General features: G+C 62.8%; 125 protein-coding genes and 3 tRNA genes (1 of these 128 cut by a window edge). 55 read left to right on the top strand and 73 right to left on the bottom strand.

What is annotated here, in order from left to right:
• The 23 genes from HYH08_RS15970 to HYH08_RS16080 form a co-directional block, all read left to right on the top strand.
• Positions 1-783, top strand: partial view of a hypothetical protein gene (locus tag HYH08_RS15970; protein WP_220010756.1) — the 3' portion only. It extends 852 nt beyond the left edge of the window; 783 of the gene's 1,635 nt are visible here — the last part of the coding sequence; the start codon falls outside the window, past its left edge; its stop codon occupies positions 781-783.
• Entirely contained in the window at positions 783-965 is a 183-nt protein-coding gene (locus tag HYH08_RS15975) for a hypothetical protein (RefSeq protein WP_220010757.1), read from the top strand. Before HYH08_RS15970 ends, HYH08_RS15975 begins: the two co-directional genes overlap by 1 nt.
• Positions 952-1,266, top strand: a complete 315-nt coding sequence (locus tag HYH08_RS15980) for a hypothetical protein (protein ID WP_220010758.1) — start codon at positions 952-954, stop codon at positions 1,264-1,266. Before HYH08_RS15975 ends, HYH08_RS15980 begins: the two co-directional genes overlap by 14 nt.
• 151 nt (positions 1,267-1,417) lie before the next feature.
• The gene (locus HYH08_RS15985) at positions 1,418-2,257 is read left to right on the top strand and encodes a hypothetical protein (protein ID WP_220010759.1); all 840 of its coding nucleotides are present in this window, start codon (positions 1,418-1,420) and stop codon (positions 2,255-2,257) included.
• Entirely contained in the window at positions 2,254-3,660 is a 1,407-nt protein-coding gene (locus HYH08_RS15990; protein ID WP_220010760.1) for a phage tail tip lysozyme, read from the top strand. The genes HYH08_RS15985 and HYH08_RS15990 overlap by 4 nt, the downstream gene beginning before the upstream one ends.
• Before the next feature lie 3 nt (positions 3,661-3,663).
• Positions 3,664-6,336, top strand: coding sequence for a hypothetical protein (locus tag HYH08_RS15995; RefSeq protein WP_220010761.1), 2,673 nt, complete (start codon positions 3,664-3,666; stop codon positions 6,334-6,336).
• Complete coding sequence (locus tag HYH08_RS16000; protein WP_220010762.1) at positions 6,333-6,893, top strand: hypothetical protein; 561 nt, start codon at positions 6,333-6,335, stop codon at positions 6,891-6,893. Before HYH08_RS15995 ends, HYH08_RS16000 begins: the two co-directional genes overlap by 4 nt.
• Entirely contained in the window at positions 6,877-8,544 is a 1,668-nt protein-coding gene (locus HYH08_RS16005) for a terminase large subunit (protein ID WP_220010763.1), read from the top strand. The genes HYH08_RS16000 and HYH08_RS16005 overlap by 17 nt, the downstream gene beginning before the upstream one ends.
• The gene (locus tag HYH08_RS37890; RefSeq protein ID WP_220010764.1) at positions 8,534-8,890 is read left to right on the top strand and encodes an endonuclease VII domain-containing protein; all 357 of its coding nucleotides are present in this window, start codon (positions 8,534-8,536) and stop codon (positions 8,888-8,890) included. Before HYH08_RS16005 ends, HYH08_RS37890 begins: the two co-directional genes overlap by 11 nt.
• Positions 8,890-10,923 carry a portal protein gene (locus tag HYH08_RS16015; protein WP_220010765.1) on the top strand — a complete coding sequence of 678 codons (2,034 nt, stop codon included), beginning with the start codon at positions 8,890-8,892 and terminating at the stop codon, positions 10,921-10,923. The genes HYH08_RS37890 and HYH08_RS16015 overlap by 1 nt, the downstream gene beginning before the upstream one ends.
• A gap of 568 nt (positions 10,924-11,491) precedes the next feature.
• Entirely contained in the window at positions 11,492-11,794 is a 303-nt protein-coding gene (locus HYH08_RS16020) for a hypothetical protein (protein ID WP_220010766.1), read from the top strand.
• A gap of 2 nt (positions 11,795-11,796) precedes the next feature.
• Positions 11,797-12,867, top strand: a complete 1,071-nt coding sequence (locus tag HYH08_RS16025; RefSeq protein WP_220010767.1) for a hypothetical protein — start codon at positions 11,797-11,799, stop codon at positions 12,865-12,867.
• Between the two features lie 31 nt (positions 12,868-12,898).
• Positions 12,899-13,807, top strand: a complete 909-nt coding sequence (locus HYH08_RS16030) for an SU10 major capsid protein (protein WP_220010768.1) — start codon at positions 12,899-12,901, stop codon at positions 13,805-13,807.
• 111 nt (positions 13,808-13,918) lie between these two features.
• Positions 13,919-14,197 carry a hypothetical protein gene (locus HYH08_RS16035; protein ID WP_220010769.1) on the top strand — a complete coding sequence of 93 codons (279 nt, stop codon included), beginning with the start codon at positions 13,919-13,921 and terminating at the stop codon, positions 14,195-14,197.
• A 1-nt stretch (position 14,198) separates the two neighbouring features.
• Positions 14,199-14,837 carry a phage adaptor protein gene (locus HYH08_RS16040; RefSeq protein WP_220010770.1) on the top strand — a complete coding sequence of 213 codons (639 nt, stop codon included), beginning with the start codon at positions 14,199-14,201 and terminating at the stop codon, positions 14,835-14,837.
• Positions 14,837-16,177 carry a hypothetical protein gene (locus HYH08_RS16045; protein WP_220010771.1) on the top strand — a complete coding sequence of 447 codons (1,341 nt, stop codon included), beginning with the start codon at positions 14,837-14,839 and terminating at the stop codon, positions 16,175-16,177. Before HYH08_RS16040 ends, HYH08_RS16045 begins: the two co-directional genes overlap by 1 nt.
• Positions 16,178-16,188: 11 nt before the next feature.
• Positions 16,189-16,911, top strand: coding sequence for a glycoside hydrolase family 108 protein (locus HYH08_RS16050; protein ID WP_220010772.1), 723 nt, complete (start codon positions 16,189-16,191; stop codon positions 16,909-16,911).
• A gap of 1 nt (position 16,912) precedes the next feature.
• Positions 16,913-17,140, top strand: coding sequence for a hypothetical protein (locus tag HYH08_RS16055; RefSeq protein WP_220010773.1), 228 nt, complete (start codon positions 16,913-16,915; stop codon positions 17,138-17,140).
• A complete protein-coding gene (locus HYH08_RS16060; RefSeq protein ID WP_220010774.1) occupies positions 17,137-17,547 on the top strand; it encodes a hypothetical protein in 411 nt (136 codons plus the stop codon). The genes HYH08_RS16055 and HYH08_RS16060 overlap by 4 nt, the downstream gene beginning before the upstream one ends.
• Positions 17,547-17,726, top strand: coding sequence for a hypothetical protein (locus tag HYH08_RS16065; RefSeq protein WP_220010775.1), 180 nt, complete (start codon positions 17,547-17,549; stop codon positions 17,724-17,726). Before HYH08_RS16060 ends, HYH08_RS16065 begins: the two co-directional genes overlap by 1 nt.
• The gene (locus tag HYH08_RS16070; RefSeq protein ID WP_220010776.1) at positions 17,716-18,084 is read left to right on the top strand and encodes a hypothetical protein; all 369 of its coding nucleotides are present in this window, start codon (positions 17,716-17,718) and stop codon (positions 18,082-18,084) included. The genes HYH08_RS16065 and HYH08_RS16070 overlap by 11 nt, the downstream gene beginning before the upstream one ends.
• Positions 18,084-19,436: a hypothetical protein gene (locus HYH08_RS16075; RefSeq protein ID WP_220010777.1), complete on the top strand. Its 1,353-nt coding sequence runs from the start codon at positions 18,084-18,086 to the stop codon at positions 19,434-19,436. Before HYH08_RS16070 ends, HYH08_RS16075 begins: the two co-directional genes overlap by 1 nt.
• A 69-nt stretch (positions 19,437-19,505) precedes the next feature.
• The gene (locus tag HYH08_RS16080) at positions 19,506-19,793 is read left to right on the top strand and encodes a hypothetical protein (protein ID WP_220010778.1); all 288 of its coding nucleotides are present in this window, start codon (positions 19,506-19,508) and stop codon (positions 19,791-19,793) included.
• Between the two features lie 916 nt (positions 19,794-20,709).
• On the opposite strand, the gene HYH08_RS16085 is transcribed toward HYH08_RS16080, so the two are convergent.
• The 29 genes from HYH08_RS16085 to HYH08_RS16225 form a co-directional block, all read right to left on the bottom strand.
• Positions 20,710-20,901: a hypothetical protein gene (locus tag HYH08_RS16085; RefSeq protein ID WP_220010779.1), complete on the bottom strand. Its 192-nt coding sequence runs from the start codon at positions 20,899-20,901 to the stop codon at positions 20,710-20,712.
• A complete protein-coding gene (locus tag HYH08_RS16090; RefSeq protein ID WP_220010780.1) occupies positions 20,901-21,062 on the bottom strand; it encodes a hypothetical protein in 162 nt (53 codons plus the stop codon). Before HYH08_RS16090 ends, HYH08_RS16085 begins: the two co-directional genes overlap by 1 nt.
• Positions 21,059-21,322, bottom strand: coding sequence for a hypothetical protein (locus HYH08_RS16095; protein WP_220010781.1), 264 nt, complete (start codon positions 21,320-21,322; stop codon positions 21,059-21,061). The genes HYH08_RS16090 and HYH08_RS16095 overlap by 4 nt, the downstream gene beginning before the upstream one ends.
• A gap of 72 nt (positions 21,323-21,394) precedes the next feature.
• A complete protein-coding gene (locus HYH08_RS16100; RefSeq protein WP_220010782.1) occupies positions 21,395-21,823 on the bottom strand; it encodes an Ntn hydrolase family protein in 429 nt (142 codons plus the stop codon).
• The gene (locus tag HYH08_RS16105; RefSeq protein WP_220010783.1) at positions 21,820-22,059 is read right to left on the bottom strand and encodes a hypothetical protein; all 240 of its coding nucleotides are present in this window, start codon (positions 22,057-22,059) and stop codon (positions 21,820-21,822) included. Before HYH08_RS16105 ends, HYH08_RS16100 begins: the two co-directional genes overlap by 4 nt.
• Positions 22,056-22,256, bottom strand: coding sequence for a hypothetical protein (locus HYH08_RS16110; RefSeq protein ID WP_220010784.1), 201 nt, complete (start codon positions 22,254-22,256; stop codon positions 22,056-22,058). The genes HYH08_RS16105 and HYH08_RS16110 overlap by 4 nt, the downstream gene beginning before the upstream one ends.
• Positions 22,257-22,505: 249 nt before the next feature.
• Positions 22,506-22,820, bottom strand: coding sequence for a hypothetical protein (locus HYH08_RS16115; protein ID WP_220010785.1), 315 nt, complete (start codon positions 22,818-22,820; stop codon positions 22,506-22,508).
• Positions 22,813-23,337 (bottom strand): hypothetical protein, encoded by a 525-nt coding sequence (locus tag HYH08_RS16120; protein WP_220010786.1) that lies wholly within the window; start codon positions 23,335-23,337, stop codon positions 22,813-22,815. The genes HYH08_RS16115 and HYH08_RS16120 overlap by 8 nt, the downstream gene beginning before the upstream one ends.
• A complete protein-coding gene (locus HYH08_RS16125; RefSeq protein ID WP_220010787.1) occupies positions 23,334-23,684 on the bottom strand; it encodes a DUF4406 domain-containing protein in 351 nt (116 codons plus the stop codon). Before HYH08_RS16125 ends, HYH08_RS16120 begins: the two co-directional genes overlap by 4 nt.
• Complete coding sequence (locus HYH08_RS16130) at positions 23,681-24,478, bottom strand: hypothetical protein (protein ID WP_220010788.1); 798 nt, start codon at positions 24,476-24,478, stop codon at positions 23,681-23,683. The genes HYH08_RS16125 and HYH08_RS16130 overlap by 4 nt, the downstream gene beginning before the upstream one ends.
• Complete coding sequence (locus HYH08_RS16135; RefSeq protein ID WP_220010789.1) at positions 24,478-24,855, bottom strand: hypothetical protein; 378 nt, start codon at positions 24,853-24,855, stop codon at positions 24,478-24,480. Before HYH08_RS16135 ends, HYH08_RS16130 begins: the two co-directional genes overlap by 1 nt.
• Positions 24,852-25,007 (bottom strand): hypothetical protein, encoded by a 156-nt coding sequence (locus HYH08_RS16140; RefSeq protein WP_220010790.1) that lies wholly within the window; start codon positions 25,005-25,007, stop codon positions 24,852-24,854. The genes HYH08_RS16135 and HYH08_RS16140 overlap by 4 nt, the downstream gene beginning before the upstream one ends.
• A 55-nt stretch (positions 25,008-25,062) precedes the next feature.
• The gene (locus tag HYH08_RS16145) at positions 25,063-27,054 is read right to left on the bottom strand and encodes a DNA polymerase (RefSeq protein ID WP_220010791.1); all 1,992 of its coding nucleotides are present in this window, start codon (positions 27,052-27,054) and stop codon (positions 25,063-25,065) included.
• Between the two features lie 448 nt (positions 27,055-27,502).
• Positions 27,503-28,987 (bottom strand): DnaB-like helicase C-terminal domain-containing protein, encoded by a 1,485-nt coding sequence (locus tag HYH08_RS16150; protein WP_220010792.1) that lies wholly within the window; start codon positions 28,985-28,987, stop codon positions 27,503-27,505.
• Positions 28,988-29,139: 152 nt separating this feature from the next.
• A complete protein-coding gene (locus HYH08_RS16155; protein ID WP_220010793.1) occupies positions 29,140-29,367 on the bottom strand; it encodes a helix-turn-helix domain-containing protein in 228 nt (75 codons plus the stop codon).
• 2 nt (positions 29,368-29,369) lie between these two features.
• Entirely contained in the window at positions 29,370-29,831 is a 462-nt protein-coding gene (locus tag HYH08_RS16160) for a PDDEXK family nuclease (protein WP_220010794.1), read from the bottom strand.
• Positions 29,831-30,373: a hypothetical protein gene (locus HYH08_RS16165; RefSeq protein WP_220010795.1), complete on the bottom strand. Its 543-nt coding sequence runs from the start codon at positions 30,371-30,373 to the stop codon at positions 29,831-29,833. The genes HYH08_RS16160 and HYH08_RS16165 overlap by 1 nt, the downstream gene beginning before the upstream one ends.
• Positions 30,374-30,390: 17 nt before the next feature.
• Positions 30,391-30,753: a hypothetical protein gene (locus HYH08_RS16170; protein WP_220010796.1), complete on the bottom strand. Its 363-nt coding sequence runs from the start codon at positions 30,751-30,753 to the stop codon at positions 30,391-30,393.
• Positions 30,753-31,034 (bottom strand): hypothetical protein, encoded by a 282-nt coding sequence (locus HYH08_RS16175; protein WP_220010797.1) that lies wholly within the window; start codon positions 31,032-31,034, stop codon positions 30,753-30,755. The genes HYH08_RS16170 and HYH08_RS16175 overlap by 1 nt, the downstream gene beginning before the upstream one ends.
• A 408-nt stretch (positions 31,035-31,442) precedes the next feature.
• On the bottom strand, positions 31,443-31,601 hold the full coding sequence (locus HYH08_RS16180) for a hypothetical protein (RefSeq protein ID WP_220010798.1): 159 nt from the start codon (positions 31,599-31,601) through the stop codon (positions 31,443-31,445).
• 5 nt (positions 31,602-31,606) lie between these two features.
• Positions 31,607-31,975, bottom strand: coding sequence for a hypothetical protein (locus tag HYH08_RS16185; RefSeq protein ID WP_220010799.1), 369 nt, complete (start codon positions 31,973-31,975; stop codon positions 31,607-31,609).
• 33 nt (positions 31,976-32,008) lie between these two features.
• Positions 32,009-32,692: a pentapeptide repeat-containing protein gene (locus tag HYH08_RS16190; RefSeq protein WP_220010800.1), complete on the bottom strand. Its 684-nt coding sequence runs from the start codon at positions 32,690-32,692 to the stop codon at positions 32,009-32,011.
• Positions 32,689-32,850 (bottom strand): hypothetical protein, encoded by a 162-nt coding sequence (locus HYH08_RS16195; RefSeq protein ID WP_220010801.1) that lies wholly within the window; start codon positions 32,848-32,850, stop codon positions 32,689-32,691. The genes HYH08_RS16190 and HYH08_RS16195 overlap by 4 nt, the downstream gene beginning before the upstream one ends.
• Positions 32,850-32,999 (bottom strand): hypothetical protein, encoded by a 150-nt coding sequence (locus HYH08_RS16200; protein WP_220010802.1) that lies wholly within the window; start codon positions 32,997-32,999, stop codon positions 32,850-32,852. The genes HYH08_RS16195 and HYH08_RS16200 overlap by 1 nt, the downstream gene beginning before the upstream one ends.
• 363 nt (positions 33,000-33,362) lie before the next feature.
• Positions 33,363-33,794, bottom strand: a complete 432-nt coding sequence (locus HYH08_RS16205) for an RNA 2'-phosphotransferase family protein (RefSeq protein WP_220010803.1) — start codon at positions 33,792-33,794, stop codon at positions 33,363-33,365.
• Positions 33,795-33,797: 3 nt separating this feature from the next.
• Entirely contained in the window at positions 33,798-33,962 is a 165-nt protein-coding gene (locus HYH08_RS16210) for a hypothetical protein (RefSeq protein WP_220010804.1), read from the bottom strand.
• 165 nt (positions 33,963-34,127) lie between these two features.
• Entirely contained in the window at positions 34,128-34,319 is a 192-nt protein-coding gene (locus tag HYH08_RS16215) for a hypothetical protein (RefSeq protein ID WP_220010805.1), read from the bottom strand.
• A 169-nt stretch (positions 34,320-34,488) separates the two neighbouring features.
• Positions 34,489-34,776, bottom strand: coding sequence for a hypothetical protein (locus HYH08_RS16220; protein WP_220010806.1), 288 nt, complete (start codon positions 34,774-34,776; stop codon positions 34,489-34,491).
• The gene (locus HYH08_RS16225) at positions 34,754-37,294 is read right to left on the bottom strand and encodes a DNA-directed RNA polymerase (RefSeq protein ID WP_220010807.1); all 2,541 of its coding nucleotides are present in this window, start codon (positions 37,292-37,294) and stop codon (positions 34,754-34,756) included. The genes HYH08_RS16220 and HYH08_RS16225 overlap by 23 nt, the downstream gene beginning before the upstream one ends.
• A 404-nt stretch (positions 37,295-37,698) precedes the next feature.
• On the opposite strand from HYH08_RS16225, the gene HYH08_RS16230 reads away from it, so the two are divergent.
• Complete coding sequence (locus HYH08_RS16230; protein WP_220010808.1) at positions 37,699-38,919, top strand: serine hydrolase domain-containing protein; 1,221 nt, start codon at positions 37,699-37,701, stop codon at positions 38,917-38,919.
• Between the two features lie 191 nt (positions 38,920-39,110).
• On the opposite strand, the gene HYH08_RS16235 is transcribed toward HYH08_RS16230, so the two are convergent.
• Positions 39,111-39,878 carry an SDR family NAD(P)-dependent oxidoreductase gene (locus HYH08_RS16235; protein ID WP_130369636.1) on the bottom strand — a complete coding sequence of 256 codons (768 nt, stop codon included), beginning with the start codon at positions 39,876-39,878 and terminating at the stop codon, positions 39,111-39,113.
• Positions 39,879-39,908: 30 nt separating this feature from the next.
• Entirely contained in the window at positions 39,909-40,607 is a 699-nt protein-coding gene (locus tag HYH08_RS16240) for a histidine phosphatase family protein (protein ID WP_220010809.1), read from the bottom strand.
• 132 nt (positions 40,608-40,739) lie between these two features.
• Here HYH08_RS16240 and HYH08_RS16245 point away from each other — a divergent pair, with 132 nt between their 5' ends.
• Together HYH08_RS16245 and argE are read left to right on the top strand one after the other, a co-directional pair.
• Positions 40,740-41,525 (top strand): SDR family NAD(P)-dependent oxidoreductase, encoded by a 786-nt coding sequence (locus HYH08_RS16245; RefSeq protein WP_220010810.1) that lies wholly within the window; start codon positions 40,740-40,742, stop codon positions 41,523-41,525.
• A 968-nt stretch (positions 41,526-42,493) separates the two neighbouring features.
• Positions 42,494-43,681, top strand: a complete 1,188-nt coding sequence (gene argE / locus HYH08_RS16250) for an acetylornithine deacetylase (RefSeq protein ID WP_220010811.1) — start codon at positions 42,494-42,496, stop codon at positions 43,679-43,681.
• Between the two features lie 138 nt (positions 43,682-43,819).
• Here argE and HYH08_RS16255 read toward each other — a convergent pair whose 3' ends face one another.
• The 4 genes from HYH08_RS16255 to HYH08_RS16270 form a co-directional block, all read right to left on the bottom strand.
• A complete protein-coding gene (locus tag HYH08_RS16255; protein WP_220010812.1) occupies positions 43,820-44,176 on the bottom strand; it encodes an NIPSNAP family protein in 357 nt (118 codons plus the stop codon).
• Between the two features lie 202 nt (positions 44,177-44,378).
• Entirely contained in the window at positions 44,379-45,005 is a 627-nt protein-coding gene (locus HYH08_RS16260) for a LysE family translocator (RefSeq protein ID WP_220010813.1), read from the bottom strand.
• A gap of 209 nt (positions 45,006-45,214) precedes the next feature.
• Complete coding sequence (locus tag HYH08_RS16265) at positions 45,215-46,273, bottom strand: phosphotransferase family protein (protein ID WP_220010814.1); 1,059 nt, start codon at positions 46,271-46,273, stop codon at positions 45,215-45,217.
• Positions 46,274-46,403: 130 nt separating this feature from the next.
• Positions 46,404-47,639 carry an acyl-CoA dehydrogenase family protein gene (locus tag HYH08_RS16270; protein ID WP_220010815.1) on the bottom strand — a complete coding sequence of 412 codons (1,236 nt, stop codon included), beginning with the start codon at positions 47,637-47,639 and terminating at the stop codon, positions 46,404-46,406.
• A gap of 208 nt (positions 47,640-47,847) precedes the next feature.
• Between HYH08_RS16270 and HYH08_RS16275 the strand changes: the two genes are divergently transcribed.
• The gene (locus HYH08_RS16275) at positions 47,848-48,510 is read left to right on the top strand and encodes a TetR/AcrR family transcriptional regulator (RefSeq protein WP_220010816.1); all 663 of its coding nucleotides are present in this window, start codon (positions 47,848-47,850) and stop codon (positions 48,508-48,510) included.
• A 184-nt stretch (positions 48,511-48,694) separates the two neighbouring features.
• Here the strand turns inward: HYH08_RS16275 and HYH08_RS16280 are convergent, their stop codons facing one another.
• The 8 genes from HYH08_RS16280 to HYH08_RS16315 form a co-directional block, all read right to left on the bottom strand.
• The gene (locus tag HYH08_RS16280) at positions 48,695-49,087 is read right to left on the bottom strand and encodes a RidA family protein (protein ID WP_220010817.1); all 393 of its coding nucleotides are present in this window, start codon (positions 49,085-49,087) and stop codon (positions 48,695-48,697) included.
• 92 nt (positions 49,088-49,179) lie between these two features.
• A complete protein-coding gene (locus HYH08_RS16285) occupies positions 49,180-49,395 on the bottom strand; it encodes a hypothetical protein (protein WP_036010888.1) in 216 nt (71 codons plus the stop codon).
• A gap of 142 nt (positions 49,396-49,537) precedes the next feature.
• The gene (locus HYH08_RS16290; RefSeq protein ID WP_220010818.1) at positions 49,538-50,419 is read right to left on the bottom strand and encodes a beta-keto acid cleavage family enzyme; all 882 of its coding nucleotides are present in this window, start codon (positions 50,417-50,419) and stop codon (positions 49,538-49,540) included.
• Positions 50,420-50,423: 4 nt separating this feature from the next.
• Positions 50,424-51,653, bottom strand: a complete 1,230-nt coding sequence (locus tag HYH08_RS16295; protein ID WP_220010819.1) for a CaiB/BaiF CoA transferase family protein — start codon at positions 51,651-51,653, stop codon at positions 50,424-50,426.
• A gap of 156 nt (positions 51,654-51,809) precedes the next feature.
• Positions 51,810-53,012 (bottom strand): MFS transporter, encoded by a 1,203-nt coding sequence (locus HYH08_RS16300; RefSeq protein ID WP_220010820.1) that lies wholly within the window; start codon positions 53,010-53,012, stop codon positions 51,810-51,812.
• Between the two features lie 181 nt (positions 53,013-53,193).
• Positions 53,194-53,397 carry a hypothetical protein gene (locus HYH08_RS16305; protein WP_220010821.1) on the bottom strand — a complete coding sequence of 68 codons (204 nt, stop codon included), beginning with the start codon at positions 53,395-53,397 and terminating at the stop codon, positions 53,194-53,196.
• Between the two features lie 10 nt (positions 53,398-53,407).
• Complete coding sequence (locus HYH08_RS16310; protein WP_220010822.1) at positions 53,408-54,754, bottom strand: PQQ-dependent sugar dehydrogenase; 1,347 nt, start codon at positions 54,752-54,754, stop codon at positions 53,408-53,410.
• Positions 54,751-55,203, bottom strand: coding sequence for a DUF2231 domain-containing protein (locus HYH08_RS16315; protein ID WP_220010823.1), 453 nt, complete (start codon positions 55,201-55,203; stop codon positions 54,751-54,753). Before HYH08_RS16315 ends, HYH08_RS16310 begins: the two co-directional genes overlap by 4 nt.
• A gap of 166 nt (positions 55,204-55,369) precedes the next feature.
• On the opposite strand from HYH08_RS16315, the gene HYH08_RS16320 reads away from it, so the two are divergent.
• On the top strand, positions 55,370-56,233 hold the full coding sequence (locus tag HYH08_RS16320; protein WP_220010824.1) for a formate/nitrite transporter family protein: 864 nt from the start codon (positions 55,370-55,372) through the stop codon (positions 56,231-56,233).
• Positions 56,234-56,419: 186 nt separating this feature from the next.
• Complete coding sequence (gene allE / locus HYH08_RS16325; protein WP_220010825.1) at positions 56,420-57,214, top strand: (S)-ureidoglycine aminohydrolase; 795 nt, start codon at positions 56,420-56,422, stop codon at positions 57,212-57,214.
• A gap of 55 nt (positions 57,215-57,269) precedes the next feature.
• Here the strand turns inward: allE and HYH08_RS16330 are convergent, their stop codons facing one another.
• The 4 genes from HYH08_RS16330 to HYH08_RS16345 form a co-directional block, all read right to left on the bottom strand.
• Complete coding sequence (locus tag HYH08_RS16330) at positions 57,270-59,222, bottom strand: YfbK domain-containing protein (protein ID WP_228747860.1); 1,953 nt, start codon at positions 59,220-59,222, stop codon at positions 57,270-57,272.
• A gap of 184 nt (positions 59,223-59,406) precedes the next feature.
• Positions 59,407-59,997 (bottom strand): RNA polymerase sigma factor, encoded by a 591-nt coding sequence (locus tag HYH08_RS16335; RefSeq protein WP_220010827.1) that lies wholly within the window; start codon positions 59,995-59,997, stop codon positions 59,407-59,409.
• 874 nt (positions 59,998-60,871) lie between these two features.
• Entirely contained in the window at positions 60,872-61,099 is a 228-nt protein-coding gene (locus HYH08_RS16340; RefSeq protein ID WP_220010937.1) for a hypothetical protein, read from the bottom strand.
• A gap of 145 nt (positions 61,100-61,244) precedes the next feature.
• Entirely contained in the window at positions 61,245-62,183 is a 939-nt protein-coding gene (locus HYH08_RS16345) for a LysR family transcriptional regulator (RefSeq protein WP_220010828.1), read from the bottom strand.
• 91 nt (positions 62,184-62,274) lie between these two features.
• On the opposite strand from HYH08_RS16345, the gene HYH08_RS16350 reads away from it, so the two are divergent.
• Together HYH08_RS16350 and rpoH are read left to right on the top strand one after the other, a co-directional pair.
• Positions 62,275-63,147 (top strand): NAD(P)H-dependent oxidoreductase, encoded by an 873-nt coding sequence (locus tag HYH08_RS16350; RefSeq protein ID WP_220010930.1) that lies wholly within the window; start codon positions 62,275-62,277, stop codon positions 63,145-63,147.
• A gap of 253 nt (positions 63,148-63,400) precedes the next feature.
• Positions 63,401-64,294 (top strand): RNA polymerase sigma factor RpoH, encoded by an 894-nt coding sequence (gene rpoH, locus HYH08_RS16355; protein WP_220010931.1) that lies wholly within the window; start codon positions 63,401-63,403, stop codon positions 64,292-64,294.
• 42 nt (positions 64,295-64,336) lie between these two features.
• On the opposite strand, the gene HYH08_RS16360 is transcribed toward rpoH, so the two are convergent.
• A complete protein-coding gene (locus tag HYH08_RS16360) occupies positions 64,337-64,567 on the bottom strand; it encodes a hypothetical protein (protein ID WP_220010829.1) in 231 nt (76 codons plus the stop codon).
• Between the two features lie 297 nt (positions 64,568-64,864).
• On the opposite strand from HYH08_RS16360, the gene groES reads away from it, so the two are divergent.
• From groES to HYH08_RS16375, 3 genes are all read left to right on the top strand, one after another.
• A complete protein-coding gene (groES, locus tag HYH08_RS16365) occupies positions 64,865-65,179 on the top strand; it encodes a co-chaperone GroES (RefSeq protein ID WP_220010830.1) in 315 nt (104 codons plus the stop codon).
• Positions 65,180-65,214: 35 nt separating this feature from the next.
• Positions 65,215-66,837: a chaperonin GroEL gene (gene groL, locus HYH08_RS16370; RefSeq protein ID WP_220010831.1), complete on the top strand. Its 1,623-nt coding sequence runs from the start codon at positions 65,215-65,217 to the stop codon at positions 66,835-66,837.
• Between the two features lie 192 nt (positions 66,838-67,029).
• Positions 67,030-67,362 carry a hypothetical protein gene (locus HYH08_RS16375; protein ID WP_220010832.1) on the top strand — a complete coding sequence of 111 codons (333 nt, stop codon included), beginning with the start codon at positions 67,030-67,032 and terminating at the stop codon, positions 67,360-67,362.
• 93 nt (positions 67,363-67,455) lie between these two features.
• Here HYH08_RS16375 and HYH08_RS16380 read toward each other — a convergent pair.
• Positions 67,456-67,529 (bottom strand) — tRNA-Gly (locus HYH08_RS16380).
• A gap of 315 nt (positions 67,530-67,844) precedes the next feature.
• A complete protein-coding gene (locus HYH08_RS16385; RefSeq protein WP_220010833.1) occupies positions 67,845-70,256 on the bottom strand; it encodes an ATP-binding protein in 2,412 nt (803 codons plus the stop codon).
• Positions 70,257-70,584: 328 nt separating this feature from the next.
• Here HYH08_RS16385 and HYH08_RS16390 point away from each other — a divergent pair, with 328 nt between their 5' ends.
• Positions 70,585-71,289 carry a substrate-binding periplasmic protein gene (locus HYH08_RS16390; protein ID WP_220010932.1) on the top strand — a complete coding sequence of 235 codons (705 nt, stop codon included), beginning with the start codon at positions 70,585-70,587 and terminating at the stop codon, positions 71,287-71,289.
• Between the two features lie 10 nt (positions 71,290-71,299).
• Here HYH08_RS16390 and HYH08_RS16395 read toward each other — a convergent pair whose 3' ends face one another.
• Both HYH08_RS16395 and HYH08_RS16400 read right to left on the bottom strand, forming a co-directional pair.
• On the bottom strand, positions 71,300-71,503 hold the full coding sequence (locus tag HYH08_RS16395; RefSeq protein WP_220010834.1) for a hypothetical protein: 204 nt from the start codon (positions 71,501-71,503) through the stop codon (positions 71,300-71,302).
• Between the two features lie 26 nt (positions 71,504-71,529).
• A complete protein-coding gene (locus HYH08_RS16400; protein WP_220010835.1) occupies positions 71,530-71,715 on the bottom strand; it encodes a hypothetical protein in 186 nt (61 codons plus the stop codon).
• Between the two features lie 202 nt (positions 71,716-71,917).
• On the opposite strand from HYH08_RS16400, the gene HYH08_RS16405 reads away from it, so the two are divergent.
• A complete protein-coding gene (locus tag HYH08_RS16405) occupies positions 71,918-72,298 on the top strand; it encodes a YciI family protein (RefSeq protein WP_220010933.1) in 381 nt (126 codons plus the stop codon).
• A gap of 9 nt (positions 72,299-72,307) precedes the next feature.
• Here HYH08_RS16405 and HYH08_RS16410 read toward each other — a convergent pair whose 3' ends face one another.
• Positions 72,308-72,898, bottom strand: a complete 591-nt coding sequence (locus tag HYH08_RS16410; protein WP_220010836.1) for a TMEM175 family protein — start codon at positions 72,896-72,898, stop codon at positions 72,308-72,310.
• A 127-nt stretch (positions 72,899-73,025) separates the two neighbouring features.
• Between HYH08_RS16410 and HYH08_RS16415 the strand changes: the two genes are divergently transcribed.
• Entirely contained in the window at positions 73,026-75,083 is a 2,058-nt protein-coding gene (locus HYH08_RS16415) for an ATP-dependent helicase (protein WP_220010837.1), read from the top strand.
• A gap of 6 nt (positions 75,084-75,089) precedes the next feature.
• Here HYH08_RS16415 and HYH08_RS16420 read toward each other — a convergent pair whose 3' ends face one another.
• Genes HYH08_RS16420 through HYH08_RS16430 form a run of 3 tightly spaced genes read right to left on the bottom strand, consistent with a single transcriptional unit; the run spans position 75,090 to position 78,208 of the window.
• Positions 75,090-76,337, bottom strand: a complete 1,248-nt coding sequence (locus HYH08_RS16420) for a metal-dependent hydrolase family protein (RefSeq protein WP_220010838.1) — start codon at positions 76,335-76,337, stop codon at positions 75,090-75,092.
• A gap of 12 nt (positions 76,338-76,349) precedes the next feature.
• The gene (locus HYH08_RS16425; protein WP_220010839.1) at positions 76,350-76,853 is read right to left on the bottom strand and encodes a GAF domain-containing protein; all 504 of its coding nucleotides are present in this window, start codon (positions 76,851-76,853) and stop codon (positions 76,350-76,352) included.
• Positions 76,850-78,208 carry an MFS transporter gene (locus tag HYH08_RS16430; protein ID WP_220010840.1) on the bottom strand — a complete coding sequence of 453 codons (1,359 nt, stop codon included), beginning with the start codon at positions 78,206-78,208 and terminating at the stop codon, positions 76,850-76,852. The genes HYH08_RS16425 and HYH08_RS16430 overlap by 4 nt, the downstream gene beginning before the upstream one ends.
• A 112-nt stretch (positions 78,209-78,320) precedes the next feature.
• Here HYH08_RS16430 and HYH08_RS16435 point away from each other — a divergent pair, with 112 nt between their 5' ends.
• The 5 genes from HYH08_RS16435 to HYH08_RS16455 all read left to right on the top strand — a co-directional run bounded on the left by HYH08_RS16435 (position 78,321) and on the right by HYH08_RS16455 (position 85,760).
• Complete coding sequence (locus HYH08_RS16435) at positions 78,321-79,244, top strand: LysR family transcriptional regulator (RefSeq protein ID WP_220010841.1); 924 nt, start codon at positions 78,321-78,323, stop codon at positions 79,242-79,244.
• A 350-nt stretch (positions 79,245-79,594) separates the two neighbouring features.
• Positions 79,595-80,998 carry a DUF8814 domain-containing protein gene (locus tag HYH08_RS16440; protein ID WP_220010842.1) on the top strand — a complete coding sequence of 468 codons (1,404 nt, stop codon included), beginning with the start codon at positions 79,595-79,597 and terminating at the stop codon, positions 80,996-80,998.
• A gap of 61 nt (positions 80,999-81,059) precedes the next feature.
• A complete protein-coding gene (locus tag HYH08_RS16445) occupies positions 81,060-82,211 on the top strand; it encodes a hypothetical protein (protein WP_220010843.1) in 1,152 nt (383 codons plus the stop codon).
• A 95-nt stretch (positions 82,212-82,306) separates the two neighbouring features.
• Positions 82,307-83,338 (top strand): LLM class flavin-dependent oxidoreductase, encoded by a 1,032-nt coding sequence (locus tag HYH08_RS16450; protein ID WP_220010844.1) that lies wholly within the window; start codon positions 82,307-82,309, stop codon positions 83,336-83,338.
• 109 nt (positions 83,339-83,447) lie between these two features.
• On the top strand, positions 83,448-85,760 hold the full coding sequence (locus tag HYH08_RS16455) for an SUMF1/EgtB/PvdO family nonheme iron enzyme (RefSeq protein WP_220010845.1): 2,313 nt from the start codon (positions 83,448-83,450) through the stop codon (positions 85,758-85,760).
• 60 nt (positions 85,761-85,820) lie between these two features.
• On the opposite strand, the gene HYH08_RS16460 is transcribed toward HYH08_RS16455, so the two are convergent.
• The gene (locus HYH08_RS16460; protein ID WP_220010846.1) at positions 85,821-87,071 is read right to left on the bottom strand and encodes an OmpA family protein; all 1,251 of its coding nucleotides are present in this window, start codon (positions 87,069-87,071) and stop codon (positions 85,821-85,823) included.
• 313 nt (positions 87,072-87,384) lie between these two features.
• Positions 87,385-87,470, bottom strand: a tRNA-Tyr gene (locus HYH08_RS16465).
• A gap of 207 nt (positions 87,471-87,677) precedes the next feature.
• Here HYH08_RS16465 and rlmB point away from each other — a divergent pair.
• Positions 87,678-88,508 carry a 23S rRNA (guanosine(2251)-2'-O)-methyltransferase RlmB gene (gene rlmB / locus HYH08_RS16470; RefSeq protein ID WP_220010847.1) on the top strand — a complete coding sequence of 277 codons (831 nt, stop codon included), beginning with the start codon at positions 87,678-87,680 and terminating at the stop codon, positions 88,506-88,508.
• Between the two features lie 226 nt (positions 88,509-88,734).
• On the opposite strand, the gene HYH08_RS16475 is transcribed toward rlmB, so the two are convergent.
• Both HYH08_RS16475 and HYH08_RS16480 read right to left on the bottom strand, forming a co-directional pair.
• A complete protein-coding gene (locus HYH08_RS16475) occupies positions 88,735-89,223 on the bottom strand; it encodes a hypothetical protein (RefSeq protein ID WP_220010848.1) in 489 nt (162 codons plus the stop codon).
• Positions 89,224-89,265: 42 nt separating this feature from the next.
• A complete protein-coding gene (locus HYH08_RS16480) occupies positions 89,266-89,736 on the bottom strand; it encodes a hypothetical protein (protein ID WP_220010849.1) in 471 nt (156 codons plus the stop codon).
• Positions 89,737-90,020: 284 nt separating this feature from the next.
• Between HYH08_RS16480 and HYH08_RS16485 the strand changes: the two genes are divergently transcribed.
• Entirely contained in the window at positions 90,021-90,518 is a 498-nt protein-coding gene (locus HYH08_RS16485) for a hypothetical protein (protein ID WP_220010850.1), read from the top strand.
• A gap of 173 nt (positions 90,519-90,691) precedes the next feature.
• Positions 90,692-90,766: transfer RNA gene (locus HYH08_RS16490), tRNA-Thr, on the top strand.
• Between the two features lie 17 nt (positions 90,767-90,783).
• On the opposite strand, the gene HYH08_RS16495 is transcribed toward HYH08_RS16490, so the two are convergent.
• Entirely contained in the window at positions 90,784-91,485 is a 702-nt protein-coding gene (locus HYH08_RS16495; protein WP_220010851.1) for a class I SAM-dependent methyltransferase, read from the bottom strand.
• A gap of 87 nt (positions 91,486-91,572) precedes the next feature.
• On the opposite strand from HYH08_RS16495, the gene HYH08_RS16500 reads away from it, so the two are divergent.
• Positions 91,573-92,319: a dienelactone hydrolase family protein gene (locus HYH08_RS16500; RefSeq protein ID WP_228747862.1), complete on the top strand. Its 747-nt coding sequence runs from the start codon at positions 91,573-91,575 to the stop codon at positions 92,317-92,319.
• A gap of 10 nt (positions 92,320-92,329) precedes the next feature.
• On the opposite strand, the gene HYH08_RS16505 is transcribed toward HYH08_RS16500, so the two are convergent.
• On the bottom strand, positions 92,330-93,049 hold the full coding sequence (locus tag HYH08_RS16505; protein ID WP_220010852.1) for a class I SAM-dependent methyltransferase: 720 nt from the start codon (positions 93,047-93,049) through the stop codon (positions 92,330-92,332).
• Positions 93,050-93,297: 248 nt separating this feature from the next.
• Complete coding sequence (locus HYH08_RS16510; protein ID WP_220010853.1) at positions 93,298-94,995, bottom strand: methyl-accepting chemotaxis protein; 1,698 nt, start codon at positions 94,993-94,995, stop codon at positions 93,298-93,300.
• Between the two features lie 256 nt (positions 94,996-95,251).
• On the opposite strand from HYH08_RS16510, the gene HYH08_RS16515 reads away from it, so the two are divergent.
• Positions 95,252-95,443: a hypothetical protein gene (locus HYH08_RS16515; protein WP_220010854.1), complete on the top strand. Its 192-nt coding sequence runs from the start codon at positions 95,252-95,254 to the stop codon at positions 95,441-95,443.
• Positions 95,444-95,446: 3 nt separating this feature from the next.
• On the opposite strand, the gene HYH08_RS16520 is transcribed toward HYH08_RS16515, so the two are convergent.
• Positions 95,447-95,611, bottom strand: coding sequence for a hypothetical protein (locus tag HYH08_RS16520; protein WP_220010855.1), 165 nt, complete (start codon positions 95,609-95,611; stop codon positions 95,447-95,449).
• A gap of 104 nt (positions 95,612-95,715) precedes the next feature.
• Between HYH08_RS16520 and HYH08_RS16525 the strand changes: the two genes are divergently transcribed.
• Positions 95,716-96,114, top strand: coding sequence for a hypothetical protein (locus HYH08_RS16525; RefSeq protein WP_220010856.1), 399 nt, complete (start codon positions 95,716-95,718; stop codon positions 96,112-96,114).
• A gap of 362 nt (positions 96,115-96,476) precedes the next feature.
• A complete protein-coding gene (locus HYH08_RS16530; protein WP_220010857.1) occupies positions 96,477-96,731 on the top strand; it encodes a hypothetical protein in 255 nt (84 codons plus the stop codon).
• Between the two features lie 28 nt (positions 96,732-96,759).
• Here HYH08_RS16530 and HYH08_RS37810 read toward each other — a convergent pair whose 3' ends face one another.
• From HYH08_RS37810 to HYH08_RS16550, 4 genes are all read right to left on the bottom strand, one after another.
• Positions 96,760-97,002, bottom strand: coding sequence for a DUF6719 family protein (locus tag HYH08_RS37810; protein ID WP_220010858.1), 243 nt, complete (start codon positions 97,000-97,002; stop codon positions 96,760-96,762).
• A 265-nt stretch (positions 97,003-97,267) separates the two neighbouring features.
• Positions 97,268-97,978, bottom strand: coding sequence for an outer membrane protein (locus tag HYH08_RS16540; protein ID WP_220010859.1), 711 nt, complete (start codon positions 97,976-97,978; stop codon positions 97,268-97,270).
• Between the two features lie 282 nt (positions 97,979-98,260).
• Positions 98,261-98,695 carry a hypothetical protein gene (locus HYH08_RS16545; RefSeq protein WP_220010860.1) on the bottom strand — a complete coding sequence of 145 codons (435 nt, stop codon included), beginning with the start codon at positions 98,693-98,695 and terminating at the stop codon, positions 98,261-98,263.
• Between the two features lie 317 nt (positions 98,696-99,012).
• Positions 99,013-99,408 carry a His-rich protein BRANT gene (locus tag HYH08_RS16550; RefSeq protein ID WP_220010861.1) on the bottom strand — a complete coding sequence of 132 codons (396 nt, stop codon included), beginning with the start codon at positions 99,406-99,408 and terminating at the stop codon, positions 99,013-99,015.
• A 251-nt stretch (positions 99,409-99,659) separates the two neighbouring features.
• On the opposite strand from HYH08_RS16550, the gene HYH08_RS16555 reads away from it, so the two are divergent.
• Together HYH08_RS16555 and HYH08_RS16560 are read left to right on the top strand one after the other, a co-directional pair.
• Positions 99,660-100,205, top strand: coding sequence for a tetratricopeptide repeat protein (locus tag HYH08_RS16555; RefSeq protein WP_220010862.1), 546 nt, complete (start codon positions 99,660-99,662; stop codon positions 100,203-100,205).
• A 109-nt stretch (positions 100,206-100,314) separates the two neighbouring features.
• On the top strand, positions 100,315-101,697 hold the full coding sequence (locus HYH08_RS16560) for a serine hydrolase domain-containing protein (RefSeq protein ID WP_220010863.1): 1,383 nt from the start codon (positions 100,315-100,317) through the stop codon (positions 101,695-101,697).
• Positions 101,698-101,747: 50 nt separating this feature from the next.
• Here HYH08_RS16560 and HYH08_RS16565 read toward each other — a convergent pair whose 3' ends face one another.
• Positions 101,748-103,316 carry a S10 family peptidase gene (locus HYH08_RS16565; protein ID WP_220010864.1) on the bottom strand — a complete coding sequence of 523 codons (1,569 nt, stop codon included), beginning with the start codon at positions 103,314-103,316 and terminating at the stop codon, positions 101,748-101,750.
• A 245-nt stretch (positions 103,317-103,561) separates the two neighbouring features.
• Between HYH08_RS16565 and HYH08_RS16570 the strand changes: the two genes are divergently transcribed.
• From HYH08_RS16570 to HYH08_RS16580, 3 genes are all read left to right on the top strand, one after another.
• Complete coding sequence (locus tag HYH08_RS16570) at positions 103,562-104,341, top strand: NAD kinase (protein ID WP_220010865.1); 780 nt, start codon at positions 103,562-103,564, stop codon at positions 104,339-104,341.
• Between the two features lie 99 nt (positions 104,342-104,440).
• Positions 104,441-104,986 carry a response regulator gene (locus tag HYH08_RS16575; RefSeq protein WP_220010866.1) on the top strand — a complete coding sequence of 182 codons (546 nt, stop codon included), beginning with the start codon at positions 104,441-104,443 and terminating at the stop codon, positions 104,984-104,986.
• Positions 104,987-105,014: 28 nt separating this feature from the next.
• Positions 105,015-105,593: an Hpt domain-containing protein gene (locus tag HYH08_RS16580; RefSeq protein WP_220010867.1), complete on the top strand. Its 579-nt coding sequence runs from the start codon at positions 105,015-105,017 to the stop codon at positions 105,591-105,593.
• Between the two features lie 228 nt (positions 105,594-105,821).
• Here HYH08_RS16580 and HYH08_RS16585 read toward each other — a convergent pair whose 3' ends face one another.
• The 4 genes from HYH08_RS16585 to folE form a co-directional block, all read right to left on the bottom strand.
• A complete protein-coding gene (locus tag HYH08_RS16585; RefSeq protein ID WP_220010868.1) occupies positions 105,822-106,997 on the bottom strand; it encodes a DUF2336 domain-containing protein in 1,176 nt (391 codons plus the stop codon).
• A 269-nt stretch (positions 106,998-107,266) separates the two neighbouring features.
• Complete coding sequence (locus tag HYH08_RS16590; RefSeq protein WP_220010869.1) at positions 107,267-108,292, bottom strand: lysozyme family protein; 1,026 nt, start codon at positions 108,290-108,292, stop codon at positions 107,267-107,269.
• A gap of 214 nt (positions 108,293-108,506) precedes the next feature.
• Complete coding sequence (gene hisI / locus HYH08_RS16595; protein ID WP_220010870.1) at positions 108,507-108,929, bottom strand: phosphoribosyl-AMP cyclohydrolase; 423 nt, start codon at positions 108,927-108,929, stop codon at positions 108,507-108,509.
• A 28-nt stretch (positions 108,930-108,957) separates the two neighbouring features.
• The gene (folE, locus tag HYH08_RS16600) at positions 108,958-109,638 is read right to left on the bottom strand and encodes a GTP cyclohydrolase I FolE (protein ID WP_220010871.1); all 681 of its coding nucleotides are present in this window, start codon (positions 109,636-109,638) and stop codon (positions 108,958-108,960) included.
• Positions 109,639-109,879: 241 nt separating this feature from the next.
• Between folE and HYH08_RS16605 the strand changes: the two genes are divergently transcribed.
• Positions 109,880-110,335, top strand: coding sequence for an iron-sulfur cluster assembly scaffold protein (locus HYH08_RS16605; RefSeq protein ID WP_220010872.1), 456 nt, complete (start codon positions 109,880-109,882; stop codon positions 110,333-110,335).
• Positions 110,336-110,375: the final 40 nt, after the last annotated feature.

Here is a 110,375-nt window from a genome sequence, read left to right on the forward strand (position 1 = left end):
TGTGATGAACGTGTCCGCACTTTCATCTTCGACAGCTTGAACCTCTCCAAAGCAAATCGCTGCTTCGTCTGTCATAACCCAAAGCTGAAGGAAATCACCTTCGCTTACGTGTCTGGTGATGGCTATCTCTCATTTGACGGAGCTGATGGCTGCAATAGGCAGGCCGTGTGGAATTACGCCAATGACACGTGGTCCTTCGACGATCTTCCGTTTGTCTACAGCGCCGCTGAGTCCAATCTGTCGAACGCCATGACGTACGCTACAGTCACCGCGACTTACGATCAGTTCGGCGGGTCCTATCAGGATCAAGAAGACGGCTACAAGCGGACCATCTGTTACGTCGGCGAAGCAAACTCAGCCCATAATCTCATCACTTCGCTCTATGCGTTTGATGTGTACGGCCAAGGCTCCGCTGCTGCGTATCCCGTCGACGCCAACGCCACGAAGCCTCGCTATCTTGAGCGGCGCGGTATCGATCTCGACGAACTCAATGCTGACTTGCGCGGCTACAAGACCCTCTCATCTGTGTATCCTCAGGTGCGCCTTGGATCGGGCGCCGCGAACCTCATGATCGATGTTGGTGTCAGCGACACCTTCAACAGCAACAATCCTAATTGGACAGGTTATCAGCCTTACGATGGCGCTGACCTCTACAAGCTCGATTACAATGCTGCTGGTAGATGGCTTGCGATCCGTATGAAGTTCTCTGATTACAAAGAACTCACAATCTTGGGCTTCGACCTTGATCTCAAGATCACCTCGAAAGGCCCTCAGGGTAAATAATGGCCACGCACACCGATATAGCTAAGTTCGTCGGTTACAGCGCAGGAAGCTACCCCAGCATTGATGGCGGTGCTCAGAGGTTCATCACGCTTGAGCTTCAGAAGATTCAAACATCCATCGCCTCAATCGCAGTGGTGCTGAAGCTGCTGGAAGCCCGCATGAACACCAATGGTCTTACTTAAGCGATACGTCGCTCACGAGACCGACGACTTCAAGTTCGAAATAGACGAGTATCAGGACGACACCGGGCAACAGCGCCTCATAGCGCACCTCCGCTTCATGCGGTGGACGCCCGGTGTCCTCAAGCGCGTAATGCGGGACTGGAAACTCTTCCGCACCGTGGTCACTGCGCCTCTCTATGGCTCTCCTCAAATCGATGACGAGCGGTGGCTGAAATTCGTCACACGCATGGGCTGGAAACCCTTCTCGACCGTCTTATGCAATGACGGCGTCGAGCGTCCCCTCTACATCCACACAGTTTAGGAAACCAATGGGCTCCTCAACCCAATCTACGCAGTCGAGCACGAGCCCGTGGGACCCGCAGGCCGCTGCGTTGACGTCAGCCTTCTCGAATGCGCAGTCTGCCTATAATAAGGCATCGAGCGCGCAGGCCCCGACTGACTTCGTAGCTCAAATGACGCCTGACCAGCTTGCGACCTTCCAGTCCATGCTTGGCTACACGCGTAACAACACGACTCCTCAGGCCGCCGCCGCCACAGGGAGTGCCTTGCAGACCGCAGGGACCAACGCGACTACAGGGGCTCTCTCGGGCCTGAGCGCGTACGACCCTACCAAGCTGAACAACACATCTACCATCACGGACGCTGCCAAAGCTTACGCTGATGGGCAGGACATCACTGCGCAAACCAAGGCGGCTACAAATGGCGCCATGGAGCAGGCGCGAGATGTCACTCTGCCGGGCATTGATCAGAATGCTGCGATGAGCGGCAATACCAATAGCTCGCGGACAGGCATTGCTGATGGTCTCGTGCAGCGCTCGCTCGCTGAGAATTATCAGAACACCTACAACGACCTGTACTCCAAGGCCTATCAGAACGGACTGAACCTCGCGTCGTCGAACGCTAACGCGAACAACACGGAGAAACTTGGCGCTCTTACAGGCGCCGCGAGTGCCGGAACGAACGCCGCGAACTCTGGTGTCAACGCTGGTTCTTCTGCCATCAACGATCAGGGCAACCTGTACAGTATGGCAACATCTGCAGGCGCTGGTGAGCGTGCAGGCAATCAGTCTTATCTCGATAATTTGCTCCAGCGCTATCAGTCTCAAGTCTCTTCGCCCTATGCAGCCCTGAACGGGCTCATGGGTATCATCGGCACCAACAACTGGGGCAGCAACGGCACGTCCACGACCACGAAGACGCCCAGCGCATGGGATATCGTCGGAGGCCTGTTGGGAGCTGCTGGAGGTGCCGCTAGTACAGCGGGTGGCCTCGGCTGGAAGCCCTTCGCATGATGGGCTCCCCCCGCAACGTCAACTCGTGGCTCTCCTTCGCTCAGCGTTCGCGGGATGACGGAGGGCTGGGGCTGGCGTCTCATCAGGCCGCAGGTCTAGTAGGCAACCTCGTCAACGAGAGTGGCCAAGACTTGCCCGCATGGGGACCGACTGGCGACAACGGGACCGCTTGGGGCACCGCGCAGTGGCGCAATGATCGCCTCGCGGCCCTCAAGCAGATGTATCCAGACAGTTATCAGACCGTGGAGAGCCAACAGGCCTTCATGCGTCACGAGATGGATACGACGCACAGCAAAGCTTATCGTGCGCTCCAGGCTGCACAGTCTCCTGAAGACGCTGCTACAGCAGTCAATCGATACTACGAAATCTCAGCCGATAACACAGGCGGACGCGAGCGCGCAGCTCGCGCCCTGATGGAGCAATTCGGCGGCGGCGATACGAGCCCTGGGGCTCTGACCACCGCATTCGCACCTACAGAGAGGAAATCCATGCCTTCACTCAGTGCTGACAGTACGTTGGGACCGGGTGCGCTCGTGATCCCTCAGCAAGAGCCCGACACGGCCAATGTCATCGGTCGAGGCTTGACGAACATTGGTGCGGCCCTCGCCGGCATCTCAAATCCAGATCAGGCCAAGGTTCTCGCCGCTCAAGCCGCTGCCATGCAGAAGCAAGCTGTCGATCAGGGCACGTGGTCACACATCATGACGCCAGATGGCCGCTTGCTTCTTATGAACAGCAAGGACCCGCGTAAGACAATTCAAGTCCCTGGTAACTTCGCTGCTCCTGAGAAAGACCCTCGCGAAGAAGAGCAGGCCAAGCTGGAAGTGAAGCGCGCTGGTGATCGCTATGATAGCATCACAACGGCTGATCGTAACGCTGATGAGCAACTGGCCAACCTTCAGAAGCTCAAGGCGGCCGTGCAGAACCCGAACATCTACTTCGGCCCTGGCGGTGATCAAATCGTCGCCGCGAAGCAGGTTGCGTCACAGCTCGGTCTCCCGACTGAAGGCATCACGGATGCTCAGGCAGTTCAACGCCTAGCTACGCAAATGCAGCTCGCCAAGGGCAAGCTCCTTCCTGGCGCGATCTCCAACTACGAAGATCAGCTCATGTCGCGAGCAAACGGCTTTGGCCTCGACAAGTCGCGCGAAGCGAACCTCGACGCTATCGCTGCGCAGGAAGCGATCCTGAAGCATCAAAAGGCTGCTGCGCAGGAAGCCTACAAGTACGCTAAGGGCAACAAGTACCACATGCTTGATGATCAGTGGGAGCCTTACCTGACGCAATGGGCCTCGCAGAATCAAGTTCAGATGCCCGCAGCTACGCCAACGCCTGCTGCTGCACCTGCCCCAAAACCCGCCAACACCTTCAAGACGCGAAGCGGCGTCACCTGGAGTTACTAACACATGCCTGTCCTCACGATTAACGGGAGGCAAGTCACTGTCGACGACAGCTTCCTCAACCTCCCACGTGAGGAACAGGACGCCACCGTGGATGAGATTGCAGCGAGCATGCCGAAGGCCGAACCTTCGGGCCTCGTGCGCGGTATCGCCCACGGACTGAAGGAAGCCGTTCACGGCAATGCTGAGACTGTCAAGCAATTCGCTGGCGTCGGTGAAGGCGTTCCTGTCAAGGACGAGGGCTATGTCCCCGCTAACTTGACGAATGGCTCTCCGAACCCTCTCAACTGGAATTGGTCGCAGGCTCCGCAGAAGGTAGCCGAAGGCGCCCCTGGGCTCGCTCAGGACGCCCTCGCCGCTGCAGGCACTCGCTTGCTTCTTGGTCGCTTCCTTGGACCATTGGCTCCAAAGCTTGGCGCTACCGCCTCCGCGTGGTTGCGCACGGCTGGGGAAGACGCCAAGACTGCAGCAGAGAACCGCACAGGAAACGCTGACGCCGAGCCCCAGGCTCAAGACAAGCTCCGTGGTGGCCTCACGTCCGCCGCGAGTGCTGCTGTAGGCTCCGTCGCACCGACGCGCTTCCTACAGGGCTCTGGCAACGGTGTTGCTGAAGTCGGGGCGCGTGGGGTTGCCGACGCTGCGAAGCGCTGGCTTGGCACCACGGCGATCACGGGCGCCTCATCGGCCGCCTCAGACGCTGTCAATCAAGTTGGCCTCACTGGCTCCTACGATCCCAAGCAGGGCATCGAGGCTGCTGCAGGCGGCGCTGTCACTGGCGGCGCTATGGCCGCGCCACGTGGCCTCTCCGAAGCCGCGCGCTCCGCGTCTCTCAGTGAGTTCGGTGGCGCCAATCGCGAGGCCCTGGGCAACTACGCGACCCGTTTGAAGACGGAAGGCGATGGGAAACTTGGTACCACGTTAGGCGGCGCTGCGAATGACGCGGCTGCTCACGAGCGCGTGGTGTCCGATCTCCAACGCGAGTTCAAAGACGCCTCAGCAAGTGTCCGTGCCGAGCGCCCTGTATCGCAAGATGCAGAGAACGCGATGGCCGCTGCTGCTCGCGGGGACCGAATCACGCCCAAAGACCTCGACCTTATCGAGAACGCAAGTGCTGGCACCACAGACGGTGACAACGCTGCGTATCTTGCGCGCACCTTGCGTGTCGCTCAGCTCGCTCAGTCACGAGGGTCCTACAGCAAAGGCCAATGGGCTGGCGGTGTCTCAGGCGCCCTTGACGACAACCTCGGCTACATGCTGAATCCGACGCGTCTTGCTGGTGGTGCGATTGCATCCGTCGCCGGTATGCACTTGCTCGGCCTCAGCAACCCGCTGTTTGCTGGCAGTGTCGCAGGCGCGTACGGACTGTCCCGTCTCGTCGATGGCGTCACCGGGCGCCGCTCGCCCGCCAAAATGTTCGCTGAGAACTTCGCGGACGCACAGGCCAACCTGCGCAAACCTCCGACGCCCCCTGTGGCCCCTCCGCAACCCGGTGGTGCAGCAATGGGACCCTGGGGTCCTAAGCCTCAGGCGCCTACATCCGTGCCTCAGGTTGCTCCTCCGGCTGCTCCAGCGGGTCCCGATCCTCTCATTGCGTCCGCGATGGCTCACGCCGCCCTCTTGCAGAAGACGCAGCCAGCCACGCCCGGCACTCAGCCGTGGCAGGCGCCGCAGGTCACCGAATTGCCTCAACTCAATTCGGTCGCGATGAAGATGTTAGGTGACAAGCTCAAGGCAGGTCTCCCCTCCGAACCGCAGCAAGCCCCGGCTGCTGCGACACCAGAGCCTCCGGCAATAGACCCTCTAAATCTCCCGTCTTCGATCACCAAGGCCGCCAAGAACCTAACGGGTGGACTGGCGAAGGTGCAGGAGATACGAGAGAAGCAACAGGCCAAGGACGCCGTTGCGAGCCTCCAGTCACCTCTTGTGGCAGACGCACCTATCGACGTTACGCAGAACCCCATGGTGGGCAAGCGGGCCTCACAGCTTGTGAGCGCCGCCAACGCCCTGCGCAAGTACACAGGTGCCGACGTAGCAGAACGTGAGCAGGCCCAGGCAGAAGCCCAGGCCGCGCGTGAAGAGAAGGCTGCAGCCAAAGCGGCTGAACGTGAAAAGACCGCGACCGAGCGTGCTCAGGCTGCTGCCGAACGCGCCAAGCTCAAGGCCGAAGCCGCCGCTGCTAAGGCCGAACAGGTCAAGCAGAAGGAAGCCGCAAAGGCCGAACAGGTCAAGCAGAAGGAAGCCGCAAAGGCCGAGCTGGCCAAAGCCAAAGCTGAAGCGAAGGCGGCCACCGACAAGGTGAAAGCCGCTGCTGCGAAGGTGAAGGCTCCGAAGGCCGCCCCTGAGGCGCCCGCTGAAGCCGACGTACCCTACGAGCCACTCTCCGAGGAGCATCTGTACCCCCGAGGCATCACGCCCAAGGAATACGCTCAGCGTGAAGCGGCCGGCAAAGGTACACGCAGCGAGACGTACATGGCGAAAGCCGAAGCGTCAGAACGCCGTCGTCAGACCATCGCAGCCGAGCTTAAGGCTCAACATCCGAAGTCCGCGCGTGCCATCGATTGGCTCGCCCGTGAGCTGCAACGCGTCGGTGTCAATCCTAAGGAAGTCGCACGAGCAGTGCGTTACGCCCAGGACAACGTTCCTGACGACGTCGCGAAGGCTATGGAAGCATTCAAGTGACCGAAAAGAAAGTGAGGGGGCCTCGAAAGAAGTCCCCTCGCACACAAGGCAAGCGTACGATCTCAGCGGCATCCGCTCGGCTCAAGGAGCTGTGGCAGACTCCTGAGTTTCGCGCTCGCATGGCGGAGCGAGACAAACGCATCGCTGCTGATCGCAAAGCCAATCCGGAAAAATACTCGCGTGCTGGCGTCCCTGATGGGATGCGACGTGCTCAGGCAGAACCGCTGTGGGCACGTGCCCGCGAGCTTGCAGACAGGTTCATTCAAATCATGAAAGACAAAGGCGAACTGCCTCAGGACGAAATTGTCCTCGTGCAGGACGGCGAAGATGTGTCCGAAGTTCGTGTACCTTCTTCGGACGACGGCAAAGCTGAAGCGGCCTTACGTGAAGCATTCGTGCTCGCAGTAGGCCCCTCAGATCAGAAGATCAAAATTCAGGCGATCAATACTGTTCTCAATTTCACCAAGTCGAAGCCTGAGAGCAAGTCGAAGTTGACGCTTGAGCGTGCTGAGGACTTCCTCGACGCCGTAGCGAAGGACAATGACGGAGCTGACTGAGAGCCAACTGAAGGCTCGTAAGCGGCTTCTAGAAGACTTCGAGTTCTATGCGAAGCACTGTGTCAAGATCAGGACGAAGAAAGGTAAGATCACCAACCTCGTTCTGAACCGCGTCCAGAAACGCTTCGTTGCTTCGATCATCGATCAGCAGCTCCGCACAGGCCGCGTGCGGTTTGTCGTTCTCAAGGCGCGACAGCAAGGCCTCTCCACCGTTATCTCTGCGTGGCAGTATTGGTGGCTGTCCCAGCGTAAGGCCCAAAAGGGTCTCGTCATGGCTCACGAAGGTGAGAGCACGACGACGCTGTTCGACATGTACAAGCGTATTCACGACAACGTTCCCGACATTGTCCGGCCGTCGACCAAGTACAGCTCTCGCTCTGAGCTGGTGTTCGACAAGCTCGACAGCGCTCTCCGCGTTGCGACCGCAGGCGGCCGTGGCGTGGCTCGTGGTGAAACTCTCACCGTGGCACATCTGTCTGAGGTGGCCTTCTGGCCCCCAGCGTTCGCCAATACGAACTTCAATGGTCTAGTGCAGGCCATCCCCGAGGAAGACGGCACCGCCATCTTCTTGGAGAGCACTGCACAGGGTGTGACCGGCAAGTTCTACGAGATGTATCAAAACGCCGTCAGGCGCGACCATCTCTGGAACGGCTACGAGGTGTTCTTTTCCGCGTGGGTCGAAAGCGAAGAGTATCGTGAGACCGCGCCTGCAGATTTTGTGCGAACACCTGAAGAAGACTCCATCGCTGTTACCGCGTTGAAGCTCTACGACATCGTCGTGGACAACGCACAGCTCTATTGGCGCCGCAAGAAGGTCGCTACGAACGGCCTTGATCTGTTCAAACAGGAATACCCGCTGACGGCCGATGAGGCCTTCCTCAGCACAGGCCGCCCCATCTTCGACAACGAGCTGATCACCAACCAGATGGCCAAGGGCCTTCGACAGGTCGTCACTCAGATGGCCGTCGAGGAAACCTTCGACCACAAGACCAACAAGCCCCTACCGCTTCGTGTGCTCAACGAGCATCCTCGTGGCGAGCTGAAGGTTTACCATCCGCGCGTTGACGGCGAAGTCTACGTGATCGGCGCCGACGTAGGCATGGGTCTGCGTCAAGGCATCAAGGGCAAGAAGGACGGTGACCCGTCGGTTGCTCAAATCCTCGACAGCCAGATGCGTCAGGTGGCCGTGTGGCGCGGCCTATGCCATCCCGACGTATTCGCCAAGATACTTGAGACGCTGGGCTACCATTACAACAGCGCTCTCGTCATCCCCGAGCGCAACAACCACGGCCTTGTGACGTGCGTGGCCCTGCGCAACGCCAACTACCCGTACCTATACACGGATCAGGTCGAAGGTACGCTTGAGCCCGACAAAGACACGATCAAGCTAGGCTTCTTCACGAGTGAAGCGACGAAGCCCCTGATCATCGACAAGCTCCGCGCTCTCCAGCGTGAGGGCGAAATCGAAATCAACGACGAGACCACCCTCAAGGAAATGATGACCTTCGTGGTGAATGAGAGCGGCAAGATGGAAGCTGAAGCCGGCACGCACGATGACACGGTTATGGCCTTAGCTCTCGCAGCTCATGCTCACGAAGGTAAATGGAAGCCTGTTGAAGTAACAGACGAATTTTACGTGGATGCTATCTGACGAAGAAAAGCGTCAGCGCAATCGTGACTACCAGAGGAAATACAGGTCTCTCAATCTTGAAAAAGTGAGAGAGTACGACCGCGCACGCATACGCAAGCGCGATCTCAAGAAACTGTACGGCCTATCTTTAGACGACTTTCAACGACTTCTCAGCGCACAAGATTTCAAGTGCGCGATTTGCTCGGCTGATACGCCTCGAAGAGCTGGCAGCGATTGGGCTGTTGATCACTGCCATAGCACAGGCCGCGTGCGGGGCATTCTCTGTCACCCGTGCAACACGATGCTCGGATTGGCCCGAGACAATCCCCTCACCCTTTCAAAAGCAATCCAGTACTTAGGACAGTAATGGCGCAACAGCCTCTTACTGACGAAGCTGTCCTTACAAAGGTTCTCGCCAAGTCCACCAACAGCGTTAGCTGGTTTGACAGTCGCATCGCTAAAGAGCGAGAGCGCGTCACTCGCTATCTGAACGGTGACTTGCCGAAGCGCACCTCTGAAGGCTCTTCGTCTTATGTGTCATCCGACGTCTACGATTCCGTCGAGATGATGCGATCCCAGTTGTTGGAAGTGTTCGCAGGCGGTGACAACATCGCCGTGTTCGATCCCGACCTGGACATGAATGCCGACGCTTGCCGCGTGGCAACAGAATACGCGTCTTACGTCATCTTCCGTCAGAACAACGGCTACAACCTGTTCTCCGACGTGATCTACGATGGTCTCACCGCCCGCGCTGGCGTGTCTAAGGTCTATTGGGAAACCAAATATTCCTACAGCGAAGAGACCTTTGAGAACCTACAGCATCACGAAGCCTACGGCCTCGCCGCTCAGGACGATGTCGACGAATTCGAAGGTACGCAACAGCCCGATGGCTCCTACAGCGGCTCTCTGACCCGCAAGAAGGACGTCTCGCAAATCCGCATGGTGACCGTGGCTCCTGAGGAATTTCTCATCGAGCCGCTCGCTACCAGCGTGGAGAGCGCAACGTACGTTGGCCACCGCACGCCTAAGACAAAGGCTGAGCTGATTGATATGGGCTACAAGAAGTCCATTGTCATGGCCATTCCGGCCGACGAAGCCCGCGAGTTGCAATTCAGCCCCGAGGTACTCGCACGTACCTCGCAGACAGGTGCGGCCGATCATGGTGACGATCCTATTCAGGATGAGCTGGACTACGTCGTCTATTACGAGAGTTATGTGCGGATGCAGATTGATCCCTCCAAGGGTGTCCGTCTCTACAAAATCTGCCACACCAGCAACACCGTGCTAGACAAGGAAGAGGTCGACAAGGCCCCGTTCCTCGCCTACATCCCTCTGCCTATCCCCCACGTCTTCTACGGCAACAACTTTGCAGCTCGCGTGATCCACACGCAGAACGCCCGCACTGTGTTGTTCCGTGGCGTGCTCGACCACACGGCCATCACGTCCAACGCTCGCTACCTTGTGGTCAACGGCGGCCTGATGAACCCGCGTGAGCTGCTCGACAACCGCCTGGGAGGCGTCGTTAACGTCCGTCGTCCTGACAGCGTTCAGGCGATGCAGCAGAACCCGCTGAACCCTTACATCTTCCAAGTCCTCAACACCCTCACCGAGAACAACGAGAAGTCCACAGGCATCTCGGCGCTCTCACAAGGGCTGAACAAAGACGCGATCTCGACGCAGAACTCCAAGGGTCTCGTCGACAATATGATGAAGGCGTCCAGCCAGCGCGCGAAGATCATGGCGCGCAATTTCGCCTACAACTTCCTCGTGCCTCTGATGATCGAAGTGGTGCGCCTCGCGATCCTCAACGAGAAGCCTGATAAGGTCATCGAGGTCGCTGGCGGTCAACTCACGATCAATCCTCAGTCTTGGACTGAACGCCGCACCTGCACCGTGTCTCAGCACCTTGGTTATGGTGAGAAGGACATGGCCGCAATGGATCTTGGACAAGGCTACGAGATGATGGCCAAGGACCCTGCTCTAGGCGGAATGTTCGGAGGCAAGCAGCGCTACGAAATGCTTCACGACATTGCGAAGCTCAAGGGCTTCTCACGCTTCGCCGCGTATCTCGATCCCAATGCTCCCCCGCCCGGCCCTGATCCTCTTAAGGTTCGTGAGCTGGACATAAAGGAACGTGGTGTCGCTGCGCAGGAAGGCGCGAACACGATCAAGCAGCAAGACGCGAACCGTCTGTACGCGCTGGATCAGTCGAAGCTGCAGATGGGAGAAGCCGAACTCAAGCTCAAGGCTCTCGATCACGACCGCACGCACGACCGTCAGGATGCTGAGACCACGTCTCGTATTCAGGTGGCCGATGCCGAGCTGGAAATCGAGAGGGAGGCCTTGAAGAACGAAAAGGCCAAGCTCGCTGTCACCGCAACTGCAAACCCGAGGCCATAATGGGCATCTTCAATTTGATTAGTCCATGGAGCGTGGTGCCCTTCGGGGACCCTATGCCGGACAATTCTCTGTCTGACATGAACGCTCTGGCCAAGGCCCGCGCTGCGGCACGTGCTCTCAAACAGCAAAAGCAAGGGGGGAGCTTCGCGGCTCCTCCCGCTGCTACACCTACGCAAGCCGCGCCAGCCCCGCTGGAGCCCCAGTGGCAGGCCTTCAAGGCCCAGGCTGATCAGCAAGCGCAATTGAAGCCCGCTGTTCCTCTGGCGCCTCCGCAGCCCACGCTCCCTTGGTGGGCGTCTGGAGACATGACGAAGACGTTCCCAGGCGCCGCGCCGGCAGCTCCTGCACAAACCGCTGCTCCGCAATCGGCGCCTCAGGTCCCTGTGCCCCAGCCTCGCCCTGCGGAGGCACCTCAAGCCCAACCGGACACAGGCTTCTTCATGCGCAACGCATTGATGCAGCGTGATCCTAGTACAGGCGACTTTATCGACCCCTCAGGTGCGCAGTCCGTTCGCGGACCTGACCTCATCAGTAAGATGATGGCGTACCTGCATAACAAGGATATGGGTTGAACGACGAAACGATTTCCGAACTGGGGGGCTTTGCAAAGGACCTTCTCAGTTCGGACGCCTTCAAGGCGCTCATTACCATGTACGAACAGCAATGCGCTGTCGACATGCTCAAGACAAAACTGACTGAGGAACGCGAGCGCATCCACGCCGCCTACTCAGGCTTCGAAGACTTCCTCAGCCTCGTGCAGAAGTTCGCGATGGCATTCGAGGAGCAGTCCAAATCTCCCCCTGCCGAAGACACCACGGACGACTTTGATGATCCGCGTGTCCACGACATTTACTCTACGGAACAGAACTGATCATGCCAGCCATCCTTTCGGACGCTGCTCTGACTAACGACTACCCGGACGCCATCGATACCGACGAAGGCGCCATCAATGCTTTCCTTGCCGATCCCACAGAGGGTGACGACGCTTCCCCAAAGAAGCCATCGAATAACAAAGGCGAAGACGAAGTAGACGACGAGACCCCGACCGACGAAGAGACCAACGACGACGAAGCCTCCGAGGAAACTCCAGAGGACTACGACGAAGAAGGCTCTGAAGAGAAAGGCTCCGAAGACGACGAGACGGACGAGACCAAACCCAAGAGCAAGAAGTTTGCCGACGATGACGAGACTTACGTCAAGATCAAGGTTGGCGACGAGGAGCACGAGGTCAAGGTCACCGACCTGAAGCGTCTGTGGGGCCAAGAGGCGGCTCTCACCCGCAAGTCCCAGGAAGTTTCGACAGCGAAGCAGACGTACGATGAAGGCCAAGCGAAGAACATCGCAGCCTACAACGTGCTCCTGCAGCGCTCCACGGAACGCGCCGATCAGTATCGTGCGCTACCCTGGACGCAGTTGATGAAGGACCCCAACGTCCCTGCTGACCAGCTCGCCGCTCTGCAGGCGGAAGCTTCGAAGGCGCTGGAAGACGAGGCTTTCCTCAAGAACGAAATCGACGGCTTCATGAAGAAGGTCGGCGATGAACAGAAGGCGGCCCAGCGCACTGCTGCGCAGGAGTGCATCAAGGCTCTGACGAACCCTGAGAGCCCCTCGCACATCAAGGGCTGGAATGAAGCTCTCTACAACGACATCCGAACCTTCGCGGTGTCGGAGGGCCTCAATCAAGACATGGTGAATTCGCTCACCGATCCTGGCGCCTTCAAAATTCTCCACATGGCCATGCAGTTCAAGCGTGGCGCGTCGAAGGTCATGACCAAGAAGGTCAACAAGACCCCGACGAAGATTGTGAAGACCTCTGCGTCCTCACCTGTGGCACGCGGTTCTTCAAAGACTGTCGCAGCCAAACAGGCCGTCGCTAAGGCGATAAAGACAGGCAATGGCGATGACGCCATCAACGCCTTCCTCGCTCTCGACAGCGACGACTAACCCATTTTTGTTACGGAATTCTTTTTAGACTATGGCTACCTACCAGACCTACCAGATGGTCGGCATCAAGGAAAACATTGCCGACGTCATCACCAATCTCTCGCCGCGCAAGACGCCGTTCCAGAGCGCCATCGGCAATGAGAAGGTGACCCAGCCGCTGTTCCAGTGGCAGGAAGACCAGCTCCGCGCGCCCGCTGCGAACGCTGCGGTCGAAGGCGCGGATGCGTCGTTCATCACCGCCGTTCCGACCGTGATGCGCAACAACTACACGCAGATTTTCACCGAGTCCGTTCAGGTCTCCGACCGCGCTGACGTCGTGTCGACCTACGGCCGCAAGCGCGAGTTCGCCTATCAGATGAAGAAGTCTGCTGAGGCGGTGAAGCGCGATCTCGAAATCGCGATGGTCAACCTGAACCAGACCAAGGGTGCCGGCACGTCCTCGACCGCTTCGCTGATGGCGGGCGTCCAGGGCCAGCTCGACAGCTCCAGCGTCGTGTACACGGGCTCGACCTCCAACCCGCTCACCGAGGCGTTCCTCGTTAGCGCGCTGCAGGCGGCTTACACCAACGGCGCTGAGCCCACGCGTATCCACGTGACCCCGTCGAACTCGGTCGTGCTCGCTGGCTTCGCTTCGGCGGCTGGCCGTTATCGCACGATCAGCAACGCGGGCGACAAGGCCACCACGCTGACCAACGTTGTCAACCTCTACGTTTCGCCGTTCGGTGAGACCAAGGTTGAGATTAACCGTTGGCTCCGCACCAAGAACACCTTCATCTTCGATCCCGACATGTGGAGCAAGGTGACGCTGCGTCCTTGGGAGCGCAAGAACCTCGCCAAGACCGGCGACAGCACGAAGGCCATGCTGCTGGGCGAGTTCAGCCTGAAGCATAAAAACTTCTACGCTTCCGCAATGGTCGTCGAGAACACCACCGGCTTCTAAGACTATCGGGGCTCCATCTCTGCCGTATGGGGATTTGGAGCCCCATTTTTTCATTAGGTTTATATGTCCGCAGAGACTTTCTTTGAGGAGCCTAGGCTTCTCGATACGGTCGTGTCCTTCGACGAAGACCGCTCGACCAACGAACTGATCATCAAGAAAGAACAGCACATTGACGACGCTTGGCTGAGCGAAGTCTCCAAGCAGAAGATCGACAGCGCCAATCACAAGATGGGCGACTTCTATCACGTAGCTTCCATCCCCGTCTCCGTCGTGGATGACCTTTGGGATCGATACGGCTTCGACGTCATGAACGCTCCGGCTCGCGAAACTCTCGCGATGCTCAAGCGCTACGACCTAGACAATTTTGTCCTGACCAACAAATCAATCTGAGATGACTTTAGGCGACCTCAAAACGCAGTTCAAAGGGCTGCTCAACAATACCGTAGTCAATAACAACTCTGCTTTGGTCGCCACCTTCATCAATCAGGCGATCATGCGCATCCAACGCGAGCTTCGCGTGCCCTTTATGGAGAAGCAGCTCGACCTGACTATCCCGTCCGGGTTTACGAAACTCCCGATCCCATCCGATCTTTTGGAGCTGCAGGCTCTCATGGTCGACCGTGATGGCGACGGCATTCTCGAATATGAGCTTCAGCGCGTCGACCTCGGTCGCGTTGTTCAAGCCTCAGAGATTTCCGGCATCTCTCCGACTGTGTTTGCGCGCCAAGGTGCCTCGTGGGTCCTTGGTCCCATGCCATCGGTCGGTTCTCACGTGCTCATCATGTACTACGCAGAATTCGCTGCGCTGACGGATGACACGAGCGAAAACACCTGCCTGAAGGTCGCATGGGATGCCGTGTTGTATGGCGCCCTGAGCTTCGCTTGTGACTACTTGACCGACGACCGCGCAGAGCGGTTCGAAACGCGATACTCGCAGATCATGAAGCAACTTCAGGATCAGGCCGACGCTGACGAGCTTACGGCTGACGCCGCAGTTCGTCCCGCCCTCCGTTTTGACGAAGATTGCTAATGTCCTCCGACAGCTCTTTCTACAAGGACGGCACAGGCAACAGCGGTGTTGCTGTCGCTGGGCCCTCTTCTTCTGCCTTCTACGCTGATCCCGACGCCGCAGCTAATAGTGCCGCTAGTGCTGCAGCCTCCGCTGCTGCGGCTGCTGCTTCGGCCACTTTGGCTGCGAACCCTAATTCTATCACGCTGCCTCAGATCAGCGCTATCAAGTGGTCGGCTAACGGTGTCGCACGTGGGCGCTTCCTCATCTCAGTGTCGGACGCAGGATCAGGCGCCGATCCGCACATGTACATCGGCTATAATCTTCAGCCGGGATCAATCACCCTCGACAACAGCGCCGACCGTGGTGCTATCTTAGGCTTCGAGGCCGACTACAACGACGGTTCGGGGCACAACAAGCTCGAAATATACCTGCAGTACCAAATTGCGAACGGCTGGGACGATGGGGCTGGACATGCCAACTATCGCCGTCCGCTTATGGTTCAGTACGACAAAGTCACGAATCTTCCGACCGTCATGTATCTGTCGTCTGCAGGTCTCGGATTTCAGTTCGGGTGGCTTGACGGCACTGGGTCTGTGTCACAAGAGCAGGTCGTCGGCAAAACCAAGATGACGCTGGTGAACAACCAGCTCACCCTCTTCAATGTACCGGGCGGTGCCAATCCAGCTCTTACGGTTGACAGCAGCAACGCTACCCCCGAGACGGGACTGTACATCGCCAGCCGCCCCAACACGGGAGGCGTCCACCTTGGTGTGACGTCGCCTTCGTCTGTCGACGCAATGTATATCGACGGCAAGGGTTCAAACGGCCCCGTCGTGCTGAACCAAGATACCGGAGGGCCTGTTCTCGCCCCTAACGGTAGCGCAGGCGCTCCTTCTTGGTCTTTCATTTCTGATCAGAACACGGGCGTATACAATGTCTCCGCAGACGTGCTCGGTCTCGTCGCAGGAGGCTCCCTTGGGCTGCAAGTGGGGACCTCAGGTCCGTCCACGTCCCTTACCTACAAAGCCACTGGCGCTGCTGCTACAGCCGCTCACCACGACGTCTCTGGCCAGACGCCTATCAGCGTGAACAACGCTTCGAACGCTCCTGTTACCCCCGCGTCAACGGGAGGTGTCTATTTGTTGTTCATCACGGAAACAGCAATCGCTGGAGGCACCGCTCTGTTCATGCTGGTAGACACCGCTACTCCTGTGCTCATTTCTCAGCAGGGTACGAACTGGCAGGCGTCTAGCTCGCCTACGAAGTTCGGCATCGCTTGGAACAGCACGCGTTTCAGCATCTACAACAACGCTGGATCGACAGGCTCCTTCAAGGCCCTGCTTATCAAACTCAATTAAAGAAAGCCTCAATGTCCGCCTCTAATCGCGAGGCGAGCATCAGCAAGACGTTGACCTACGAAGGTGGATACACCAACGATCCTCGTGATCCCGGTGGCGCCACCAACTGGGGCATCACGATCTACGATGCTCGCAAATACTGGAAGCACGACGCTTCCCCTGCCGACGTCAAGGCAATGCCTAAGTCGGTTGCCATTGAAATCTATCGACAGAAGTATTGGGCGAAGATGGGCTGCGATGACCGCGCCACCGGACCCGACTTCGTTGACTTCGATTACGGCGTGAACTCAGGCACGCAGCGTGTCTTCAATCTGCGTAAGACGCTCGATCCTCAAAAGCTATCACCCGTCGACTATGTGAAGAAGGCGTGCGCCGCGCGCTCGTCGTTCCTGCATTCGCTCAAGACGTGGAGTGTGTTCGGCAAGGGATGGGGCCGCCGCGTGGCGGATGTCGAGGCTACAGGTGTCCGCATGGCTCTTGGCTCCGCAGGTCAACCCGTAGCCCCCGCGCTCAAGAAGGAAGTCAAGGCGGCAAACGTGAAGGCTATCGCCCACAGCACCGCTGGCGCCTCTGCGCCCGCCGCAGTGCCCGAGGTTGCCCATTGGGACCTTGGGTGGCTCGCGGGCTCCGCGCTGATCGTCATCGGCGCAGCAGTCGTCGTCTACTTCGTCTGGAACGCCGTGCAGGCTAACCACCGAGCAAACGCCTATCAGGCGCAGCTCTCGAAAGCATAACATGCAGAAACTCAAAGACCTGTGGGCACGCTTGAAGGTGCGATGGCACATTGTTGCCCTCGCCTTCCTTACCGCGCTCCCCGAGCTGCTCGATTGGCTCGGCATGGTCGACCTCAAGCCCCTCCTATCGCACTTCCTGCCCGATGGCGCCGCGACACTGATCGTGTCACTGCTTCCCTTCGTGCTCGTCTTCACCAAGTCCATGGTGCACGTGGAGGACGATAAGTGAACCCCCTCGCCCTCCTCGGCCTCCTGCCGAAGCTGCTGGACGTCTTCTCGGGGTGGCTGAACAAGAAGCAGGATGCGTCCATCTCAGCGAACAACAACGCGAAGGACGTGACTGTAGCCGTGGTGAAGGAGGAGGGCCAACGCTTCTCCGACATCAAGGACGTGACGCTTGTCATGATGAACCACCCGGTCTTCTGGATCGCGTGGGGCCTCGGCGTCTTCCCCGTGATGCTTTATCACGCGGCCATCTTCTTCGTCAGCACCTTTCCCGCGCTCGGCTGGACCGTCCACAAGGTCCCTGACGTCGAGCTTGAATACGCACAGCTTGTCGTAGGCTCGGTCTTCACGTTGACCGGATCCTCAACTGTTGTCGCTGGACTAGCACACGCATGGATCAAGAGAGCGTAATGGACCATCTGACTACCGCAGGCGCAGGCGCAGCTATGACCTCGCCCCTGTGGATCACCACGCTCAACCCGTACATTCAATTCACTGTGGCTGTGCTCGGCGCTGTGTGGCTTCTCACCAAGACCGTCACCACGATTTACACCACCTTCTTCAAGAAAGAGATCGTCAGTGTCGACTGATCCGTTTCCTACCATCGTCGCTCCGCTGATGGCGGACGTGGCTTCGGTCACTATTGCTTCCGGGCAGAGCCTGTCGGGTTCTGTCGACCTTGGGAGGCAGCGCGCTGTACGCGTTATCATTCCGGCCACATGGACCGCTGCGAACCTGACGTTCCAAGTTAGCTACGACAACGTCACTTTTAGTAATCTCTATGACAGTTCTGGCAACGAATACACGGTTCAGGCAGGGGCTTCACGCAGTATCATCCTTCCTGTCGCTGACTTCATCGGTATTCGCTATCTGAAAGTGCGCTCTGGCACCAGCGGCGCTGCGGTCAACCAAACATCGGCGGCCACACTGATTATCCCGGTGCAGTAATGCACTACCCGATTATTCGACCTCAAGGCGTCGCTGTCCTTGGGGGAGCGACAACGCAAAAGCTTGCCGTCCCCAGCGGCTTCAACGGCACGCTCCCGGTCAACTTCTTCCGCACTGCCGCCGGCGTCTATTCCAGTGACTTTGACCCGAACTCGCTGAAGCCGGCAGTCACGACGCCATATTATTTTTCCACGGCCGGCAACGGCGGTAACAACGGCCTGACGCCTGGCACGCCGCTCAATACGTTCGGCGCGATCTTCGCCAAGGCCAACGTCGATCAGCTTCGCATGATCGCAGCTGGCACGCAGGCGGCGAATGGCGCATACATCTTATGGGGCAATCGTGGGTGGGGCGCCCAAAATCCCACTCGATCGCTGTCTGTCGTGCCTGACGATGGCGTGTCACGTTTCGTCTCTGTCGCGAGCGCGAGCAACGGCGTCCCGCCGACGTGGACCAAGACGGCGGGCCTCACGAATACCTATCAATTGACGTATACAGGCAGCCCCCTTTATGGGCCGACTGATCTAAAATATCTCGATGGAAACGGCGACTTTGTAAAGCCTTTAGCCGCCGCTTCGTCAGCGGCCGTCGATGCTACGCCGAACAGCTTCTTCCTCGATACTGGCACGTTGACGCTTTACGTCCAGGCCACCGACAGCCGCAATCTCGTCGGCGATGCCTTCATGACCAGCGTCAGCACCGCAGCCAACGGCTCGTTTACGTCGGCAGGCGCGGTCACAATCTGGGTTCAGAATGTCGATTTTGTCGGCGGTCAGCCCTTCACGGCGAACCAGTCATCTGCGCCCGCCGGGGCGACGCCAAACATCGTCATGACCAACTGCACGTTTCAGGGCGCGCAGATCAACGTGGACGGCTTTGTCGCGAACGGAAAATATAACGTCTACCTCATCAATTCGCGGGCATCGAATAACTACGGAGACGGTTTCGGCTATCACGCCCTCAATGGCGTCAGCGGCCAAGCTTTCGAAAGCGGCCTCTCGACGGGCTTTAATGGCTTCCTTAACTCCTCGAACCAATCAAGCACGGCTCACGACAGCTTCATCGTCTACACGTTGAATCCGAACTATCGGAACGCCGCCAACCAGACCATCCGCGACATCACAAACGCGCAGCGCTGGATCATGGGAGGTTTCCTTGGTGCGCCGATCCAGTCCGACTCCAGCGGCAACACGATCGGCATTGACGCGCAGGCTTGGGTGGACGGGACGACCGTGACGGCCGCCGCGTCTACGACCTTAAACCTGGCCGGAACGGCGGTGCTGAAATATCGCAACAATTCGACCCTTGCGACGGCGACGAAGACAGGGACGGGGACGCTGGCGACGTATTAGCCGCCTGCACTCTCAGGGCTGGCGCTCACTCCCTTCAGGCTATCAAAACTTCAAAAGGAATGCTTTTAGTTGTCCATCGACCTCTCCAAACTATCCGAGGCGGTCACCAAGGTTGCCTCTCTGGCCTCCGAGCGTGACGCCGCCATCAAGGCTTCCAAAGCGGCCATCGCCTCAGCGCAGGCTGACATTGACCAACTTGCTGATCAGCTCCTTGCTGCCGTGTCGTCCCCTGCGGAAGCCGTAGGGATCGCTGCGGTCGCTGAGGCCCTCGCTACGCCCGTAACTCCTCAGACCCTTGAGGAGCTGAATGCGCAGATTGCTGCGCAGAATGCAGCGGCGCCCTCTGCCGTCTCCTAACTAAAAACCCCCAAGGTCCCATTACGGGCTCCCTTGGGGTTTTTTTTTTCTTGTAGGTCGCGATGATGACCTTCCGACGCTCAGAGGGCGACAGGCCTTGCCTATCGAATTCCTCACGGCGCTTGCGGCCCTCCTCGGACAGCATGGCGCCTTCGACCTCGCTGATCTTGTCGAAGGCCTCGCGTCCGATCACCATGCGCTTCTTTCGTCTCGGCATGGAACGACGCTACCACAAAATCATGTGCGGGGCTTTCACCCGCTGCGGCTCCATACAGGCATAGCCTAGAGCCTCAGCTAGATCAGAATGTTTCGCCGTCTAGCCGACGCCCGGTGCCCCTGCAGAGGCGGCCGGGGACATAGGAATTATCGCCGCCGATCCCACCAATACGTGAAGGACAGCAGGAAGATCAGGAGCACGAGGAACGTCAGGCCCAGGTAGGCAGCCCGATGGCTCCGATGCGTCACCACGACCGTCCGCTGGGTCACCACGGGGCCATCTGAGACCACTGGGGCTCCAGACAGCGGAGCTGGCACTCCAGGGGCAACGACGACCGTGCTGGGGCTATGGAACATGCTGCTCCAGAAGTAGCCGTGCCAGAAGCCCGTCCAGGGGCTCACGTGGGGCACAGCAAGCGGAGCTGGCGCTACCGGGGCCACAGGGACGACCGGGCGGACCACAGGGGCCACCACGACGGGCGGACGCACCATGGGGGCCACGGGGACCGCTGGGCGCACGATGGGCGGCGGAACGGCCACACGGGGCGCTGAGGGCGCTACGGAGACCCTGGGGGCACTGTAGGACGGACGGCTGAACGATGCGGACCCTGAGGTCGAGTAGGACGAGCCAGCGTGAGCGCAGCCCGCCACGGACAGCGCGAGGAGCGCTGCCACGAAGAGTTTCTTCATGTATCTCTCGTTATTCTGGAATGTCGTGGACGATCAGCAATCGATCAGGGTAATTCAGGGCCACCTTGGTCCCGAGATACACCTTGCCGTCCTCAATCTTCGTGATGTCTCTGAGTTCGATGAAAGCAATGCTGCGCTGAGACCTTGCCTTCGCAACTTGCTGACCGACCTTAAGCGGACGGCCAAGCATGTCCTTCGGCATCAATTCAGCTCCTTCTCTTCCAGCCCTTCCCTCTCCACGCAGGCATAGGCGTACAACAGCGCGTCGAGCACTTCATCACGGGTGACGACGTTGCATTCGGAATATTCTTCGATCAGCTCAACGAGCCGTTCGGAGAGCGGTGAGATTTCGATGATCCTCACAGGCGCTCGTGCTTGGCTGAGGGCTTCTTCTTGGCATTGCTGTCGACGGCCTTCTCTTCCTTGATGCTTTCAAGGAACGGCGTCTCGGTGGGCTCAATGTTCGTTATGAAGTCGGGCAGCTCTCCCGCGATCTTGACCGGCTCTCCGCTCTCTACGAGCTTGGCGAGGAGACCTTCGATCCTCAGGAGCGCATCGAGCGTGCGCTCTTCAATGGAAGCCACGTGAACGTAGGCGGCCTCGTCGTACATCGGCTCAGACATAGATGTAGTCCTTGTAATAGGTCTCGTAGATGTGCATCCACACAGCGCAGGCCGCGAGGAACGGGAGGATTGTCATGCAGCCCTCAGCTTGAGAGATTGAACCTTGCCACCACTATTGGCGTCACGTTTGATCGCGATCCTCACGGCATCCTTCGCGCTCGCCCCTGCATCCATCGCAGCGAAAGCGTAAGGCGATCCAGAGCCTGTCGCGTAGTAGCCGGGGTCTTGCTTCACCCAGGCCTCTCCTTCGTATTCCCAAAGGGTCCCGTCGACCCTCAGGTGTAGCGCTGAAATCTCATCAAGCTTGGGATGCTTGGGGTTCTTCACGCTACGCATCGCCCGCAGAAGCAGCTCAGCCTGCTGCACGCTGCCGGACCATGCCACCACGGAGCCATCACGAAGACGGTGCACCTTGCGTCGGCGGTCGGAGACGATCATGTCTCCTGAGGTCACGCGGCTATCCGTGGCCAGCTCGCCGTCTCTGTAGGCGAGTGTGGTCATCGGCTGTAGCCGTCCACCTCTAGTGAGATGTGCTCCACGTCGGCCGTCGCTCCGTCAGGGAACGTCGCTTCGACCCAGGGGCTACCGCAGCAGCCACATCCGCCGAGCTTGATCTTGATGCCAGCCGCTTTCAGAACGCCCTCAAGGCGCTCCGTGGTCTCCTCAGCCGTCAGCTTGTGGGGCTCGACGGCCGGCAAGTGATCCGGGAAGCCGCTGTCATTCCACTCGACCGTCACAGAGGCTCTCCTGCCCACACTGCCGCCTGCGCTAGTTTGCGTGCTGCCGATGCGTCGATGGTGATCTCTTTGTCACCAATTGAGATGAGAAGGATGCGGTCGCCCGTCTTCTCGTTCCACGAGCGTCCGACGAACATGCTCTCAGGCTTGCGTTCGTCATCGTAATAGCCACTGTGGCCATTCAAGATCGTAATCATGTGCTCTCTATTGCTCGATTGAGTGCGTCGATCAGGTCGTAAACCTGACCCTGCGTCAGCTCCAGAACGTCAGCCGTGGAGCGGTCGGGATACTCTTGGCGAATGATGACTGTCTCATCTGCCTTGGCGCCATTGCGAGACCACCACACCTCGACAGAGGGGCACCCAGGGCGCCATTGGGCTCCTGGGGTCCTCACTGCTTCGGCTTTGGGAATGTGGTAGGTCGTGCCGTGCGAATCGGTCGAGCGCTCAGCCGGCACGTTGCTCTCGATACTCGACGGCCGTCACAGTGTGCGGAAACACCTCTGTCACGTAATCGTCGATCTCGTGATCACCGCTGCTGTGCCCCTTGGATGCCCGCAGGCGGAAGAAGCGTCCTGGGTGAGCGTCCATCGAGAAGATCACTTCGTCGTCGTGGTGATGGTCCCAGGTGTCCAGGAGATTGGCTTGATGAACGGTAAAGCCGTTAAAGCGCTCGTCATCGTTGCCTTCCCAACGTTCTCCTTCGCTGGCCCACGCTAGTTCGTCGAGCACGTCTTGGTCGATCTGCGGCACGTCAGCCATTCTTCTTCGCCTTCAGCACTTCATGCAACATCCCACTCGCGTTGAAGATCACCGCGCACAGCTCGGTCTCCAAGTCCTTCACGATCACCTCGCCTCTCACCTCTTCGGTAACAGGCAGGCCGCGATGGAGCTTCCACACGGATACGAAATGCCGCCACAGGCTCTTCATGTACACCTTGACCGGAATGCCGAGCTGCCAGTTGTCGCTGTCACGCATGGAGCCATCAGGCATCCTGCGGGCCTTGTGCATGTGCTCCGCGTAGCGCTCCAGCACGAGAGGCGAGAGGAAGCCTTCGAAGTCCAGCTTGTTCGCGTCGAGGTCTCGGGTTGCCCCTGTGCCGAACTGGCGCACAGCGGCGGGCGTCTGTGGCTGTAGGTCGGAGCCTCGTGGCCTAACTGCACCGGTCGCACGCCCTTCGCTGTCGTGCTCAGCCTCGTAGCCCTCAGGGATTTCAAACGTGTCGCGCTTGGTGTTGTTAGAGGCCATCGCGTAGCCGCCTCCCCATTCGATAGTCACAGTTCAATCTTCTCCAGTCCCAGCGCTTCCGCTGCGGCGACTTCCGCCCTCACGCCCTTGCTGCTTTCCCAGCCGGGCAACAGCGCAATCGCCTCCGCGTCTGAGCAAATCCACGCCAAGTCGACGCCCAGCGCCTCTCGGAGATTGAAGCCGTGCTGCTGTGCTGCCAGCTCCTCGCTGCCAGTCGGATTGTCAGCCGAAATGTCTGTGCCGTGGCGCTCGTTGTCCTTCTCGGCCGGGCTGAACACAGTGTGACCTTGAGCGCGTAGCGCTGCAGCCGCTGCGTGGAACGCAGGGAAATTGAAGGCAGGGATGCCACGCATGGGGCCTGCCAGATAGATTTTCACTTAGGGCTCCAAAGTATTGGCTTCTTGGCCTCGTTATTCCAATCGCTCCAGCGCAGGATGCGCGCGAGCCGGGCTTGCGTGAGGGCGTCTTGCTCGGTGAGGCCTGCCTTCTTGAACTCCTTGACGACGCGGCTCCACAGGATCAGGTCCCAGTCCTCACCTTGCTCCATTTCGCTCTCAGGCGCCTTCAGCAGCTTCTCTGCTTTCACCCTGCCGACGCCTGGGCAACCCTTGTAGCCATCCGACGTATCACCCACGAGCGTCTGATAGAGGTGGAAGTAGTTCGCCTCTTGCTCGGACACGGTCACCAGATCACCCTTGCGCCAAACCTGCGTCGGGATAGTCTGCATGTCCTTATCTTGCGAGACGATGATGCACTGGCGCTTCTCCTTGATCGGAGACGTGGCCAGCACGCCCATCACGTCGTCAGCCTCCAGCCCTGGGAAGGCCTTGCATTTGTACTTGGCCTCGACCTCTTCGCGGAGCTGCACGTAGCACAGAGGCTTGCGTGAGTTGGCCCGGTTGTTCTTGTAGGTCGGGTCGATCCCGAAGCGGAAGTTCGGGGGCGATGAGAAGCACAGGAAGTGTTCTCTGGTTTCGAAGCGCTCAAAGATGCGCTCCAGCATGTCGTCCAGTGTCTCACGAGCCCTCTCGGGGCTCGAATAGAGCACGTGGACCGGAGGTTCGCTCCAGTCCACTTCGCCAAGTACGACGTTCCACTTGACCTCTTGCTCTACTGCGGCGGCGGCCCTGAACAGGAACTCGTCACCGTCCACGAGTAGCAGACGTTGCATCAAGCCTCGTCCTGGACCGCTTCGTCATCGTAGGCGCTCGCCGCAGCGGCGTTGATGATGTCCTGCACGTTCTCGTCGGCCACACGGGGCATACGTCGCGCATGGTCGACACCCAGCACATAGCCTTCATCGAACTGCATCTCAGCCTTCGCCTTCCCTTCGAACTCCGCAAGCGCGTAGCCCCGGTCGAAGGCGTCATCAAACGCCTCTTCCTGTTCCTTGGCGCCGTCGACCACGCCCAGGTCGTAGCCGGCCTTCATTGCCTGATCGATGATGGCGTAGAGCTGGGTGATCAGGGCGCCCTTATCAGGACCCACGACCGTATTGATGGCCTGGGCCAGAGCGTTGCCGTTCACCTGTGTCAGCAAACCGTTCATCCGTGTTCCTTTTCGTTGAGCCACTGAAGGCCCCTGCTGGTAATCAGCCATGTCTTGGTGAAGCGATCCCGCCGCACCTTCGTTGTGATGAGTTGCATGGAAGCCGCCATCGCGATGATGTCGGCCTCCCTTCGTGCCACGTCGGATTTCACGCGTACGCTCTCGCGCCAGCATGCTCGCAATACCTTGTCGAGCCTTCCGAGTGTGTCAGTGGGTGTCAGCCCAGGTACGACCGAACGAGTATTCGCTGTCGAGGCGGACCCGGAAGCCGTACGGCTCACCGCTTTCTTGCGCGGCTTTGACGATGATGTTGCCGATTTCTTCTTCAAGACCTTCTCGGACGCAGAGTTGAACTTCGTCGTGAATGAAGAGGACGAACACGAAGTCCCCGTCCCAGCCGTACCGATAGCGGCGGCTGATCTCTTCAAACGCGTCTGCGACCCAGCGCTTGCAGACGATGGCGCCTGCGGACTGGATCAGGTAGTTGAGAGCGCTATGGCCCTTGGCAGGGATGATGCGGCCATCGAGGCCTGGGACACGTCCTCGGGCTTCGACTTGCTTGGTGATCTTGGCCTGCAGATCAGCGAACCCATCAATGCCCGCCGCAAAGTTCTCTCGTATCTTGCGGCCAACTGCTCGGATACGACGTTCTCCAGGGACGCCAACTCCGAAGAACTCTCGGTAGAGGGCTTCGCCTTCTTCCCCACAAGACCTCTGAGCATTGAGAAGACATTCGAGAACAATGTCGCCAGCCATCTTGTCTTGTGCGCCGTAGATGACGGCATAGGCGAAGCGCTTAGCTCCGTCCTCTCGCACGATGGTGTGAAGCTGATTGTGCTTGTCACGCTCTCCTGTGGCGAGGCCCATCGCCTGAACCGTGGCCCAGTGAGGGTCGCCTTCAAGAACGGTTCGGGCGTATTTGCCTCCATCGAGTGGATGCAGGTAATGGGCGAGACCTCGCAGCTCCAAGCCTTGTTGGTCCGCTCCGAGGAAGCTCCATCCCTTAGGTGCGAAGAATAGACGCCTGAACTCGATGCCATAAGGCTTCTTTGGACTGGGGACTTGAGCGAGGTTCGGAAGGAAGTGAGAACACCTTCCGGTCCCAGTGCCTCCAGGGTTGATAACGCCATGAATGCGTCCGTCCATCTGTACTGATTGGAGCAGCGAGTTCTTGCCGCCCACGAGCTGCGACAGGCGCTTGTCGAGCATCAGGTACTCGCCAAGGCCATCCATCTCGGGATAGCGGGCGATGATGCTCTCGACCGTCTCTTCGTCGATTTGAGGCTTGCCGCCTTCCGTCAGCTTCTCAGGCTTCCACCCTTGGAGCTTCAGGACCCGTGCGATGTGATCACGGCTCGACGGATTGAACTCCACGAGCTTGATCTTGGTGCTGGGCTGTCCTGCGACGTACCCAAGGCGCTTATTGTCACGCTTGGGGACGAATAGAGCCTTCGTCGGATCAGGGCTGACAGGCTGGTACCACGCGCCGAAGTGATCCTTCAGCCGCTGCTCGACGCCCGTCTTCTTCTCAACGAGGTCGGCCTGAAGAAGCCCAGCAGCCCTTTCGTCAAAAGGGACGCCAGCTTCCTCAATCTTATCGCACACGACAGCGATGCGGTGCTCAAGCTCAATAGGAGCCTGTGGGTACGCGTCGGGGTTAAGGTGCTTCCACAGCTTGAGCTGGGTGCGTCCATCCTGAAGCATGTAGTCGTACATGTCTTCGTTGAACTCGCCCCACACGAAGTCAGCGATTTCCTTGGGGTCCGTGATGCCCCTCGCACGCGCTTCAGCCTCCCTCGCCTCCGCGTAGTCACCCTTCTGCTCACCCAGGCGGTATCCCCACGCCTTGACGCTGTGCTTGCCTCTCAGCCCCGGAGGCAGCTTGCCGGCATCCACGAGGGCGCCATCGGTAAGCTTGATGCTGGGGAACATCGTGCGCGCGATGATCATGCTGTCCCGGCTCTTCGCTCCAGGCTTCAGCGAGAAGCCCTTGAGCTTCTTCATCAGCGGGATGTCATGGCGCTGGCTGTTGTGGCCAATGACCTCATCGGCCTCGCGTAGGATCGCGATAGCGTCATCAACCTGATGCGGGCGGAAGCCTTGCAGCTCCTCGGTCGCGAGGTCGATTAGAACGACACAGTGAATCTTAGTAGCGTTCGCAACAAACCCATCAGATTCGGTATCATGTAAAATCTTCACCACACCCGTCCGTTGTAGTAATCAGCTAGACGGCGCAGCTCGTATGCCGTTGCGTCCTTCTTCAAATCGTTAGCTCTCCAAGAAATCACTTCAATGTTTCCGCGCACGTAACCTTGTGTAGGGTCTATTCGGTCCAGCGAAGGTGACCCTGCTGCCCGCGCACCCGTGTTGAACGCCAAGGGAAGCCCAAGCACAGGACAGACAGCAGGAATGTCAATGTCTGTAGGATCGATGTCGAACGCTAATCCTTTATCGGACGCTCTCTTCTTTGCGGCCGACCAGAGGTACTTTTGGGGATTGCGTTTACGGTAGTCGTGTCCAGATGCCGACGCGCAGTCTCGACATCTGTAGTCTTTGCGCCCACGTCTACCTTCGCTCCAATTTCCAGACGTCAACTCCCCACCGCACTTAGAGCAAGAGCCGTCGAAGGCTCCACGCTTGCGATAGTTCAAAAGGTCTGATCCTGCGCCTGATCGTGAGGATCGAAGCTTTCAAGGTCGACCTCAGAGGCCACCTCGTACCTGCCGGTCTTCACGTTCCACTTCAGCAAGTCAGCCTCTCCCGTCTCGCCTGTGATGCGGCACTTGAGGGACCTCAGGCGCGCAAAGAGCTTCTTGCCCTTGTCCTGCTGATCACGCTCGACCGCGAGTACGTTGAATGACAGTTGTTCAATGGACGCAGAGCCCCGCATATCGTTGAGGCTGATCTGTCCGCCCTCGTTGAAGTTCTTGCCGTTGGAGCGCTTAAGGTGGACGATGGCGTAGACGCTCACGCCGGTTTCCTTCACAAAGGAAGCCAGCTTGGTCATCAGGATGTCGATGTCCTTGCGCTCGCCCTCGCTACCGCTCTCCAGACCTGAGGTGACGATGCTGATGTGGTCGAGCACGATACGCCTGCATCCACTGGCGGCCATGTATCGCATCATGGTCATCAGCCGGTCGCTCTCCAGCGAACCGAAGTGGTCGTAGAACAGCATGCCGTTGTGGATCACCGCAGCTAGCGCAGCATCCCAGGCCTCATCACTCACGCTATCGGGGTCCTGCATCACCTGCTTAAGCGGAACGCCTGCGTGCAGAGCGCAGTAGGCCTTCGCGGAGGTCTCGTTGTCCTCCTCAAGATAGATGTTGCCAATCTTGACGCCGTGCTCGATGCGGTCGTTGTAGGCCCAGTCTCGGGCAATGGTCGTCTTGCCGATGCCTGAGCCTGCACAGATGGTCGTCAGCTCGCCATCACGGGACCCGAGCCACATTTGGCTGATCTTCGGCCACGGCATGGACAGGCCGACAGCCTTGCGCTGCTTCAGCCTCTCTCTGGTGAACTCAATGCCCTCGCGGATACCATCGGGCCTCCAGGGCTTGGCGTCCCAAAAGGCCCTCACGAGGGGCGCAGGTCCATCCTCAAGCAGTACCTCGTTGGCGTCCTTGCGGGACAGCGCCATGATCTTGACGCGTCCTACTGGAAGCATCTCACATGCCTTCTGCAGAGCCTTCTGTCCTGGCTCATCGTTGTCGAAGCACAGGATGATGTTGTCGAAGCGGCATAGCTTCTCGTAGTCGGCTAAGATTGCCTTCTCGACGCTATCCGAGCCGTTCGGCAGAGAGCCGGTCGACCACTTGTTGTCGAAGGCCTGGGAGATGGACATGCGGTCTATCTCGCCCTCGGTGATCACCACCGACTTGCCGCTTGCGGGCCAACTCCACGAGCCAATGATGCCCTTGTATTTGCTGCCGGCTACCCACGTGAACTGCTTGTCCTTGTCGCGGGTCTTTTGATCGATGAGCCGGCCTGTGTCGTCCTTGATCAGTTGAATATGGACGCGTTTGCCGCTGTCAGTCTCACCGAGTTGGTAATCGCACTTCTTGCAGGTCTCTTCAGAGAGGCCTCGGGCCGTCAGCGCGGCGTAGTGGCCCTTTAGTGGCGTCCAGTCAGTCACACGGTTCCTTTGAGATGCGGAGGGGCGTTCGGCCCCATCCGCTGGCTCCCAATGCTTGCAGACGAAGCACGTGGCATCGCCTGCTGCATATCTCGCGAGCCCATCAGACGAGCCACACGCTGGGCATGGCTCGTGTCCGATGAATTGTCCCATCAGGCGAGGACGTAACGCACGTACCGCACGCCACCATCGTCAACCGGGCGCTCGGTCGTGATGTCGTAGCCACGATTGCGCAGTTGATAGATGCAATCGGGCAGGTTCACGATGCCGTAGACCTTGTCGGCCTTGAGGCGCGTGATGTCGCCGTGCTTGAGCAGATGTCCGAGAACCTTGTCGGTCTGGTTATCGTGGGCAGCGTCGATGGTGAGCGTGTCAGTCATGGTCACTTCCTCTTTTTGAGATACGACTTGATCTCGTCGATCCACTGTTGAGGCACGATGCCCTTGTCCGACCACTTGAACCCATGGTCGGTCGCCCATTTGCCTTGGGACGTAGGGCTGCCTTTGTAGATCGGCGTAGATGCACGGGTGAACACGAGCCGGATGTCCAGCTCGGGGTGCTGTTCCTTCAAAAGAATGAGCTTCTGACGCTCCTTGGCACCATCAGTAGCGGGCTGTCTGAACCTTGGATTACCACCACCAAAGCGGCCCTTCGCTTCAATGATGATCGGACATCCCTCAAAGGAGAAGTCCGGAAGATACTTCGCTTCTCGCGCAGGCACGGTGTAGCGTACCCACTGGCTTTCGTGGCCATACGCTACACCGGCTGCGTCGAGTTGCTCCGCGACCTTCTCCTCAAGCCCTGAACGGAAATTAGGCTCGATGGTGAGGGCGGGCTTGGACATCAGAACGGAATGTCGTCGTCGAGGTCGTGGCTCGGGGACTTCGGGGCCTCAGCGGGACCCTGATCCTCATCCTCTTCGTCCTCGTACGAGAAGCCTTCCTCGGCCTTGATGTCGAAGCCCTTCTTCTTCAGCTCGATGATCTGCACGAAGTTGATGTACAGATTGATGCCACCACCGAAGCCGTCGTAGTAGTTAGCTGAGACGTCGACCTTGGCAGTAGTGCCTCCACCGACCTTGACCTTGGCGCGCGGGACTTCCTTGCCCTTCGCGTCCGTCAACATCGGAGGCTTGTCTTCACCAGACTTCGCTTCCAGGCAAATCTCGCCGGTCTTCTTGTCCTTCTTCCAAGGCAGCTTCACGCCATCGGGAGCGCCAAGCTCCTTCGCGGCCTTCTTCAGCCACGCGTCGACCTTGCGGTGGTCGTCATCATTGAACTTGATGCGGGTGATGAAGCGGCGCTTGCCTTTGAACTCGTCGACCTCGTTGAGCTTCGGATAGACCAGGGTGCCACGGGGAAGCGTGGCCTTAACATACTTCGTCATGAAATGTGCAGTGAGCCTTAGTAGGAGCCAGCGTCAAAGCTGGAGCCGCCGCAGTCATAGGACGCGCCGGAATCGTAGGAGTACCCGCTGTCAACACAGGCGGGAGCGTAGCTGTCAACAATGACAGTGTCAGACATTGCAGCGCCAAGGGCCGCACCAGCGGCAATGCCAAGGGCCATGTCAGAGGCGTAGTACGGCGTGGAGACGTAGGCCGGCGCGCTGTAAACGGGCGCGACGTACGCCGGATCACGGATCAGTGCGCTGTGCGTCGGGTACGTCTCAACGACCACGGGGGCCGCGTAGACCGGATAGTAGGCGTAGGAGAACGCCATACCGAGCAGCGCGAACAGGAAGAACGAAACAAGGATCACAGTGAACATCAGGCGGCCGGGGTAGCGTTGGCGTGCGAGGAGACCAGCGCGTTCATCTGCTGGGCAATCGAACGAGCCTTCACGGCCACGTCCTGCGCATCCTTTGCGGCCTGCTCGGCAGCGTCCGACAGGCGCTCGAAATGGATCGCCTTGTTCACATGCTCAGCGGCTTCGGCCACCTTCTCCTCAGCGTGCTGCTCCAGCAGCTTCACCGTGGAGAACCAATTGCCGAGGATGGTTTCGATGCTCGTGACCTCCGAAGAGAACCCTGAGCGGACTTTGGAGAACATCAGTCGTTTAGCTCCAGTAGCGCAGCTACGCCGCGCCTAGATATAGAAACGGGACACACAGGTGCCCCCAGGTGGATTGAAGGTCCCCGCCTGTGCAAAGCTTCAGCGGTTTCTTCTTGGTCCCGTGAGGTACGTGGTAGCCTCGGGGATACATTGGTGTGCAGGATGGTCCTGCGGTAAGCGGAGCTTGCGCTCCTTGGGCAGCACTCGCCCAAATGTCAACGAGGGCCGCGTAGGCCCCCGTCGCTAGCAGCAGTCGCTTCAAGTCAACATCCGTGTGACGTGTCGAGCCAAGGCCTATGCAGGCATTGGGTACTTGGTTCGTAGGTAGGCGTGCTCCAGATGCCGTAGCCGATCAGGAGGAATACCAAGGCGTAGGTGGCGCCGACGAAGGCTTGATACTTGCTCTCAGCTCGCACGGTAGGCCTTCATGAACTCGCGATGAAACTGCCGGCGCTGATCCTTGCTCATGTGATACAGGTCGAACACGACAGGATTGCCCTTGCCGTCGTTGACGATCACGTTCCACTTGGACGCGCCGAATTGGATGGTCACCTTGTTCTTCATTCGCTTCACTCCTGAACCTCGTGTTTGCGTCCGTAGTAGAATTCACCCAGCAGCTTGTCCCGCTCGCTGATCGGAGTGACCGCGAGGATGCTGAGCACGCTCTTCCATTTGTCGCCCCACAGCTTCTGAGCGACGTCTGTATCGAAGATCAGCGTGTCGGCGCTAGGCACCTCCTCGACGAAGGTGTACGTGAAGCCGTCAGCGCGCTTGTCTTCGACCTGATAGACAAGGTGATGCCCGCAGATCACGTCCGTAACGCCGTAGGCCTCGCGGATGATGTCCTTGTAGAGCGCGCTGTTCTCTCCATTGCGGTCGTTCTCATATGGACCCTCCAGCTTGATGCCTGTGGGCGTGAAGTCTGTCTTGGTGGTCATGGCGGGTTCGTTCCTTGTCAGGAAGAGTTCAGATCAGTAGTTCTCAGCCTCAGAGCGTGTGATGAAGAAGTGGATGCCGGGCGCACACTCTGTCGCCCAGTCTTCAGAGAAGCTGTCGGGCACCACACGCTGGCCCACTCGATACTCGGTCTCACCATCGTGTGTGCTGATGCCGACTTCGGCTCCGATGACTTCCAGAACGTCAGCGTATTCAGCGCGGCACTTACGGCCAAACGCATGCGAACGTTTGGCCTCCTCTGGAATGCGAAGTTTGACGATGACGTTGTCACGACACTTCTTCCAGCCGATCAACGATCCCTCGGGAAGGATGCGCGTTTGCGCGATCACACGATCAGCATTCTTCGCCCCGGAGAGGTCCGCCCCGGAGAGGTTCGCCCCGTAGAGGTCCGCCCTGGAGAGGTCCGCCCCGGAGAGGTTCGCCCCGTAGAGGTCCGCCCCGGAGAGGTTCGCCCCGGAGAGGTCCGCCCTGGAGAGGTTCGCCCCGTAGAGGTCCGCCCCGTAGAGGTCCGCCCTGGAGAGGTTCGCCCCGGAGAGGTTCGCCCTGGAGAGGTTCGCCCCGGAGAGGTTCGCCCCGTAGAGGTCCGCCCTGGAGAGGTCCGCCCTGGAGAGGTCCGCCCCGGAGAGGTTCGCCCTGGAGAGAGAACGGCCGGCAGCAATCGCTTCAAGCACTTCGTGACGAGACATCGGCGTCTTCATTTCAAATCTCCTTCGATGCGTCTGTGTTGAGTGTTGAGAGCGAATGCCAACGCATCAGCCTCGCCGCGTTTCAGCCCCTCGGAGATGACCGTGGGCGCGTTGCGCACGATGTCGAAGGTCTCGCCATCAGGGTTCTGCACGACCATGTAGAGGTCCATCAGGCTGCACCTCCACGCGGAGCCCTCAGCTCATCCGCAATCTTGATGTGCCTGCGGTACGCCTCGTAGTCCGGCTTCTTCTTGCGATAGGCCTTGATGGCCATCGTTGCGTGCCAGTCGGCCGCGTTCAGGATCGTGGTCCAGTTCATACAGCTCGCTTCCTGTGGTTCAACCAATCGGCTAGCTCTTGTGCGTGCGCTTCCGGCATCTCGTATTCGGAGATGACACGGTCTCCCAAGACGACAACGGACCCACGTGGGGTCCGCTTCGTTGTGTAGAGGCGTGAGGTTCTAGGGCTGCATGTGACTGTGCCGCAAATGTCGCAGAGGCACGTGTCAGCAAGCCCGCAAGGGCGTTCCATCAATCCTCCACCTGCGTGCCTGGGATGTACCAGACACAATCAGACGGCCCCTCGCCTACTTTCACGTCCTTGGCGTAGCTGACGGCAAGAGCGTCCTCGTAGTCAGCGTAGTAGCCGTGGAAGCAAGCGAACCACATTTTTAGCTCTGCTTTCACAGCTTCACTCCCAACAGTTCAGCGAGCCCCATAAGGCTCATTGTGGTCGCGTAGTCCTCAGTCTTCTTGACCGGGATCACCTCCCCAACGCAGGACGGAGCGACACGATGAGCGCGCCACGCGTGCCCTTCATTGGAAAGCTCATCCTGCTTGAACGACGCAAAGGACCTCTCGGGAACGTGCAGCGTGATGACGACGGGATCGCCTCCCACCTCATCAACCGCCAGCTCCGCAAAGTTCTTCGCGTAGTCGAGGTCGGTCGTGACGAACACGCTGGGCTCCCTCAGAAACTCAGATGCCGAGCCGACAGACATGTGATGCTCCTTGGCATACGCATCGCTGCCCTTCGCATGCCCTGGGACGATGCCCAGCTCGCGGATGCTGTCGAGGTTGACCGATGATGTACCGTGATAGAGCGTGTGCATCATTGATCAGCCCTCCGTCTTGAGCTGCTGACGGAGGCGCGTCTCCAGCTCGGCCGTGTCGATGCCGAGAGCCTCCAGAGCCGCACGGTCGCACTCACGCGGAGTGACGCCGTTCAGGATCGCCGCACGGAACATGCGCTGGGGAGACGAATGCTTCACTTGGTATTCCATTAGTATGCCGCTCCTTGTGGCTTGTAGTTCTGGATCAGGCGCACGTGTCCGTGGCGCTCTTGCTTGAGCGCTTTGAATTTCGTGGCGATGTTGAACTGGATGACTGAGGGTGAGACGAGGTCTTGCAGCTCGCGGTCTATCCTGACGATTTCCGCGAGGTTGGCGTTAAGTCCTTTCGACGTCATCGACGATGACATTGATGAGGGAGAACACCACCATGACGCCTCCGATCACGGCATAGAGGCCATGACCTTCGGCGAACACAGTAACGAAGTAGGCAACATGGGCTACGCCATGCGTCGCGTGAAACGACTTGGAATGAGCGACGTGCGCGAGCCGCTCAACGTTCTTGATCACTGAGCCTCCTCGACCCGCACGACGTAGCGCCACTGTCCCGGAGAGAACGCCGCTATAAGTCCCAATGGCGCGTAGAACGTTAGCGTCAGATCAGGGTGAAGAGAATAGCGTTCGGCCTTAACCATTATCGGAGTGCTGGCCTCTTTGACGTAGACCTTCCAAGTCGTCATCAGAGCACCCCGTACGCAGCGAAGCGCCGCTTGCCGACGTAGCGCCACCCCTTGGTCGGGTTTAGGTAGCGCACGTAGTGAGGCTTCAGCTCGGCAGCGACAGCGGAGGCCGGCACCAGCTTGTTCCAGACGCGCTCGCGGTGCGCCTGGAGAGCCTTGATCTGGTTTTCCGTCAGCCGCTCCTTATCACGCTCGTATTGCTGAGCGAGGTAGTTCTGCGGGCTGCGCTTGATGGGGTCGCCGTACTCATCGAGCAAGACGACCTCAGGCGAAAGCGTATCGAGCATTCAGTATCTCCTTCAGGTCGAGCGTGCCTCTCTCGGGCATCGCCGCTATGGCTTCGTCGAGCCGCCATTGGTTGGCAGCGGTGAGGTCTGCACGGGCGCTCTCAAGCAACTCGCTGAGGACGTCGTGGTCGGTGTACATACGCAAGAAGGTCTCGCGGATGATCTGATTGAAGCGCGTGGCTCGGCTTGGCAGACAACCGAAGCTGTCATGCACAGTGGCGATGTCCACGATGCCTTCATGTGCTGAGTTGCGACACGTGAGCAGCAAGTGCGCTGCGTCGTGCGAGTGGACGAAGTTGGGCGCAATCCCTGCGGCCGCCTTCTCCTTCGCGATGGGGCTTTCGTATCCCGTCGCCACAGTGACCCTCGTGCGGGTCTTCACGCCCTTGTCGTAGCACCACAGCTCGACGCGCTCCGTGGTGCTCTCATGGTATCGATTGATACACGGGAGCCCAGCAGGCGACGTCCACTTCAGAGGCTTGCCTTCGTGAGCCAAGGACTTCGCGAGCTTCTGCATGAACTCCATGGCTTGCGCTGGGAGACGTACGACGCTCTTGATAGCCTGCAGGACACGATTGGCGAGGTAGCGGCTGAAAATGCGCCAGTCGTCCTCTGTGTCGCCGAAGGGATGGTGATCGAGTTCACCCTTGAGAAGCTTCAGCTCCAAGGGCTCCATCGTGTCCTCATAGATTTGCTCGCCCATCCCGTACTCTTTCGAGGAATAGGCGAACGTCATCACGTTGCGCTTCACCAGCTTGCGGTCGATGCCGTATGCGAGGGCCGCAGCAGCTAGAGTGCTGATCCTGCGGGCTCGCTCGTTCTTGCCGAACATCTCCGCGCTTTCCAGATCGGAGACGACGAGCTTCTTGGTAAGGTCCGCTACCGTCTGATAGACGTCAGCCGGGCTCGCGTTGTTCGTCAGGTTGACCAGGGCGCCCTCGGGAGCCTTCGTCATCGCTGCTAGATGCTGAAGTCCCGAGCAACTGCCGTCGAAACTGACAGGCATGTGGCTCACATACGTCGGACCATGCTGGACGCTGGCAATTAACTCTCGACACGCAGCCAAGAACAGGAACGGGCTGTCGGCCTGTGTCCACTCCGTCCGATACAGAGGCCTCCGCACGTAGTCCGCGATGTCCTCCAGATGAGCATCCACCCATGCAATCCGCTCCTCGATTGGTTTCTTATCGACCTTGTCGAACGCGCCGCAGTTTGCGACGTGCATCTTGAGCCAGAAGATTCCTTCCTCACCGATGGGCTCCCCACTGGCGAAGAGGAACATCGCCCTCACTCGGTCTTCACGTTGGAAGTTGAAGTGGGTGAGAGCGTAGACGCGTCCACGCCAGTCCATGTTCATCGGACAGTAGAACTGTTCGACCAAGGCTTGCCTTTCGGCCACCTTCATGTCCTGCTCGAATGCGACCGTATCGATGTCGTTGGCGCGGTTGGCCTTCTTGAGCCCCCTGATGGTCTTGCTGAGGAGCTTGCGCTGCTCGATGGAGAGTTTGGCGAACTCCGCATCAGACAGACGCTTGGGCACGTCAAACCGCTTGCGATAAGGCAGGCCATCCACACGGATGCCGTGATCGTAGCACTGCTGAATGACGTCCATGATCCATGTGTTGATCTTGAACGGCACTGACTGCAGAGCATTGATGGCATCGAGAGCCGGCCTGGCCTGCCCTGTCGTGATGGCGTGCCTTGCCGCGCTGATGATGTCCTTGTGTCCCGTGCGCAGAAGCTGAGCCCGAGCCATCGTGCGGTCGTCCTCAGCCACGTTCATCACGAAGCGGTCCCAGTCCTTGGGGCGCTGGGTGCGCGGCTGATATACAGGGCTCTTCGCCACAGCCTCGGCCACCGCTTCCTTGGCCATCTCCAGGCCCGCCTCGGTAATCACCCACAGGCGTTCATCGTCCTTGAAGCGAGGCTCAGTGAGTTCGAACACCCAGGGCATGGCCTCAAGCAGGACGTTCATGCACCACTGGCCCACGTGGACCAGCTTGGTGTCCGTCCAGTCAGCCATGGTGAACCCAGCGTCAGCAGCGGCGCGCTTGGCGGCCTTCCTGCGCAGCTCTACGGACCCGTAGCGCTCCTTGGCCTGCTTGCTGATCTTGTGCGCCAGCTTCTTGTCCGTCTGAAGCAGCTTGGCGGCCCACAGTTCATCATGGATCGCGCGTCCCATCTCTAGGCACGCACCGAGCTGTGTGGTCTCACGGGCCACCGCATGGAGCCCTGACTGCAATGTGGCGAGCGCGATCACCTCGGGGTTGAGCTGGCGAAGCAAGCGCTCAATCTGGAACTCAGCGCTGTGAGACTGCGCACGAGAACCGGAGAGCTTCGCAATGACACCCTCAGTCACCTTGGCGAGGTAAATGTTGGTGATAGCCATTCCGCCTGTGGTGGCGCCATAGCCAGCGTTGTGCATCGCGCGGTCGTAGAGCTTGTCTTGTTTCTCGGAGGCCAGCTCCAGCTCAGCGTGGAGTTCTTTGGGTTCGTTAGTGAGAACACTGGTGTCCATCGTGGGACGGTTCCTTTCGAGCGCTTTCTGGTGAAGGTGGGTGGGACTTCCGGCTAAGTCGTTGATTGGATTGGTAGAGGAATCCAGATGGAGGTAGTTGCCATCTGTGTTCTTTTTGGCCACGAGAAAGGCCGCCGAAGCGACCTCACGCGCACGTATAGTAATCAGGGGAAAGAATACAAGTGGCAACTAATGCCAAATGGAGATTATCCGGTTTTGGAGACCGGTGCTCTACCAATTGAGCTACACTCCTGTGGATCTCAGCGTTGCCGCCGGATCAGGCGCGCTTTCAAGCACAGGGGACGGCCGGATTGCAAGGGTGAAGCGCGCTGGCTTCCCTTGTTTGTGCCGGAGTTTCTGGGCCACTCTCCGGTCCCGATAATCAAGAACAACCGGGAGCTTCCATGACCACCGCAGCCGCCGCCCGCCCCTCGACCGCGCCGAAAACCCCGCCTCTGCCCGAGGCCAAGCCGGAAACCCTCGGCCTGTCGCGGCCCCGCCTCCAGGCGATGTCGGACGCCTTCACACGCGAGATCGACAAGGGAACAATCCCCGGTGTGACCGTGCTGGTGGCCCGCCGCGGCCAGATCGGCTGGTTCGAGGCGCTCGGCAAGCAGGGCCCGACTGGCCCGGCGATGGCGCTTGATTCGATCTTCCGGATCTTCTCGATGACCAAGCCGATCGTGTCGGTCGGCATCATGGCGCTGGTCGAGGACGGCCATCTCCTGCTCAGCGATCCCGTCGCCAAATTCATCCCGGAGTTTGCCGGCCAGAAGGTCGGCCTCGTCAGCGACGGCAGGCTGGAACTGGTTCCGCCCAAGCGTCCGATGACGGTCCAGGACCTGCTCCGCCACACCTCGGGACTCACTTACGAGCACCAGGGCGATGGCCCCGTGCACAAGCTCTATCAGGAATCCCGCGTCCGTAGCCGCAAGATCAGCAATGCCGAGCACGCCGCGCTGGTGGCGAGCTTCCCGCTGGTCTGCCATCCCGGCGACGAATTCAACTACAGCCGCTCCACCGACATCCTCGGCCGCATCATCGAAGTCGTCAGCGGCAAGTCGCTCGGCGCGTTCCTCACCGAACGGATCCTCGCGCCGCTGCAGATGTCCGAGACCGGTTTCTCGACGAGCGAGGCCAACGCGGGCAGACTCGCGCAGCCGTTCGAAACCGACCCCTGGAGCGGCGACAAGGTCGCGCTGTTCAACATGCTCGAGCAGCCCGTGATGGAATCCGGCGGCGGCGGTCTGGTCTCGACCACGATGGACTACGCCCGCTTCGCGCTGATGCTGCGCAATGGCGGTACGCTCGACGGCAACAAGATCATCGGCCGCAAGACGCTGGAGCTGATGGCGTCCGATCATCTCGGCCCCGAGGTTAAGACCAACGGCACGCTGCTGTCACCCGGCCATGGCTTTGGTCTGGGCTTCGCCGTGCGCCGCGAGGCCGGCATCGCCCCCTTCCCCGGCAGCGTCGGCAATTATTTCTGGAGCGGCATTGCCGGCACGTTCTTCTGGATCGATCCGAAGGAGGATCTGGTCACGGTGTTCATGAGCCAGGGCCCGGGACAGCGCGATCTTACACGGACCCTCGTGCGGAATCTGGTTTACGCGGCGGTGGATTGAGGCCGGCGCTTACGCGCGACGCTGCATCTCCATACTCACTTGTCATGCCCCGCGGAGGCGGGGCATCCAGTACTCCGCGGCGGATGTTGTGAGAGCGAGCTCTCCAATGAAGGCCTCTGGGATACTGGATCGCCCGCCTTCGCGGGCGATGACACCGATGTCGGGGCGACGCCTCTCCCGCTCTATGACCATCAACTAATCGTCGCGCCGCCGTCGATCACCATGGTCTGGCCGGTCATGAAGTCGCCCGCCTTCGACCCCAGGAACACGGCTGCGCCCGCGATTTCGTCGGGGATGCCGATGCGGAGCAACGGCGAGCGCGAGGTCGAGGCCTTCAAATTCTCCGGATTGTCCCACAGCGCTTTGGCGAAATCGGTTTTGATCAGGCCGGGTGCGATGCAGTTCACGCGGATGTTGTGCTTGCCGTATTCGCAGGCGAGATTGCGCGCGAGCTGCATGTCGGCGGCCTTGGAGATCGCATAGGCGCCGAGGATGGTCGAGCCTTTCAACCCGCCGATCGAGGAGACGATGATGACCGAGCCGTCCTTGCGCTCGATCATCTGCGGCACCACCATCGAGATCAGCCAGTTGTTGGCGACGATGTTGTTGTCGAGAATCTTCCTGAACTGATCGTCGGAGATTCCGGCGAGCGGACCGTAATACGGATTCGACGCTGCATTGCAGACCAGCACGTCGATCTTGCCGAAGGCGCGGTTGCTCTCGTCGACGAGGTTTTGCAGATTTTCCTTCGACGAGATGTTGGCGGCGACAGCCACTGCCGTCCCCTTGCCGAACTTGTCGTTGATGCCCTTGGCCACCTGCTCGCAGACATCGGCCTTGCGCGAGGAGATCACGACCTTGGCGCCGTGCTCGGCCATGCGCTCGGCGATCGCAAGCCCGATGCCGCGCGTCGATCCCGTGATGACGGCGACTTTCCCCTTCATGTCGAACAAGGTCATGTTTCTCTCCCAGATTTTGATTTGGTTCGGTCAGGCGAGCTTCTTGACTTCCGGTCCCGACGGCTGATGCATCTGCGCATGCGCATCGTCGGCGATCCAGGGCTGCTGGTTCACCATCGGCAGGCGCCAGACGCTGCGCTCGGGACTTGCGAAATAATCCAGCCGCGTGATCGAGCAATTGTCGATGTCGAACGACAGCGCCCGCTCGACCTGCCCCTCGAGCGCGAGGCCGATCGCCGCCTTGATGGTGCCGCCATGTGCGACCGCAATGATGTCCTGCCCGCCGGCCTCGCCGTTGATCCTCTCGATCGTGCGGCGCGTCCGATTATAGAGATCCATGAAGCTTTCGCCGCCGGGCGCAGGCTCGTTGATATCAGCGAACCAGCTCGATCCGACTGGGCGGCTCGCGATGAACTGGGCGCGGTTCATGCCCTGCCAGCGGCCGAGATTCTGCTCGGCGAGATCCGCTTCCCATGGCATCGACTCCGGCTTCGGATAGCCCGCCGCCCAGATCGCCTCCGCGGTCTGGTGCGTGCGCATCAGATTGCTCGAATACCAGACGGCCTTGCGTGGCAGCACCTTGGCAACAGCGTTGAAGACGTAGGTGTCGCTGGTGTCGCAGGGCAGATCGCTCTGCCCGTAGATGTTGCCGCCGTCATTGCGCACCGGCGCGTGACGGACCCACCACCACCGTGTCGTGATCACCTTCGGCTTGTCTGCGGCTGCCATGAGGCCCTTCCATCCCGTTTGATGTCGCTGTACGTGAGGTGTGAACGTGTCTCAAGACACTTTACCGTTTGAAATCTTGTTTGAAATTCCGTCGCGCGGCAAGCGTCGCGGATGAAGCAAAGGGAGAAACGCATGGGCCGCCTGCAAGGCAAATCCGTCATCATCACCGGCGCTGGCAGCGGCATCGGCCGCGCGGCTGCGCATCTCTTCACCAAGGAAGGCGCCAAGCTGATCGCGGTCGATCGCACCGAGGCGGTGAAGGAGACGGTCGATGAGATCAAGAAGGCCGGCGGCGTCGCGGAGGCGATGGTTGCGGACGCGGGCTCCGAGCAGGACGTGATCGCCGTCATCGACAAGGCGGTGAAGACCCACGGCCGGCTCGACGTGATCTGGGCCAATGCCGGCGTCTCGGGCGGGCTCGTGCCGCTCGGCGAGCAGACGGTCGAGCACTGGCAGGAGATCCTGCGCGTCAATCTGATCGGGCCGTTCCTCGCGGTGAAGCATGCGATGCCGCACATGGTGAAACAACAATCCGGCGCGATCGTGCTCACGGCATCGGTGGCGGGCCTCAAGGCCGGTGCGAGCGGACATCCCTACGCCGCAAGCAAGGCCGGGGTGATTTCGCTGGTGCAGACCACGGCCTATTCGCTCACCGGCACCGGGGTGCGTATCAACGCGGTGTGTCCCGGTTTGATCGAGACCGGCATGACGAAACCGATCTTCGACCGCGCCAAGGAGCGCGGCACCCAGGACAAGATCGGCCAGCTCAATCCGCTCAAGCGCCCCGGCCAGCCGCACGAGCTCGCGGCGATGGGATTGTTTCTGGCGAGCGATGAAGCCTCGTATGTGAATGGCCAGGCCTTCCCGGTGGACGGTGGCCTCACCGCGTCGATGCCATATACGGGCAAGCCGGTCTGACATCGCTATCTTGTCCCGGACGCGCTGCAACGCCCTTCGCGTTGCTGCGCAGAGCCGGGACCCAGGAAGCCGCACGACTCGCTGATGGATGGGCCCCGGCTCTGCAGCGCATCACTTCGTGCTGCGCAGCGTCCGGGGTACGTGAGCCTTGTTGGTTGGCTGACATAGGTTTTCATCCTCGCGGCTGTTCGCCCGAGCTTTGCTTCGTCGCTTCACCCCCAAATGAAAGAGGGCGCAGGGAAGACCGGGAGCCCACTGGCACCCGAGGTCCACTGTGCGAAGGTTGCGCTACAAGAGGCTGCACAGCGGCATACAGGTGTAGCCGGGACATCCCGGCCTTCCCTGCGCAGTGGTTGGAACGGCGTATGTCGTGCTCTCCCCGGGGAGCGTTGCACTTTTGCCCCCGTCACCTTGCGGATGGCTGATGCGCGTGTCCGGTTGGATCGCCGCATCACCGCAAGACTTGGCGCACAGACCCCGGGCGCCAGGACCACACGATTTAGCCGTACGCGAGACCGCACCTGTCGTTGGCGCGATGGTTTTCGCTCACGGTTGCCCGCCCTGCGAACCTTCCGCACCGGTGCGACCCACGTCCACCGCCCCCCAGCCCGCGTTCGTGACGATCGCGATACGCCCTCTTCCTTGGACCGGGTTGACGCGACATCTACGCTATTTCCGAATTTCGGTAAAGTGGAATATTTTTAGCGAGCAGGCTTGACCGGCCGGTTGGGTGTTTTGCCCGACGGGCAGCGCAAGGGGTTGTTGCTCCCCTCGTCATTCCGGGGCGCGACGAAGTCGCGAGCCCGGAATCCATGGTCGGCACGTGACGCGGCACGATGGATTCCGGGCTCGATGCTGCGCATCGCCCCGGAATGACGGCCGGGATGTTGATTTGCTCAACGGAGCCGCACATTGGTATGGTTCGTGCAGGCAACTTCAGCCTCTGTAATCTCCGACAAGAAAAGACAATGCCGAACCCGATCTTCCCCAGTTCCCGACCCGACCGCATCCGCCAAATTCTCGCCGACCTCATCGGCTTCGACACCATCAGCGATCGCACCAACCTGCCGCTGATTGCCCATATCGAAAGCTATCTCGCCTTCCTCGGCATCAAGGGCGAGCGCATCGTCGACGAGACAGGGGAGAAAGCTTCGCTCTGGGTGACGATCGGGCCGGAGGACCGCCCCGGCTTCGTGCTGTCGGGCCACACCGACGTGGTGCCTGTTATGGGCCAGGACTGGAGCCACGATCCGTTCAAGCTGATCGAGCGCGACGGCAAGCTCTATGGCCGCGGCACCACCGACATGAAGGGGTTTGTCGCGGTCTGCCTTGCGATGGTCCCGGAGATGCTGGAGGCGAAGCTCGCGACGCCGATTCATCTCGCCATCTCCTATGACGAGGAGATCGGCTGCGTCGGCGTCCGCCCGATGCTGCACGAGGTCGCCAAGAAGAAGGTCAAGCCGCTCGGCGCCTTCATCGGCGAGCCGACCGAGATGAAGGTCATCATCGGCCACAAAGGCAAGCACGGCGTGCGCGCGACCTTCCGCGGCCTTGCGCGCCACTCCTCGATCGCACCCGAGGGTGTCAACGCCATCGAATATGCCGCCGAGCTGATCGTCGAGATCCGCCGCCGCGCCGTGAAGCTGGCAGCCGAGGCCGAGCGCAACAGCCTCTACGACGTGCCGCACTCGACCCTGCTGACCAGCATCGTCCATGGCGGCGCGGCGCTGAACATCGTGCCCGACACCTGCACGGTCGATTTCGAATGCCGCGGCATCGGTATCACCGAGTCCAAGGAGGTGACGGATGCGATCGTCGCCTGGGCCAAGGCCGAGTTGGAGCCCGCGATGAAGGCACGGCATCCGGACTGCGGCATCGATTTCGAGGAGATTTTGGACTACCCCGCTCTCGACACGAAAGCCGATGCGGCGATCGTCACGCTGGCCAAGAGCCTCGCCGGCCGCAACGACCACGCCAAGGTCGCCTTCGGCACCGAGGCGAGCCTGTTTGCCAGCATCGCCGATATTCCGTCGGTGGTCATCGGACCGGGCTCCATCGCGCAGGCGCATACGCCGGATGAGTTCGTGGCGATGGCGGAGCTGGAGAAGTGCGCGGGGTTTGTGGAGAAGCTGATCGCGCATTGCGCGAAGGGATAGTCACAGGCACCGGTGCCGTAGGGTGGGCAAAGCGGAGCGTGCCCACCACTGCTGCTATAACCACGAAGAGATCGTGGGCAAAGCGCTACGCGCCTTTTGCCCACCTACGGGGAGCTGCTCCGTGGCGCGAAGGGCGGATTACGCTTCGCTAATCCGCCCTTCGAAACTGCGCGACGGCGAATAGTCGACCGGCACCAGCAGGCGGTCCTGGATCTGGCCGACCATCAGGCCGTGCTCCGCGTGGGTCACGCGCTTGATCTCGGTCCACTCGGCGTCGGCCATGAAGGCCGTCCAGGCGGACGTTTTCGCCGCCTCGTCCGGCCACTCCAAGAGGTAGGCGAATTCGGTGCGATCATTGAATTTCGTCTCCCACATCGCCACGATCCGAAAGCCATATTTGGTGCGCATGATGCGCGCAGCGTGGTCGCGAAACCGGGCGTGGAATGCGGCCTTGTTCTTCTCGAAGATTTCGTAGATGCGCAGTTGCTGGACCATGACTATCTCCCTGAGCAGGGAGATATGGTCACGCCTGGTGGGGGAACAAGCTACGGGCGCCTCCTCGTCATTGCGAGGAGCGCAGCGACGAAGCAATCCGGACTATCAGGGATTCTGGATTGCTTTCGCCTTCGCGAGAGGCTTGCCGGACAAGTCGCTTCGCACACGATGACGGGTGTACGCGGGCATAGAACGCTACACCTCAGCGCTCCTGCAAGGCCAGCCGCACGCCGACGGCGCAGTAGATGGTCCCAACCACCTTGCCCTGCCACTTCACGACAGCCGGATGGCGGCGCAGCAGATTGCCGAGGCGGCCGGCGCCGACGGCGAATATGATCGTGCTGAGCAGGCCGAGCAGGACGAAGACTACACCGAGAGTAGCAAGCTGAAGGGCCGTCGAGCCGTGCTCCGGCCGGACGAACTGCGGCAGGAACGCGAGGAAGAACAGCGCGGTTTTGGGATTGAGCACTTCGGTCAGCACAGCCTGCCGAAAGGCTTGGCCGGCGCTGATGGCGGGCGCACCGCCGTTCAGCTCGATCGGCGTCTTGTCGAGCATCGCGCGAATGCCGAGATAGATCAGGAACGCGGCCCCCGCATATTTGACGATGCTGAACAGCAGCGCCGACGTCGCGATGATCGCCGACAAGCCGACGATCGCCATGCTGGTGTGGATCATGTCGCCCAGGGCGATTCCTGCACCCGTGGCGATACCGACCCTTGTACCCGAGCTTGCCGCGCGCGCCATGGTGAGCAGCGTGGCGGGGCCGGGAATGAAGACGAAGCCGAGGACGATGATGATGTAGCTGACGAGAGTCGCGTGATCGATCATATGCGCGGTTCCAGGCGAAACTATAACCTATCAACGGTGTCATGCCCCGGCTTGACCGGGGCATCCAGTACGCCGCGGCTTCTCGGTTTCAAGCGCTGACGTCTCTGGAATACTGGATTGCCCGCCTTCGCGGGCAATGACGCGGAGTGTGTGGAAGTAACTTCACCCAAAACAAACAGACGCGGCCATCAGCCGCGCCTTTGTCGTCCCTACACTGCCCCCGCCTTCTGCGCATACTCCCACGACGCTTTCGACAGCGGCACGGTGCGCTTGGCGGATTCCAGGGCCTTGGCGTTTGCGGCGGTGCCATCGCGGACGCGGCCGGCGATGCCTTGGGTGATGCCGGCGAGGCGGAACAGATTGTAGGCGAAGTACCAGTTGAGATCGGGCACCGTCATGTTGGTGACGTTGCAATAGATTTGCGCGGCTTCCTCCACGGTCGGGATGTTGAGCGCCTTGAGGTCCGCGCCCTCGAGGCCGGGCATGACCCATTGCATCAAGAGATAGGTGAAGTCGGCCATGGGATCGCCGAGCGTCGACAGCTCCCAATCCAGCACAGCCAGCACACGTGGTTCCGTCGGGTGGAAAATCATGTTGTCGAGGCGGTAGTCGCCGTGGACGATCGAGACGCGTGCCTGCTCCGGCACGGTTTTCGGCAGCCATTCGGCAACCTTCTCGAACTCCGGAATGTGCTGGGTTTCCGAGGCGCGATATTGCTTGGTCCAGCGGTCGATCTGCCGTGCGAAATAGTTTCCGGGCTTGCCGAAATCTCCGAGGCCGATCGCCTCAGGATCGAACATGTGGAGCTTCGCCAGCGTCTCGATCTTGCTGGTGAAGATCTTTCGCCGCGCATCATTGTCCTGGCTCGGCAGCGTCGGATCCCAGAACACGCGGCCCTCCTCCATCGACATGATGTAGAAGGCGGCGCCGATGACGCTGTCGTCCTGGCATAGCGCATAGGCGTGCGCGACCGGAAAGCCCTGCTTTCCAAGGGCGGCGATGACGCGGTATTCGCGATCGACCGCGTGGGCCGAGGGCAGCAATTTGCCGAACGGCTTTCTGCGCATCACGTAGGAGCGCTTCGGCGTGTTGAGCCGGTAGGTCGGATTGGACTGGCCGCCCTTGAACTGGAGCACGACCAGCGGGCCCTCATAGCCCTCGACGTTCTCGCGCATCCAGGCCTCGAGCCGCATCTCGTCGAAGCGATGACGCTCCTCGACCGGCTTGGTGCCCGAGAACTCTTCGTCTTTCCTGACGCCGTCAGCCACGGTGACGCTCCCTCTTCAGTCCGGCATGATCCTAATCGGTAACCGCTCGTGCACTTGCGTCAAGCGGTCATCCGAAATCGGATCATGCCCCGTCGTTTCTTAGGTCGGGAGCGCGCTTCCGCCCTCCCTCTTAATGTGCGGGAGAATTGGCATACTTCCGAACCTCGAGCCTTGCAATGGCGCGATTGTGCACCTCGTCCGGGCCGTCTGCGAGACGCAGCGTGCGGATGTGGGCGTAGTCCTTGGCAAGGCCGGCATCGTCGGAGACGCCCGCGCCGCCGAACGCCTGGATCGCCTCGTCGATGATCTTCAGCGCCATGTTGGGGGCAGCGACCTTGATCATGGCGATCTCGGCCTGCGCGGTCTTGTTGCCGACCTTGTCCATCATGTCGGCGGCCTTGAGGCACAAGAGACGCGTCATCTCGATGTTGGTGCGGGCCTCGCCGATGCGCTGCTCCCACACCGAGTGCTCGACGATCTTCTTGCCGAAGGCGGTGCGCGAGGACAGACGCTTCACCATCTTCTCCAGGGCCTCCTCGGCCTTGCCGATGGTGCGCATGCAGTGATGGATGCGGCCCGGACCGAGGCGGCCCTGCGCGATCTCGAAGCCGCGGCCCTCCCCTAACAGGATGTTCTCCTTCGGCACACGGACGTTCTCGAGCAGCACCTGGGCGTGGCCGTGCGGCGCATCGTCGAAGCCGAACACAGGCAGCATCTTCTCGACCTTGATGCCGGGTGTGTCGAGCGGAACCAGGATCTGCGACTGCTGCTGATGCTTGGCCGCCTTGAAATCGGTCTTGCCCATCAGGATCGCGATCTTGCAGCGGGGATCGCCGACGCCTGACGACCACCATTTGCGGCCGTTGATGACGTAGTGATCGCCGTCCTTCTCGATGCGGGTCTCGATGTTGGTGGCGTCGGACGACGCGACCGCCGGTTCGGTCATCAGGAAGGCGGAGCGGATTTCGCCGTCCATCAGCGGACGCAGCCATTTGCGCTTCTGCTCCTTGGAGCCGTAGCGGATGAAGACTTCCATGTTGCCGGTGTCGGGCGCGGAGCAGTTGAACACCTCCGAAGCCCAGGTGATGCGGCCCATCTCTTCCGACAGCAGCGCGTATTCGAGATTGCTCAATCCCGCGCCGCGGAATTCGTCGTCCTCATGCTCGCTCGGCGGCATGAACATGTTCCAGAGGCCTTCGGCCTTCGCCTTCTTCTTGAGATCCTCAAGCACAGGGATGACCTTCCAGCGCTCGCCACTGCGATCCTGCTCGTCATAGATCGGCACCGCCGGGCGCACGTGCTTGGCCATGAAGGACCGCACGCGGTCGAGCCATTCCTTTTGCTTGGGGGACATGTCGAAGTCCATGGGACGCTCCTCGCTTTGCTCTCGCTGATCGTTTTGCGCCGGACTGTCCTCCCGCCGCGCGCAGCTCGCAAGCGCGATCGCGGGGCGCGGAACCGGCGCCGCTTCAAGATGCGGCGCAATTCCATCATGCGGATTGACTTTTCCCGGCCTTCAAACGATAGTTTCATACAATTGTTTGAAATGCAACTCCCCTCCCCGAAGGCAATCCATGGCCAGCGATCACACCAGGTCCGCCATTCTCGCCGCCGCCGAACGGCTCTATGCCGATCGCGGTTTCGGCGACGTCACGCTGCGCGACATCGTGGCGGAGGCGGGCGTCAACCTCGCCGCGGTGAACTATCATTTCGGCTCGAAGGACGAGCTGATCGCGGAATTATTTGTCACCCGCTCGATCGCCACCAACCGCGAGCGCCTGCGCGAATTGAAGGCGGCGGAAGAACAAGGCGGCGGCCGCGCGCCGATCGAGGTGATCCTGCGCGCGCTGGTCGGGCCGACGCTGCGCGGCTGCCTTGGACCTGAGAACCAGCGCTCGACCGCGGCGCGCTTCATGATCCGCGCCTCGATCGAATCCGTGCCGCCGATCCGCCGCATCAAGAACCGCGAGATCGATCATTTGCGGAAATTCGCCGGCGCGATGCGGCGCGCCCTGCCAGAGCGCAGCGAGGTCGATGTCTACTGGGGCCTGAACTTCGCGCTCGCGATGGCGCACCACACCATCCGCGAGAGCGAGCGGCTGACGAAACTGTCGGAAGGCAAATGCGATCTCGACGACGTCGAGGACGTGGTGGAGCGCGTCGTCAGCGTCGCGACGATGGCGCTGACGGCGGGACGGACGGAGGTGAAAGCGCCGGCGAAGGTCGCGGCGCGGTAGCGATACCCTCGCCACGCTGATGCTGCGCTCCCTCGCCCCGCTTGCGGGGAGAGGGTTGGGGTGAGGGGGAGTCTCCTCGGGGACGGTGACAGTTGGACTCGCGGAGAGTCCCCCTCACCCGGAATCCGCGCTGCGCGCGCATTCCGGCCTCTCCCCGCAAGCGGGGAGAGGCGAAGACCTCGCCTCACATCATCGCGATACAGTCGATCTCGACGTCGAAGGGGCCGAACCATTCCGGCGTCACGACGAAGATGCGCGCCGGCGGATCGACCGGGAAATAGCGGGCATAGATCGCGTTGAATGCGGCGAAATGCTTCGTCGAGGTTCCGTAGACATTGCACTTCATGACGTTGTCGAGCGAGGCGCCGGCCGTCTGAAGGCACAGCTTCATCTGCTCCATGACGATCTCGCTCTGCCGCTCGATCGGCATCTCCTTGAGCTCGCCCGTCTCCGGGTCGAAGGGCGGCAGCCCTGCGACGAAGATCATGTTGCCGGCGCGCGTGACCGGCGAGGCCGGCGCCTTCCAGCGGTCGAGATAAGACGAGATCGGTTCGACGCGGAGCGCTTCGCGTTTCACGGGATCCACCTTCGGTTCAAGCGAGACTGATGCCGGACTACATTATCTGGCAGCCGGCATGTTTCGCTTCCGGTCGAAGTGTGGACGCGGGATCAGGCCCGCTGCGGCATCTCCTCGGCCTCTTCCTTGGCGAGCAGAAGGAGCATCTCGATGCCCATCTCGCCTTCCTGCGGCGAGCGGATGAACTTGATTTCGTCGGCGCTTTGCCGCAGCGCGGCAATGATGGCCACCGCTTGGTTGGCCGTCGCCGCCTCGGTCGCCAGAATTGCCTTCTGGTCTTTCGCCTGGAACCCGATCGTGTAGGACATTCGCTCTCTCCCGACCCAATGGAGCGATCGAATCTGAGTCGCGCGGGAAGCGGAAGCCTGTGTCGTTACGGACCGGGTTTATCTGGGGATTGCGCGCAAGCCTCACACAAGGCCACGTCGGCGTCACACTCCTGCCACCAAGCTATTGTGCCAGCCCAAGCATCGCCCGCGCATCCTCCGCGGTCGCAATGCTCGCGCCGAGATTCTTCAAAATGTCCGCAGCATGCGCGACCAGCTCGGCGTTGGTCTTCGCCAGCACGCCCTTAGACATATAGAGATTGTCCTCCATGCCGACGCGGACATGGCCGCCGAGCAGATACGCCTGCGCCACCATCGGGAATTCGGCGCGGCCGATGCCGAAGCCGGACCAGATCGCGCCCGGCGGCAGCAGGCCGCGGGCATAGAACATCGTCTCAGGCGTTGCCGAGAAACCGTACTTCACCCCGAGCACGAGCGAGAACAGGCCCGGGCCGTTCAGCGAGCCGTCGGCCAACATGTCGCGCGCAAGATGGCAATCGCCGGAATCGAACAGCTCGATCTCCGGCAGCACGCCGGCCGCCTTCATGCGCTCGGCCATGATGCGGACATTGCGCGGCGTGTTGATCACGACCTCCCCGCCGGAATTCATGGTGTTGAGATCGAGCGTGCAGATGTCGGGCTTGAGCAGCTCGATATGCTCGACGCGCTTTTCCGGCTGAAGCAGCGTGGTGCCGGGGCCGGCAATACGGGGATCGTCGATCGAGGGCACGAAGCGCCCGCCGGGCCCGGTGGTGAGATTGATGACCAGCGATGTGTTGCGGGCGCGGATGCGATCCACGACATCGCGATAGAGATCTATCTCCATCGAGGGCCGGCCGGTCGCGGGATCGCGCACATGGATGTGGGCGATCGCGGCGCCGGCTTCGGCGGCCTCCAGCGCGGAGGTCGCGATCTGCTCGGGCGTGATGGGCAGATACGGCGACTGCTCGGGCTTGGTGAGGTTGCCGGTGATGGCGCAGGTGATGATGGTTTTGCCTGAGGTCATGAAATCAGATGATCCCCTGCTGCTTCAGCTCGTCGATCTTCCCGGCATCATAGCCGAGCTTGGCACTCAGCACCTCACTCGTGTGCTCACCGAGCAGCGGCGGGGCGCGGTAGGTCTCGATCGGGGTGCCCGAGAGGGTCAGCGCATTGCGGATCAGCGACAGGTTCGGCTCGAAGGGATGCTCGACCTTCACCCGCATGCCGCGCGACTGCACGTGCGGATCGGCGAACACCTGCTCGAAATTGTTGATCGGGCCGGAGGGCACGCCGGCCTCCTCCAGCTTGTCCAGCCAATAGGCAACCGGCTTTTTCAGGAACAGGCCGGCGAAGATCGCCATGATCTCCTTGCCATGCACGACGCGGTCGTTGTTCTTGACGAAGCGCGGGTCGTTCGCGAGCTCGGGCTCGCCGAGCACGGCGCAGGTCTTGCGGAACTGGCCGTCATTGCCGACCACCAGCATCAATTCGCCGTCGGTGCAGCGGAACACGCCGGCCGGCATGCCGCCATTGCCCCAGGTGCCGCGGCGCGGCGGCGTCTTGCCGTTGACGAGGAAGATCTGGAGCCAGTGCGACAGCGAGGCGATGACGGTGTCGAACAGGCAGACGTCGATGTGCTGGCCCTGCCCGTCATTGGCGTCGCGATGATAGAGCGCCGAGAGAATCCCGATCGAGGTGTTCATGCCGGTCATGTAGTCGACGATCGACGGGCCGACCTTCATCGGACCCTCGCCCGGCTCGCCGTCCATGTGGCCGGTGACGCTCATCAGGCCGCCCATCGCCTGCAGGATGGCATCATAGCCCGCGCGCGGCGCGTATGGGCCGGTCTGGCCGAATCCGGTCACCGAGCAATAGATGATGCCGGGGTTGATCGCCTTGATGGTGTCGTAGTCGAGGCCGTAGCGCTTGAGGTCGCCGACCTTGTAATTCTCCATGAAGACGTCGGCGTCCTTGGCGAGTTCGCGGATGATCGCCTGCCCCTCGGGCTTGGCGATGTTGACGGTGACCGACTTCTTGTTGCGGTTGGCGCAGAGGTAGAAGGAATTGTTGTTGTTCGCCTTGCCCTCCGGATCGGTCAGGTAAGGCGGGCCGAAGGCACGCGCGTCGTCGCCGGTGCCCGGCCGCTCGATCTTAATCACCTCCGCGCCGAGATCGCCCAGCATCTGGGCCGACAAGGGCCCGGCAAGCACGCGGGTGAGGTCAAGGATCTTGATGCCTGAGAGCGGCAAGGCCGACATGTCGATTTCCTCCGGGGAACTGAATCTTGGCGCGGCGACGAGATCGCGGCCGCGCTCCCCGCGGATACACTATTTTCCGGCGTTGAGCACTGCGCTCCGGGCATATGGCCATCCGCCCCGGCGGCGGCACCGAATTTCCGTGAAGCGAATATTGCCTCAGGCGGCTGCCGCCGCCACCTGCGGCCGCCGCCGCCCCAGCAGGACCAGGATCAGCACCGCCGCGCAGGAGAAGACGAAGGTGAGACCGAGCGCACCGCGGCCGCCGAACTGGGTGAGCAGAGCGGCCAGCAGAGGTGGAGAGAGCGCGGAGGCCAGATTGAGCGGCAGCGCGATCATCGACGATGCCTTGGCGAATTCGGCCTGGTCGTAGAACACCAGCGGAATGGTCGCCCGCGCCACCGCCATGGCGCCGCTGCCGGCACCGTAGAGCAGGATGAACACGGCGACCGCCCAGGTCGCGCCCTCGCTCAGCATCAGCAGCAGCATGGCGACGGGGAGCGCCGTGCCGGCGACCAGCCCGGTCGTGATGCCGTCCCACCGACCTCCACCGAGGAAGTCGAGCCCGCGCGCGCTGACCTGGATCACGCCGAGCATCGAGCCGAAGGCGATCGCCTGCGCCGGCGCCAGCCCCTCGACCCGCAGCAATTCGACGAAGACGGCGCTCATGCCGAACGTGACGAAGGCATTGAGGGTGATCGCGGCGACGACGAGACCGAAGGTGCTCCGCGGGATCGACGGCGCAGTGGTTGGCCTCGCGGGCGCGGTGCCGCCCTCCGTCGCGACGGCCCGGCGCGGCGTTGCGAAGGCATAGAGCGGAAGTGAAACCAGAAGCAGCAGCGCGGCGTAGACCAGACACGTTCCGCGCCAGCCGAACTGTCCGCTGAGAAACGACGTGGTCGGCCAGAAGATGCTGCCGGACAGTCCGGTCACCAGCATGAGCGCGCCGATGGCGCTCTTGGCCTTCGGGCCGGCGACTTCATTGAGCATGATATAGGCACCGGTCGACAGCGTCGCGCTGCCGCCCATGCCGAGGATGACCCAGGCCACGAAATAGAGCATCGGCTCGTGGGCAACGGCGAGGACGAGATAACCCGGAACGGACACCAGGGTGCCGACCATCATCACCTTGCGCGCACCATGCCGCGCAAAGGCACGGGCGAGCCAGGGGGCACAAAGGCCCATCGTGACATAAAGCGTCGAGGTACCGGCAAACACGACCGGCAGGTTCATGCCGAGATCGGCGGCGAGATCGCGGCCGACGATGGGCGGAAGCCCGATCGTGCCCCATCCGATCAGTTGGGTGAAGGCAAGCACGACCAGGACTCCGACGAGCCTTCCGTCATATTTCAAGAATCGCATTCCAACCCGCCGCCTGCCCGGCACCTACCCGTAACCGGGATGTCTTACCGGGAGAGTCGGCCGGGCGGAACACCTGGCCGCCGAATGGCGGCTGGCGCGGCAAGCATGTCAGCAGCTGTCGGTGGCCGCCGATACCTCGTCAGGCCCGGGCGAAGAGCGAAGGCACGTCAGGGGTGAGAGGCTAGATCCCCAGCGCATTGCCGCCGGCCTCGGTCCCGGGCACACTGACGTGGATTTCGTGGCCCTCACGCAAAGCCAGGGATGCTGCAGCGACGGCTGACTCGAACGCAGCCTCCTTGGTGGCATACCGGTTCTTGACGTCGCCGTCATGCAGCACGCCCCATTCGTCCTCGACCGGCACGATCGCGTATTGAGCAAGGCCCATCGTCCAACTCCTATCGTTGCGTCACCTGCGGATGCGCGGCGCTCACGCGCCACACGGTGTTGCCACTGTCGTCGGCCACCAGCAGCGCGCCCGATTTGTCGATGGCGACGCCGACGGGACGGCCGCGCGCCTGGTTGTCACCGTTGAGGAAGCCCGTAACGACGTCCTGCGCCGGGCCGCTGGGCTTGCCGTCGGCGAACGGCACGAATACGACCTTGTAGCCGTTGAGCACCTGCCTGTTCCAGCTGCCATGCTCGCCGACGAAGGCACCGCTGCGATAGGCGGCCGGCAGGCTCGTGCCGGTGGAGAAAGCCATGCCGAGCGGCGCGACATGCGAGCTCAGCGCGTAATCCGGCACGAGCGCCTTGGCGACGAGGTCCGGCCGTTCCGGCTTGACGCGGGGATCGACGTGCTGGCCGTAATAGCTGTAAGGCCAGCCGTAGAAGCCGCCGTCCTTCACCGACGTCATGTAGTCCGGCACGAGATCCGGACCGAGCTCGTCGCGCTCGTTCACCACCGTCCACAATGCGCCGGTCTGCGGCTCGAAGCTCAGTCCGTTGGGATTGCGTAGGCCACTCGCAAAGATGCGCCAGCGCCCGCTGGCGCGATCGACCTCGAGGATGGCGGCGCGATTGTGCTCCGCTTCCATGCCGTTCTCGGTGATGTTGCTGTTGGAGCCGACGCCGGCATACAGCTTCGAACCGTCCGGACTGGCGACGAGGCTCTTGGTCCAGTGATGATCGATCGGTCCGCCCGGCAGCGGTGTCAGCACCGTGCCCGGGGCGGTGATCTTCGTATCGCCTTCCGTGTATGGATATTTCACGATCGCATCGGTGTTGGCGACATAGAGATCGTTGCCGACCAGGGCGACGCCGAACGGCGAATTGAGATGGTCGAGGAAAACGCTCTGCACATCCGGCACGCCGTCGCCGTTGGTGTCGCGCAGCAGCGTGATGCGATTGCTCGGGCCGGTATCGCCGCCGGAGGTGGCCCAGGACTCGATATAGCCCATCACGATTTCCTTGGGCCGCTTGATCGGGGCGCCCTTCGGCGCCTTGGATTCCACCACCAGCACGTCGCCATTGGGAAGCACATAGAGGAAGCGCGGATGCTGCAAGCCGGTCGCGAAGGCCTTGGCCTGCAGACCGTCCGCGACCGACGGCGTCTCGTCCTTCTTCCAGCCGACAATGCGCGCGATATGCATCGGCGGCAGCCAATATTGCTGGATGTCAGGCAGCTTCGGATTGGCACCGATCTGTGCCCTGGGATCGCCGCTGCCGTCATCGCAACTGGCCAAGAGCAGCGAAGAGCAGAGCAGCGAAGAGCCCAGCAATGCGCGGGCAAGAAATGACGTCATCGTGCAACTCCGACACCGTGGCGATACACCATGGCCCAGCCGAGCCAGCCGGTGACGGGCAGGATCAGCACGGTGATCGCGGAAAGAATGAGCCCGGTCGGCCAAACCGAGGTCCAGGCGTCACGCGTGTGGATCAGAACATTGAGGACGGCGAGGATCAGCGCCACGAAATTGCCGAGCAGATGCGGCCAGGCCGGTGGCTGCGCCCGCACCAGGCGGTTGCCGAGGAAATCGGTCAGGCCGGCGATCCCCGCCGCCACGCCGAAGATGACGCCGGCCAGAAGGAGCCAGGCGGAAAAATTCGCCCACATGATCTCGGCGCTGACGACATAGGCTATGTCGGTCAGCAGTGCTCCGATGAAGCACGCGATCGGGATCGGCACCAGCATCGGATGAATCGGATGGCCCGCGATTTCCGCGGTCGAGCGCACGCGCACGTCGTCCTGCACGATTGGCCTCGTGTGGCTTGTTCGCCCTGCCCGACCGGCCAACTCGTTGCTTGGGATAAAGGTTCCTAGCTCCCGTTCCCCTCGCAGACCGCGCGCGACGACTCACGAGGAACTGATCGAGAGTGGTTTCCTTGAACTCGACCAGCCAACTTACGGAGACGGACGCGTGGATCAGACCGGGGACGGCGCCTCCTTCAATCCAGCCTCGAAGCTCGACGGTGTCTCGCGGCGCCAGACCGAGCAGATCGAATCCCAGAGCCGGCCGAACGCAGCACTCATCCACGAGACGATCCGTGCCGAGGGCGAGCAGGAGCTGGAGCGGCGATGGTGGGCCATCCTGGTGTCCGGACTCGCCGCCGGCCTTTCGATGGGATTGTCGCTGATCGTCCAGGGTGAGTTTCATGCCTCGATCTCCGACGAGGCCATGCGCCGTCTGGTTGCTCCGCTGGGCTATACGGTCGGCTTCCTTGTCGTCGTGCTGGGTCGGCAGCAGCTCTTCACCGAAAACACGCTGACACCGATCCTGCCTCTGTTGCACAACAGGGATCTCGGCACCCTCGGGAACGTGCTCAAGCTGTGGGCCTTGGTGCTCGTCTCCAACATCGCAGGAACCTGGGCGGTCGGGTCCGTGCTCGCGCACACCAGCATCTTTGAACCGCGCATCGTCGACGCTTTCGTCGATCTCAGCAGCCACACCATCCAGGGCACGTTCGGGACGACCGTGGTCCGGGCGATCTTTGCCGGCTGGCTGATCGCCCTGATGGCCTGGCTGCTACCTGCCACCAAGGGATCGCGCGCCCAGATCGTCGTCGTGATGACCTATGTGGTCGCACTCGGCGAGTTTGCGCACATCGTCGCTGGCTCGGTCGAATGCGCCTTTCTGGTGCAGAGCGGCCGCGCCTCGCTTGCGCAATACGCATCGGACTTCTTCGCACCGACGCTGCTCGGCAACATCCTGGGCGGAACGACCCTGGTCGCCCTGTTGAACTACGGACAGGTCGCTGCCGAAATCGACGACCACAGGGAATAGAGCTCGTGCAGTGTAGGCGACGGGGATTCTCGCACGCGAGCGGTCACCGTTGCGATACGCCACGCTCTCATTTATCAATTTCACTGGCCGTATAGACAGAGCCGCATTTCCCTGCGTCACGATGTTCGGTCCTTCGCCGTCGTTTCGCGGCGACCGACGCAGTGATGCAACTCACCAGGAATTCAGATGCACCCCACCGATCTGCCCGTCCAACCCGGAATCGTTCGTCCCGGCGCGATCGGACACAGCCGCGCCGTCGTCGGTCGCAATTTCGCGTTCATCCCGCCGGAAGGCGTCTTGAAGAGCCGGCTGCCGGCGTGGTCGTCGACGACCGTGCGCTTTCTGGCCGCGCCGACGCTCGGTGCCCAGTTTGCCCAGTTCATGCTGGAGATCGAACCCTCGGGCGGTACCGCCGAGCCGATCTGCGTCGATCTTCAGCATTTCTTCTACGTCGTGACGGGCGCCGTCGACATCCGCGTCGCCACCGAAACGACCTCGCTGACGGAAGGTGGCTTTGCCTATGTTCCGCCAGGCACCTCGTTCACGATGCACTGTCATCCCGGCGCGCCCGCCCGCGTCCTCGCGCTCAAGAAGCGTTATGAAGCGGTCGCGGGCATCGCGACACCGCCGCCGATCATCGCCCAACAGCAATCGATGCCGGTGACGAACCATACCGGCCTCCAGGGGCGCGGCTTCAAGCACCTGCTGCCCATGGGCGATCTGCGCTTCGATTTCGAGATGAACCTGATGTTCTTCCAGCCCGGCGTCTGCTTTCCTGCCGTCGAGACCCACATCATGGAGCACGGGCTGCTGATGCTGGAGGGCCAAGACCTGTATTATCTCGGCGACAGCTGGCACGAAATCTGGGTCGACGACTTCATCTGGATGGGATCGTTCTGCCCGCAGCAGTTCTATCCCACGGGGGCGAGTCAGTCGGTCTATCTGTTGTACAAGAACGTGAACCGGGACGTTGTGCTGTGATGGGGGAGCGAGTGACCAGGCTCCCCCACGGACAGTCGACAGAACCGGACATCGATCAAGGGCGCAGCGGCTGCATTGCGCTCGCGGTTTTTGCCGCGCGCACCAACTGAAGGAACTCGGAGCGATAGCCGTAAGGGTCGTCGCCGCGTGCTGCCGAGGCGATACGCAACACGTCGTCATAGCCGAACTTGCCGGTGTGCTTTCCGCCACGTAGAATCTCGCCGAACGCGGCCACAGCGGTTGCAAAGCGGGCATCGAGCGGCGCGTCCTCGAACCGGGCGTGTTCGGACCCGCGATCGACGGGGGTGCTGATCAGCACGCTTCGATCCGACTTGGGCAGCTTGTACCGGATCTTGACGAAGGCATATTCGGCCGGCGCCGGCGAGCCGCTCGCCGGCGCTTGCGCACCGTATCTGAGATCGTCGACCGTTCGAGGCCCGCCGACAGGCACGATGTCGTAGAGCGCCGTCACGGTTTGACCCGAACCGACGTCGCCGGCATCGACCTTGTCATTTGTGAAGTCGTCGCGATTGAGGAGCCGCGTCTCGTAGCCGATCAGCCGGTATTCGGCGACGGTCGCGGGGTTGAACTCGATCTGAATCTTCACATCCTTGCCTATCGGAAACAGCGTCGAACTCGCCTCTTCGACCAGCACCTTGCGCGCCTCGTTGATCGTATCGATGTAGGCGGCGACGCCGTTGCCGTTCTGCGCCAGCGTCTGCGCCAACGCGTCGTTGTAATTGCCGGCACCAACGCCGAGCACGGACAGGAAAATGCCCTTCTCGCGCTGACGCTCGACGAAACCTTTCAATTCATCCTTGTTCGTGATCCCGACATTGAAGTCGCCGTCGGTCGCGAGGATGACGCGGTTGACGCCGCTCGAGTCAAAGTTCTGCTCGGCAAGCGCATAGGCTTGCCTGATGCCTTCGGCGCCCGCCGTGCTGCCGCCCGCCTCGAGGTGGTCGAGCGTCGCCAGGATCTTCGCTTTCTCGGACACGGACGTGGGCTCGAGCGCCGTGCCGGCATTCCCTGCATAGGTCACGATCGCGACGCGGTCCTCGGGTTGCAGCTGGGTCAGGAGCATGGCAAGCGACTGCTTCACGAGTGGCAACCGGTTTTGCGGCTGCATCGAGCCCGACGTATCGATCAGGAATACGAGATTGGCGCGCGGCCGGTTTGTCTGTTGCAGCGCATACCCCTTGATACCGATGCGAATGAGCTTGCGGCCTTCCGCCCAGGGGTTCGGAAACACGGCAACATTGGCCCGGAACGGTTCGCTCGCCGATGCCGGCACGTCATAGGCATAGGGAAAGTAGTTGATCAGCTCCTCGGTCCGGACCGACGCGGCCGGCGGCAGGACATTGCGGTTGAGCTGGGCGCGGACGAACGCGTACGATGCCGTGTCGACATCGATGGAGAACGTCGAGACCGGCGCATCGCGCGCGGCCTTGAAGGCGTTTTCGGGCGCATTCGCAAATTGGTCACGGCCGACAGGCTCGGGCGCACCAGTCGCATGCTCTCGCTGGCTCTGGTCGCGCCGGACATCGGCCGGCTCCATCAGCCGCGCCGATGCCGACGCCGGCGCGCGCGTGAGGCCGGGATCAGCCCTGTCCGCAACTCGGCTACCAGGGTCACGCGGCGTGATACCGAGCCGGCTGGGCGCCATCGGAGAAGGCGCCTGCGGAGCCAACCGTCCGATGATCTGGTTTTCCACATGCGGCTTGGCGGGAGGCGGCGCCGCGACAACCGCGGGCGCACTGGCTTGCTCGTTGGGCTTTGCCTCTTCCGGCGCGGCCTGGAGGTGACCCCGCATATTGGCCTCGCCGTCGCTCTCCTTCTTGGCCTGCACCGTGGATGGAGCTTGAGCGACGTCGTTGCTCGCCACCTTCTGCTCGACGGGCGCAGCGTCGTCGTGTGACTGCGTCGCCCGCATGAGATGGAGATAGGCGCCCGATCCCGCAACAACACAGGCCAGGCTGGCAGCCAGGAGATATCGCTTACGATTCATGACAGTCCTCTCGCGCGACGGCCGCAGGGGTGCGGCGGTTCGCTCGATGAGACGGATGTCGGTCGGAATTCCTTGGCCCTTCTCGGCGCTTTTTTGATCGAAGCGCAGCAAGGCCTGCTGCACAGCCGCGTCACGCGAGTCCGGCGCCGGCGGCGGAGGATCCGGCAAACGCTTGATGTCGTGATCAGTCCTCATCGCCAATGTCCTTCGCGAGACCAGCCTGTCGCCTCACCTCGTGCATGCGGCCGGAAATGGTCGACTCGGAGACGCCGAGCGCCGTGGCCGCCTCCGCATGCGTCATGCCTTCGCCGACGACGAGCACGACCGTCTCCCGCAGCAGCGGCGTAAGCCGCGCCAGCTCGCTCGCGATCCAGCTGCGACGAAAAAGATCCCTGCCATCCGGCGGCGCCGCCATTCCCGCAAGCACGGCGAGGTGGCCTTTCAGGCGCGCCAAAGTCGACTGCCGCCGATGGTGATCATGGCAGGCGTTGCGCACGATCCCGATCAGCCAGGTCGTGAACTTCGCCTCCCCCCTGAACGAAGCGATCCGTTCCACCAGCGCGCAGCAGACATCCTGGCAAATGTCCTGCGCATCGCTCTGGGAGCCGGTCATGCGCCAAGCCACGCGGTGCATGAGGTCGTAGTGACGTCGCAACAAGGCTTCGAATGCGGCACGGTTGCCCTGCGTGGCCAGACTGACGAGGTCGTCATCCGTGGCCTCGCCGCCCGGCGGCTCAGGCACCTCTGCGGTCATAAGCTGAATGACGCCCCCCATGCCCTATCCTCAAGGCCTGCAGGATTGAGCAAGACATTTGGGACCGTTGACCGGCCCCTCGGCCAGTCCCCTCCCGGACCACGATCGCATGCACCTCATCACTGCCATGGTAGTTCCACTCGTAGACCGGAGGCCGGGAAAGGAATTTTCCAGGCCTTCACCCACTGAGACGAACGAGACGGCGGAATCCTTGGGTCAGGTCAGGAAAAAATTCGGGCGGCGCGACCCGACATCAGCGCCTGTCGGCGCTCCGCGGCAACCCAAGCAGCGTGGCTTTGCGGCGTTTATGAGGGCAACGATCGGCTGCCGCATCGGGCCGTGCCGGGCGGCAAGCTCGCGCGCGGGCCCCTCGCCCCTCCCAAGATCGACAGCTCCTGCGACCAATCACTTGAAGTCGCCCCGGCCAATTCTAATTCAAAGTATAGCCGAACCGAGCTTCGGCTAAGTGGAGCAACGAACGGAGACAGGCGCATCGCGCGTGAAACTGAGTTGAGGAAATTGACATGAGAAAGCTTGCTCTTGCAGTCCTCGCGGCGGCAACGCTCCTCATTGGATCGGTTGCCCCGGCTTCGGCCCATTGGCGTCATCATGGCTGGGGCGGTCCGGGAATTGGTCCCGGGCTTGCTCTCGGATTATTCGCCGGGACATTGGCGGCCGCGACCGCACCTCCGGTCTATTATGGGCCGGTGTATGGCCCACCGCCCTACGGTTACGGCCCTCCCTATCGAGTGGTTCGCTACTACCGGCCGGTTTATCCCGTCTGGTACGGTTGGTGATGCGAAGAAGGCCCGGCCTCCGCCGGGCCTTCTATCAAAACCTCCAAGAATGCAATTGGCTCCCCGCGAGCAGGGCGGAGACGTCCGGAGCTCTATGGTCAGCCAGTGCGGTTCTTCTCGACGCGTCGGTGCGGATCAGCCGCGTTCTCCTGTGGCGCCGGCGCGTGCGAGATCAGGGCCGGCGAGGTCTGAGGCTGCTGCGGCGGCTCGACCGGACGGTTCAGCAGCCCAGGATGTTGCTCGATGTAGAGCTGTCCCGCGACCAGCATAATTCCGGCACACACAAGGGCCAGACTGGCAGTCACAAGATCTCGATAGTCGTCCATTCCGCGTAACCCCGATTGATCGGCGGAGAGAACGTCAGCATTCGCGCCCCGGTTCCAGAACAGGGAGTGCGTTTGCTCGTCCGCAATTGACGCTGCCGGCGACCGTCACAGCCGTGGCGTTCGAAAGCTGCAAGAGCTCGATCGGTCACGTCCGACCGCTGAGCCCCGGCTTTTCGAGGCCCGGAGTCCGCGCGATTTGTGCGGCGAGGTCGTCGATCAGCAGGCGCACCCGGGCGATGCCCGACCGCTCGGGAACGATCAGCATGTTGAGCGGAACGGGAGGCGGCGAGAACTCGGGCAGCACTACTTCGAGCTTGTTGGCGGCAAGCAGATCCTCTACCAGCCAGAGATGCGCCGGCGCGATCCCTCGGCCGGCCGCCAGCGCCTCGCGTGCGGCAAGTCCATGATCGACACGCAAGCGCCCCCGGAACGGCACCACGTGCCGGCCGCCACGCCGCCCGTGGAGCACGAGCAGATCGCTGCCGGCGATGTTGGACATTCTGACACCCTCATGACTTGCCAGATCTTGCGGCCGCGCCGGCCTGCCACGCGCAGCGAGATAATGTGGCGCGGCAACCAGCACCCGCCGGGATTGGCCGAGCGACTTCAACTTCATCGAGCTGTCACCGGGCGGGCCGAGCCGGATGGCAATGTCGACACCTTCCCGCACAAGGTCAATCCGCTCGTCGGTGAGGCTGAGATCAATCAGGATGTCGGGGTAGCGATCCTGGAAGGCGAACAGGAAACGGCTGACATGCAGCACACCGAAGGCCGCGGTGCAGGAGATGCGCACCGTCCCCTCCGGCGCGCCGCGTGCGCTGCGGGCCTCCTCGCTGGCCTGGTCAACCATGCGGAGAATCTGGATGCAGTCGCGGTAGTAGCGCGCTCCCTCTTCGGTCATTGTCACGCGGCGCGTGGTCCTGCTCAGCAAGGGCACGCCGATCGCTTGTTCCAGCTCGCGCAAATGGCGCGTGATGGTCGACTGACCGACCCCGAGCTCGCGTGCGACCGTGGACAGATTGCCCCGCTCGGCGACCCGGACGAAGCTGCGCATGCGCTCGAGCGTGACGTCGGATTTATCCATTTTGCGGCACAATCATATCCATTGTCGACATCTACTCGATCGCGGCCCCGCGCGCTACCTGATCAACGTCACTGTTGAAGGAGGTGCTGTCATGAAAGTCTTGATTGTCTTCGCCCATCCGGAGCCGCGCTCGCTGAACGGCGCGCTGCTGGACGTCGCGGTCAGCGAACTCAAGCGGCTCGGCCATGAGGTGCAGGTGTCGGATCTCTACGCCCAGAACTGGAAATCCGGCGTCGATCGAGGGGACTTTCCGTCGCTGGAGCAAGGTGAACGGCTGAAACCGGCCGCGGCCTCCAAGCAGGCTTTCGAGGCGGACACGCTGACCGGCGACGTGAAAGCCGAGATCGAAAAGCTGTTGTGGGCGGATGTGCTGATCCTGCAATTTCCGCTGTGGTGGTTCTCGATGCCGGCGATCCTCAAGGGCTGGGTCGACCGGGTGTTCGCCTACGGGTTCGCGTATGGCGTCGGCGAACACAGCGAGACGCGGTGGGGCGATCGCTATGGCGACGGAACCCTGAAGGGCAAGCGCGCCATGCTGGTCGTGACGGCCGGTGGCTGGGAGGAGCACTACTCGAGCCGCGGCGTCAACGGACCCATCGACGACCTGCTCTTCCCCATCAATCACGGTATTCTCTACTATCCGGGCTATGACGTCCTTCCGCCCTTCGTGGTCTATCGCGTCGATCGGCTCGACGATGCCGGTTTTGCGCCGATTGCCGAGGGATTGCGTGAAAGGATGCGCACGCTGGCGACAACCGCGCCCATTCCGTACCGGCGACAGAATGGCGGCGACTACCTGATCCCGAGCATGCAACTCCGCGCCGGGCTCGAGGCGCCCGGGACAAGCGGATTCGCGCTGCACGTCGATCGAGGAGCCGAGCAGGTCAGTCAGCACCACGCGTCGGGCTCCTCCCCTGCCTCATCGGGCAGCGGCAGCCTGACTTGCGACGAACTGGCCAACTGACATGCGGAACAACCCATTGGCCTGGCGGTTCTTTTGGCGCCGCCGGCCTGGTGTGGTCGGGCGCCCTCAGGGCCCGGCCACGCCGGGGCGACACGGCGGCTCGTACCATTTTGCTCGATGGAGGATTTGGATATGAATGCCACCTGTCCCTTCACCTTGCAGTCCACCGGTCTCACGCATCGCGGCGGGCTCTCGCGACTGCATATTCGCTTTGGCAGCCTGTTCGGACTCAGGAACTGAAGGAGGGCAAGTCATGTCGATCAAGTCGGCCCTCCCTGCCATCCATTCAGAAGCCGGGTTGTCCCGTTATCTGCAGGAGATCCGGAGCTTTCCACTGCTCGATGCATCCGAAGAAGTCATGTACGCGAGGCGTCTTCGCGAGTCCGGGGATCGCGAAGCTGCCTACCGTCTCGTGACCAGCCATTTGCGATTGGCTGCCAAGATCGCGCTGACATATCGGCGCTACGGGCTGCCGGTCGCCGACCTCATCTCGGAAGCCAATGTCGGGCTGATGTTGGCCGTCAAGCGCTTCGATCCTGAGAAAGGATTTCGCCTGGCGACCTATGCCGCGTGGTGGATCAAGGCGTCCGTGCAGGAGTTCGTGCTGAGATCGTGGTCCCTCGTCAAGCTCGGCACAACCGCGGCGCAAAAGAAGCTGTTCTTCAACCTTCGAAAGCTGAAGAAGCGCCTTGGTGCGCCTGACGATGGCGAGCTTTCGCCGGAGCAGGTGAAGCAGATCTCCGAGCACCTTCAGGTCAAGGACACCGACGTCGTCGAGATGAACGGGCGAATCCGTGGCGACATGTCGCTGCATGTTCAGTTCGGTGCCGACGAAGGCGAGCAATGGCAGGACAGGCTTTCCGATCCATCTCCTGATCCAGAGACCCTGCTCGTCGAGAGCGGACACCGCGAACGGCAGAAGGCCGCACTCGCGGAGGCCCTGAGTGCGCTGTCTGCGCGAGAACGCACCATCGTCGAAGCCCGTTACCTGGCAGAACGGCAAAGCACGCTCGACGATCTTGCTCATATGTTCGGGATTTCTCGCGAGCGTATCCGCCAGATCGAGCAGCGCGCATTGAAGCGCCTCAAGACCATGCTGTGCGCACGCTTTCCGGACCTCGAGGCTGCGTCCGCAAGCGCTTGCTAGAAGCGGAACACGGAACCCCCCGGCCGGCTGCTGACGGATCGATCAGCAGCCGGTGCAGATATCCGGCACAACGGCCTCCGCCGAAAAATCACGATCCTTGCGGCCATCCGACCTTGTTCTTGCGGGCTTGCCCGGCGGCTGACCGCTTTGATTGCTGACGATCTGCTTGACGGCGGCGTCGGGGCTTCGCACTGCCCGCGACGTATCCGCTTCTTTCGCCTGCAGCGAAACCACCATCCCGAGTAGAGCAGCAAGTCCCAATAACGTCTGCATCTCTGGTGACCCTCCTTTAGACGATGCTCCAATCTGCCGCGCAGCGATGCCCTGCAGCCGGGAAGACATCTTGGTTCGATGATCCCGATTTTCAACATGCGGCGAGCGATCCCGGACGCCGCGGGCGGGCCGCCGGGAGCGAGCCCGCGCTCCACACCGACGAGCCGGCCTACGCCGGAAAAAAATTCGTTTCCTTCCTCTTGAAAGTAGATCCCTTGCGCCTAGGTGCTGTTCCGCCCGGGGGCCGTTACGGACCCGGATTTTGGACATCGCTGAACCTACCCAAGGAGGATGTGCATGCATTTCCGTCCCTTGCACGATCGCGTGCTCGTGCGGCGGCTCGACGCCGAAGAGAAGACCGCCGGCGGCATCATCATTCCAGACACGGCAAAGGAGAAGCCGCAGCAGGGCGAGATTGTCGCCACTGGCCCCGGCGCACGCAACGAGCAGGGCCAGCTCGTTCAACTCGACGTCGAGCCGGGTGATCTTGTCCTGTTCGCAAAGTGGTCTGGCACCGAGGTCAAGATCGACGGCGAGGAATTCCTGATCATGAAGGAAAGCGACCTTCTGGGTGTTGTCGACAAGGCAGCCCCCCTCAAGAAGGCAGCTTAGCGCGCTGACAGTCATAGAAGAAAGGAGAGATCAAAATGGCTGCCAAGGACGTGAAGTTCGCAACCGAGGCCCGAGAGCGCATGCTGCGGGGCGTCGACACACTGGCTAATGCGGTGAAGGTCACACTCGGTCCGAAGGGTCGCAACGTCGTCATCGAGAAATCCTTCGGTGCGCCGCGCATCACCAAAGACGGCGTGACCGTCGCCAAGGAGATCGAACTGGAAGACAAGTTCGATAACATGGGCGCGCAGATGGTGCGCGAGGTTGCATCCAAGACGAATGATCTGGCCGGCGACGGCACCACGACGGCAACCGTGCTCGCTCAGGCCATCTTCAGGGAGGGCAGCAAGTCGGTCGCCGCCGGCATGAACCCGATGGACCTGAAGCGGGGCATTGACCTCGCTATCGAGGCCGTCGTGACCGATCTGAAATCCCACGCCAAGAAAATCACCGCCAATGACGAGATCGCCCAGGTCGGTACAATCTCCGCCAATGGCGACAACGAGATCGGGCGTTTTCTCGCCGACGCCATGAACAAGGTGGGCAATGAAGGCGTGATTACCGTCGAGGAGGCCAAGAGCCTGCATACCGAGCTCGAAGTGGTCGAGGGCATGCAGTTCGACCGCGGCTACGTCTCGCCATATTTCGTCACGAACGCCGAGAAGATGCGGGTCGAACTCGAGGATCCCTACGTCCTGATCCACGAGAAGAAGCTGTCCGGCTTGCAGACCATGGTGCCGCTGTTGGAGCAGGTCGTTCAGTCCGGTCAGCCGCTCCTGATCATCGCGGAGGACATCGAAGGTGAAGCGCTTGCGACATTGGTCGTCAACAGGCTGCGCGGCGGACTCAAGGTCGCGGCCGTCAAGGCGCCGGGCTTCGGCGATCGCCGCAAGGCCATGCTGGAGGACATCGCGATCCTGACCGGCGGCAATGTCATCAGCGAAGATCTCGGCATCAAGCTGGAGAAGGTGACGGTGAAGATGCTCGGCCGCGCCAAGAAGGTGGTCATCGACAAGGACAATACCACCATCGTCGGCGGTGCGGGCGCCAAGACGGATATCGAGGCGCGCGCCCAGCAGATCAGGCTGCAGATCGAGGAAACGACCTCCGACTATGACCGCGAAAAGCTGCAGGAGCGCCTTGCCAAGCTGGCCGGAGGCGTCGCAGTGATCCGCGTCGGCGGCGCGACGGAGGTCGAAGTCAAGGAACGCAAGGACCGCGTCGACGATGCGATGCATGCGACGCGCGCGGCGGTGGAGGAAGGCATTCTCCCCGGCGGCGGGGTCGCCCTCCTGCGCTCCCTCAAGGCGCTCGACGGCCTCAAGACCGAGAACGCGGACCAGAAGGCCGGTATCGATATCATTCGCCGTGCCATCCAGGTACCGGCTCGCCAGATCGTGCAGAACGCCGGCGAGGACGGTTCACTGGTGGTCGGCAAGCTTCTGGAGCACCAGAGCTACAATTGGGGCTTCAACGCGGCCACCGGCGAGTACGAGGACCTGGTGAAAGCCGGTGTGATCGATCCCGCCAAGGTCGTCCGCACCGCCTTGCAGGACGCGGCGTCGGTCGCATCGCTGCTGATCACGACCGAGGCGCTGGTCGCCGAGAAGCCGAAGAAGGCCGAACCGGCTCCGGCCGCTCCCGCCATGGACTTCTGAGCAACAGAGCCCGGCCGGCCACGGCCGGGCTCCCAATGACAGGAGAATACGTTTTCAAGACGGAGGTCTTGCATGAACAGGTCTCATCGTCGTCGGCTCAGGATGAGACAGGACGCGATCCATTGGTTCATGTTCTCCCTGAGCTTTGTCACCATCAGCTGGATCTGCTTGCGAACGATTGGAGGAGTATAGATGACGCGCCATCTTCATACGTTCTCCGCCTGGACGGAGACCAACCACAATCTGCGGCGAGGCCTGCTCGCTCTGCTCATGGGCAGCGCAATGTCCTTGACCGCCTTCGGTGCTTACGGCGTGGAAAGCCCGCGGGGAATAGAGGCGACACAGGGCGCCTTCACCGGACTGCCACTGCCGCCGATCCCCTATCTCGACACGATGCAATGGCTGAAATGGCAGCCTGAGGCGGCAACGATGAAGATCGACACCTTGCTGCCGCCGGCCCCCGCGCCGGCCGGCATCTGGCCGCAGCCGATACCTCGTTCCGCCGGACCGACTGCAACAAGCTGAACCTCGGGGAGCGGCCCGCGAGGGCCGCCCTCTCATGCGAGGTCGTCAAGAGCGAAGGACGCAATCGCAGCCGCGGGCAGGAAATCGTGGCATTGGAGCGGGTGAAGGGAATCGAACCCTCGTATTCAGCTTGGAAGGCTGCTGCTCTACCATTGAGCTACACCCGCGCTGGGCGATCACCTAACACGGCCCGGCGGCGGTCTCAACTGCCTCCGGCCGGTCTGTCCCGCCTTACCAACGGGCCAGTTCCCGGGCCCTCGCCTCCCCCTTAACGGCGGCGGGATTTCGCCCTATATTAAGCCTCCGGAAACCAACGAAAGGAGGTGATCCAGTGTCTTATCTCAAGCGCTGTCACCTCGCTGGGATCGCCCGCTAAGTTCTGAATAAGGGCTTGGCATCGGGGCGCTCTCAGCCCTGGACCAGCGAGCAAGAAATCGGGCGCGACGGGGCCTCCCCGCCGCGCCTTTTCGTTGAGAGGCCGCTCAGGCCTGCGGCTCGCCGGCGAGCACCTCGCGAATCTTCTCCGACAGCTCCGACTTCCGGTAGGGCTTGCACAGCAGCGCCACGCCGGGGTCGAGATGGCCTTCATGGACGATGGTGTTGTCGGTGTAGCCGGAGGTGTAGAGCACGCGCACGCCCGGCCGGCGGAGCCTGATAGCTTCGGCCAATTCCCGTCCGTTCATGCCGCCGGGCATGATGATATCCGTGAACAAGAGATCGAATTTGGCGCCCTGATCGACCAGCGCGAGCGCGGTTGCGCCGTCGCCGGCCACGAGCGTGCGATAGCCAAGGCTGCCGAGCTGGGCGACGACATAGCCCTGCACCAGCGGATCGTCCTCGACCACCAGGATGGTCTCGTGCCCACGCACCGTGGCAGAGGGCTGGACCGCGGTCGCTTTGGCCGGCGTCTCGCCCTTTGCTCGCGGCAGGAACAGGCGCATCACCGTGCCGCGTCCCTCCTCGCTCTCGATCGCGACGGTGCCGCCGCTCTGGCGGGCAAAGCCGTAGACCATGCTGAGCCCGAGCCCGGTGCCGCGTCCCACCCCCTTGGTGGTGAAGAACGGCTCGAACACGCGCTCGCGGAGCTCGGCGGGAATGCCCTGACCGGTGTCGGCGACCGCGACCATCACGAAGGCGCCGCGCACGACATCGCCGTCGCCGACGCTACGCAGGCCCTCGAGCTCGCGGTTCGCGGTCTCGAGCGTCAGGCGTCCGCCGCCCGGCATCGCGTCGCGCGCATTGACGGCGAGATTGACGATCGCGGAGGACAGCTGCGAGGGATCGGCCATCGCCGGCCAGGCATCGTCCGCAAGACTGGTCGCGATCTCGATATGCTCGCCCAGGATTGGCCGCAGCAGCTTTGCCGTCTCGACCACGAGCGCGTTGACGTCGATCTCGCGCGGCTCCAGCGGCTGGCGGCGCGCGAAGGTCAGCAGCTGCGAGGTGATCTCGGCACCGCGCGCCGCCGCATCGTCGATCAGCTGCGCGATCGCAGCGAACTGGGGCCGGTCCGCAAGCCCCTCCTGGATGATCTCGATGGTCCCGGTGATGACGGTGAGTACGTTGTTGAAATCATGCGCGACGCCACCGGTGAGCTGGCCGATCGCGTCCATCTTCTGGGACTGGCGCAGCCGCTCCTCGGTCTCGTGCTGCTCGGTGAGGTCGGTGGCGGAGCCGCGATAGCCCAGGAAGCGACCATCGGCGTCGAAGACCGGCTTGCCGTTGACGCTGAAATGGTGCATCCGCCCGCGCGTGTCGCGTCCGCGATATTCGAACTTGCGGAATGGCTCGTGACGGTCGAGCGCCGCCAGATGCGCGCGCCATTTGTCGGCCTCGGTCTCGCGATCGAGCGCAGTATCGATGCGACGCGTGCCGATCCGCACTTTGGGATCCATGCCGAAGGCAATCACCCGGTCAGAGAGGTAGGTGAAGCAGTGATCCGGTCCCGTCTCCCAGAACCAGTCGGACGCGGTCTCGGCATAGTCGCGGAAACGTTCTTCGCTCGCCCGCGCCTCCGCTTCGGCGCGCCGGCGGATGGTCAGGTCGCGCTCGAGATTGGCGTTGGCCTCGCGCAGCTCGCCATAGGCGCGTTCGAGATTGGCGCACATGGCGTTGAAGGCGACGATCACCTTGTCCAGCTCGTCGGGATCGTGGGGCGGCCGACGCTCCAGGTGCAACGGCGGCGGCGGCCGCGCCAGGCTGTATTTGCCGACGAAGTCGGCGATGGCAACGAGATGCCGCGTCACCAAGAGATGGAACATGTAGATGATGAACAGCGAAACCAGGAATGTCTTCGCCGCCTGGCTTGCCAGAATGACCAGGGCGCGGTTCAGCAATTGCTGATAGACCTCGCTCAGCGTCGCCTCGACATGGAGCACGCCGATCGTGCGCGCGGTCCCCTGCACATTGGTGGTCAGCGGATAGTCGCGCGTCACGAGCGATCGCGTCGCCGGCTCGCCGACCGCGACGCGGATCGGATTGGGACGCGCGGCGATCTCGCGCACCTCGGCAGCGCGGATGTCGGGCAGCCGCAGGATGCCGTCGAGCTGGAGCCTGAGCTGGTTCTGGTCGAGATTCCACAGGCTCTCGCCGAGGCTGCCGGTGGTGCTGCGGCCGATCTCCTCGAGCCGGGTCTCGATGACGCCGACCTCGCGGTCGTAGTCGAGGTAGAGCTGAAGCGCGGTCAGCATCAGCGTGACGACCGAGGAGAACAGCAGCACGGCGGCCAAGAGGCGCGGCCCGATGCCGCTGCGCGACCAATGGAAAATGCGCGACAACAGCGACCCGAACGTTGCCGGCGCAAGCGCAGCGCCGATCCCGCTCACATCCTGTTTGGCGGCCGCCGGGGCAAGCCCGCGGCCGCACTTGGACTCCTGATCGCCTGAGTTGCCCACGCACCACCTCCCCGGACTGGCGGCACCCTGCTCGGCCGGCTCCAGCCGCTGAGCAATTCGATCGTCCCATTCTTCCTTCACGCGGCATGCGCGGCGATCCTGCCGGCCCATGGGCGGCTTGAGGTCGGCGGGGTCATATCTGGCGCCCAGCAGCAGGATTCCAAGGGAAACTATCACCTCGCGTGCTAGAATGACATCGGTTCGAGTCCGGAATCGCCTGCGTCGCGGGCGAGCGTTGGCAGTTGCAGCCCTCGCGCAGGCGCCACCCCTGGTAGATCGCGCGAGCCCTTCGAATCCAGGAGTAGCAATGCACGGTCGAGGAGACGTGATGTGGCGGATCGCCATCGCCTGCCTGTCGTTGCTGCTGCCGGCTGCGCCATCGCAGGCGCAGCAGCTGATCCGGCTGGCGCGCATCGCGGACATCCCCGACCAATATGTCGGCGGCGAGATGCTGCGGGCGGTCTACGCCAGGCTCGACATCAGGCTCGAATTCGAGGACGTCCCCGGCAAGCGCGCGCTGGCGCTGTCGAGCGCCGGCGAGATCCAGCGGATCGGCACGCTGTCCCGCGACTATCCGACGCTGATCAAGATCACGCCGGCCATCAACTACATCGAGCCCGCGGTGTTCACGACCAGGCTGCATTTCGATGTCGCCGGTTGGGATTCGCTCCGCAACTACCGCATCGGCATCGTCCGCGGCGTCGGCTCCTCGGAAGCCGGCACGCGCGGCATGGCCGACGTCACCGCGACCACGGGTCTTGAGAGCATGGTCAAGATGCTCGACGCCGACCGCTTCGACCTGATGGTCACCGACCTCTTCAGCGGGATGGTCGCGGTGAGGAAGCTCAATCTGCAGGCCAGGATCTATCCGCTCGCGCCGCCGCTCGAGCGCATCCATATCTACCATTATCTGCACGAGCGTCATCGCGATCTGGTGCCGAAGGTCGGCACGGTCATCGCGGAGATGGAGGCGAGCGGCGAGTTGGCAACGCTGCGCGAGGCCCTCGTCAAGCAGGTCCTGAGTGCGCCGTAAACACGGCCACTCAGGTCGTGCGAATTCGTTCACGCACCGCCACGGCGGCGATCAGCGTGCCAATGCACCAGGCCACGACTGCGCGGTGAGGTTCATCGCCGAGCAGCACGGTGAAGATGCTGGCGAGCAGGCACGGTGCGATTGCCTTGCCGTTCCGGCTCGCCAGCGACAGCAGGAACGGCAGCGCGGCGATCGATATTTGCAGGACGTCCATGGTAACAGACGATCTCGGCACAGGCTTCAGAAGCCGCAGACATTATGCGCGCGCGGGCGTTTTCCCCGGCGGCTCTCGACGATGCGCTCGCCGCCGTTCTCGGCCGAGCTGCCGTAATAGCGATGATGACCGCCCTCGTCGTGCAGATCGGCAGGTTGCGACTGCGCCGCCCGCCGTGCGTCGCAAATGATCTTGATGGTGTGACCCGACATCGCAGCCTCCGAATTCCTCAGCCTTCTCAGTGGTCATCAGTCGCATCGGTTTCGGGCGGCGTTCACGCCGGCAAGTCGCAATCGGGTTTCAGGACGGTTTCGTCGCAGGTCCCCACGACGCAATATTTTGTGGCCGGGACTTGTCGGCACAGGCGGTGGTGATACGTCCTTCGAACCTGTGCAGAAAACCAACGAGGTGACGATGCTTTACGCCATCCTGGCCTACCATGTGGAAGACGAAATCCTGTCCTGGACGCCGGAGCAGGACGCCGCGGTCGTCGCCAAGGTCATCGAGGTTCAGGCGCCGCTGCGGGCCAGCGGACATTTCGGCCCGGCCGCCCGCCTGGACGGGACAAAACAGGCCCGCACTCTGCGCGGTCCCGGCGCCGGCATGGTGCTGGACGGTCCGTTTGCCGAGACCAAGGAGCAGTTGCTTGGTTTCCACCTCGTCGAATACGACAGCGATGAGGAGGCGATCGCGGCGGCACGGAAGCTGCGCGAAGTCAATCCGTCGGCGGTCTACGAAATCCGCCCGGTCAAGCTTTATGTACCGTCCGATGGGTTCGGCGCGACGCGGGCGTGAGCCGTCGGCTCAGGCGTCCGGCCTGGTCGGTGCGACATAGGAGCGCTGGATCAGCAGCCCACCGAAGGCGATGAACCACACGAAGGGCGCGAGGTGCGGCGCGAATGCCGCGACGATCGTGCCCGGAATGAACACGGCAAGCGGAAACATCGAAGCCATGATCTCGCGACGCCAGCCGCCGAGAATCCTCCACCACAGCCAGGCATTGAGGCCCGCGATCGCGGTCAGGTGCAGTCCGTAGAGCACGGCGACCGCGCTGCTCATGGGGTAGTTGGTGTAGAGGCCATTGGTGACGGGCAGCAGCACGATCGACAGCAGGAAGAACAGGTTGAGGATCACTGCGCCGCGGCTGCCGACCGGCTGGCGCGCCAGCCGCCGGTGATGGCTGATCCAGAACACGCCGGCGATGATGAAGCTGAGCGCAAGGCCGGCGAGCTTGCCGGAATAGACCCGGGCGAGATCACTCCAATCCGGCGCGCTGGTAAACACGGCCGCCCTGGGCAGGTCGTAGGCGAGAAGCGTCATGGCAACGCCAAAAATGGTGTTGCTGAGCGATTCCAGCCGCCGCATCTCGAACTGGTCGGGCTTGAGCTCGGTCATGCCGGGCGCGCTCTTCTCAGGGGAACCTTGGACCGTCTTGTCCCTAGGTCTTAACACCTGATACGTCCAGCCCGCATTGCGATTCGCGCCAAGATCGCCGATTCTCGGCGTTTAATCGGGGCGATTCGTGGCGACATATCTGGACACGCTCAATGCGGAGCAGCGCCGCGCCGTGGAGCATGGCGTGGCCGACGGCGTGACCGTGGGCGCCCCCCTGCTCGTCATCGCCGGCGCCGGCTCCGGCAAGACCAACACGCTGGCCCACCGCGTCGCGCATCTGATCGTCGCAGGCAGCGATCCGCGCCGCATCCTCTTGATGACGTTCTCCCGTCGTGCCGCATCCGAGATGGCCGGCCGGGTCGAGCGTATCTCGCGAAAGGTGCTCGGCGAGAACAATGCCGCGATCATGCGCGATGCGCTCACCTGGGCCGGCACCTTCCACGGCATCGGCGCGCGCCTCCTGCGCGAATATGCCGAGCGCATCGGCGTCGACCCCGCCTTCACCATCCACGACCGCGAGGATTCCGCCGACCTGATGAACCTGGTCCGGCACGAGCGCGGCCTGTCGAAGACCGAGAGCCGCTTTCCCGCGAAAGGTACCTGCCTGTCGATCTACTCGCGCTGCGTCAATGCCGAGATGGAAATCGAGAAGGTGCTGGGGCAACATTATCCCTGGTGCGCCGGCTGGGCCGCCGAGCTGAAGGGCCTGTTCGCGGCTTACGTCGAGGCCAAGCAGGCCCAGCACGTGCTCGATTACGACGATCTCCTGCTCTATTGGTCGCAGATGATGAGCGATGCGCTGATCGCCGAAGAGATCGGCGGCCGCTTCGATCACGTGCTGGTCGACGAATATCAGGACACCAACCGCCTGCAATCCTCGATCCTGCTGGCGCTGAAGCCCGACGGCCGCGGCCTCACCGTGGTCGGCGACGACGCACAGTCGATCTACTCGTTCCGCGCCGCCACCGTGCGCAACATCCTGGACTTCCCGCAAAGCTTTTCGCCGCGCGCGGAAATGATCACGCTCGACCGCAATTACCGTTCGACGCAACCCGTGCTCGCCGCGGCCAACGGCGTCATCGGCCTCGCGCGCGAGCGCTTCACCAAGAATCTCTGGACCGACCGCACCGGGTCGCAAAAGCCGCAGCTCGTCACCGTGCACGACGAGGCCGACCAGGCCCGCTACATCGTCGAGGAGGTGCTGGCCAACCGCGAGCAAGGCTCGCTCCTCAAGCACCAGGCGGTGCTGTTCCGCACGTCCTCGCATTCCGGCCCGCTCGAGATCGAACTGACCCGCCGCAATATCCCGTTCGTGAAATTCGGCGGCCTGAAATTCCTCGATGCCGCCCACGTCAAGGACGCGCTGGCCTTGCTGCGCTTTGCCGAAAACCCGCGCGACCGCGTCGCCGGTTTCCGCGTCCTGCATCTCTTGCCCGGCATCGGCCCCGCCACCGCACAGCGCGTGCTCGACCGGATGGCCGAGAGCATGGATCCGCTGCACGCGCTCGCGCATCTTCCGGTGCCGGCGCGCACCGGCGACGACTGGACCGCCTTCGTCCGCACCGTCGAGAATTTGCGCTATTCGGAATGGCCTGTCGATCTCGAGCGCGTACGGCTCTGGTACGAGCCGCATCTCGACCGCATCCACGAGGATTCCGAGACGCGCCGCGCCGACCTGATGCAGCTCGAGCAGATCGCCAGCGGCTATGCCTCGCGCGAAAAATTCTTGACCGAGCTCACGCTCGATCCGCCGGATGCGACCAGCGACAAATCAGGTCCCCCGCTCCGCGACGAGGATTATCTGATCCTCTCCACCATCCACTCGGCCAAAGGCCAGGAGTGGAAATCGGTGTTCGTGCTCAACGTCGTCGACGGCTGCATGCCCTCCGATCTCGGCGCCGGCACCAGCGCCGAGATCGAGGAAGAGCGCCGCCTGCTCTATGTCGCAATGACCCGCGCCAAGGAGGACCTGCACCTCGTCGTACCCCAGCGCTTCTTCGTCCACGGCCAGGTCGCCAAGGGCGACCGACACGTCTACGCCTCGCGCACCCGCTTCATCCCGGAATCCCTGGTCTACCTGTTCGAGCGCGCCGCCTGGCCGAAGGCCGCAGCCGGCGCCGCCCCTTCCGCGGCCCAAGGACCGAAGATCGACATTGGCGCGAAGATGCGCGGGATGTGGCGGTAACGCTGTTTACGCGTTCAGTCTATCGAACTGCACCTTGCCCGCCTTCATCACCAGCGGAATGTGCTCGCCCTGGCCGAGCAGGCAGGCGACATCGCGCAGCGGGTTTCCGTCGACCACCAGGAGGTCCGCGATCGCATCCGGCGCGATGCGGCCGAGCTTGCCCTCCATGCCGAGCACCTCGGCGCCGATCACTGTCGCGCTGGCAATGACGGCGCGGGGGCCGAGGATCTCGGCGCGGATGCGGAATTCGTCGCTCTGCAGGCGCTGCGACGGCCCGAGCAGATCGCTGCCGAAGCCCATTTTCACGCCGGCATCGCGATAGATCGCGAGCGAGCGCAGTCCGGCGTCGCGGACATCGGCGATTTTGGCAACGCTCTCCGCCGGCAGGCCGTATTGCGCACCCTCGTTGGCAAGCGCCTCGTAAGTGACCAGCGTCGGCACCACGTAGGCGCCCTTCTCCGCCATCAGCCGCGCGGTCGGGGCATCCACGAGATTGCCGTGCTCGATGGTTCGCACGCCACAGCGGACGGCGCGTTCGATCGCGGCGGCGGTGTAGGCGTGGGCCAGCACATAGGTCTGGCGTCCGCGCGCTTCCTCGACGATGGCGCGGATCTCGTCCTCGGAGTAGCCGAACGCCCCGACCGGATCGGTCGGCGAGGCGACACCGCCGGAGGCCATGATCTTGATCTGGTCGGCGCCCATCTGGAGCTCTTCGCGCGCGGCCTTGCGCACGCCGTCGACGCCGTCGGCGACGCGCGCCAGCGCGCCGACGCGCACGCAGCACGGACAGGGCGCGTCGCTGGCGAGATAATCCGAGCGCGCCCGCATGTCGCCGTGGCCGCCGGTCTGGCTGAGCGCGCGGCCGGAGACGAACAGCCGCGGCCCGTCGGTGAGGCCGGTCTCGATCGCTTGCTTCAGGGCATGGCCGGCCCCGCCGGCATCGCGCACCGTGGTGAAGCCGCGCCTGAGCATGCCGCGCAGCAGCAACGTCGAGCGCAGCGTCACCAGCACGTTCGGCATGTGCACCTGCTGCGCCAGATTGAGCTCGACGGCGATCGCATGCACATGCAGGTCGATCAGGCCGGGCATCAGCGTCTTGCCCTTGAGATCGATGGTGCGATCGGCGCCGCCCTGGATCGGCCGGTCCGAGACCTCCTTGATCAGGTTGTCCTCGACCAGCACGTCATGACCCGTCAGCAGGTCGGGCTGAAGGGGATCGAGCAGCGCGGCGTTCTTGAAGAGGATGCTGGGCATCGCAGTGTCCTGTCAGAGAGAGGCCGGCGCAAGCAGCGCCGGCAATGTGAGCTGGGCGAAGGGAAGGCAGGCAGAGGCGTCATCCTCGTCATACCAGCCTGCCTCGTGCAGCAGGTTGAGCGAGCCGAGCGTCCGGCCGCGCCAGCGCACGGGCATGTTGAGCACGCTTTCGCAGCCGAGCGAAGCGATCAGCTCGTGGTCGGAGAAGACCTTGCGCAGATCGTCCTGCGTGCGGCCGATATAGGGCTCGCCGCGGTCGAGAACGGCCTCGGTCCACGGACCCGGCGCGAGGCGCTTGCGTCCGCCGGTCGGATACGGCCCGGAAAGATTGGAATAGATCCGCGCCGCCTCGCCGCTGTCGCCGTCATAGGTCAGGATCGTGAACAGCTTGTGCCCGATCGCAGCCTTTACGGCCTGATCGAGCGCGGCGAACAGCGCTTCCGGCTGGTCCGCCCTTCCCTGCGCCGCCGCAACGGCCCAGAGCAACGGGTCAGCTGCAACTTTCGTCCGCGTCATGCGGTTTCACCCGCCGCGATCTCTTCCAGCGAACGGCCGCGTGTCCGCACGCCCATCAGCACGACGGTGACCGCTCCGAGCAGGAGCACCGTGGTGGTGACGCCGAACACGCCGGCGAAGCCGAAATTCGGATAGAGATAGCCGACCAGGATCGGCGAGACGATCGCGCCGATGCGGCCGATCGCGGAGGCGAGCCCCGCGCCCGTGGTCCTCACCGGCGTCGGAAACACTTCGGCGGTATAGGCGTAGACGCCCGCATAGGTGCCGTTCATGAACAGCGACAGGAAGATGCCGGCCACCATGATCTGCTGGTCGCTCTGCGCGAAGGCGAGCCCGAGCGCGCTGGCACCGCCGAGCACCATGTAGGTCGCGATCGTCGCCTGCCGGCCGATGCGCTCGTTGAAATAGGCCGCGCTGAAATAGCCGGGGATCTGCGCGCAATAGATCGCGATCGAATAGGCAAAGCTCTTGGTGATGCTCATGCCGTTCTGGACCAGGAGGCCGGGAATCCAGACGAAGAAGGAATAATAGCTGAACGTGATCGCCAGCCACATGATCCAGGTCATGATGGTGATGCGCGCCTGGCGGGCCGCAAGCAGCGCGCCGAAATTGGCGAGCAGCGTTCCACCCGTCCCGACCGGGGCCGGGGCCTCGACCACCGGCGGCGGCAGGACAAGGCCTTCGCGCGCGAAGCTGGCCTCGATCCTGTCGAGGACGCCCTCGGCCTCCTTCTCCCGTCCCCGGCTCTCCAGCCAGCGCGGCGATTCCGGCAGCGCCCGGCGCCACCAGAGCAGCATGACGACAGGCACCGCGGTGATGACCAGCACAATGCGCCAGCCATTGTCATAGGCAGGGACGATGAAATAGCCGAGCAAGGCCGCGGCGACGAAGCCGAAGGAGAAAAAGCCGGCGAGTGCGCCGGTGAAGCTGCCCCGGTAACGCCGTGCGACGAACTCGGCGAGATAAGGCGCGATGATCGCGCTCTCCGCGCCGGTGCCCATGCCGGCGACGATTCGCGCCGCGAAGAAGGACGGCCATGTGTCCACCAGCGCACTGACGATCGACGCCGCGCAATAGAGCGCCAGCGCCGACATCATCACCGCACGGCGGCCGATGAGGTCGCCGAGCGTGCCCGCGCACAGGGCGCCGAACAGGAAACCGATATAGGTGCTGCTGCCGAGCACGCCGATCTCGACGCTCGTCAGATTCCACGCCGTGCGCAGCACCGGCAGGATGAAGGCCAGCACCGCCGCGTCCATCGCGTCGAACATGTAGCCGAGCCCGCCCATCAGCAGCAGGTGCTTGTGGAAACGCGCGAACGGAAGGCGCTCGATACGCGCCGATATTATCGACATGAAAGTCCCCCTGAATTGTCACGGGCCCGGCGCGCCGCTCGGGAGGGAACCATAGACAAAGTGACATTATCGTCATAATTTATAATTATGATCTAATATATCACTGTGGTGAATGTCCCTGTCATTCCGCGCGCTCGACCTCAACCTCCTCAAAGTCTTCGAGGCGCTGATGACCGAGGGCAGCGTCACGCGCGCCGCAAGCGCGCTGACGATGACCCAGCCGGCGGTCAGCAATGCCCTGGCGCGGCTGCGCGATGCGCTCGGCGATCCCCTGTTCGTCAGGTCCGGCACCGGCATCCGGCCGACCCAGCGCGCCGTGGTGCTGTGGGAGCCGATCGGCGAGGCGCTGGAAAGTGTCCGCGGCGCGCTCGACGAGCAGGTGTTCGATCCCGCCCGGGCACAGACGGAATTCAGTCTGTCGATGTCGGATTACGTCTCCTCGCTGGTGATGCCGAACCTCCTCACGCATTTCGGCAAGGTCGCGCCCAGGGCGCGCGTCCATACCGTCCCCAATACCATCCTGGAGATCGCCGACCAGCTCGAGGACAACAGGGTGGATTGCGTGCTCAGCGTCTATGTCAACGAGGCGCAGCAGCCGGCCGCCATTCGCTCACGCTCGCTATGGACCGTCGACTATGCCTGCTTCATGCGGCGCGGCCATCCCCTCGCCTCGCAGAAGCGGCTGAGCACTCGCACCTTCCTGAATGCGGGCCATGTCGATGTCAGCCTCGCGGGCAAGACCATGCCGTCCTACGACCTCTTCCTCGCCTCGCGCGGGCTGTCGCGTAATCTGGTCGCGACCGTCAATCATTACAGCGCCGCCTATGAGGTCGTGCGTCAGTCCGACCTGATCGCCGTGCTGCCGAGCGATTTGCGCTCGCAGTCCCGCCACGCGCCGCTGCTGCACGCCATGCCGCTTCCGCTGAAGGCGCCGCCGCGCATCGTCAGCCTGTTCTGGCACCAGCGCAACGACACCGTGCCGGCGCAGCGCTGGTTGCGCGAGACCCTGGTGGAGATGTTCGCCGGATCCGGTTGAGCTCGCCGGCTCGAACCGACCTTTCCGGCCGTCATGAACGAGCCCCCGACGACGCATGCGGCATCGCAGCAAGACGCCGCTCTTGACGGCACATTTCCAAGTTGCTTCAATCAGATCATATTACTTTGAGCTGTTGGTATTATGATTTGCGTAACCCAGGCGTCGCCCCTGTCAGTGCAGGGCGGGCATGCTTCCGCAGATTTCTTGCGGGCCCGCACCATTGCGTCCGCCCGGCGAAACAACTCACCCCACGAAGCCCTGAACGCGATCCTCAATCTGCCGCACCGCCGGTGCGCGCAACGTAGAGAGGCATAGCCATGCCCGCGACGATCCCTCCCTGGTTGGCAACGATGCGGCAAATCACGGGCACGCGGGCGCTCGATAACGGCGACAATCCCGTCATCATGAGCTGGCCGCAAAAGATCGGTGAGCTGTTCCCGGACACCAGGGATTATTGCAAGGAATACACCCACGATTCCATCGCCTGGTGCGGCCTCACCGTCGGATATTGCATGGCGGTGAACGGGATCAAGCCAGTGTTTGGCGATGACGCGGTCTCGCGCTTCCTTTGGGCCAACGCCTGGGCGAGGTTTGGAGACGATGCCGGCGGCACGCCGCAACCCGGCGACGTGATGGTGTTCACATGGACCAACGGCAGCCATCACGTCACCCTCTACGAGGAGACGAGCGGCGACAGCTATGTCTGTCGCGGCGGCAACCAGGACCATCAGGTCAAGCTATCTAAACTCCCGAAAAGCCGCTGCACCGCCATTCGCCGGCCGCCGGCCGCCGCCATTGCGCCTGCGACCACCGTCCACACGCCTTTACAGACGCAGGGCCGCATCATTGCGACCGTATTCGGCGGCGCCTCCGATCCGAAGACCAGCGCCTATGACGGGCACATGATCGACGACACCGAACTCGGTGTCGCGCTGCCTGCTCACATCGCCGATCCGCGGCCCAATGTCAGCGTCTCCAAGGACGGCAGGACGGTGATCTGCAAGGTCGTGCATATCGGCCCCTGGAACACCGACGATCCCTATTGGAAGACCGGCACGCGGCCGCAGGCCGAGTCCGGCCACGACAGCCGCGGAAACAGGACGAACGGTGCAGGCATCGATCTCACGCCGGCCGCGGCGAAGGCGATCGGGCTCATCGACAAGGGCGAGGTCGACTGGGAGTTCGTGAGCGCTCCGCTGACCAGCCCGTTCATTCCCTTCCCGTTCCACAGAGACTCGACTTCTCCCGACCTGGTGCAACAGCTGCTAGCTCAATTGGAGGCCGCCAAGATGCCCACCAATCCAACCACGCCGCCCGCCGGCGGACAGCCCGACGTCGCGGCGCTGATCGCCGAAGCGCTGAAGGTCTTCCAGACCTTGGGCGGGCCAGGCGGACAGCAACCACCGGCCACGGGCGGGACCGCAGCGACGCCGGACAAGATCCAGCAATTCATCAAGGTGCTCAGCGTGCTGACCGGCGATTTGGGCGGCCAAAAGGGGCTGGGCCAGGTCAACGGCGCGCTCGGCACCACCATCGGCAATCTGCTCGACGGCAAGAAGAGCGCGATCGGCATCATCGGTTCGGTGCTGACGGCGGTGCTGCATTTCGCCGGTCCGGCTCTCCTGCCGACGGTGACGGCCGCGATCGGCCCCGCCCTGCCGGCCCTCTTGCCGGTCTTCCTCGGCATCGCCGCCTGGGGCGTGCTCGGCAAGTTCGAGAAGTGGCTGCCGCCGGCCACGCCGCCGAAGCCGTGAGTGCGGCAGCCAAGACTTAAGGGAAGTTCGCGCGCGCCAAAGCACGACTGGGATGGCAGGCATGTCCGAGCAGGATGCAATTCGATGGTTCAAGACGCAGTTCGGCGCGGATATCACCGTGGCCTGCCGCGGCACGCCGTACACGCTCGACATGGCCGCAGCGATCGCCATGCAGGAAACCTATTCCGATTGCTGGGGCCGCATTTACAAGACCAAGCCGGTCAGCGAGGTACTCAAGCTTTGTGTTGGCGACACGCTCGATGCACCGAACCGCAGCGCGTTTCCGACGAGCAAGGCGGAGCTTGTCTCCGCGCCGGGGGGAGCAAGCATGTTCGACGTCGCCCGCCAGGCTCTGATCGATGTCGCGCAGGTCAATCCTCCCTATCAGAAGGTGGCGCAGAATCCCGACAAGTTCTGCCACGGCTATGGAATCTTTCAGTACGATATCCAGTTCTTCAAGACGGATCCGAGCTTCTTCCTCAGCCGCGGCTGGCACAAAATGGACGAGTGCATCAAGCGCCTCATCCAGGAGCTGGATGCCGCATGCAAACGCGCCTACGGAACGCTGAAGTCGTCGCTCACCGACGATGAGATGATGTACGTCGCGATCGCGTATAATCATGGGAGCGTGCGGGTCGGCGGCGGCCCGCAACAGGGATTCCATCCCAAGGATGGCGGCCCCTTCTACGGCGAGAACTTTCAGCGATATCTGGCGCTCGCCCATGCGACGCCGGTAGACATCCAGATCCCGGGCGATCTCGGTCCGATCGCCGGCACCGGCACCATCCCGACAATCCCGGCCGGCCAGCAGGATCTCCCGGCGCTGGTGCAATCGGCCCTGGAGATCTTGCAGGTGATCGCCGCGCGGCAACAGCCCGTGACTGGCCAGGCGCCTGCACCGACGCGGCAAATCGGCGATTTCATCAAGCTGCTGACGGTCCTGACCGGCAAGTCACCCGATGGCCAGCTGGGACAGGTCAACGGCGCGCTCGGGCAGACTATCGGCAATCTGCTCGACGGCAAGAAGAGCGCCATCGGCATCATCGGCACCGTCATCACCGCGGTACTGCAATTGATCGGCCCTCATCTGAACGCCGCCGTGCCGTTGTTCGGCAGTTTCGACACGCTCGGCAAAGCCGCGTTGCCGGTTTTCCTCGGCACCACCGCCTGGGGAATCCTCGGCAAGTTCGAGAAATGGCTGGCGCCTCGCTGACGTCCAAAACGGAAACCGAGCATTTCCAGAAGCAGCCTTGCCGCGGCGGGCCTGCCCACTAACTGTCGTCGATCTTCCCCACAGAGACCTGATCGATGACCGCACCGCTTGAATTCGGACTGGATACTTTTGGCGACGTGACGAAAGACGCAAGCGGCGCCATGCTCCCCCACGCGCAGGTGATCCGCAATGTCGTCGAGGAGGCCGTGCTGGCCGACGAGCTCGGCCTCGACTTCATCGGCCTCGGCGAGCACCACCGCGCAGACTTTGCGATCTCGTCACCAGAGACCGTGCTGGCAGCGATCGCAGCGCGCACCAAGCGCATCCATCTCGGCTCGGCTGTGACGGTGCTCTCCTCGGACGATCCGATCCGCGTGTTCCAGCGCTTCGCGACGGTGGATGCGCTCTCGAACGGACGCGCCGAGGTGATCCTCGGCCGCGGCTCCTTCACCGAGTCCTTTCCGCTGTTCGGCTTCGACCTGCGCGAATATGAAGAACTGTTCGAGGAGAAGCTCGACCTGTTCGCGGCCCTGCTGTCGCAGAAGCCGGTGACATGGCAGGGCAAGCTGCGTCCGGCGCTGAAGGACCAGCTCGTCTATCCGCCGGTCGAGAACGGCCAGCTTAAAACCTGGATCGGTGTCGGCGGCAGCCCGCAATCGGTGGTGCGCGCCGCGCATTACGATCTGCCCCTGATGCTCGCCATTATCGGCGGCGATCCCGCGCGCTTTGCACCGTTCGTCGATCTCTATCACCGCGCCTTCAAGGAGTTCGGCCGCCCGGCGCAGCCGATCGGCGTGCACTCGCCCGGCTATATCGCCGAGACCGACGCGCAGGCCCGCGAAGAGCTCTGGCCCTACTACAAGGCGATGCGCGACCGCATCGGCAAGGAACGCGGCTGGCCGCCGATGGGCCGCGATGAGTTCGTCAGCGAGGCCGAGCGCGGTTCGCTCTATGTCGGCTCGCCGGAGACCGTGGCGCGCAAGATCGCGGCGACCGCGAAGACGCTCGGCCTTGCGCGCTTCCAGCTGAAATATTCGGCGGGCCCGCTGCCGCATGAGAAGCTGATGAAGAGCATCGAACTCTATGGCCGCAAGGTGGTGCCGATGGTGCGGGAGATGATGGCATAGAGTCAGCTGTCGTCGGAGCGCTGGCATTTTCGTGCTGACTGTGAGCGGGATCACAGAGCATCATCCGATACGGTGTTCTATGCCGTAATTTGCGATTATGCTGGAAGGCATGATGCGTGTCGTCTCGGCCATCGTCTTGATGCTCTGTGCGATCTGCCTGTTCGGCGAACCCGCGTTCGCCGACCGGCGGATTGCGCTGGTGATCGGCAACTCCGCCTATGAGCGGGTTCCGCAACTGCCGAATCCCGCCAACGACGCCACCGCGATGGCCGAGATGTTCAAGAAGGCGGGCTTCGAGGCAGTGACGCTCAAGCTTGACCTCAAAGCCGTCGAGATGCGCCGTACGCTACGCGATTTCGTCGACGCCGTGCGCGATGCCGACCTCGCCATCATCTATTACGCCGGGCACGGCCTTGAGATCGACGGCAGCAACTACCTGGTGCCGGTCGACGCCGTCCTCGAGCGCGACATCGACGCCTATGACGAGGCGATCCCGCTGGACCGGCTGCTCGCGGTGGTCGAGCCTGCGAAGCGGCTGCGCATGGTCATTCTCGATGCCTGCCGCGACAATCCGTTCGCCAAGCGCCTGAAGCGCCCGGTCGCCTCGCGCTCGCTCCAGCGCGGGCTGGTGATGGTCGAGCCGAACAGTCCGAACACGCTGGTCGCCTTCGCCGCCAAAGCCGGTTCCACCGCCGACGACGGCGACAGCAGGAACAGTCCTTTCACCACGGCTTTGGTCAAGCATCTGCCGGTCCCCGGCCTCGACGTCCGCAAAGCCTTCGGCTTCGTGCGTGACGACGTCCTGAAGGTGACGAATTACAAGCAGGAGCCGTTCATCTACGGCTCGCTCGGCGGCGATGACGTCGCCCTGGTGCCGCTGCCACCCGCGCCGAAAGTCGATCCGCTTGCGGCAGCCCGCGACGACTACCAGCTCACCTCGCAGATCAACGTGATCGCGGCCTGGGAGTCCTTCCTCGCGAAGTATCCGACCGGCTTCTACAGCGACCTCGCCCGCGCCCAGCGCGACAAGCTGATCGCGGCAAGGGACGCCGAACAGGCCCGCCTCGCCGCGGAGAAGAAGGCGCGCGACGACGCCAAGGCGGCCGAAGATGCCAGAGCCGCAAAAGCGGCTGAAGACGCCAGGGCCGCGAAAGCGGCCGAAGAGGCCAAGGCCGCGAAAGCGGCTGAAGACAGCAAGGCCGCGAAAGCCGCGGAAGAAGCCCGCGCCGCAAAGGCTGCGGAAGAGGCGCGGGTCGCGAAGGCTGCCGAAGCGGCCAGAATTGCGAAAGCGGCTGAGGACGCCAAGGCGGCCAAAGCAGCCGAAGCAGCCAGAGCCGCAAAGGCCGCCGAAGAGGCGAAAGCCGCGGACGCGGCGCGCGCAAAGGCGGCGCAGCCGGCGCCGGGGCAACAATTGGCGGCGATCGTACCGCACGAGATCAGGCCCGCTCCCGAAACCGGCAAAGTCCCGCCGCGCGCGCAGGGCGGCTGCGCCGGCGCGGAGCCGCAGTCCGCGGCATTATCGCTCGACACGGCGAGAGCCTTGTCGCTGCCGGAAGAATGCAGCTTGAAACCGAAGCAGAGTTTTCGCGAGTGCCAGAACTGTCCCGAGATGGTCGTCGTTCCCCCCGGCGAATTCATGATGGGCTCGTCAACCGGTGAGATCAGCAATGGCCTCGCCGCCGCCAATGAAGCGCCGCAGCACAAGGTCGTGGTCAGCCAGCCCCTCGCACTCGGCCGTTTCGAGGTGACGCGCGATCAGTTCGCGGCGTTCGTTGCCGCCTCGGGTTACAAGGCCGGCAAGCGCTGCTTCACCTTCGAGCAGAATGTTCCGCAGGAGCGCGAGGGCCGCTCCTATCTGATGCCGGGCTATGCCCAGGACGGCAACCATCCCGCGGTCTGCGTCAGCTGGAACGACGCGCAGGCCTATGTCGACTGGCTGTCGAAGACGACGGGCAAGCCCTACCGCCTGCTGTCGGAGGCCGAGTTCGAATATGCCGCGCGCGCCGGCAGCACCCTGCCCTATGCCTACACCGACAATCCCGCCGATCTCTGCCGCTACGTCAACGGCGCCGACCAGGCCGCGCGGAATGCCGGCCTGCCGCAGGATGCCCCCTATATGGCGTGCAGCGACGGCTATCCCTTCACCGCGCCGGTCGGCGCGTTCAAGGCCAATGCCTTCGGCCTTGCCGACCTGATCGGCAATGTCTGGGAATGGACCGCCGACTGCTATGCCGACGATTATCGCGGTGCCGGCGCCGACAGCGCTGCGCGTTCGCAAGACGGCTGCACGGCGCATACGTTGCGCGGCGGCGACTGGTTCTCTGCCGCAGGCTCGCTGCGGCCGGCGATCCGCGCCAAGGCCGGCCTCGACGCGCGTCACGACGACATCGGTTTTCGCGTCGCGCGCACGCTAGTGCACTAACACGAAAAATCCCGGCTCCATTGCGATGGAAGCCGGGATCTCGATCGTCTCAGATCAGGATCAGGTGGTGCGGCCGCCGGGCGCGCCGCCGCAGGGCGCGACCTTGAACTCGACGCGCCGGTCGAGCGCATCGCTGGCATCGTCCCGGCCGGTGCCCACGATCATCTCGCGCGAGCCCTTGCCGCTGGCGGTGAGCCGGGTGCGCAGCGACTTCTCGTTGTCCTCGAGCCGGTCCTTGATGTAGTCGGCCCGCAGCGCGGACAGGCGATCGTTCACCGCCGGCAGGCCGGTGGCGCTGGTATGGCCGACCACTTCGAGACATCCTTGCCTCGCCGCAGTGCGCTCGGCGATCTTCTCCAGCCATGCATCGTAGGGCGCGCGCAAATTGCGGTCGTTGATGAACAGGGTCGAGCCCGGCTTGAACAGGAATTTGACCGCGAGCTTGTCGCTCGAAAGCCCGTAATCCACCACCTTGCCGAATGCGTCCATCGCGGCGCGGGTGCGGCGCAGCTTGGCGTTGGCGAGATAGATGCCGTTGTAGACGCGCAGCTGCTGGCCGCCGGGCGTCTTCAGCGCGCTCTGATAGACGTCGAGCGCATCGCGATAGCGGCCCGCATCGTAGGCCTCGATGCCGTCATTGACGAGCGAGGCCACCACGATGCGGTCGGCATAGGCCTGGTCGACGGTGTCGCCGACCTTGGTGCCCTGACATGTCTTGATATAGCTGTCGGTCGATGCATCCTTGGCGAACACAGGGCTGTCGTTGAAGAACGCCGCCGGCGTCGGGTCGATGCCTTCGGGCAGCGCGCGCGCGACGCCCTTGGAGATGATGGTCTTGGTCTTCATGTCGGCGAGCGCGAGGCAGATGCGATAGGCATCCTTCGCCCCGCCCGCAACGCCGGCATTGTTGACCGCGGTGAAGGTGCCGATCAGCACGACCGGATTCCTGGCAACGCTGTCGGAGGAGAAGCGCGCGACCTCGAAACGCGGATAGCTGCTCTTGACGAGCTCGGTGATGCGCTTCTCCTCCAGATGCGTCGCCTTGGACTGCGCGCCGGTGACGCCGTCGATCAGAGGGTCGATCACCAACGTCACCTTGTCGGGCGCACCGTTGAGATTGGCCTTGGAGAAGAGATCGTTGGCGGCCTTCAGCAGCGCGGCATCGAACGGAACGGGCGTCGGGGGCGGCGGCGGACTTGCAGCCGCGGGCGGTGCCTGCGCTGCCGGCGGTGTCTGTGCCTTCGCAAGGTTGGGCACAGTGAAGCACATCACACACAAGGCCAGTTTGAGCGAGCCTCGGGAAATCGTCATCGTTGAACCTCCCAATGGAAATGAGTGCTTGTAGCAACGGACTTTGACGAATGATCGTGATCTATCTCACTGTTCCCCGCCGTCTGCGATCAACTTGATGCAGGCAAGCCATGCATCGCAGCGACGATGTCGATCAGGATTTTGCCGTGAACGTATGCGCGCGCAAGCGATGTCGGCGGATGAGGGGATGATGTGTTTGTTGAGACGGCCCGCCTGCGCCCTGTCGGGCTACGGCGCGGCAGCCTTCGCGAGCTTCGCGCAACGGGCACCTAGGCTGGCTTGCCGAGCCGTAGCTCGCGAAGCGAGCGAAGGCTGGTGGGGGAGGAAGGACTCGAACCTTCGAAGCCATGAGGCGGCTGATTTACAGTCAGCTCCCTTTGCCACTCGGGACACTCCCCCGCTCGACGGCAGCACAATCGGGCCGGACCTTGCCGGCGGACCGAAGACGGCCATGGAACGTGAAGGCCGCGACAGCCCGGATGGAGGCGCGACCGGGCGCGGTTATGGGCGATCCGGTGGGGCAAAGTCAACCGAGGCGAACAGCTAAAATGGCCCCCATTCGCAGCCAAATTGCCATATTCCGGCACCCGTGACACAAGCAGCCCCATGAAGGACAAGAAATTCGCCCCGAGGGGGCCCCGCGGCGGGGCTAAGCCCTTCAACAAAACAGGGAAATCGGCCGGCCGGCCGGCCTGGCGCGATCGCGATTCGCACCCCGACGGGCCCGTCATCCTCTATGGCTGGCACACCGTGACCATGGCGCTCGCCAACCCCGCGCGGCGGATCCGCAAGCTGACGCTGACCGAGAACGCCGCAAAGCGGCTTGCGGACGACAACATCAAGATCCCAGTCACGCCCGAGATCGTGCGGCCGCAGGAGATCGACCGGCTGCTCTCGCCCGACGCCGTGCACCAGGGCCTGCTCGCGGAGGCCGATGCCCTGCCCTCGCCCGACATCGCGACCTTGAAGCAGGAAGGCATGGTGCTGGTGCTCGACCAGATCACCGATCCGCACAATGTCGGCGCCATCCTGCGCTCGGCGGCCGCCTTTGCGGTGAAGGCGATCGTCACCACCGCGCGCCACAGTCCTGAAGCGACCGGCGTGCTCGCCAAGGCCGCCTCCGGCGCGCTGGAGCTGGTACCAATGGTGGCCGTGCAAAATCTCGCCCGCGCGCTGACCGCGCTGAACGAGCGCGGCTTCCAGACCGTCGGCCTCGACAGCGAAGGCAGCGAGGACCTCTCGGCCGTCACGCTGCGCGAGCCGCTCGCGCTGGTGCTGGGCGCCGAGGGCAAGGGCCTCAGGCAACTGACCCGCGAGACCTGCAGCGTCGTGGCGCGGCTCGACATGCCCGGCGAGATCAAGAGCCTCAACGTCTCCAACGCCGCCGTGCTCGCGCTCTATGTCGGCGCTAGCAGGCTCGGGCTGATGAAGCGGTAGATGTAGCCGCAACGCAGGTGCGCTCCCTCGCCCCGTTCTTACGGGGAGAGGGCTGGGGTGAGGGGCTGCCTCCGCGATCGCGGTGACAGATTGACTCGCGGAGAGTCCCCTCACCCGCCGCGCTACGCGCGTCGGCCTCTCCCCGCAAGCGGGGCGAGGCGAAAGAAAACAAAACGCCCGCCCGCATGATGCGGACGGGCGTTTCGTCAACTCAACCGATCAGAGATCAGTAATAGCGGCGCAGCACGCGGTGGCCGCCGTAATACGGGGCCGGTGCATAGCGGTGCGAGTAGCCGTAGCGCGGACCGTAGCCGTAGTGGTGGCGGGGCAGGTAGCCGTAGCGCGGCCCGTAGCCGTAGCGATACGGACGGTAATACGGGCGGTGATGATAGGCGTAAGGCGCAACGGTAGCGCGATAACCATAGCCGTAGCCGTAATTGGCGGGGGCAACGACCGCGTCCTCACGATAGGTCGGATACGGCGCGAAGGCGCCCGGGCCGGTATAGGTCGGGCCCTGGTTGACGTAATAATACTGCGAGGTGGGCTCGGCGAGACGCTCATAGGCGCCGTAGCCGTAGCCGCCGCAACCGGTGTTGCAGCCGGTATAGACCGGCGCGACCGGCTGGCACGGATTGAAGCCGCAGGCCATGGCCGGCGCGCTGCCTGCGAACATCACGGCAGCCGCCGCGACCAGTCCCGAAATCATTTGACGCATTACTCTCTCCTGTTGATTTCCATTTTTGGGTTTTGACGTTTCTTAACCCGGCGGCCTGCCGGGCACCTGTGCACGCGGCCGCGGACGATCGTTGATCTCCGGCGCGTAGATCACCGGCGGCGGATCGACCGGCGGATCCATTTGCGCCGGCAGCGGCGCGGACGATGCGCCCCAGCTCTCGTGATAGCTCTCGGCCGGCTTTGGCAATTTGCGGTTCGCGGGCGGCTCGACCTCGAGCCGGCCGTAGCCGGGCCGCAGGCCCAGCGTCGGATAATAATGGCCGACGTCATCGGGCTGCCGGTCGGCGATATAGCGTCCGCCGTAGATCGTCGGCTGCACCTGGACGTTCTTGCCGAGACCCCAGACGCCTTCGACGACGCTGTAGGACGCATCGATGCCGTTGATGATGATGGGCACGCCGGGACGGCCGGGCACGACGATATCGAAGCCGCCGCCGGCAAAAGCCGTTGCAGGCAGTCCGATCAAGAGGGCAGCGAGTGCCACGGCGCGCATGAGAGGATCCCGTTTATCCGGCGGCAACCTAATCGATTGCGACGCAGAGAGGGTTAAGGCCCGCTCACCAATTTCCGGTAAGCCTAACGCGCAAGGATTGCGCGCCGCTCAAATGCTGCGACGCGAGCTAGCGAAGCGTTAACGGCGCCATGTCCGATGGCGGAACCGGCTTGTGCGCTCACATCGGTTTGAATTTGGAGCCGCATAAATCAGCGGCCTTTACCGGAACGTCCGGCGCCCTGAGCGTTTAAGCCCCCGTCAATTCCAGACGGGAGCCAACAATCATGAACATCAAACTTCTCGGCGCCACGGCGATTGCTGTGACCATGCTGGCAGGCTCTGCCATGGCGCAGCCGGTCATCAACGAACCCGGCCGCTGCTCGGCCCAATTCCCCAATGCCAATTGCCAGAACCTCGGACCGGGCAATCCCTACACCGACAGTGGCTATCGCCATCGCCGCGTGTCCTACCGCCAGACCAACCGCGACTGGAACAATGATTGGAACAGGAGCCCCACCGGTTTCTGGCCGACCGACGTTGCGGCCGGTGCAGCTGGCGCAGCGGCCGGCGTAGCGGGCGCTGCGATCGGAACGGCGGGCGCGATCGCCACTGCGCCGTTCCGCGGCTGGGACAACAGCTATGCCTACGACAATTCGTGGGATAACCGCGGTTGGGACAATCGCGGCTGGGACACCCGCACCTACGCTCAGCGAAATGGCTTCGTCTGCACGCCCGGCACCTGGTTCAAGGGCGAAGACGGCCGCCGGCACATCTGCCAGTAAGTGCCAATAAACCCGGTCGAACGAAGCGCGACGGATCAGGCGGCCCTTGGGCCGCCTGTTTCGTGCCTGCGATCCCCACCTCTGGTTCTGGCACTTTCCGACCAAGTCTGATATTGCGGCGCGCACGGGCAGACAGCCCCGGCCCGGGCCGGTCCTGTCCGCTTCCCAGCGTCGCCGGCTTAGCTCAGCGGTAGAGCAGCGGTTTTGTAAACCGAAGGTCGGGGGTTCAATCCCCTCAGCCGGCACCAGCGCTCGACGCGCGCCGCTACCTCGCCGCCCGATCAGGCAACTCATCCAGCCGCCACAGCCCGAGGCTCTTGTCACGCCAGCCGCCGGCGCCCTCTTTACAGCGTTCGTTGATCAGCGCGCGCGGCGCCGGCCAGTTGAACGGCGCCTGCTCCAGGTTCAGTGCGCGCCAGTCACCGTCCTCGCAATCGCGATTGCCGTCCCATTCGGGAAACGTCGTCGCCAGCAGGAAACGCGCGCCGCTGGCGCGAAAGTTTCTGACGGCGCGGGCGATGTTGTCGAAGCTCAGATGCACCAGACAGTCGCGGCACAGGATCACATCGGCCTGCGGCAGCGCATCGCGCGTGATGTCCGCAACGAGGAAGCGTCCGGCCAGCTCGCCACGCGCGGCGCGCTGGTTGTTGGCCGCGATCAGCGACGGCACGATGTCGATGCCGGTGTAATCGATGTCGAGCTTCGAGCGGCCGATCCAGCCGGCATCGCCACAGGGCGCATCGAGCAGCGAGCGCGCGCCGAGCCGTAACAGCAAAGCTGGAAGCGCGTCGCGGATCGCGGCCGTGGCAGGATCCTCCGAGCCGAGGCCCGACACCGAGCTCGAAGCGCCCCACAGGTTCGTCCGCTCGATCCGCTCGAACCGCGCGGCGAGATCGAGGCCCGCGAAATTGTCGCGGTCGGCGACGAACCGCTCATGGGCGAGCACGGGTGGACGATTGGCGATCATCGGGCGGGACTCGCGTCAAGATTCCGTCGCAAGCGCAATATACATGCGGCGCGTCGCATCTGAAATGTCTCCTCAATGGGCCCGCCAATGATCGACCGGCGCACCGCCTTGGGTGCCATCGCCGCACTGCTGTCCCCCGTCGCCGCACGCGGCGCGTCGGGCGAACAGTTCGACGTCGCCAGTGGCCAGGACAGCCTGCCGGTGTCGCGCTACGCGGCGGCAGCGGCCGGGAAGCGCCCCGCCGTGATCGCGCTGCACGGATCGCGCGGCATCGAGCTCAGGCCGCGCGCCTATGAGCGATACGTCGAGGCGCTTACGGCAAGTGGCATGGACGCCTATCTCCTCCGCTACATGACGCCGGCCGATACGGCTGCGCTAACGTCGAAGTCCAGCACGCATGAGAGCCGCGATGCCTATTACGCGGCGCGCTTCGACGGCTGGGCCGACACGGTTTCCGCCACCGTGACGGCGATCCAGGGTCGACCGGAGAGTTCGGGGCATGTCGGCCTGCTCGGCTTCTCGCTGGGCGGCTACATCGCGGCCGAGGCCGCGGCGCGCGACACGCGCGTGCTCTATGGCGGCATGCCCGACGCCTTGGTCGCCACAGTCAAGCACCTGCCGCCGCTGATCGTGCTGCATGGCGAGGACGACCGGAACGTGCCGATTGCCGAGGGACGAGAGCTCGTCGAACTCGGCAAGGCCGCCGGGGCCGAGACCGAATTCGTGCCCTATCCGGGCAAGGCCCACGGCTTTGATTTCTCAGACACGGATCCGATGACTCAGGATGCGATCGGTCGGGTCGCACGGTTCTTCCAGGCCAAGCTCACGGCCTGACCGGACCAGCTCAATCCGGCTTCTGCCACTCCATGATGTGGAAGTACGGCACGCGGCGATGACGCGCATTTCTGTCGGGATCGCCGCCCGTAGGCTGCGGTTCGCTGAACAGGCGCAGCTGCAGGCCTTGGTCGAGCAGCAGCGTCATGTAGGTGCTGAGCGGGCGATGCCAGTTCTGGATCCGGACGCCGCGCCAGCTCACCCAGGTCGCCCGTTCATCCATGTAGTGATCGATGGTGAAGCGCAGGGTGCCCTCGCTGTCGCGCGTCCAGCCTTCGGGTGGGCCTGCGGTATTGAAGCTGGTCATGTTCGCGATCAGCAGCGTGCCGCCCGGCCGCAGCGCGGCAACCATCTTTGCGATTGCCGTGCCGAGATCGGGCATGTCGATCAGGCTGAGATAGCTGACGACGAGATCATGAGACGCATCGAAATCCATCGTCTCGGCACGGCCGAGCCGATAGTCGCCGAGCGGGTCCAGCTCCCTGGCGCGCGCGAGCAGCGCCTCGGTCGGATCGATGCCGGTGGTGCGGATGCCGGCGCGCTGCATGATGCGGCAGAAGCGCCCCTCGCCGCAGCCGACATCGAGCGCATGGCGGAAGCCGCGGCCCTCGATCCGCGCAAGCATGGGTGCGTCCAGCACGAAGCGGCGGGCGTAGTCGCCGTCGTCACCCTGCTCGATGATCCAGGCTGCGGCGGACTCGGTCCAGCCGTCGCTGACATCTTCGTCCATGGAGCGGCCTTCGAGATCGACGCGGGCTCATCCCGCCGCGGGAGCGCCACTGACCACAGATTGGACCGAAATTCAACATGAGGTAGCCTGCAGACCGCATGCGCCCCACCACCACGAACGAGAAAGCCAAAATGGCCGCCGGTGCGGCGACGGCCGTCATCGTGACGGCCGTGCTGTTCGTCATCCTGCTCGCGTTTCTGGTGCAATAGGTGCCATCTGCGCGGCGGACGGATGCCGCCGCGCCGGAATCAGGCGGCGCGCACCGTGCGGAGGAATTTTCCGACTTCGTCCTTCAACCGGTTGCTGTCGGACGCCAGCATCTTCGCGGTCGAGAGCACCTGCGAGGAGGCAGAGCCGGTCTCGGCCGCGCCGCGCTGCACGTCGGTGATGTTGGTGGAGACCTGCTGGGTGCCGTGAGCGGCCTGCTGCACGTTGCGCGAGATCTCCTGGGTCGCGGCGCCCTGCTCCTCGACGGCCGCCGCAATGGTCGACGACACCTCCGAGAGCCGCTCGATCGTCGCCGAGATATCGCGGATCGCGTTGACCGATTCCTGCGTCGCGGTCTGGATGCCGGAAATCTGCTGGCTGATCTCGCCGGTCGCCTTCGCGGTCTGCTCGGCCAGCGTCTTCACCTCGGAGGCAACCACCGCAAAGCCGCGGCCGGCTTCGCCGGCGCGCGCCGCCTCGATCGTGGCATTCAGCGCCAAGAGGTTGGTCTGGCCGGCAATGGTGTTGATCAGCTCGACGACATCGCCGATGCGCGTCGCCGCGACCGAGAGCTCGCTGACGCGCTCGGTGGTGGTGCGGGCCTGGGTGACGGCTTCGCCGGCCATCCGCGCGGATTCCTGCACCTGGCGGCTGATCTCGTTGACCGAGGAGGACAGCTCCTCCGTGGCGGTCGCGACCGACTGCACGTTGCCGGACGCTTCGCCCGACGCCATCACGACGACCGAAGTCAGCTCCTGCGCGCGCTGCGCGGTGGTGGCCAGCGTCGAGGACGAGGCTTCGAGCTCGGTGGAGGCAGAGCCGACCGTCTCGATGATCTCGCCGACCGCGCGCTCAAAACCGTCGGCAAGGTTGACCATGTCGCGCTTGCGCTGCTCGGCGGCCAGCTTCTCGGCTTCGGCCTGCGCCGCCTTGAGGCGCTCGACCTCGAGCCCGTTGGTCTTGAAGATTTCGACGGTCTTGGCCATGTCGCCGATTTCGTCGCTGCGGTCCTTCTCCGGCACCTCGATCTTGAGATCGTTGCGGGCAAGGCCTTCCATCGCGAGCTTGAGACGGGCGATCGGCCGGGACATTGCATTGAGGCCGATGAACAGGGCGATCGCGATGCCGAGGATCAGGCCGCCGGCACTGACGCCGATCACGGTCCAGGTCGCGGACCGCGCGTCACGGTTGATGGCTTCCTTGCGCTTCGAAACGGCCTGCGCCGTCTCGGACACGAATTGGGCGATACGCGCCAGCGCCGCATCCATCACCGGATCGCACTCCTTGTGCGCCCGGTCAGACGCCCTTGCGTTCTCTTCCGTGCTGCTCGCCTGCGAGCCGGCCTTCAGGACCGGATCGCAGCTGGCGAACACCGCTTTCAACTGGTCGCCGATGCTCTTGATCTGGCTCGCGCGGGACGGATCATCCTGCTCGGCTGCGTCCAGATATTGACGGATTTCGTCGCGGTTCTGGTTGGCGGTCTTGAGACGGGCGGCGTTGCCCGCCTCGGTCGCCTCCGTGAAGACCGCATAGAGCGCGGCATGATAGGTCTCGGCACGGCGCTGGGCGCGCGTGAGGTTCAGCGCAGAGGATTGCGAAGCGGCGAGCTCGCCAAATCCGTCGACCGTCGCGGAAAGCTCGCGCGTGCCGAAGGCGGCGACGCCGATCATCGCGCAGCCCATCACGGCCACGATCAGCGCGACCTTCCATACGATCTTCAGATTGTTCAAAAAGCTCATCTCAGCCGCCCAATGATTTTTATCCGGTCTCCATTGACCGAAGAGTTCCAGCGGGGCCATTTGAACCGGCGGACGTTAAAATTTAATACAAAGGCACTGGGTAATCTTACGGAAAAATAACTGTTCGGAGTCCGAACGTCAGCTTCACGTAAGCTTCAGCCACTTTTGGCGGCAGCCCGACGCGCCTCTCTGTTCGGAACAAATTGTCCGCATCGACCGTTTTCGGGCCATGCGGATCAGAGAAGAAAATCGAAACATGTTTCTGCTCGGCGCGGTGACGCTTTGCTGCGCCCTCGTCGCTGGCACGTTCGCGCTGCTCGAACCCGTCTTCGGGCGGGCGCCGGAGAGGCAGGTCGCGGCCAGCAGACCTGTTGACGTTGCACCCCCGGCACCGGTCCGGGTGGTCGGCGCCCCCTTCGCGCCCAATGTCAATCCGCGCGAACGATAGCACTCACGTCGGAGAGGCGGCCTCACCCTCGCCGGGCTGGGCATGCGCGCGGGCCAATTCCTCGACGAAGGCGATCACCTCCGCCCGTTTGGCGGGAGGCAGCGACAGGAAGGCGCGAATGAGCCTCAGGCCCTCCGCCTCGTCCGAACGTTCTTCTCCGGCATCCATGTCCGCACTGTCGGGCGCTCGGGAAAAATATGCAATCCCTTGCAGGATATCTTCTTGATTCGCCCCCCAGGCTTTGGTGGAATGGCTCCAGCAGGGGGTGGCCCATGAAGTGGATCATGGAGCGCGACGCTCTGATCGCGCAGACAATGGCCTTTGTTCAATCGGTGACCGGCAAGAAGGGTGACCTCCATCCGCCGGAAGTCCCGACGGCTGCGCCGGCCGCCTGGGCGGCAACGGCTGCGGTCAAGACGGTCGCCGTCGAGACCTTCACAGTCGAGATCGAGCCGCCGGCCGCTCCGCCGCTGCCGCCGCCCTCGCCCGTCATGGTTGCGCCGCCCCGCACCAGCGGAGATTTCCGCACCGAGATGCAGGCCCGGATCGCCAATTTCCGAAAGCATCAGGAGCGGTTCGAGCGCGAGCGGGAGGAATATTGCGCGGCGACCCTGACCAGGCTGCGCGCCGCAATCCGGGATCCCTCGCTCCGTCCGTCCGCCGAAGATTGAGGCGGCCGCCGGTCAGGCCAGAGCGTTTTCGAGCGAGTGGATACCGGTTCGCGTCAAGAAAACGCGTCAAAACAAAAACTAGAGCCAGGACCAAACCAACCAGAGATTGGCCGCACAGGCGCTGAGCAATCCCAGCGTCAGTGGCAGCAGCATGTGCCCGCAGCAGGTCTTGAGGTCGGTCGTCATGGCCGGAAACATCCGCTGATTCCGGCGGATGAGTCCCAAGCTATCTTTTTTCCGGGATTCAGGACTCGTTAAGGACTCAGGGCCCGGCTGCGCCGGCCGATTGATCACGGCCCCGTGATCAATGCGGAACACCTCACCCCATCAAACCGTTAACGTGCTTTCCGGGAGCGGAAAGAATGCCCTACGCCCTGTTCTGCAACGACGCCCAGCTCAGCAAGGCCTATCCCGATGAGGCCGACGTCTGGAAGCTTGCACAGCAAAGCGGCCTCGTCGTCGATGTCAGCACGGACGACGATCGCCACGGACCGCGCCGGGTGCTCGACAACGACTACGAGATCAAGCCCTGCCCGGCCGCCCAAGGCGAGGACCCCGCCATGAACAAGGCGGAGGCCGAGCGGCAGTCCAGGATGGAGCTTCAGCTGAATTCCTGACGATCGGAGAGGAAGCCCGAATACCGCCTCAGGGCGTCGCGGTCGCCAGCGAGGCCTGCTCGCCGGCCAGCACCACGCAGGCCTTGCGCCGGTGAAGCCCGCGGATCGCGCCCGTCACCTTCAGCACCTTGCCGGATGGGCAGGCGGCATCCTTGACGAAGGCCACCTCATAGGGTGCCAGCATCAGAGGCTCGGACTTGAGGATTGTCTGTGCAGCGCACGGCAAAGAAATGAAGCACGAGAGCAGTATCGCCGACCCCAAGATACGCATGTCCGTCGTCCCACCAGCCCGGTAATTCTCATATAACGCCTTCCGGAGCACGAGTTCCGTAAGCGGCAAAAATTATTTTTGCTTTACCCGATCCCCGTGACACGCGTGAGAAGGCGCGCGCCCGACCGTTTGCTTGCAAATGACGCGCCAGATGGTTCACGCAATGCAAACGACGCACCTCGCTAGGGCTGGCGAAGAGCCGCAAACGAAAGGCCGGCTTCGAGCCGGCCTTTGTCAGATCGTGGTCGCAGCGGAGGTGGAAGGGTCAGTAGCGCGAGGCTGCCGGACCGCCCCAGCCGAAGCGGTAGTTCACGCCGACCTTGACGGTATGCTCGTCCTCCCGGCCGCGAACGCCGACGACGTCGGCCGGACCGGAGGTGATCGTCGTGCTCCCGAAGTTGTAATACTGGTATTCGGCCTTGGCCGACCAGTTCGGGGCGAACATGTATTCGAGGCCGGCGCCGACGGTGTAGCCGTCCTTGTTGTTGCCAGTGGCGGTGAAGGCCTGCGGCACGCCTGCGACGTTGACGCCAAGGCCGCCGTTACGCCAGGCGTAACCACCCTTGGCGTAGAGCAGTGCCGGACCCCAAGTGTAGCCGATGCGGCCGGTCACCGATCCGAGCTGGTCGGTGTTCGACGTCACCTGCGTGCCGAGCGGGAACGTCACGCCGTTATTGTTGGTCGGCAGCCAGGAATACTGGGCCTCGATACCCACCACCCAATTGGGCGCGAACTGGTAATCGAAGCCGCCCTGCACGCCGCCCAGGAAGCGGGCGTCGCTGGACTGGAAGCTGCTGTCGCCGGCGAACGCGCCGCCCACATGGCCGCCGATGTAGAAACCGGTCCAGTTGTAGATCACCTGCGGCGGTGTATAGGCAGGCGCCTTGGTGTAAGTGCGCGGCTGCATGTCGGCCGCTGCGGCCGGTGCCGCCAGCGCCAACAGAGCGGCTGCAGCGCCGAGAAAAATCGTCCTCATCGTCATCCCCGTTTTTTCATTTACGACACTCAGGAAACAAACAGGCGTGAATTGGGTTGCTTCGCGGCGATGCCGGAACGTTGATCGTTCGTTACTGTGACGGAGCGGCAACATCGCGATTTTGTTCCATCACGCAGGTTTGGGACGGTAGTTTTCTGTCGCCCGCAAAACCCGCCGTGATGATTTGTCGCTAGCCGGAATCACCCCGTTCAAAGCTCGCCGAAATGTGATCCAGCGGCTCCAGCTCTGTCCTAGCACCAGCGGATGAAGGCGGCCTTTGCGCTACCGCGCCATCTTTTCCAGTTCCGGAAAGGGTGCGTAAACCGCGCCGGTGCAGAGCTCGCCGGCGCGATCGACGACGCGGTCGCCCCGCCCGTTGACGAACACGGCGGCCCGTTCACGCATGCCCTTGTAGCTGCCGTCGGTCTCGCGTGGCGTGAAGCGCAGGCAGGCGACGTAGAACTGCCGGCCGCCGATCTCGCGCAGCACCGGGTCGGCCATGCTGGCCTCGCGGACACCGACGGGATTGTTGAGATAGGCGCGCATCAAGGCCAGCGTGTCACTGCGGAAATTGTCGGGAAACGGCTGTGGCCCGCCGGCCTGGCTCCCCTCCATCAGGGACGGGCGATCACCGTCGCTGCCGAAACATCCCGCGAGCGCCAGCGGCAATGCCAGGATCAATCCCAAGCGCACCGCACATCTCGCCAATCGCCTCACAGCTCACGCTCTCCGCTCGAACAGACTCGGAAGACGTTCCAGCCCAAGGTTGCAATGCTGCCTGTCTAGAGGTGTTTTGCCCGACGAGTCAACGGATTCGTAAAATCCGCAAGGCCCTGCCCGCAAGCCATTGATTCAGCTGATGGCCGCCTACTGTGCATGGGGTTGTTTTCGAAATTCTCGTTTGCGGCCGTAAAACGCACCGCCCCGCCGCCGCACCTTGCGCTTTCGCACGAGGCATGACGAACGGGACGGGCCTGAAATCCGCAACGCGGCGGCGGGGCAATGCCAGGGATACCGCCGCGCGGGATCAGTCGTTAGCTGCGCTTCTCGGTGGTCGTCGGATTGGTCGCGTCCGGCTGCGCCTTCAGCGACTTCTTGGCCGACAGGTGCTTGTGGTGATGGCGATGGGTGCGCACGGTCTTGTGCTCGTCGGGCGTGACCGCGGCGTTCGCATTCATCGCCTTCGATTTGGTGTCGACCTTGGCGTCGGCCTTGACGTCGGCGGGCTTCGCCGCAGAGGTCTTGCCATCCGAGCTCTTGGCATCGGCCTTGATGCCGGCATCCGGCTTGACGGCGGTGGTCGCCTTGGTCTGGCTCTGGTCCGCCTTGATCACGGGCGTGGTCGTGGTGGTCTTGGCGGGTTCAGTGGCGAAGGCAGGAGCCGCGATCACGGAAGCGGCAAGCAAGGCGGCAGAAATGGTCTTCAACATGGTGTGTCTCCTCTTGGAAGGATCTCGAGGCGGCGCCCTCTCGCCGACCCTTCGATCGTAGGTGGGAGCCTAGGTCTGGCGCACTGAACCCAGTCTGAAGCCGGCTGCCAGCTTCCGTTCATCTGGATGACAAGTTTGTCATCCATCCCCGGGGCAATGCATCGTGCGAAGCGGGAATGTTTTCGCCCCCAGGGTGTTCCGGTCTTTGGGCAATCGTGTAGGATCGCCACGTTCCATACGGGAGAACTTCAATGCGCAAACTCTCAATGCTTGTTGTTGTGCCGAGCTTGGTCGCCATGTCGCTGGCGGCCGCGCCGGTGCTGTCCAGCGCTTATGCCGCCGGCAGTGACGAGCCTTCATCGCCCCCGAAATCGGACTCCTCGTCCAAGAAGGGCAAGAAGAAGAGCTCCTCCGTCAGCGACCCGAAATTCCTCGCGGCCTATCGCACCGCTTACACCACGATCTACGACAACCACGACTACGCCGGCGCGATCGGCCAGCTGAAACAGCTCAAGCGCGACGACGTCGCCGACGTCGCCAATCTGATCGGCTATTCCTACCGCAAGCTCGGCGACTACCAGTCGTCGAAGATCTATTACGAGCTGGCGCTGAAGGACGATCCGAATCACGTCCGCACCTGGCAGTATTACGGGCTCTGGCAGCTCGAACAGGGCAACCGCGAGCAGGCGCAGTATCACCTGAACAAGATCGCCTCGCTCGCCGGCACCGACAGCTCCGAATATCGCTCGCTGGCGGCCGCGCTCGACAAACCGACCGGCGCGACGCTGGTCTACTGACGCCGGCGCATCTTCGATTGATACGAACGGGCACAACCTTACGGTTGTGCCCGTTCTGCTTTCTCGGCTAGCTTCGCGCACCCAATCTCCCCTCGCTAATTGGTGCGCAATGGACAAGTGGCTGCGATCCGCGATCGACTACATCAGTTCCTGGATCGAATTCCAGCACACGACCATCCAGCAGCCCGGTGTCATCGTCGCCTTCGCCCATCAGGGCGAAATCGTCGCCGAGCACGCATTCGGCCTCGCCAATCTCGACACCGGCGAAAAACTCACCCCCCGCCACCGCTTCCGTATCGCCTCGCACTCGAAGAGTTTCACCTCGGCCGGCATCATGAAGCTGCGCGAACAGCGCAAGCTAAGGCTCGACGACGCCGTCGGCCAATATGTCGGCCGCCTACATCCGCGCGTCGCCGAGACGACGATCGCGCAGCTGCTCTCGCACACCGCGGGCCTGACGCGCGACGGCGCCGATTCCGGCCAGTTCATCGACAGCCGTCCCTATCTCAACGCTAGGGAGCTGCTTGCGGAGTTGAAGCAGCCCACCGCAATCGAGCCCGGCACGCGTTTCAAATATTCCAATCACGGCTTCGGCCTGATCGGTCTCGCCATCGAAGCCGTGACGAAGGAGCCCTACCCCGTCTGGATCAAGCGCGAGATCATCGAGCCCGCGGGCCTGCGCGAGACTGAACCGGACGCTCCGATGCCCAAGGGCGCCTCATTCGCCCGCGGGCACACGCGAAAGCTGCCGCTCGGCGAGCGATGCGTGATCCCTGGCGACAATCCGGCTCATGCGATGGCCTCCGCCGCGGGCTTCATCGCCACCGCCGGCGACACCGCGCGCTTCTTCGGCCAGCTTGCGCCCAATGCGAAAAAGAGCGTACTGTCGGTTGCGAGCCGCCGCGAAATGACGCGGCATCACTGGCGCGTCCCGCAAAGCTTCGAGGGCTATTACGGCCTGGGCGTCAACGCCGGCAAGACCGACGGCTGGGACTGGTTCGGTCATGGCGGCGGCTTCCAGGGCTACATCTCCCGGACCTGCTCCATTCCCGGGTGCGAGCTCGCAATCAGCATCCTCAGCAATTCCATCGACGGCGCGGCGCCGTTCTGGATGGACGGCGCGATGCAGATCCTGCGTATCTTCAAGACGCGCGGCGCACCCGACCGCCGCGTGCGCGACTGGACCGGCCGCTGGTGGACGATCTGGGGCGCGAGCGACCTCGTGCCACTCGGCAACCGCGTGCTGGTCGCCAATCCCCAGTTCAACAATCCGTTCATGGATGCCGCCGAGATCGAGGTCACAGGCCGCGACACCGGCAAGCTCGCCTGGGCCGCGGGTTACTCCAGCCATGGCGAGCCGGTCCGCCGCGTCCGCGACAAGCGCGGCAAGGTGAGCGACATCTGGCTTGCGGGGGCCAATATCAAGACTGCGAGCGTCGTCGCGAGGGAGCTCGAGCGGAGATACAAGCCTCGTAAGCGCCGGCCTGTCTAGTTGGAGCATGATCTATCGGAAAACCGCTATGCACTGTTCCGGATCATGCTCTACTCCCTGATCAATCCCTCGACCTCCCCCCGCAACGCCTGCCGCGAGCCGTCGCGCGAATAGAACATGTGGCCGCCGGGATAGACGACGAATTTCACGCGCTGCGTGACGAACGCCGGCAACTGATCCAACACCCGCCTCGATCCGAAATAAGGCGTGGCGAGATCGAACAGGCCGTGCGCGACCAGCACGTTGACCTTCGCGTCGGTCGCGAGGATCTGGCGCAGATCGGACACCGACTGCGGCGGGTTGATGCCGCGGCCGAAATCCCAATGGCCCTCGACCGCGCCGTTGAGGACTTCGTAGGAGCCGTCCGGCCGCCACTTGAGCTTTCGCGTGAGGACGTCGACCGCAGCACTCGTCAGCGGCGCCTGAAGCGCGTCGCCGGAAGGATCGCCGAAACGGGAATTGCCCGAGTCCGGATAGGGATCGAAGCCGCGCACCGAACCATCGTAGCGTCCGGTCACCTTGCCGTTCCTGCGATCGAACTCGCGGCGGAATTCACCAATGTCGAAGCGGCCCGCCAGCCTGCGGCTCACCGCCTGGTCGATGCTGGTGAGCTCGGCGACCTTGTCGGCAAGGCGATTGGTCGCCTCCTTGTCCGCCTCGCCCTTGACGAGGTCGGCCAGAAACTCGCCGCGCGCGTAAGCCTCGACATCGGCGAGATCGGCGCGCTTGACCGGACCTTTGGCTTCACGCGCCACCGCGACGTAGCTCGGCAGCGTCGCGACATATTGCAGAAGGCTGGTGCCGGTGAACTCGCGGAAATCGAGCAGCGGCGAAACCAGGATCAATCCCCTCACGCCGACGCCATGCTGCATCTGCAACTGGCGCACCACCTTCGGCCCGCGAATGCCGCCATAGCTTTCGCCCGCGACGTATTTCGGCGAGGTCAGCCGGTCGTGTTTCTCGAGCCAGCGGCGGATCACTAGCGCGATCGCATTGGCGTCGCCGTCGACGGAGTAGAACGATTTTCGCGCGTCCTCGCCGCTCGCGATGAAACGGCTATAGCCGGTGCTGACGGGGTCGATGAAGACGAGATCGGTGAAGTCGAGCCAGGTCTCCGCATTCGGCTTCACCTCGGGTGAGGCCGACGGCGACAGCGCCTCGCCATCGAGCGGCAGCCGCCACGGTCCCGCCGCACCGAACTGGAGCCATGCCGAGGACGCGCCAGGCCCGCCGTTGAACAGGAAGGTCACGGGCCGCGTCGCGGGGTCGGCACCGTCGAGCTCGTAGGAGGTATAGGCGATGTCGGCCAGCGGCTCGCCCTTGCCGTCGAATACGCGGATCGAGCCGGCGGTCGCCGCGAAGTTGAGGGTGCGGCCGGGCAGATCGAGCGTCTGCTTCGTGGTCGAATCCGGCGGCAGACGGTGCGGCTCGGCAGCCGACGGCGAAGCCTGCGCCGCGCCCTGCGCGGCACCGCCGCGCCCGCCCTTCTGGCCCGTCGGCGCCGCCGTCTCGTTACGCGGCTGCGGCGGATCGTCCGCGCGCGCAAAGCCTGCCAGCGCGAAAGCCGACACGGCCAGCACCAAGGCTGTGCAACGCAGTGCCGGCGAGCTCATGACCATGATCGTCCTCCCTGTCGGCTGCGGCAGCCGGCGCCGAGAGACTAGCCCGGAATTGCGACGGTTTGGGGGATCATGGTCCCGGCCAGTCCTGGAGCGGCCGACCGGGCTCGAAAACGGCCGGTTTCGCTCCGAATCCGGCCGTCACCCGTTGCGTTGAGGATCGGTCATCCTCGACAATGCATGCCCACCTCGTATAGACGAGCGCGGCGGAACTTATCTCCAGCCAGCGGCCCTGCCGAAAAGCCATGACCAAGCCAGCGCGATACGACCGGATCGCCTTCGTCGCGAGCCCAAGCAGCGAGGCGCAGGCCGCCTTCGGCCAGCTCACCAGGGACTATGGCAATTGCTCGCCCGAGGAAGCCGACGTCGTCGTCGCGCTCGGCGGCGACGGTTTGATGCTCCAGACACTGCATCAGAACATGCACACGGGTAAGCCGATCTACGGCATGCACCGCGGCACGGTCGGCTTCCTGATGAACGAATATTCGACGCACGATCTGCGCGCGCGGCTCGAGGCGGCGCATGAATCCGAGATCAATCCGCTCTTGATGCGCGCTACCGACGTCAACGACCGCGTCCATCTGCATCACGCCATCAACGAGGTCGCGCTGTTCCGACAAACCTACCAGGCCGCGCGCCTGCGCATCCTGATCGACGAGCGCGAGCGCATGCCCGAGCTGATCGCCGACGGCATCATGGTGGCGACACCGGCCGGCTCGACCGCCTACAATCTGTCCGCGCAGGGCCCGATCCTGCCGATCAACGCCGCCCTGCTCGCGCTGACCCCGATCAGCGCCTTCCGCCCGCGTCGCTGGCGCGGCGCGCTGCTGCCCAACACCGCCTATGTCGTGATCGAGGTGCTGGAGGGCGACAAGCGCCCGGTCGCGGCAGTCGCCGACCACGACGAGGTGCGGGACGTCCGCCGCGTCGAGGTGCTCTCGGACAAGACCATCTCGATGCGGATGCTGTTCGACCCCGGCCACAGCCTCGAAGAGCGGATTCTCCGGGAGCAGTTCGGCTATTGAGCCCCCTGCCCGGCGTGCCGCCGGGCGGCCGCCGGCAACGCTTCGTTAACCCCCGGCGGGATATGGTTAACGAGAGTTGACCGCTTCGGCCCGGGCGCCATGTTCCGCATCGATTTCAACAAGCTGCGCTTCCTCGTCTGCGACGACAATCCGCACATGCGCCGCATCCTGCGGACGCTGCTGCATTCGTTCGGCGCGCGCGAAGTCTACGAGGCCGAGGACGGCGCCACGGCGCTCGAAATGTACAGCCATTACGTCCCTGACATCGTCATCACCGACTGGGCGATGCCGATCTTTGACGGGCTCGAGCTCGCGCAGATGATCCGCCAGCCGGAATCGAAGGGTAACCCCTACGCGCCGATCATCATGCTGACCGGCCATTCCGAAAAGCGCCGCGTCACCGTGGCGCGTGATGCCGGCGTCACCGAATTCCTGGCCAAGCCGATCTCGGCCAAGGGCCTCTACCAGCGCATCCTCAACGTCGTCGCCAATCCCCGGCCCTTCATCAAGACCAAGACCTATTTCGGGCCCGACCGGCGCCGCAATACCAACTCCGCCTATATGGGCCCCGAACGCCGCGTCGGCGAAAAGCACGAGGTCATGCAACAGCCCTCGCTGCTCGACAAGGCGCGGTCCTCCATCTAGCGCAACGTCTTCAGACGAGGCAGGCATCATGGCGAAGAACAGCGCAAAGGACATCGAGGTCACGGCCTTCGCCACGCACCAGGTCATCACGCAGCCCAATCCGCTGCGCAAGGTCCTGCGCCGTATCGAAGAGAAGGACATGGACGATCCGATCGGCCGCGCCGAGCAGGCGCTCGCCGGCCTTTCCGGTGAGTTCAAGGATTGGATGACGACCGAGGTCAATCGCCTGTCGGCCGCCTACGTTGCCGTCCGCCATGAGGGTTTCAGCCAGGAACGGCGCGACGAACTGTTCCGCGCCGCGCACGACATCAAGGGCGACGCGGCGACGTTCGGCTATCCGGCCGCAGCGGGCGTTGCCGAAAGCCTGTGCCGCGTCATCGAGCACGCGCCGGATCTGGAAAAGGTGCCGGCCGAGCTGTTCACGCACCACATCAACGCCATCCTCGCCATCCTGCACGAGAACACCAAACTCGACAGCATCAGCGTCTCCGCCGAGCTCAGCCGCCGCCTGCGCAAGGTCGCCGACGATTATCTCGCCCAGGTCAACCACGACCGCCCCGAGCATCTCGAGGCGATTCTCGCACCGAGCATCGTGCCGGCGGAGTAAGAACTCTTTCCACTCGTCATTGCGAGCGCAGCGAAGCAATCCAGAGTCTTTCCGCGGCGGGATTCTGGATTGCTTCGCTGCGCTCGCAATGACGGAGTGTGAGGATACTCTATCGCGCACAACAGGTATCGTAGGGTGAGCAAATCGGAGCGTGCCCACGTTCTGTCGCCATCATTGATGGATGGTGGGCACGGCGCGTTGCGCCTTTGCCCACCCTACGGCATCTCGCTACGCCGCGATTAGATCGTCATACGACGAATCGATCTCGTCCTCCGCGACCACCTCATCGCAGAACAGTCTCGCCTCTTCGCGCGCGGATTCGGTGGCGAAGCGGCGGAGCAGGACCATCAGCGGCTCGGCGGCACTGCTGTCGGTCTCGCAATGGGTCAGCACGCGCTCGACCATGCGACGGCGCAGCCGCACCGCGCCGTCCTCGCTGTCGACAAAGCCCTGCTCGTGGCAGGCATCGAGCGCGACCTGGAACGCCGCGAACGTCGCCTCGGGCAGCCCGGCGCGACGCAGCAGCGCGTGCAGGCTGTTGCCTCCGCGATCGTGCAGCAGCGCCGAGACGCGCGCCAGCGGCAGGTCGGCGAGCTCGGCCAGCGCCGCGTCGAACAGATCGAGATTGCTCGAGAGCAGCGCCCGCAGGATCAGGCCGGCGGTGAGCTGGCCGGTGACGCGCAGATGATGCACCAGGCCCTGCATGTCCTCGCCGCGCGAGCGCGCCGCGATGTTCACGGTAGAGCGGTCGCGCGCCTCGATCGTGATGCGCTCGGCGCGATCGGCGCTGAGCCAGTTCCGGGCCACGACGAATTGAGCCAGCGTCTCGGACAGTTTGGCCACCAGCGCGGCGCGCGTGGCTGACGGCAGATCATCCAGCACCAGCATCGCCTCGCGGATCGCGGCGAGATGGCCGTGGCGCTCGACGATGCGATTCCAGGAGAACGGCGCGAGCTCGGCATGGGGATTTTCGATCAGCTCGAGCGCGGCCGCCGCACAGCCGACTTCGGCGATCGCGGCACACACCGAGACCGGCAGCGCGATGCGGCGCGCGACCGCGCATTGCACCTCGTCATTGCCGGTGGCGACGATGTCGACGAGATCGGCATCGATCAGCAGCGGTGAATGTTCGAGCACGGGCAGCGCGACGGTCGGCTGGTCCGCCGACAGCGCCCGCACGATCGAGGCCGGCGCCTCGGTGCTGCGCGCAAACGCCTCGGCCATCGCCTGCCGCACCAGCGGCGAGGGATCGTCGAGCAGCATCAGCAGCGCGCCTTCGGCGGCGACGCGGTCGTCGTGGGAAAGGTCCGAGATCAGCAGGGCACGGGCCAACGCCCGTGTCGCCTCGGCCCGCTCGCCGGCGGGTGCCGTCCTGATCCAATTGATGAACTGCCGAACAATCATGCTGCTTCCGGCTTACACAACAAACAAAAACGGTGACGGCTCGTCACCCGCAACACAAAATAAACCACGACGCTTAACAAAGCGTTCACCATAACTGGCTGGTTTTATTGATGATTTGTTAAGGGCTGGGGAGCCGCCTTGCGCTCGCGTGCCCCGGGCACAGCGCAGCAGTAATGCGCTGCTTAGCCGGGCCCACTTCGCAGCATGGGTCCCGGCTCTGCGCAGCAGCGTTTCACGCTGCAGCGCGTCCGGGACACGAGAGTTGGAAATCAGCTCGAGAAGGTGCCGCTGCGATCGCTGAACAGGTCGAGCGGCTGCGGCGGGCGCACCTCGGGCGTTGCTGACGCAACCGAGGTGAGCGAGGCGTTGTTGCCCCACAATTTCTGCACCGTGGTCGAGACCGGCTGCGTGGTGTCGCCGGGCTGATAGATCGAGCGGAAAGCCGGCGTGACCGGCGTGTTGTCGGCGACCGTCGCTGAAGTCGATGACGTCGCGCTCACCGGCGTAACGTTATTCGTATTGGGGAAGGTCTGCAGATAAGCCGCGTTGTCGATCATCGGCGCAGCCGGCTGCACGCCATTGGCGCTCGCGACCTGCGTCGTCGAAGGACTGTCGCCATACATCGCCATCGCGCTGCGGGTCGTCTTCGAATTCGCCGCGCTGGCGTAGCGCGCGTCGAGCACCGAATACACTTCGGAGACGCTGCGGGCGCGGCCATCCCTGGCGTAGAAGATCGAGCGATTGGCGGAGGCCGCATTGGGAAACAGCCGAGCCCCGACCGCCTGCGGATTGTCCTCCGCATTGGCGATCAGCTTTGCCGCGCCACCGACGCCCATGAAATGCGCCATATAGAGTTCGCTGTCGCTCGGCCTACGGCCGAGCAGGCCGGTAAGCTTGAAGCTGTTCGACTGCGTCAGCGCCGCGGCCATGCTGGATGCGGCATCCGGATCGTCTCGCAGCTTCATGATCGACTGCTTCATGAAGGGGTCGTCGACGGTGTAGGTACCCGACGATGTCCTGGTGATGGCGTCGGCATAGTTGCCGTAGCCGAGCTGGGTACCCGCCTCCTTCACCGTGCCGAGCCAAGTCTGGTCGATGAACTGGAAGAGCCCGTGCGCGGACGATGTGGTGGCGCCCGCGGTCGGATCGAAATCCGATTCCATCTTGGCGGTGGTCAGCATGTACTGGAAGCTGACGCCGGTCCGGCTGGAGACCTGCTTGATCGCACCGGCGACACGTGCCCGCGTCGGATCGAGACCCGACGTCTGCGAGGCACTGGAATTGTCGACCGACATGCTGAAGTGCCCGCTCCGCGCGGCGTTGGAGGCGCCGGCAATTCGGCGCCCTGTCGTCTCACCGTGGGACAGGTATGGTTAATGCGGGGTTAATTTGGCCCTTGCCGTCATTCCGGACATTGCGAAGCGATGAGCCCGGAATCTATTCCACCACGCGTTATGCCGCACGATGGATTCCGGGCTCGCGCTGCGCGCGCCCCGGAATGACAAGTCACTATTTCTTATAGACCGCGTCGGGATCGAACAGCCGCTCTGCGTCGACGAACATCAGCTTCGCACCGCCGCCGTCGGCTTCGACCTTGCGATAGAAGCACGACCTGCGCCCGGTATGACAGGCCGCGCCAATCTGCTCGACGCGAATCCAGACCGCGTCCTGATCGCAATCGGTGCGCATCTCGACCACGCGCTGGGTCTGACCTGAGGTCTCACCTTTTCGCCACAAGGCCTTGCGCGAGCGGCTGAAGTACCAGACCTCGCCGGTCGCAATGGTCTTGCGCAGCGCCTCGTCGTTCATATGCGCGACCATCAGCACGTCGCCGGTGGCGACGTCGGTCGCGACGACCGTCACCAGCCCGTTCGCATCGAAGCGCGGCAGGAAGGAAAGCCCTTCCTCGATTTCATGGGAATGAGCGGACACGACAAACCTTGCCAGTCAACTCGCGAGGTCAGCGCTGCAGACCTCGCACCAGGGACAGGAAACGGGCCTGCTCCGCCGGATTGTCGCGGAACATGCCGGTGAAGCGGCTGGTGAAGGTGGAGGCGCCGTGCTTGGCGACACCGCGCACCGACATGCAGGTATGCTCGGCCTCGATCAGGACGGCCACGCCGCGGGGCTTCAGGATCTCGTCGATCGCCGCCGCGATCTGCGCCGTCAGATGCTCTTGGGTCTGGAGCCGGCGGGCGAAGATGTCGGTCAGGCGAGCAAGCTTGGACAGGCCGACGACGCGTTCCACCGGCGTGTAGGCGATGTGCGCCTTGCCGTAGAACGGCATCATGTGATGCTCGCACTGCGAGGTGAACTCGATGTCGCGCACCAGCACGAAGTCGTCATAGCCGGCGGTCTCGCCGAAGGTGCGGTCGAGTACCTCGGCCGGGCACTGGTGGTAGCCCTGGTAGAGTTCGTCGAAGGCCTCGACCACGCGGCGCGGCGTGTCGAGCAGACCCTCGCGCTCGGTGTTCTCGCCGATATAGGCGAGCAGCGTCTTCACCGCCGCTTCCGCCTCGGCGCGCGCGGGGCGCGGCTGGTCGGCGCGGACGGCGGCCGCGAGGAATTCGGCAGGATCGAGCTCGGCCGGGCGGCTCTCGAGCGGCTTGTTGGGGCGGATCGGCTTGATTGTCGCGTCCATGTCTACTCCGTTCGACGGCCTCAAAGGCCGGAGTGTCACCGGCAGACGGGGCGGCAAGCCGCCAGACGCCTGGAGAGAACAGTTTTGGTGAACAGGTCCTTGGGTCAATACGCTGGCGACGCAGATCTGGATCACCGCCGCCGCACCGCTGGACTGTTTTTCCACCAGTTCCGTCCCTATATAGGGCCCTGGACGGCGCCCGCCAAGGCCGATCGGGTGCGGAAGTGTTGGACTCCATCACATGCTGAACGACATCTATAACAAGCGGATCATCGAGCTGGCCGGGAATATTCCGCGCCTCGGGCGGCTGCCGGACCCCGATGCCACCGCCACCGCCCACTCCAAATTGTGCGGCTCGACCGTGAAGATCGATCTCAAGATGGAGGGCGACACCGTCACCGACTTCGCGCATGACGTGAAGGCCTGTGCGCTGGGCCAAGCCTCTTCATCCATCATGGCAAGTCACGTGGTCGGCTCGACTGCGAGCGAACTCCGTGAGTTACGCGAAACCGTTCGCAAGATGCTGAAAGAGAATGGCACGCCTCCGGGAGGCAAGTGGGAGGAAATCAAATTCCTCGAGCCGGTCCGCGACTACAAGGCGCGGCACGCCTCGACGCTTCTGACCTTCGATGCCGTGGTCGACGCCATCGGCCAGATCCAGGCGAAAGCCAAGCAGCCCGCCGCGGCGCAGGGCTGACCCCCTCGTCCGCCAAGTTTCCGGGTTCGCGCCGACGCAC

Source organism: Bradyrhizobium sp. BR 10289, assembly GCF_019455385.1.
Classification (GTDB): domain Bacteria; phylum Pseudomonadota; class Alphaproteobacteria; order Rhizobiales; family Xanthobacteraceae; genus Bradyrhizobium.

Coding starts and splice junctions, on each gene's coding strand:
- HYH08_RS37810 (WP_220010858.1), bottom strand. CDS start 97,002: ATGCGTATCTTGGGGTCGGCGATACTGCTCTCGTGCTTCATTTCTTTG.
- HYH08_RS16155 (WP_220010793.1), bottom strand. CDS start 29,367: ATGACTGACACGCTCACCATCGACGCTGCCCACGATAACCAGACCGAC.
- HYH08_RS16095 (WP_220010781.1), bottom strand. CDS start 21,322: ATGTCTGAGCCGATGTACGACGAGGCCGCCTACGTTCACGTGGCTTCC.
- HYH08_RS16015 (WP_220010765.1), top strand. CDS start 8,890: ATGGCGCAACAGCCTCTTACTGACGAAGCTGTCCTTACAAAGGTTCTC.
- HYH08_RS16515 (WP_220010854.1), top strand. CDS start 95,252: ATGTTTCTGCTCGGCGCGGTGACGCTTTGCTGCGCCCTCGTCGCTGGC.
- HYH08_RS16420 (WP_220010838.1), bottom strand. CDS start 76,337: ATGCCCAGCATCCTCTTCAAGAACGCCGCGCTGCTCGATCCCCTTCAG.
- HYH08_RS16570 (WP_220010865.1), top strand. CDS start 103,562: ATGACCAAGCCAGCGCGATACGACCGGATCGCCTTCGTCGCGAGCCCA.
- HYH08_RS16050 (WP_220010772.1), top strand. CDS start 16,189: ATGTCCGCCTCTAATCGCGAGGCGAGCATCAGCAAGACGTTGACCTAC.
- HYH08_RS16395 (WP_220010834.1), bottom strand. CDS start 71,503: ATGGACGTCCTGCAAATATCGATCGCCGCGCTGCCGTTCCTGCTGTCG.
- argE (WP_220010811.1), top strand. CDS start 42,494: ATGCCGAACCCGATCTTCCCCAGTTCCCGACCCGACCGCATCCGCCAA.
- HYH08_RS16435 (WP_220010841.1), top strand. CDS start 78,321: ATGTCCCTGTCATTCCGCGCGCTCGACCTCAACCTCCTCAAAGTCTTC.
- HYH08_RS15985 (WP_220010759.1), top strand. CDS start 1,418: ATGACGCCTGACCAGCTTGCGACCTTCCAGTCCATGCTTGGCTACACG.
- HYH08_RS16455 (WP_220010845.1), top strand. CDS start 83,448: ATGATGCGTGTCGTCTCGGCCATCGTCTTGATGCTCTGTGCGATCTGC.
- HYH08_RS16390 (WP_220010932.1), top strand. CDS start 70,585: ATGTGGCGGATCGCCATCGCCTGCCTGTCGTTGCTGCTGCCGGCTGCG.
- HYH08_RS16505 (WP_220010852.1), bottom strand. CDS start 93,049: ATGGACGAAGATGTCAGCGACGGCTGGACCGAGTCCGCCGCAGCCTGG.
- HYH08_RS16510 (WP_220010853.1), bottom strand. CDS start 94,995: ATGAGCTTTTTGAACAATCTGAAGATCGTATGGAAGGTCGCGCTGATC.
- HYH08_RS16160 (WP_220010794.1), bottom strand. CDS start 29,831: ATGTCCAAGCCCGCCCTCACCATCGAGCCTAATTTCCGTTCAGGGCTT.
- HYH08_RS16040 (WP_220010770.1), top strand. CDS start 14,199: ATGACTTTAGGCGACCTCAAAACGCAGTTCAAAGGGCTGCTCAACAAT.
- HYH08_RS16195 (WP_220010801.1), bottom strand. CDS start 32,850: ATGGACCTCTACATGGTCGTGCAGAACCCTGATGGCGAGACCTTCGAC.
- HYH08_RS16565 (WP_220010864.1), bottom strand. CDS start 103,316: ATGGTCATGAGCTCGCCGGCACTGCGTTGCACAGCCTTGGTGCTGGCC.
- HYH08_RS16495 (WP_220010851.1), bottom strand. CDS start 91,485: ATGATCGCCAATCGTCCACCCGTGCTCGCCCATGAGCGGTTCGTCGCC.
- HYH08_RS16115 (WP_220010785.1), bottom strand. CDS start 22,820: ATGGCTGACGTGCCGCAGATCGACCAAGACGTGCTCGACGAACTAGCG.
- HYH08_RS16530 (WP_220010857.1), top strand. CDS start 96,477: ATGCCCTACGCCCTGTTCTGCAACGACGCCCAGCTCAGCAAGGCCTAT.
- HYH08_RS16210 (WP_220010804.1), bottom strand. CDS start 33,962: ATGGAATACCAAGTGAAGCATTCGTCTCCCCAGCGCATGTTCCGTGCG.
- HYH08_RS16375 (WP_220010832.1), top strand. CDS start 67,030: ATGACGCGCCATCTTCATACGTTCTCCGCCTGGACGGAGACCAACCAC.
- HYH08_RS16085 (WP_220010779.1), bottom strand. CDS start 20,901: ATGCCGAAGGACATGCTTGGCCGTCCGCTTAAGGTCGGTCAGCAAGTT.
- HYH08_RS16590 (WP_220010869.1), bottom strand. CDS start 108,292: ATGTCGGTCGACAATTCCAGTGCCTCGCAGACGTCGGGTCTCGATCCG.
- HYH08_RS16185 (WP_220010799.1), bottom strand. CDS start 31,975: ATGACCACCAAGACAGACTTCACGCCCACAGGCATCAAGCTGGAGGGT.
- HYH08_RS15975 (WP_220010757.1), top strand. CDS start 783: ATGGCCACGCACACCGATATAGCTAAGTTCGTCGGTTACAGCGCAGGA.
- HYH08_RS16360 (WP_220010829.1), bottom strand. CDS start 64,567: ATGCAGACGTTATTGGGACTTGCTGCTCTACTCGGGATGGTGGTTTCG.
- HYH08_RS16100 (WP_220010782.1), bottom strand. CDS start 21,823: ATGACCACACTCGCCTACAGAGACGGCGAGCTGGCCACGGATAGCCGC.
- HYH08_RS16075 (WP_220010777.1), top strand. CDS start 18,084: ATGCACTACCCGATTATTCGACCTCAAGGCGTCGCTGTCCTTGGGGGA.
- HYH08_RS15990 (WP_220010760.1), top strand. CDS start 2,254: ATGATGGGCTCCCCCCGCAACGTCAACTCGTGGCTCTCCTTCGCTCAG.
- HYH08_RS16585 (WP_220010868.1), bottom strand. CDS start 106,997: ATGATTGTTCGGCAGTTCATCAATTGGATCAGGACGGCACCCGCCGGC.
- HYH08_RS16450 (WP_220010844.1), top strand. CDS start 82,307: ATGACCGCACCGCTTGAATTCGGACTGGATACTTTTGGCGACGTGACG.
- HYH08_RS16275 (WP_220010816.1), top strand. CDS start 47,848: ATGGCCAGCGATCACACCAGGTCCGCCATTCTCGCCGCCGCCGAACGG.
- HYH08_RS16330 (WP_228747860.1), bottom strand. CDS start 59,222: ATGAATCGTAAGCGATATCTCCTGGCTGCCAGCCTGGCCTGTGTTGTT.
- HYH08_RS16520 (WP_220010855.1), bottom strand. CDS start 95,611: ATGGATGCCGGAGAAGAACGTTCGGACGAGGCGGAGGGCCTGAGGCTC.
- HYH08_RS16200 (WP_220010802.1), bottom strand. CDS start 32,999: ATGAACTGGACCACGATCCTGAACGCGGCCGACTGGCACGCAACGATG.
- HYH08_RS16225 (WP_220010807.1), bottom strand. CDS start 37,294: ATGGACACCAGTGTTCTCACTAACGAACCCAAAGAACTCCACGCTGAG.
- HYH08_RS16245 (WP_220010810.1), top strand. CDS start 40,740: ATGGGCCGCCTGCAAGGCAAATCCGTCATCATCACCGGCGCTGGCAGC.
- HYH08_RS16540 (WP_220010859.1), bottom strand. CDS start 97,978: ATGAGGACGATTTTTCTCGGCGCTGCAGCCGCTCTGTTGGCGCTGGCG.
- HYH08_RS16295 (WP_220010819.1), bottom strand. CDS start 51,653: ATGTCGGCCTTGCCGCTCTCAGGCATCAAGATCCTTGACCTCACCCGC.
- HYH08_RS16500 (WP_228747862.1), top strand. CDS start 91,573: ATGATCGACCGGCGCACCGCCTTGGGTGCCATCGCCGCACTGCTGTCC.
- HYH08_RS15995 (WP_220010761.1), top strand. CDS start 3,664: ATGCCTGTCCTCACGATTAACGGGAGGCAAGTCACTGTCGACGACAGC.
- HYH08_RS16475 (WP_220010848.1), bottom strand. CDS start 89,223: ATGCGTCAAATGATTTCGGGACTGGTCGCGGCGGCTGCCGTGATGTTC.
- HYH08_RS16260 (WP_220010813.1), bottom strand. CDS start 45,005: ATGATCGATCACGCGACTCTCGTCAGCTACATCATCATCGTCCTCGGC.
- folE (WP_220010871.1), bottom strand. CDS start 109,638: ATGGACGCGACAATCAAGCCGATCCGCCCCAACAAGCCGCTCGAGAGC.
- HYH08_RS16290 (WP_220010818.1), bottom strand. CDS start 50,419: ATGACCTCAGGCAAAACCATCATCACCTGCGCCATCACCGGCAACCTC.
- HYH08_RS16045 (WP_220010771.1), top strand. CDS start 14,837: ATGTCCTCCGACAGCTCTTTCTACAAGGACGGCACAGGCAACAGCGGT.
- HYH08_RS16425 (WP_220010839.1), bottom strand. CDS start 76,853: ATGACGCGGACGAAAGTTGCAGCTGACCCGTTGCTCTGGGCCGTTGCG.
- HYH08_RS16405 (WP_220010933.1), top strand. CDS start 71,918: ATGCTTTACGCCATCCTGGCCTACCATGTGGAAGACGAAATCCTGTCC.
- HYH08_RS16300 (WP_220010820.1), bottom strand. CDS start 53,012: ATGCGATTCTTGAAATATGACGGAAGGCTCGTCGGAGTCCTGGTCGTG.
- HYH08_RS16230 (WP_220010808.1), top strand. CDS start 37,699: ATGACCACCGCAGCCGCCGCCCGCCCCTCGACCGCGCCGAAAACCCCG.
- HYH08_RS16005 (WP_220010763.1), top strand. CDS start 6,877: ATGACGGAGCTGACTGAGAGCCAACTGAAGGCTCGTAAGCGGCTTCTA.
- HYH08_RS16560 (WP_220010863.1), top strand. CDS start 100,315: ATGGACAAGTGGCTGCGATCCGCGATCGACTACATCAGTTCCTGGATC.
- HYH08_RS16550 (WP_220010861.1), bottom strand. CDS start 99,408: ATGTTGAAGACCATTTCTGCCGCCTTGCTTGCCGCTTCCGTGATCGCG.
- HYH08_RS16110 (WP_220010784.1), bottom strand. CDS start 22,256: ATGATTACGATCTTGAATGGCCACAGTGGCTATTACGATGACGAACGC.
- HYH08_RS16310 (WP_220010822.1), bottom strand. CDS start 54,754: ATGACGTCATTTCTTGCCCGCGCATTGCTGGGCTCTTCGCTGCTCTGC.
- HYH08_RS16350 (WP_220010930.1), top strand. CDS start 62,275: ATGAAAGTCTTGATTGTCTTCGCCCATCCGGAGCCGCGCTCGCTGAAC.
- HYH08_RS16165 (WP_220010795.1), bottom strand. CDS start 30,373: ATGACGAAGTATGTTAAGGCCACGCTTCCCCGTGGCACCCTGGTCTAT.
- allE (WP_220010825.1), top strand. CDS start 56,420: ATGCACCCCACCGATCTGCCCGTCCAACCCGGAATCGTTCGTCCCGGC.
- HYH08_RS15980 (WP_220010758.1), top strand. CDS start 952: ATGGTCTTACTTAAGCGATACGTCGCTCACGAGACCGACGACTTCAAG.
- HYH08_RS16555 (WP_220010862.1), top strand. CDS start 99,660: ATGCGCAAACTCTCAATGCTTGTTGTTGTGCCGAGCTTGGTCGCCATG.
- HYH08_RS16285 (WP_036010888.1), bottom strand. CDS start 49,395: ATGTCCTACACGATCGGGTTCCAGGCGAAAGACCAGAAGGCAATTCTG.
- rpoH (WP_220010931.1), top strand. CDS start 63,401: ATGTCGATCAAGTCGGCCCTCCCTGCCATCCATTCAGAAGCCGGGTTG.
- HYH08_RS16190 (WP_220010800.1), bottom strand. CDS start 32,692: ATGAAGACGCCGATGTCTCGTCACGAAGTGCTTGAAGCGATTGCTGCC.
- HYH08_RS16175 (WP_220010797.1), bottom strand. CDS start 31,034: ATGTTCTCCAAAGTCCGCTCAGGGTTCTCTTCGGAGGTCACGAGCATC.
- HYH08_RS37890 (WP_220010764.1), top strand. CDS start 8,534: ATGCTATCTGACGAAGAAAAGCGTCAGCGCAATCGTGACTACCAGAGG.
- HYH08_RS16205 (WP_220010803.1), bottom strand. CDS start 33,794: ATGATGCACACGCTCTATCACGGTACATCATCGGTCAACCTCGACAGC.
- HYH08_RS16220 (WP_220010806.1), bottom strand. CDS start 34,776: ATGCTCGATACGCTTTCGCCTGAGGTCGTCTTGCTCGATGAGTACGGC.
- HYH08_RS16430 (WP_220010840.1), bottom strand. CDS start 78,208: ATGTCGATAATATCGGCGCGTATCGAGCGCCTTCCGTTCGCGCGTTTC.
- HYH08_RS16025 (WP_220010767.1), top strand. CDS start 11,797: ATGCCAGCCATCCTTTCGGACGCTGCTCTGACTAACGACTACCCGGAC.
- HYH08_RS16345 (WP_220010828.1), bottom strand. CDS start 62,183: ATGGATAAATCCGACGTCACGCTCGAGCGCATGCGCAGCTTCGTCCGG.
- HYH08_RS16305 (WP_220010821.1), bottom strand. CDS start 53,397: ATGGGCCTTGCTCAATACGCGATCGTGCCGGTCGAGGACGAATGGGGC.
- HYH08_RS16270 (WP_220010815.1), bottom strand. CDS start 47,639: ATGGACTTCGACATGTCCCCCAAGCAAAAGGAATGGCTCGACCGCGTG.
- HYH08_RS16440 (WP_220010842.1), top strand. CDS start 79,595: ATGCGGCAAATCACGGGCACGCGGGCGCTCGATAACGGCGACAATCCC.
- HYH08_RS16255 (WP_220010812.1), bottom strand. CDS start 44,176: ATGGTCCAGCAACTGCGCATCTACGAAATCTTCGAGAAGAACAAGGCC.
- HYH08_RS16340 (WP_220010937.1), bottom strand. CDS start 61,099: ATGGACGACTATCGAGATCTTGTGACTGCCAGTCTGGCCCTTGTGTGT.
- groL (WP_220010831.1), top strand. CDS start 65,215: ATGGCTGCCAAGGACGTGAAGTTCGCAACCGAGGCCCGAGAGCGCATG.
- HYH08_RS16170 (WP_220010796.1), bottom strand. CDS start 30,753: ATGTTCACTGTGATCCTTGTTTCGTTCTTCCTGTTCGCGCTGCTCGGT.
- HYH08_RS16525 (WP_220010856.1), top strand. CDS start 95,716: ATGAAGTGGATCATGGAGCGCGACGCTCTGATCGCGCAGACAATGGCC.
- HYH08_RS16485 (WP_220010850.1), top strand. CDS start 90,021: ATGAACATCAAACTTCTCGGCGCCACGGCGATTGCTGTGACCATGCTG.
- HYH08_RS16180 (WP_220010798.1), bottom strand. CDS start 31,601: ATGAAGAACAAGGTGACCATCCAATTCGGCGCGTCCAAGTGGAACGTG.
- HYH08_RS16235 (WP_130369636.1), bottom strand. CDS start 39,878: ATGACCTTGTTCGACATGAAGGGGAAAGTCGCCGTCATCACGGGATCG.
- HYH08_RS16480 (WP_220010849.1), bottom strand. CDS start 89,736: ATGCGCGCCGTGGCACTCGCTGCCCTCTTGATCGGACTGCCTGCAACG.
- HYH08_RS16240 (WP_220010809.1), bottom strand. CDS start 40,607: ATGGCAGCCGCAGACAAGCCGAAGGTGATCACGACACGGTGGTGGTGG.
- HYH08_RS16030 (WP_220010768.1), top strand. CDS start 12,899: ATGGCTACCTACCAGACCTACCAGATGGTCGGCATCAAGGAAAACATT.
- HYH08_RS16335 (WP_220010827.1), bottom strand. CDS start 59,997: ATGGGGGGCGTCATTCAGCTTATGACCGCAGAGGTGCCTGAGCCGCCG.
- HYH08_RS16445 (WP_220010843.1), top strand. CDS start 81,060: ATGTCCGAGCAGGATGCAATTCGATGGTTCAAGACGCAGTTCGGCGCG.
- HYH08_RS16410 (WP_220010836.1), bottom strand. CDS start 72,898: ATGACCGAGCTCAAGCCCGACCAGTTCGAGATGCGGCGGCTGGAATCG.
- HYH08_RS16135 (WP_220010789.1), bottom strand. CDS start 24,855: ATGAACGGTTTGCTGACACAGGTGAACGGCAACGCTCTGGCCCAGGCC.
- HYH08_RS16400 (WP_220010835.1), bottom strand. CDS start 71,715: ATGTCGGGTCACACCATCAAGATCATTTGCGACGCACGGCGGGCGGCG.
- HYH08_RS16575 (WP_220010866.1), top strand. CDS start 104,441: ATGTTCCGCATCGATTTCAACAAGCTGCGCTTCCTCGTCTGCGACGAC.
- HYH08_RS16605 (WP_220010872.1), top strand. CDS start 109,880: ATGCTGAACGACATCTATAACAAGCGGATCATCGAGCTGGCCGGGAAT.
- rlmB (WP_220010847.1), top strand. CDS start 87,678: ATGAAGGACAAGAAATTCGCCCCGAGGGGGCCCCGCGGCGGGGCTAAG.
- HYH08_RS16130 (WP_220010788.1), bottom strand. CDS start 24,478: ATGCAACGTCTGCTACTCGTGGACGGTGACGAGTTCCTGTTCAGGGCC.
- HYH08_RS16065 (WP_220010775.1), top strand. CDS start 17,547: ATGGACCATCTGACTACCGCAGGCGCAGGCGCAGCTATGACCTCGCCC.
- HYH08_RS16580 (WP_220010867.1), top strand. CDS start 105,015: ATGGCGAAGAACAGCGCAAAGGACATCGAGGTCACGGCCTTCGCCACG.
- HYH08_RS16055 (WP_220010773.1), top strand. CDS start 16,913: ATGCAGAAACTCAAAGACCTGTGGGCACGCTTGAAGGTGCGATGGCAC.
- HYH08_RS16460 (WP_220010846.1), bottom strand. CDS start 87,071: ATGACGATTTCCCGAGGCTCGCTCAAACTGGCCTTGTGTGTGATGTGC.
- groES (WP_220010830.1), top strand. CDS start 64,865: ATGCATTTCCGTCCCTTGCACGATCGCGTGCTCGTGCGGCGGCTCGAC.